The organism is Haemophilus sp. 27098_8_127, assembly GCF_041433495.1.
In the GTDB taxonomy this organism is placed as follows: domain Bacteria; phylum Pseudomonadota; class Gammaproteobacteria; order Enterobacterales; family Pasteurellaceae; genus Haemophilus_D.
The window spans coordinates 115,198-230,540 of record NZ_JAPWBP010000003.1 but is presented as its reverse complement, the minus strand read 5'-3'; the positions used below and the strand labels follow the sequence as shown (position 1 = coordinate 230,540).

Sequence of the window (115,343 nt, the reverse complement as noted above, 5' to 3'; positions counted from 1 at the left end):
TTTAACGCCTGAAACCAAACATATTGAACATCACACAAACTGGACATCTATTGCTATTGCACTCGGTGCCGTTGTCGGTTTAGTGGTTGCGGGTAAATGGTTAATGAACCCAATTTTCCGTTTGATTTCCAAAGCTCATATTCGCGAAATGATGACAGCTGCCGCCTTACTTGTGGTGTTAGGTGCTGCATTAGCCATGGAAGCGAGTGGCCTTTCAATGGCGATGGGCGCATTCGTTGCGGGTGTAATGCTTTCAGAATCCGCATTCCGCCACCAATTAGAAGCCGATATTGAACCATTCCGTGGTTTATTGCTCGGTCTCTTCTTTATGGGCGTGGGAATGTCGCTTGACCTCAGTTTAGTCTTCAATGATGCGGTTTGGTTGTTAGGTATTGTATGCCTTTACATCGTCGGCAAAGCCTTAGCCGTTTATACCGTGGCACGTATTACAAAACTAGACCGCACCGAATCAGTTGGGCGAATGACCATTATGGCGCACGGTGGTGAATTTGCATTCGTACTCTTCTCTGCTGCGACGACTGCAGGCGTGATGACAAAAGATCAAAATGCGACTTTTACTGCAGCTGTCATTATTTCGATGCTATTCTCCCCATTGATTGGTTTATTGATGCGTAAAATTAACCAACGCAAATCAGCGAATCAAGAGGAAAAAGTCGATACTAGCGATCTTGATCCAATTGTGGATTTAGAAGATAGCGTGCTCGTGATTGGTTTTGGTCGTTTCAGCCAAATCGTGTGTCAATCGCTTCTGGTTCGTGGCATTAACGTCTCGGTGATTGACCGTAACATCGAAAACATCCGTGCGGCAGCGAAATTCGGTTTTAAAGTTTATTACGGTGACGGTGTTCGCCTTGATGTTTTACGTGCAGCGGGTATCGAAAAAGCCAAATGTGTTGTCATCGGGATTAACGATACACAACGTATTGAAAACATCGTTCAGAATTTGAAAGATGCTTATCCGAAACTCCCAATTTTGGCGCGAACTTATGACCGCCAAACAACCGTGAGTCTTATTAAGCAAGATGTAGACTTTATCGTGCGTGAAACCTTTGAATCTGCATTGACGCTCAGTCGTGCAACACTAATGCAATTAGGTATCAATAAAATTGAAGCTGATGAGGTCATTGCTGAAGTTCGTTACTTAGATCAAGAACGATTGAATGAAGAAGTTTTACATGGTTTTTCTACAGACATCATCCGAAAATATTGGATGCCAAAACCTTTCGTTAAACCACATTCTGATGCTGAAGCACTCAATGAAGAAACGGCTGAGATCTTAGAAAAAGAAGATGACACCAATGACGAAGCAGTGGTTGAAATCCTTCTTCATGATGATTCAGAAACAGAGAAACAAAAAGAAGTTGAATAATAAAAAAGCCCGATAAATCATTATCGGGCTTTTTTTTAAGCTTTCATTGTCACAAACCAGCAATTATGGATTTGTTTATTACGCTCAAAATCAAGCGGTAAGGTTTTAGCTGAAATTTCGACCGCACTTAATCCCAATTCATCTAACGCCTCAAAATCCATTTTAAAACCACGTTTATTGTTCGAGAACACGATGGTGCCGTTAGAGCGTAAAATACGTTTAAGATTACGCATCAATTTGATGTGATCACGTTGTACATCCCAACTATCTTCCATACGTTTAGAATTCGAGAATGTTGGCGGATCCACGAAAATTAAATCAAACTGGCGATCACATTTCTCTAACCACTGCAAACAATCTGCTTGTATGAGCTTGTGCTGCTTGCCTTCAATATCATTTAAAATCAGGTTTTGTTCTGCCCAGTTTAAATAGGTGTTAGACATATCCACGGTCGTCGTCGATTTTGCCCCGCCTAATGCCGTATGCACTGTTGCGGAACCGGTATAAGCAAAAAGATTGAGGAAATCTTTGCCTTTTGCCATTTCGCCAAGCATTTTACGGGTTAAGCGATGATCTAAAAATAATCCTGTATCCAAGTAATCCGTCAAATTCACCCAAAGCTGAGCGCCGTATTCATTCACATAGAAATATTCGCCTTTATTGGCCAATTTTTCATATTGATTCGTACCTTTTTGTTTTTGACGCACTTTCAAAATCAGTTTATTGGTTTCAATACCAGTGACTTGCAAGGTTGCAGTCACTGCATCTAATAAACGTTGACGCGCTTTATTTTCATCAATATTTTTGGGTGCGGCATACTCTTGCACCACAATATGATCACCATAACGATCCACTGCCACGTTATATTCCGGTAAATCGGCATCATATAAACGATACGCATCAAGACCTTGCTGCTTCGCCCATTTTTCAATTTTCTTGATATTTTTCTGCAAACGATTCGCAAAATCCACCGCTACCGTTGAAGTGCGGTCAAATTCAAGCGGATTTTCAGCCACACTTTCTTTACGTTCTGAAATTTGATAATTCTTCTGAACACAATCTAACGGACCGTTTTTTGCTTTAAATTGACGATGTGAACGCATACGCAAACAATCAAGCAACGTAGATTCACTACTGAAAATCGACGCATTCCAACCACCAAATTCATTTTTAAGACGTTGCCCAAAGACTGAATATAGTGCAATCAAAGCAGGCGTTGTACCTAAACGCTCACCGTAAGGTGGGTTACAAATCACTGTTCCCACTTCATCTGGACTTGGATTTTTTAATGCGGCGACATCACCTTGTTTCCAGTGAATTAAGTGTGCTACACCTGCATTTTGTGCGTTCTTTTGCGCTTTTTTCAGAACGCGATGATCGAGATCGAAGCCATAAAAATGCGGTTTTAGATTTTGATTAAAATAAGCTTCAGCTTGCTGTACCGCTTCTGCTTTCACCTCATCCCAAGCATCTTGATTATGCCCTTTCCAGCAATCAAAGCCCCAATGTAAACGATGTAATTGCGGTGCAATTTGTGCTTCCATTTGTGCAGCTTCGATTAACAAAGTACCCGAACCGCACATTGGATCCACTAATGGTGTCCCTTTTTTCCAACCTGAACGAAGCACTATCGCAGCGGCTAAGGTTTCACGTAAAGGCGCTTGGCCTGTATCTTCACGATAGCCACGTAAATGCAATGCTTCGCCACTTAAATCGAGTGAAACGACGAGTTCTTCTTTATTTAAATAAGCATGAATTCGCACATCTGGATAGTCTTTATCCACATTTGGACGCGCTTTCCCTTGGCGTTCAAAATAATCCACAATGGCATCTTTCACTCGCATCGCACCAAATTGGGTGTGACGAATTTCTTGGTTTGTCCCATTGAAATCAACAAAAAATGTGGCTTTCTCATCAAAATAACTTAACCAATCCTGCCCTGTCACAATTGAATACAAGTCTAAATCACTATATACCTTTCCATTTACAATCGGTAACAAAATACGCGAAGACAAACGTGACCATAATAAGCTGCGATAAAGTGTTTCATCATCAGCCTGAAAATGTACGCCGCCTTGTGCGATTTTACATTCCGTTGCACCAAGCTCAGCCAGTTCGACTTTTAAGAGTTCTTCAAAACCACGGGCAGTTGTGGCAAATAATTGTTTCATGCGTTTTCTCGATAGGGAAAAATTGGGCGGATTATAGCATAGTTTTTACTAGGATTTCGCCTAAGGCGACCTACTTTTCTTTGCTTGTGCAAAGCAAAGTAGGCAAAAGAAAACACACCCCAATTAAATCGCTAATCCTCATTCTTTTTCAATTTTCTTTACAGAAATTCTCGAACTCGCTTCGCTCAAACAAGCGAAAATTTCTTAAAAATTGAAAATCATTCGGGCGATTTAGATGGGGACAATAAAAAAACAGCCTTAAAGGCTGTTTTTAAGATAGAAGCAAATTAGATTATTTACTTAAACATTGAGCATAGCTATCAGCGGTGGCTTGAAGGAAATTCGCATAGGAATTTGGGCCAAGCTGTACGTTATCGCCAATAGGATCTAAACGACCGACATTAACTTTTGTACTTTGTGCAAGAGAGTCAATCACTTTTGGTGTGAATTGAGGTTCAGCAAAAAGACAATTTACATGGTGTTCTTCAATCTCTTCTTTGATGTGGGCAATGGTTTTTGCACCCGGTGCCACTAATGGATTAATGGTGAAATAACCGGTTTGATTTAAACCATACGCATCATTGAAATAGCTATAAGCATCATGGAATACAAAGAAGCCTTTATCTTTGAGTGGGGCTAATTGCGCTTTGATCTTATCGCTTTGCTCGGTCAAAGTGCGGTTAAAATCGGCTAAGTTTTTCGCGATGAGCTCTTTTTTATCCGGATATTGTTCCGTTAATTTATCCGCCACTTTTTGTGCCACAATTTGGCTGATGGCTGGTGAATACCATAAGTGCCAGTTCACGCTTAACCCATTTTCATCTACATCGTGGTGGTGATGCTCATGGTCATGGCCATGCTCGTGCTTATGATCGTGTCCATGCTTATGATCATGCCCGTGCTCATCTTCATCGCCTTCATGATAATGTTCATGATGGACCTTGCTTAAAAGCGGTTTAATTTCTGGAATCTCAGAAATATTGATGATTTTTTTGCTATCAATTTGGCTAATCGGTTTTTCTAAGAAAGCGTCAATATCTTCACCAACCCAAAGCACTAAATCTGCCGATTTCACTTTTTGCACATCTGAAAGTTTTAAGCTGTAATCATGTGGAGAAGCACCTGCTGGTACTAAAACCTGTGTATCCGTCACACCGTTTGCAATAGACGATGTAATAAAACCGAGCGGTTTCACGGAGGCCAATACATCAGCATTTGCCATCATTGGAAGGGTTAAAAGTGCGGTAGAAATTGCACTCATTTTTAATACTTGTTTCATGTTTGTTTCCTTACTTTCATTGGGAATTATTCTCAAAGCCAACATAGACTACGCCTTTTTGATAAAATTGCAACGTTCCAAATAAAAAAATGAAGTGATATTTCTTCATCTTGTTAAATACTTTCATTCATAAAGAAAAAGCAACGTTTTCACGTTGCTTCATTTCTTTATTTTAATAACTTATCGATTACCCTAGAAACGGCAAAAAAGCCAAAGGTTGCGGTTATCATAGTTGCTGCACCAAAGCCATTTGCACAATTCATGGTGGCTGAGACTTCACAGCCTTCGCCCATTTTAGGGAAAATCAGAGGCTGGCTGGAAAACACTGCATCAACTGCAAACTTACGTTGTGGATTTTGAGTAAAATTGAAATCCTTACGTAAAACTGACCGCACTTTTGCCAATAATGGATCTTGAATCGTTTTACTTAAATCAGCAATTTGAATTTTCGAAGGATCAGTCTGACCACCTGCGCCACCAATTGTAATAATCTTGATTTTATTACGTTTGCAATAGGCAATCATCGCGGCTTTGGTTTTCACGCTATCAATGGCATCAATCACATAATCATAACCACGATTTAAGTATTCCGCTTGATTATCCGGTGAGATGAAATCATCAATAATATTCACCACACATTCGGGATTAATCAGCTTAACGCGCTCGGCCATCACTTCCGTTTTAAGCTTGCCAATATTGCCGCTTAATGCAGGAAGTTGACGATTAATATTGGTGACACAAATATCATCCATATCAATCATAGTGATCTGCCCTACACCGCTTCGCGCCAATGCTTCCACCACCCACGAACCTACGCCGCCAATACCTATGACGCACACATGAACCTGACGCAAACGCGCCAAGCCTTCTGGTGTGTAAAGGCGGCCAATGCCGCCAAAACGTTGTTCGTAGTTATCGACTAGAGCCATTATTGTAGTACCCAAACTCGTCCATAGTGTTTTGATAACCCCGCAATATGACCCGCTTGATCGCCAATACCACGGTATAAGTCAAAGTGGTGACCATTAACTGCACCACCCACATCAAGCGCCACCATTAAGTGTAATTTGTGTGTGCCCATCCAGTTACCCTCATTATCAATATCAGGTACTTCAACCAATAATACAGTTCCAGAAGGAATCACATTGCGATCAGAAGCAACAGCAGCCATTGGCACTAAAGGCACACCAGCAGAACCCTTCACTTTACCTGTCGGATCGTTTTTAAAGAAAACATAAGATGGGTTACGTTCTAACAATTCTCGTACTCGAGATGGGTTTGCTTTCCCCCATTCACGAATCGCTTGAATAGACATTTTTTCTTTTGGAATTTCACCATCTTCAACTAACAAACGACCAACCGCTTGATATTTATAGCCATTTTGGCCAGCATAGGCTAAATAATTTAAATTGCCATCACCGTAATCAACATAGCCACTCCCCTGCACGCCTAATAGGAAGTTATCCATCATTGAATCACTGTAAGCGAGCTCTAAGCCTTGTCCAGCCAGTGCACCATTATAAATTTCTGCACGGCTATAACGTTTATAGCTTGGCATCGCATAAATTGGATGTTGATATTGACCTTGTGCAGTACGGCGTGCATGAATCACTGGCGAATAATAACCTGTCATCAACACGTTTTGATAACCATCAAAACCTTTCATAATCTGAGGATTAATGCCGTATTGTGCTAATTCATTTACATTTGCTCCAGCAAGCACCCAGTTAGTAATTTTGCCATAATTCGCCGCAAAGCGATTTGTTAATGAATTTGAATAATCACGAACATTCGTCAACTGTGTTAAAAAGTCACCTTGGTTAACGACCGCACTTTTATTCTCCACGGAAGCTACGGGACTTAAAATAGCTTGTTGATAAGTACGTCCACTATACTTTGCTCCGAATTTTTGTGGATCGTCGCCTGTCGCAGTACGCGGCAAGCTAGAATTATTTTTTGAAGAGACTTTACTTGGGGCCGATCCACATGATGCAAGTACTGAAACAGCCGCCATCACAGAAAGAATTTTTACGGCGAGATTTTGACGAAATTTCATTCTTATTTTCCTAAATTAAACTAACTAATACAAAGTTGCATACGCTATCAAAAATTCCCTTTTAGGACTAGCACTATTTCATAAAATGATTAATTAATATTCACATTGTTTATTTTCTTAACAAACGGAAAGTCAAATTCAGTTTAAATCTTGCAATAATTTTTGAAACGAGTATATTACGCGCCATCAGACGCGGGGTGGAGCAGCTTGGTAGCTCGTCGGGCTCATAACCCGAAGGCCGTCGGTTCAAATCCGGCCCCCGCAACCAAATTACAAAGCACCGAAATTTCGGTGCTTTTTTCGTTTTTAGATAAAGATAAAATTGAATCGAAATAAAAAGGCACATGTCGTGAAACATTATGCCTTTATCTATCAATCTTATTAGATTTGATACTTTGTTTTATCGCCAATATCAAAGTGCAATGGCATTCGCCATTTTTGAACCGCAAGAATTAATAATAATCCCCCAACGATCAACGATAAAATTCGGGCAATCCAACCCCCTTCAAATACCCAAGTAAACCAAAGTGCGGCGACAAATGCAGGTTGTAAATTTAATAGCGGTACTCTAAAACAGAAGTATTCTTTAAAACATAAACCGCCAAGTGTTACCAAGGCACCACCTAACGCTAATTCATGCCAATCTAAAAGCGCACATAAAAGTGCAAGCCACGTGGCAAATTGGAATGTTAAACGAAAATGCTTTAAATAAATATGAAGGGATGATGCACAACAAGTTGCCGCAATCAACACGGCAATTTGAGCCTGTTGAGGATACCAAGTTAAAGCCAAGATGCTAAATGCCGCAATGACAAAGCCTGTGCGATAAATAATGACAGTGAGTTTATCCCAAACATCCATTGGAGATTGAATATGTGGATCAGCCATGTAATTTCCTTATTTTGATAATAAAAAGTGCGGTCAAAAACACTCTCATTTTTGACCGCACTTAACATTGAGATTATTTTAATCGATCTAAAATCTTTTGATGAATGCCGCCAAAGCTACCGTTTGACATCACAAGAATATGATCCGTTGGTTTTGCTTCTGCCACAATCATATCGACTAATTTATCAACATTTCCTGTGTAATGTGCAGGTTGCACACATTGTCCCGCAATTTCAGCGATGTCCCATGGAATATTATCTGGTTGTAACATAAATACGGCATCGGCACGTCCTAGTGCTGGGGCAATTTCATCTTTATGCACACCCATTTTCATGGTGTTTGAACGAGGCTCTAATACGGCAAGAATACGTACGCCACCGCCAACTTTGTCACGCAACGCAGTAAGTGTTGCCAAAATGGCTTCTGGGTGATGAGCAAAGTCATCATAAACCGTAATCCCGTTTACTTCACCCTTCACTTCTAAACGACGTTTTGCATTGATAAAGCTACCTAATGCATGACATGCATCTTCAATTTTCACACCGGCATGGTAAGCCGCCGCAATCGCCATTAAAGCATTGTGCATATTGTGCTGCCCAACAATATTCCATTTCACTTCAGCGACTTTTTGACCATGATGGAATACAGCAAATTCAGAGCAATCATTGGTAATACGTTCCGCAAACCATTCTTTATCTTTACCGATAAATTGCTGTTCTGACCAACATCCCATATTGAGGGTTTCTTTCACGCTCTGTTCATCTGCAAAAGAAAGAACGCGTCCTGTAGAAGGAATGGTGCGGATCATATGATGGAATTGACGCTGGATCGCGTGAAGATCATCGAAGATGTCAGCATGATCGAAGCTAATGTTATTAATGATCAAGGTTTTCGGATTGTAATGTACAAATTTAGAACGTTTATCAAAGAACGCCGTATCATATTCATCTGCTTCAATCACGAAGAACTCGCTTTCCCCTAAACGAGCAGATGTACCAAAATTCCCCGCAATACCACCGATTAGAAAACCGGGTTTTAATCCATTTTGTTCTAAAATCCAAGTCAACATGCCCGTTGTTGTGGTTTTACCATGTGTACCTGAAACCGCCAATACCCAACGATTACGCAACAAATGGTCGTGTAACCATTGCGGGCCAGATGTATAAGGCAACGCATTATCCAAAACATATTCCACACAAGGATTACCACGTTTCATGGCATTGCCAACAATCACCATATCGGGTGCAGGCTTAAGTTGAGCCACATCATAATTAGGAATAATTTCAATACCCTGCTCTTGTAAAAAAGTGCTCATTGGCGGGTAAACATTGGTATCGGAGCCCGTTACTTTATAACCCATTTGTTTGGCAATCATCGCAACACCACCCATAAAGGTCCCGCAGATGCCTAAAATATGAATATGTTTCATTGTTCTTCTCTAGTTGCTAAAAATGCTGACTATGATAAATCAACTCAAAGATTGAGTAAATAAGGGCTGTTTACATAAACAGCCCTCTTTCTTATTTGATTCGGTCAAAGCCTTCTTGAAGATCGGCAATTAATTCATCCGTGTCTTCAAATCCAATATGCAGACGAATTAATGAACCTGTTAATTTGCGCTCAATACTCGGACGAATTTTCGCAATTTCTTCTGGTTGATTACATAAAATGAGCGATTCAAACCCACCCCAAGAATAAGCCATTGTGAAAAGATCAAAATGATCCATAAAGGCAGAAAGCTCTTCATCGTTTAAACGTTTATGTAATTCAAAAGAAAATAAACCGCTTGCACCAGTAAAATCACGTTTAAAGTTTTCATGACCTGGACAGCTTGGTAACGCTGGATGATAAACTGCTTTCACTTGTGGTTGTTCACTTAACCATTTGGCGACTTTTAAACTACTTTCATGATGTTGTTTTAATCGCACACCTAAGGTACGAATACCGCGTGCTGTCGTATAAGCAGAATCCGCATCGACCATTTGTCCCATTAAATAGGAATGTTCGCGCAATTTATCCCAAGTACGCGCATTAGCCACTGCGGTACCGATCATAATATCAGAATGCCCCACTAAATATTTGGTCCCAGCTTGAATAGAAATATCAATACCGTGTTCTAACGCTTTGAATAGTACGCCTCCTGCCCATGTATTATCGATCATAATGACGATTTCAGGACTTACGGCTCGAACCGCTTTAACAATCGCAGGAATATCTGGCACCTCCATTGTTAAAGAACTTGGTGACTCTAAAAATAAGACTTTCGTGTTTGGCTGCACAAGTTTCGCAATCTCCGTGCCTATCATGGGATCATAATAGGTCGTATCAATATGCATTTTTTTCAAAATCACATTGCAAAAATCTTGTGTTGGCTCATAAGCAGCACCTGTCATTAAAACGTGATCGCCCGTTTCTACAAAGGATAAAATAGCATTGGTTACCGCTGCGGCACCACAAGGATAAAGGTAACAACCAGCCCCCCCTTCCATTTCACACATTAAATCTTGAAGTGCAAAGTGTGTTAACGTGCCACGACGTCCATAGAAAAGCTCTCCCTTGTAACGATTTTTTGTACAATGTTTTTTATCAGCAATAGTGTCAAACACTAAAGAAGAGGCACGTTGGACCACTGGGTTTACCGCCCCTTGGGTAAAACGTTTTTTACGTCCGGCATGAACCAGTGTCGTTGATAAAGTATGATGTTCTGACATATATTTCACCTGTAACTTAGACAATATTAATTAATTCAATAGATAAAAACAGCTGTTAAAGTGTGGTTAATTTTTTTAGAATACTAACCGAGTTTTTGCGTTAGCAAAATTTTTATTAACATTTATATAGGAATTATGACTATGGTATTAGTAACTCGTCAAGCTCCAGATTTTACTTCCTCTGCAGTTTTAGGCAATGGTGAAATCGTTAACAACTTCAATTTCAAAAAACACGTTAATGGTAAAGCTGCGGTATTATTCTTCTACCCATTAGACTTTACTTTCGTTTGCCCATCTGAATTAATCGCATTCGACCACCGTTATGAAGAATTCAAAAAACGTGGTGTTGAAGTTGTTGGTGTATCTATCGACTCAGAATTCACTCACAATGCATGGCGTAATACCCCAACTGAAAACGGCGGTATCGGTGCAGTTAAATATGCATTAGCAGCTGACGTTAAACACGAAATCGCTAAAGCATACGGTATCGAACACCCAGAAGAAGGTGTGGCATTACGTGCTTCATTCTTAATCGACAAAAACGGCGTTGTTCGTCACCAAATCGTAAACGACTTACCATTAGGTCGTAACATCGATGAAATGTTACGTATGGTAGATGCGTTACAATTCCACGAAGAACACGGTGAAGTTTGCCCTGCTCAATGGGAAAAAGGCAAAGAAGGTATGAAAGACAGCCCAGAAGGTGTTGCTAAATACTTGAAACAAAACGCTGACAAACTTTAATTTTAAGAAAAAGCCACATTAAGTGGCTTTTTTTATTTTTGTAGATCCTTTAAAATGAACGTATCTTTAACCAAAGTGCGGTTATTTTTATGAAATATAATGTTCCCATTTTCCTGACGATTCTCCGAGTGATTTTAATCCCATTCTTCGTTTTGGCGTTTTATCTCCCTATCCCTTCAGCGCCTTTTATTACCACTCTTATTTTCTTTATAGCTGGTGTCACTGACTGGTTTGATGGCTATCTTGCTCGAAAATTAAAACAAACAACTCGCTTCGGTGCTTTCCTTGATCCTGTAGCTGATAAAGTGATGGTGATTACTGCCCTTGTGTTAATCGTGGAATATCAACATTCTTTCTGGATTACTATCCCTGCTATTATTATGATTTCACGTGAAATTATTATCTCTGCTTTACGTGAATGGATGGCTGAATTGGGTGAACGTAATAAAGTGGCCGTTTCATGGTTGGGAAAAGTGAAGACAACCTCTCAAATGCTAGCTTTAGGTGGATTACTCTGGCGATATAACGTTTATATGGAAACATTGGCAATCATACTACTCTACTTGGCGGCGATTTTAACAGTGTGGTCAATGCTCCAATACTTGAAAGCAGCTAAAGGCAGCTTGTTAGATAACATTGAATTATAGAATTGGCTAAATTTTAAATAAAAGGTGCGGTTATTTTAATCGCACCTTTTGTTTTTGAATTATTTTTAACCAATCAAAAAAATTTTTTACGAATTTTATTTGACACAATAAGATAAATCCGTAAAATACGCCCCGTTGTTTGGCAACAAGCAAATGCGGGAATAGCTCAGTTGGTAGAGCACGACCTTGCCAAGGTCGGGGTCGCGAGTTCGAGCCTCGTTTCCCGCTCCAATTTGCCCGAGTGGTGGAATCGGTAGACACAAGGGATTTAAAATCCCTCGCCTTTCGAGGCGTGCCAGTTCAAGTCTGGCTTCGGGCACCATTTCAAAATCATACCAGTGGGTCGTTAGCTCAGTCGGTAGAGCAGCGGACTTTTAATCCGTTGGTCGAAGGTTCGAATCCTTCACGACCCACCACTTTAAATCAGCACCTTAACGGGTGTTTTTTTATACCTAAAATTTAAGATAAAGACTTTCCCACTCTCTTTTCTAAAAAAACACATAAAAAAAATAACCGCACTTTCGTACGGTTACTTATTCATATTCACTTTAAACGATTATCCGTGATAACGTCCTACACCTAATTCATCTTCTTTACGAGTACGGTTCATCACTTCTTGTGGAGATTGTGCAATACGTAATCCCATTTGATCTTCAGTACGCACCACTTCACCACGTAGAGAGTTAGTATAAACATCGGTAATCTTGATATCGACAAACTTACCGATCATATCTGGTGAGCCTTGGAAATTCACAATACGGTTGTTTTCAGTACGTCCTGTTAATTCCATAATATCTTTCTTAGATGGCCCTTCTACCAATACACGTTGCTCTGTGCCAAGCATACGACGGCTATATTGTGCCGCTTGTTGGTTGATACGCTCTTGTAAAAGATAGAGACGTTGTTTTTTCTCTTCTTCAGTGACATCATCTGGCATATCAGCTGCAGGTGTGCCTGGGCGCGCGGAATAGATAAAGCTGAAGCTCATATCAAAGTTAACTTGCGCGATGAGATTCATTGTTTGTTCAAACTCTTCATTGGTTTCACCCGGGAAGCCAACAATGAAATCTGAGCTGATTTGAATATTTGGACGCACCGCACGTAATTTACGAATGATCGATTTATATTCTAACGCAGTATGACCACGTTTCATCATGGTTAAAATACGGTCAGAACCAGCTTGTACCGGCAAGTGTACGAAGTCCACTAATTCAGGTGTATCGCGATACACGTCAATAATATCGTCAGTAAATTCGATTGGGTGACTGGTGGTAAAACGTAAGCGATCGATACCGTCAATAGACGCCACTAAACGCAATAATTCCGCAAATGTACAGATACCGCCATCAAATGTCGGACCACGATACGCATTTACATTTTGGCCTAATAAATTGATTTCACGTACACCTTGATCAGCCAACTGTGCAATTTCAAATAACACATCATCAACAGGACGGCTGACTTCTTCACCACGGGTATAAGGCACCACGCAGTAAGTACAATATTTATTACAGCCTTCCATAATAGACACAAATGCAGTTGGACCTTCTGCGCGAGGCTCTGGTAAGCGGTCAAATTTCTCAATTTCAGGGAAACTGACATCCACCACCGAACTTTTACCGCCACGAATTTGATTAATCATTTCTGGTAAGCGATGTAAAGTTTGCGGACCAAATACGATATCCACGTAAGGTGCACGATGACGAATATGTTCACCTTCTTGTGAAGCCACACAACCGCCCACACCGATGACTAGGTTTGGATTTTGTTTTTTTAATTCTTTCCAACGACCTAACTGATGGAACACTTTTTCTTGTGCTTTTTCACGGATAGAACAGGTGTTAAGAAGTAACACATCTGCTTCTTCTGGAATATCTGTCAATTCCAAACCATGTGTATTTAAGAGAAGATCGGCCATTTTCGATGAATCATACTCATTCATCTGACAGCCCCATGTTTTAATATGTAATTTTTGCGTCATATTGCTTAAAAAATAAAGATTAGTAAAAAGATAAAATCGGTCGGCTATTGTACAGATTTGTGGGAATTCTGGCTAGTGTAAAATGGACTTTTACCTATTTCGGTATAGAAAAAGTGCGGTTAAAATCATCTAAATTTTAACCGCACTTTGTTTAGTATCCTTCTTCTTCCATATTGGGTAGGAATGTTTTTTGTTTGATTCGTTTTACTCTCGTTTCAATTCGTCCATCTGGGTGTAGCTCAATTTCACGCCAACCTGGTTGTAAGGTATCTAACGCAAAATGATTGCTATCTGGCTTAAATTGAATACAAGTCGCTGGCGTTGCCATGGTTTGATACCCCTGCCAATAACCATCAACCTGTTGATGAATATGCCCGTATAAAATCCCTTTTACATTGTTGAATTGAGCAAGAACGGCTGAGAAGCTATGCGCATTACGCAAGTTATGCTGATCAAGCCATGCTGAATTCGTTGGTAATAAATGATGATGCAATACGACTAAGCTATGACGCGCTGGATTTTCTGCTAATTTTGTTTTTAACCAATCTAATTGGTAAGCACTTAATTCACCATGAGGCACACCGGATACTTGGCTATCTAACAAAATCACTTGCCAGTGTTTACCTAGAAGTAAATGTTTTGACGCATTAATAGGCGATTGGCTTAAATGTTCGACCATTTTAGGTTGGAAATCATGGTTACCCGGAAGCCAAAATACCCATTTATTTAACGGTTTAACCATTTCAACAAATCGTAAATAGCCTTCGTCACTACTATCTTGTACCAAATCCCCCGTTGCAAGCACGATATCATAGTCAAAAGACTCAGACTGAATTTCTTTTAACACCTGAGAAAAACTTTCGTGCGTGTTGATACCTAATAAGTCTTTGCTTGTATCTTTAAACAAATGAGGATCGGTAATTTGTAATAATTTAACAATTTCACTCGCGGGTTCGTATTCAAATCTATTGTTCATGGGACTCCTATTGCCAGCGTTGCTGCAATTGGGCGTAATTTAATTGAAGCCATTGCAAGCCCATTACTGCAATGCCATTATCAATTTTGCCTTCACACATCCATTGATAGGCTTGCTCACGTTTCACCACATGAACACGAATGTCTTCATTCTCTTCAGCTAAACCATGAAGTCCCTTGGCTTGCGAGCTATCAACTCGTCCGACAAACAAATGAATACGTTCGACGACACCCCCCGGGCTATCCCACACGCTTACACAATGTGTGAGATCTTGAACGGATACGCCTGCTTCCTCTTCACTTTCACGCAAAGCGACTTCTTCAGGTTGTTCACCCTCTTCTACCATCCCGGCGATCAATTCTAATAACCAAGGGGAACGAGCTGATTCAGGTTGATATGCACCAATACGTACTTGCTCAACTAAAACCACTGCATCTTTTTCCGGATCGTAAGCAATCACTGCAGAAGCAGCACCTTTGACCAATAATTCACGTGTCACAACGCCACTTTCGCCACCGGCAAAAAGCTTATGTTTAAACTGTACTTTCTTAAGTGTAAAAAAACCTTTATAAACAGTTTCTTCATTAAGAACTTCTATATCATGCTGACTAAACTGTTGAATTTGTGACATCATTACTCTCCTAGTATCGAGGTCGCATAATACTCCCATAAAAAAATAAAAAAAACTGAACCCTCTATTTTTTTGTCGAAACTTTGAAGCCGGTCACAAAAAAAGAAAACCTATGATGATTTCTTATTCATCATAGGTTTACATTAAAAATTTATTTAAATTAACAAACGCGGCTGGTTATCTCCCCATCTGCTACCTTCGTTTTAATGGTGTCGCCTGTTTTGACTTGCTTCACACTCATAATAGCATGTCCTTTATCATCCTCTGCAATGGAATATCCTCGCGCTAACACTTTCAATGGGCTTAATCCATCTAACTTACCACACAATGTCGCTAATTTATTTTGACGTTCCGTGACTTGACGATTCGCCCCTAAATTTAACCGCACTTGTAACTGGGTTAAATACTGTGATTGTTTTTGCAATCGATAAGGCAACGGATTTTGTTTTAAGCGTGCTGAAAGTGCGGTCAATTTTTGCTGCGTTTTATCCATTTGACGTTGCATTGCCAAGACTAAACGATGATGTAATTGCTCTGTTCGGGCTTTCTGCATCAACAATTGATTTTGCGGATGTTGGTTTTGCAGGCGTAAATGTAACTGTTGTAAACGTTGTTGTTGATGACTAAAAATACGATCCAACGCCATCTCCAAACGCTGTTGTTTATAAGCTAACTGTTGAAGTAATTCCTGCTGATTGCGACTCACTAACTCCGCAGCAGCAGAGGGGGTTGGTGCTCGTAAATCAGCCACAAAATCTGCTATGGTGACATCCATTTCGTGACCGACCGCACTAATAATCGGTAAATTAGAACGGAAAATCGCACGTGCCACTTCTTCTTCATTAAAGCACCAAAGATCTTCTAAGGAACCACCACCTCGACCGACGATCAATACATCCACTTCTTGACGAGCATTGGCGAGTTCAATCATTTGGACGATTTCAGCCGTTGCTTCTTTGCCTTGTACTGCCGTTGGGTAAATCACCACTTTTAAACTGGGATCTCGGCGAGCCAAAATATGCAGAATATCTTGTAAAGCAGCGCCAGTCGAAGAGGTAATAATGCCCACCGCTTTAGCAAAGTCCGGCAAGCTTTTCTTCAAGTTTTGTGCAAACAACCCTTCAGCCGCCAATTTCATTTTTAGCGCTTCAAATTGCTGTTGCAACAATCCCTCACCAGCAGGGTGCATGGATTCAATAATCAGCTGATAATCACCACGAGGCTCATATAAACTGACATTTGCCCGCACCAAGACTTGCATACCATTTTGCGGACGAAATCCCACCCGCAAATTTTTCATGCGGAACATGGCACCGCGGACTTGGGCATTTTCATCTTTTAGCGTCAAATACCAGTGTCCTGACACTGGTTGGGTGAAATTAGAAATCTCCCCTGTAAGCCAAATCTGTGAAAAATTCCCTTCTAACATTTGGCGAGCGGCGCTGTTAAGCTGGGAAACGGAGTAAATGTTTTCAGACATTATTCAATCAACACCCAACCGTCATCTAACCAGTTACAAATCGAATCGAGCAATAATTCCATTGTACTTTCAGGATCTTCTGTATCATTCACTAAATTATTTAAGAATGCCCAATCTAGCGCTTCACCATCGGAAAGACGTTTCAACACTTCTGCTTCAATAACATTCACTTCATCCAACCATTCGCCATTCGCATAAATGCGGAGCGGATTTTCGGTGTAAATTAATTTGCAGTTATTGTCCTGCATTAATACACCTTGTTCCTCTTCTAAAATTGACCGCACTTCGTCAGGATCGGACATTTCATCGGATACCAACATTTCATAACGACGTGAACTCACTGTGCCTGCTACTGCTTGTTTGAATAATGTATCAAAGGCTTCAGACTCCGCCAATTTCGCTAAGAATTGTTTTTTCATTGCCTGGATATTTTCATCTGCCAATTTGCCCGTGCTCTGCTCTGATTGCGTTAAGCGTAACGGTAATTGGAATTCGCTTAAATTCAATTCAGGATCCTGATGACAAAACGCTTTATTCACGTTATCAAAAATGTCAGCTAAATTCGGGTAACGCAAGCCAAAAGAAAAGGTCAAACAATCATCTTCTGCCACACCATAATGTGACATACGAGCCGGAATATAAAGAATATCGCCTGGATTCATCACTTCATCAATTACCAATTCGCCCATATCATCGAAAATACGGATCGGCTGATTTGGTTTGAATTCTGTGGAAGAATCACACCATTTGCCTAACTGCCAGCGACGATGACCATAGCCCTGCACCAAGAACACATCATATTCGTCATAATGTTTACCAACGGAACCTCCTTTAGGTGCATAGGACACCATAATATCATCACGTTGCCATTGTGGGATAAAGCCAAATTTATTCCAAAGCTGACCGAGTTCTGTACTCCATTGCTCTAAATTTTGGACGAGCACTGACCATTTCTCTGGTACATCTGTAAAATCCTCTTCGGATAAGGGACTGAAAAACACTTTCCAATTATCATCTGAAAAGGTTTTGACTAAACGCGCGGTCACCTCTTCGCCTTGTGCTAATTCGATAATATCGTCAGGCTCGAATTGGCCGACAATTTCAGGTAAACCATTACGAATAATCAATGGTTTTTTCTGCCAATAATCACGCAGGAAAATTTCAGGGGTAATGCCCTCAGGCAGACAATATTGGTTGGAAAGTGCGGTCATTTTTTACTCCTTTTCCTGTTTTTCTTGTTGGGCTTTTTCTTGTGCAGCTTTGGCTTGTTCTGCTGCACGTTTACGACGAATTTCTTTAGGATCCGCTAACAATGGACGGTAAATTTCAATACGCTCACCATCTTTTAATTGATCCGTTAATTTGGCTGGACGGGAATAAATCCCCACTTTATTCTCACGCAAATCGATCTCAGTAAACTGTTGCAAAATGCCTGATTGTAAAATAGCTGTTTGGATCATCGTGCCTTCATCCACTTTGAAGGATTTCAAATAATAACGATCCGGTAAGGCATAGGCGATTTCAATATTAATTTGGTTCATGTCTTATTCTGTCTTAATGAGTTTTCCGTTATTATAGCGGAAAAGTTCGGTCAATATTAACGATAAAATCAGGAGTTCATCATGAATTGGGTATTTTTTGCCATTGGTTCAGCCTTTTTCGCTGGACTTACCGCTATTTTAGGCAAATTAGGGGTTGAAGGCATTAACAGCAATCTCGCGACCTTTATCCGTACGATTGTGGTTTTACTAGTCACGGCTGGCATCATTAGTGCCCGCAATGAATGGCAACTGCCACAACATATCGCAGCAAAACCACTCACCTTTTTAATTCTTTCTGGTATTGCTACGGGCCTATCTTGGCTTTGTTATTATCGTGCGTTGCAAATGGCGCCCGCCTCTTGGGTTGCGCCCATTGATAAACTCAGTGTCGTGATTGCCATTATTTTAGGCGTGGTATTGTTAGGCGAACCTTTAAGTATGAAATTAGTTATGGGAAGTCTATTAATTCTCTCAGGCGTTTTAGTCTTAGCCTTATAGATTGAGAAATTAGCCCTTTTTCGCTACAATACGCCACTATTTTTATTCAAGCGGAAAACTATGTCTGAAATTAAACTCATCGTGGGGCTGGGAAACCCTGGCGATAAATATGCGGAAACCCGCCACAATGCAGGTGAATGGCTGATTGAGCGTTTAGCTCGTCGCTTTAATGTTTCGCTTAATGCAGAAAATAAATTCTTCGGTTACGTAGGAAAAACACTAATTAATGGCAAAGAAATCCGTTTTTTAGTGCCAACGACGTTTATGAATTTAAGCGGAAAAGCCGTAGGGGCACTTGCTAATTTTTATCGCATCAAACCAGAAGAAATTTTAGTGCTACACGATGAATTAGATTTACCGCCGGGCACCGTGAAATTAAAACAAGGTGGCGGACATGGCGGACACAATGGTTTAAAAGATATCGTAGCTCAGCTTGGTAACAGCAACAATTTCTATCGTTTACGCATTGGTATTGGTCATCCTGGACACCGTGATTTAGTTTCAGGTTTTGTGCTTAACAAACCCGCGCCTGCAGAAAGAGAAGCGCTCGATAAAGCGTTAGACGAAGCCACCGATTGCATTGAATTGCTTTTCAAAGAAGGCATGGTGAAAGCTACCAATCGATTAAACAGTTTTAAAATTTAACTCAAAAGTGCGGTGAAAAAATACCATAAATTTTAACCGCACTTACGCTCACAATAAGGAAAACATCATGGGATTTAAATGTGGTATCGTTGGTTTGCCAAACGTCGGCAAATCTACCCTTTTTAATGCATTAACCAAAGCCGGTATCGAAGCGGCAAACTATCCGTTCTGTACCATCGAACCAAATACTGGCGTGGTACCAATGCCAGATCCGCGTTTAGATGCGTTAGCGGAAATTGTTAAACCTGAACGAGTATTACCCACCACCATGGAGTTTGTGGATATCGCAGGTTTGGTTGCGGGTGCAAGTAAAGGTGAAGGCTTAGGGAATAAATTCTTAGCTAACATCCGTGAAACTGATGCGATTGGTCATGTTGTTCGTTGCTTTGAAAATGATGACATCGTGCACGTTGCGGGTAAAATCGACCCATTAAGCGATATCGAAACCATCAATACCGAATTAGCCCTTGCTGACTTAGACAGCTGCGAACGTGCAATCCAACGTTTACAAAAACGTGCTAAAGGTGGCGATAAAGATGCAAAATTTGAGCTATCTGTGATGGAAAAAATCCTTCCTGTACTTTCTGAAGCAGGCATGATTCGTTCTGTTGAGTTAGATAAAGATGAGTTATTAGCAATTAAAAGCTATAACTTCCTTACATTAAAACCAACCATGTACATCGCGAACGTGAATGAAGACGGTTTTGAAAATAACCCGTATTTAGACAAAGTACGTGAGTTTGCAGAAAAAGAAGGATCTGTTGTGGTGCCTGTGTGTGCGGCGATTGAAGCGGAGATTGCTGAACTTGATGACGATGAAAAAATCGAATTCTTGCAAGATCTTGGCATTGAGGAACCTGGCTTAAACCGTGTAATTCGTGCAGGTTATGCCTTATTAAATCTTCAAACCTACTTCACTGCGGGTGTGAAAGAAGTTCGCGCATGGACGGTTTCTGTTGGTGCAACCGCCCCTAAAGCAGCGGCTGTAATCCACACAGACTTTGAAAAAGGCTTCATCCGTGCAGAAGTGATTGCTTACGATGACTTCATCCAATTCAAAGGTGAAAACGGAGCAAAAGAAGCGGGTAAATGGCGCTTAGAAGGTAAAGACTACATCGTCCAAGATGGTGATGTTATGCACTTCCGCTTTAACGTATAAAAACACTTCAGACCGCATAACTATGCGGTCTTTTTGTATTTATAAAAGGAAAAAACAATGTCGGATAAATTAAATCAACTCATCGAATTGTTAAAACTAGAAAAAATTGATGATCTTATCTTTCGCGGAGCCTGTGAAGACTTAGGTTTTCGCCAAGTGTTTGGTGGTCAAGTCGTAGCGCAATCTCTTTCTGCCGCGATGCAAGTTGCCCCGCCTGAGCGCGTACTCCACTCTTGCCATGCTTACTTTTTGGCACCTGGCGACAGTCAATACCCGATTATTTATGACGTGGAAACTTTACGTGAAGGGCGCAATTTTTCTGCATTACGCGTAAAAGCTATTCAGCATAAAAATGTGATTTGTCATGTCACTGCTTCATTTCAAGTACCCGAAGAAGGCTTTGACCATCAATCAGCCATGCCACAAGTGCCGGGGCCAGAACAATGTATTGATGAGCACGAAATCATGTTAAAAGTGGCGCAGACTTTGCCTGAAAGCTTGAGTGAAAAATTTGCCCAAGAACGACCATTTCAGATTCATAGCCGATATTTGAACAATCCATTTGATGGTCGAAAACTGCCACCAGAACAATATGCTTGGTTTAAAACCAACGGAGAAGCTCCATTAGATTTGCAGACTCAACAATGTCTCTTGGCCTATTTCTCTGATTTTCACTGTATTTTGACCGCACTTCACCCGCATGGGAAAGGCTTTTTACAGAAAGGGATGAAAGTGGCCACGATCGACCACAGTATTTGGTTCCACCGCCCTTTCAATTTAAATAATTGGCACTTACATGCCATTGAAAGTAATAATGCTTTTGCGGGTCGTGGTTTAGCGAGAGGACAAATTTTTGCTGCAGATGGCACATTAATTGCCACCACACAGCAGGAAGGTTTAATTCGTTATCAAGAATAACCGCACTTTAAAACAAGGTGCAGACTAGCCTTCGTAACCGATATCTTCGAAAGTTGGGTTTTCTGCGCCTTGTTTCGCTAATTCATCACAAATTTCATTTTCACGGTGGCCAGAATGGCCTTTCACCCACTGCCAATTAATGTTATGGGTTTGAATCGCCTGATCTAACGCAATCCATAAATCCTGATTTTTTACCGCTTTGCCCGTGCTCGCTTTCCAATTGTTTTTCTTCCAATTGTAAATCCATTGTGTGATGCCATTTTTCATATATTGGCTATCGCTATAAAGCGTCACATGGCAAGGCTCTTTTAAGCTATTTAAAGCCTCAATCACTGCTCGTAATTCCATGCGATTATTGGTGGTTTTGAAATACCCTTTTGAAATATGTTTTTCATGCTGTTTATAGCGCAGGACAATCCCTATGCCACCGGCTCCCGGGTTGCCGAGGCAAGATCCATCCGTAAAAATTTCAATCTGTTTTTGCATAACTAATTCGAGCTTGTGTAAAATAGGCAGTATTTTAAAGGAAACAGATAGGTAGAACAATGATAAATCCGGATCGCCAGATTGTACTGGATACTGAAACCACCGGTATGAACCAAATTGGTGCGCATTACGAAGGACATTGCATTATTGAAATCGGTGCCGTGGAAATGATCAACCGTAAATATACGGGCAATAATTTTCACATTTATATTAAGCCGGATCGTTTGGTTGATCCCGATGCCATTAAAGTTCACGGTATTACGGATGAAATGCTGGCGGATAAACCGGATTTCAAAACGATTGCACAAGACTTTATTGAATACATTCGTGGAGCCGAACTGCTGATTCACAACGCCCCCTTCGACGTGGGCTTTATGGACTATGAATTCCGTAAACTTGGGTTAGATATCAAAACAACCGACATTTGCCTCGTCACCGATACGTTGCAAATGGCACGCCAAATGTACCCGGGAAAACGTAATAGCTTAGATGCTTTGTGTGATCGTTTAGGCATTGATAACAGCAAACGAACACTCCACGGCGCGTTACTGGATGCGGAGATTTTAGCTGACGTTTATTTATCCATGACGGGCGGGCAAACCAGTCTATTTGACGAAGATCATGCGGATAGTTCAATTATCCAAGCTAGCGCCAATATGCAAGATCTTCAAAGTGCGGTCAATTTTTCGCAGAATTTAAAAGTGTTACAACCCACTGATGACGAACTCCAAGCTCATTTAGATTTCCTTAAATTGGTCAATAAAAAGAGTGATGGCAAATGTTTTTGGTCTATTCGTACGGGTGAGGAAACCTCACATTAATCGGTTATCTATTAATCAGATAAACATAAAAAAGAAAAAAAAGATTGACGGTTTTAACGTTCATCATTATTATACCCAGCACTTAGCGGAGTGGTAGTTCAGCTGGTTAGAATACCTGCCTGTCACGCAGGGGGTCGCGGGTTCGAGTCCCGTCCATTCCGCCAATTTAAAACTTGTCTTAATATACTCACGGAGTGGTAGTTCAGCTGGTTAGAATACCTGCCTGTCACGCAGGGGGTCGCGGGTTCGAGTCCCGTCCATTCCGCCAATTAAGCCGAGATAATGAAGCACCTGAAGGTGCTTTTTTTATGCCCAAATTTTACCTGCCAGCCAACATTCGCTATAATTAACCAAATTTACACTTTACAGAGATATTTTTATGACAACTCCTGTCGTTGCCTTAGTGGGTCGCCCAAACGTTGGTAAATCCACCCTATTCAATCGTTTAACTCGTACTCGCGATGCGCTTGTCGCTGACTTCCCCGGTTTAACCCGAGATCGTAAATACGGTCATGCCAATATTTCTGGCTATGATTTCATTGTGATCGATACCGGCGGTATTGATGGCACAGAAGAAGGCGTTGAAGAAAAAATGGCGGAACAATCCTTATTAGCCATTGAAGAGGCCGATGTCGTGCTTTTCTTAGTGGATGCTCGTGCAGGTTTAACGGCTGCAGACATTGGCATTGCCAACTACTTACGCCAACGTACGAATAAAACAACCGTCGTGGTGGCAAACAAAACTGATGGTATTGATGCAGATTCACACTGTGCAGAATTCTATCAATTAGGCTTAGGTGAAATTGAACAAATTGCCGCATCACAAGGCCGTGGTGTGACCCAGTTGATGGAGCAAGTACTTGCCCCTTTAGCGGAAAAATTACAAGAAAACGAAGCAGAAAATGACCGCACTTCTGATGAAGAAGAAAAAGATGAATGGGATCATGAATTTGACTTTGATTCAGAGGAAGATACGTCATTAATTGATGATGCATTGGACGAAGAGCTTGAAGAAGAACAAGATAAAAATATCAAAATTGCGATTGTAGGCCGTCCAAACGTCGGTAAATCGACATTAACCAATCGTATTTTAGGTGAAGATCGCGTGGTGGTTTACGACATGCCAGGCACAACACGCGACAGTATCTACATTCCGATGGAACGCGATGGGCAACAATACACCTTGATTGATACAGCGGGTGTGCGTAAACGTGGAAAAGTGCATTTAGCCGTTGAGAAATTCTCTGTCATCAAAACATTACAAGCGATTCAAGATGCAAACGTGGTATTACTCACCATTGATGCACGTGAAAACATTTCAGACCAAGATCTCTCTCTACTTGGCTTTATCTTAAATACGGGTCGCTCACTGGTGATCGTCGTGAATAAATGGGACGGCTTAGATCAAGATGTAAAAGATCGCGTCAAATCCGAATTAGATCGCCGTCTTGATTTCATCGACTTTGCCCGAGTGCATTTTATTTCTGCTTTACACGGCAGTGGCGTGGGTAATCTTTTTGATTCGATTAAAGAAGCTTATGCTTGTGCGACACAAAAAATGACGACGTCTCTTCTCACCCGCATTTTACAAATGGCAACGGATGAGCATCAACCACCAATGATTGGCGGACGTCGTATTAAATTAAAATACGCTCACCCAGGCGGCTATAATCCACCAATTATCGTGGTACATGGTAACCAAATGGATAAATTACCGGATTCATACAAACGTTATTTATCTAATTATTATCGTAAGAGTTTGAAAATTATTGGTTCGCCAATTCGCTTGCTATTCCAAGAAGGTTCAAACCCATTCGCGGGTAGAAAAAATAAACTCACACCAAACCAATTACGTAAACGTAAACGCTTGATGAAGTTTATCAAAAAAGCGAAACGCTAATCTTAACAAACAAAGAGCGGTCAAAAATCACTGTGAATTTTGACCGCTCTTTTTATTGAAAAATAAATTATTCGTCTATAACCACTTTGCCAATATAGCCTAGATTACGATAACGTTGAGCGTAATCAATACCATAGCCGACAACAAATTCATCCGGAATAGAAAAACCAATCCATTCAACCGGTACTTCCACTTCTCGGCGAGAAGGTTTATCTAACAAGGTACAAATCGCCAAGCTTGCAGGATCGCGTAAATTTAAAATACCACGCACTTTTTCAAGGGTGTAACCCGTATCAATAATGTCCTCAACAATTAGCACGTGTTCATTACGAATATCCCCTTCAAGATCTTTCGTAATTTTCACATCGTGATTACTTGTCATTCCGCTACCATAGCTTGAAGTGGTCATAAACTCGACTTCTACCGGCAATTTTAATTCACGCACCAGATCGGCCATGAACATAAATGAACCACGTAAAAGCCCGACAACAATCAGTTTATCAATGGCTTTTTGTTGATAAAAATGCGTAATTTCCGCGCCAAGTTCAGCTATGCGACTACGGACATCCGCTTCTGAAATCATAATATCGACGTGGTGTTTTTTCATGGCCTTTCCTTTTTGATTTAATCGTTTGCGTATTCTACAATAAAAAAGGCTGAAGTTTAAACCTTCAGCCTTTTTAACCCTAACGAATTTACTTTCTACTCTACCTGTTGAAGCAACCTGCAATCGCTACGAAACAGATGTGTGTATAGTAGCAGAAAGAAATCATCTGTCAATAATAATTATTATCATTTTTAAAATTTATTAATTTCCTGAAATTTTCATCTTATCTAACAAGATTGAACCGGTTTGAATATTGGATCGATGTTCAATATCATCTGCTACTGCCACAATATTTTTCAACATATTCTGTAATTGACCGGCAATGGTAATTTCAGCAACTGGATATTGGATTTCACCATTTTCCACCCAGAACCCTGCTGCACCACGGGAATAATCCCCCGTCACAATATTTACGCCTTGCCCCATGACATCGGTAACCAATAAACCAGTGCCCATCTGACGTAAAAGTGCGGTCAATCCCCCCGTTAAATTTGGTTTTACAAGCCAGTTATGAATACCGCCTGCATGACCGGTACTTTGCATGCCCATTTTTCTACCGCTGTAACTGGTGAGCAAATAGGTTTGCAATACGCCATCTTGAATAATTTCAAGATCCTGTGTTCGCACCCCTTCGCTATCAAAAGGCGTGGAGGCTAAACGTTTTAACAAATGCGGACGCTCACTAATTTGGAACCAATCTGGCAATACTTGTTTTCCAAGATGATCGAGCAAGAAACTGGATTTACGATATAAGCTGCCGCCACTAATCGCGCCCGTTAAATGAGAAATTAATCCAGTTGCTACATCATTTAAGAAAATCACGGGCACTTCACGTGTCGTTAATTTTTGTGGATTTAAACGCGCAATCACTTTTTTTGCACAATTCTGTCCTACCCAATCCGCTGAAGAAAGCGCATCAAACTCACGTGAAACCGTGTATTCATAGTCATTTTCCAGTTGATCTAGCTCGCCACCGATCACCGAACAAGATAAAGAATAACGACTAGATAAGTAACTTTGTAGCATGCCGTGTGTATTGCCATAAACACGCACGCCAGTATGCGAATTAAAGCTCGCTCCATTACTATTCACGATTTTAGCATCGTATTCCAACGCTGATTTTTCAGCCTCTAAAGCTAATTTTGTAGCCTGTTCAACATCAACACTTGCTCCATGATAAAGTTCTAAATCGGGGGCTTCAAAAGCCATTAGTTCTTTATCTGCTAGACCTGTGCAATCATCTGGCGAGGTATATTTTGCAATGGCGAGCGCTGCTTCAACAGTGTTTTTAATCGCTTCTTCGCTTAAATCTGAGGTAGAGGCATTACCTTTTTGTTGGCCTAAATAAACAGAAATGCCTAATGCACCATCGTTAGTAAATTCAACATTTTCAATCTCTTGCAGACGGGTTGAAACCGATAAACCACTCACTTTTGTCACACCTACTTCAGCGGTGGCGCCCGCTTTCTGGGCGGTTTCAATCGCAAAACTGACCGCATCACGCAATGTTTGCTCTTGAGATTTTAAAAGTGCGGTTAAATTTTCTGCTGTTTTCATGGTAATAATCCTATTAAAAATTTGCGCCATTTTATCTTATTTTGAAAGTTTATGCTAAAATGCACCAAATTTTTCATAAGGTAACAGAATGGCAAAACGTAAGAAAAAAGAAGCCTTTGATTGGGAAGATGAAGACCAAGAAGAGATTATTTGGGTAAGCAAAAGTGAAATCAAACGCGACGCTGAGGACTTAAAACAGCTCGGCGAGAAATTGGTGAACTTAACCAAAGCAAATCTGACTAAGGTTCCACTAGACGATAGTTTGAAAGATGCCATTGAATTAGCGCAACGCCTGCAAAAAGAGGCGCGTCGTCGCCAATTGCAATACATCGGTAAGCTCTTACGCTCAATTGATGCAGAGCCTATTCGTGAAGCTTTAGAAAAAATTGAAAACAAACATAATCAGCAACAAGCTATGCTACATAAGTTGGAAATCTTACGTGATGAATTGATTGCAAAAGGTGATGCGGCTCTGACTGATTTGTTAAATGAACATCCTTCTGCAGACCGCCAACACTTACGAAATTTGATTCGTGTAGCACAAAAAGAGAAGGAACAAAATAAGCCGTCAAAAGCTTATAGAGAGATTTATCAGATCTTAAAAACACTTATTTTAGAAGACTAAAATACCGCTATTTTTGACCGCACTTTGTGTCAAAAAAGTGCTATGATTAGCTACCCTTTTAATAAGGAAAAAACGTTATTTATGAATATTCGTTGGAATATTATTTTAGGTGTCATCGCCCTCGCTTTATTAGGCTGGTATTATTCGCTTAATCAAGATCATAGCGATTTACAAAGCCTCATTAAAAAGCCTGATAGCCCGGAATACGTCGGTAATAAAATGGAAACCACTGTATTCTCACCTGAAGGTAAAAAACAGTATCTCGCGATTTCCGACAAAGTGGAATATTACACACAAGACGGTCGTACGGATTTTATTTCGCCGTTAGTCTATCTTTTTGATGTCTCTTTGGACAATAAAGATAAAGAAGCGAAAACCGATAAAATTCAATTAGAAAAACAAAATTGGAAACTTAGCGCGAAAAAGGCAAAATTAACGAAAGATCAAATGCTCTATCTTGAAGGTGGTGTGGTTGCTGAGAGCCTTGATCCTTTATCTCGCCTACAACGTGTTGAGACTGAAGCCGCAGTAATTAATTTAAAAACACAAGACATTACTTCCGATACACAAGTAAAAATTAACGGATTAAACTTTAACTCTAGCGGATTGAAGCTTGTCGGAAATTTACGTCAGCAAGTTGCAACTCTAAAGGAACAGGTAAAAACATATTATGAAATCAACAAACAATAAAATTCTGCTTTTAACAGCGTTAATGATGACTTCTTTATCTGCTTTTGCGTTAAAAGACGATACCAATAAACCGATTAATATTGTCTCAGATAATCAATCTTTAGATATGGAAAACAGCGTCGTAACCTTTACGGATAACGTTGTAATTACGCAAGGTTCTATTTTGATTAAAGCCAATAAAGTAGTTATTACTCGCCCACCAGAAAATTCAGGTAAAAAAGAAACCGTTGAAGCATTTGGTAGCCCTGTTACCTTCCACCAACAACTTGATGATGGTAAGCCTGTTGACGGTAGAGCGAATAAAGTTCACTACGATTTAGGCACTGAATTCTTAACATTGACCGGTAATGCTGAATTAAAACAATTAGATAGCAAAATTAACGGTGAACGCATCACTTATGATGTGAAAAAACAACAGTTAAAAGCCAATGGTAATGGAAAATCACGCGTGCAAACCGTCTTAATTCCAACCCAATTACAACAAAAAGGTAAAAAATAACCGATGTCTGTATTACAAGCTGAATTTCTCGCAAAAAGCTATAAGAGCCGAAAAGTGGTTTCTGATGTGAGTTTAACCGTAAACTCCAATGAAATTGTTGGCCTACTTGGTCCAAATGGTGCAGGTAAAACCACTACTTTCTACATGGTCGTCGGTTTAGTGCGTCACGATCAGGGAAAAATCACCATTGATGGCGATGATATTAGCGTGTTACCTATGCATGAACGTGCTCGTCGAGGAATTGGCTATTTACCACAAGAAGCCTCTATTTTCCGTCGTTTAACGGTATATGAAAATCTTATGGCGGTATTAGAAATTCGCAAAGATCTCACTGCAGAACAACGCCGAGAGAGAGCGGATGAGTTAATTGATGAGTTCAATATTGGCCATATTCGTGATAGCCTGGGACAATCGCTTTCTGGTGGTGAACGTCGTCGTGTGGAAATTGCACGCGCCTTAGCGGCAAATCCTAAATTCATTTTACTAGATGAACCGTTTGCCGGTGTTGACCCTATTTCGGTGACGGATATTAAGAAAATTATCACGGATCTCCGTAATCGTGGCTTAGGCGTGTTAATTACCGACCATAACGTACGCGAAACCCTTGATGTCTGTGAACGCGCTTACATAGTTGGCGAAGGAAAAATTATCGCGACCGGCACACCGGAAGAAGTCATGAATGATGAGCACGTTAAACGTGTCTATTTAGGCGAACAATTTAAACTATAACCTATGAAATTTACGACATTGCTCTCCCCTGATGATATTCGTCAGGGGGTTGCTTTTTCTAGCAAGAAACGATTATTTGAATCTATTGCCGCTTTCGTTGTGGAAAAACTTCACTGCGAAAATGGTGAACAAGCATGTTTTGAATGTTTGTTTGAACGGGAAAAATTAGGTAATTCAGGATTAGGCAATGGTGTCGCCATGCCTAAAGCCAAGTTACCTGCTACAGCATCAGATAATATCCTAACAGTATTTATGCAATTAGATGGTCCTGTTGATTATGATGCTGCAGATAATAAACCCGTGGATATCGTTTTTGCTGTGCTTGTACCTGAAAATCTCTGCCAAGAATATATTCCTGTTCTGGCAGAACTCAACGAAAAATTAACTGATAAAAACTTAATTAAACAACTTCGTTCAGCACAAAGTGCGGATGAAATTTGGCAAATTTTTGAATGTGCCGATCATTCAGAGGAATCTGAGGATGACACAAATTTAGATAATATTGAACCTCAAGAGGTATAACCTAACCTACCAACCATAAGGAATCACGCAGATGGAAATTATTATTATCAGCGGTCGCTCAGGCGCAGGAAAATCTGTCGCATTACGAGCTTTGGAAGATATGGGCTATTATTGCGTGGATAATCTTCCTCTCGATTTACTTCCTCAACTCACCAATATTCTCGCCAAAACTCAAACGGCTGTCGCCATTAGCCTCGATATTCGAAATCTTCCTCATTCTAGTGCTGACTTAGACAAAATCCTGACAGATATTCAAGCTACTTATTCCGTCAAAATCATCTTTCTGGACAGCGATCGTAGTACACTTATTCGTCGTTACAGCGATTCACGTCGTCTTCATCCACTTTCAGCACAAGATCTCCCGCTTGAATCAGCGATTGATTTAGAATATCAGCAACTTGAGCCTTTAATTCAACATGCTAATTTTATTATTGATACTGCGCCACTTTCCACTCATGCGTTATCTGAACGTTTAAGAGATGTTTTACGCGGTAATACAGATAAAGAACTTAAGATCGTGGTTGAGTCGTTTGGCTTTAAATATGGCATTCCGCTTGATGCCGATTATGTTTTTGATGTGCGTTTTCTGCCTAACCCGCACTGGAATCCAGAACTGCGCCCAATGACGGGGCTTGATGAACCTGTTGCGCAATTTTTACTTGCGCATGATGAAGTAAATAATTTTATCTATCAAACGCGTAATTACATTGAAACGTGGTTACCGATGTTAGAACAAAATAATCGAAGCTATTTAACCATTGCCATTGGTTGTACGGGCGGTAAACATCGTTCTGTTTATATCGCTCAACAAATTGGAGAATATTTCCAAGCTAAAGGTAAGGATGTGAAAATTCAGCACAAATCCTTGGAAAAGAATAAAAAGAATTAATCAAACCATAAAAAAACGCAGCTGCTTGCTGCGTTTTTTGTTAAACCACATATTGCTCAAAAATCTCTGGTAAATGTGTAATTAACGTTTCTTTTCCAGCCACGATTTCATGCTGCCAAACCTGCAATAGTACATCTGGCGTAAATAATCGTGAAGCCTGCTCTGCCAACGGTAAATAGCTAATATGCCAAGGCTCTCGGCCGATTTTTTTACCTTCTGGTTGACTGATAAATGGCAAAACAAAATCAAAGTGCGGTAGATTTTCAGTGAGAAATTCACTAAGTTCAAAAAAATAACCGCCCTTTTCATATTCCCAAGGTTCAAGTTGTAAAGATTGACCTTGAGGCAAAAGATCAGGATCAAAAATATCGATTTCTGTTCCCCAATGATGACGACTGCCACCTGGAAGCGCTGACCAACGTAAAATAGCTTGTGCTTTTTGCCAATCATCTAATAATGCTAAATCTAATGAATTTCCCGCATCATCATGAACCTTGCGTTCACCGTTAAATTTACCATTCCAAATGAGTTGTTGACGTTCAAAATCACGAAAGCTACTCGCAGGCTGCAAATTAAAGCCATTTTTGACCGCACTTTGTTGCAATCCTTGAAACGCTTTCATTGCCTCTGCTTGCAAAAAATGATTTGGAGAATGAGGTGTAGGCAAATTGATCAAATGTTCACGAGATTTGCCGCTTAACATTTCTGGCGTTAATTTCATCTTACTTATCCAATAAATTCACTAACATTTGATGATAAATCTGACCGCACTTGGCAAGATCATCAACGTTTACACATTCATTCACTTTATGAATCGTTGCATTAAGCGGCCCAAATTCCACAACTTCAGCGCCCATTAATGCAATAAAACGCCCGTCAGAGGTACCACCGCCTGTTTCTGCTTGTGGTGTAATACCGGTTGTTTGCTCAATAGCCGTCGTTAATGCATCTAGTAATTTACCCGGTTTCGTTAAAAATGGTTTACCTGATAAATTCCAATCAATACGGTATTTCAAACCATGCTTTTCGAGCATTTCTGCCACTTTCTGCTTAATGCTTTCATCAGTCACTTCTGTACAATAACGTAAATTGAATTGCACATAAAGCTCACCAGGAATGACATTATTACTCCCTGTGCCTGCATGAATATTCGCAATTTGAAAACTAGTCGGCGGGAAAAATTCGTTGCCATTATCCCATTGATATGTGGTTAATTCCTGTAAGAACGGCGCTGCTTTATGAATGGGGTTTTCTGCTAAATGAGGATAAGCTACATGACCTTGAATACCTTGAATGTAGAGGTTGCCCGTAATCGAACCGCGACGGCCATTTTTGACTACATCGCCTAATGTTTTTGAACTAGACGGCTCGCCTACCATGCAATAAGTGATTTTCTCACCGCGCGCCATTAACGTTTCGACAACACGTACTGTGCCATCTTTCGCGGCAGCCTCTTCGTCAGAAGTAATCAACAGAGCAATCGTTCCTTTATGATTCGGATTAGCTTTCACATATTCTTCTGCCGCCACAATCATTGCTGCCAATGAGCCTTTCATATCTGCCGCACCACGACCATAAAGCATATCATCTACAATTTCGGCAGAAAACGGCGGATAAGTCCATTGCGTTTCATCGCCCGTCGGCACCACATCGGTATGCCCTGCAAAGGCAATTACAGGCTCACCAGCACCATGCTTCGCCCATAAATTTAACGTATCGTTGAAAGGCATCCATTCAATTTGAAAGCCGAGTTTTTCCAAACGCTCTACAATCATTTGCTGGCAGCCTTCATCATTTGGGCTAATAGAGGGGCGACGGATGAGGTCTTGTGCCAAAAAAATCACTTTTTCTTTCATAAAAACTCCTAAGAAATACTACTCTTTTAAGCAAATGCTGCAATATATTCTTTTTCGTTGAAGCCAATCAATGCCTTATCATCTTGCAAAATAATCGGGCGTTTGATTAACGTTGGATTTTCAGCTAATACGGAAAGTGCGGTAGATTTCGAGAGTGTATTTTTCACATTTTCATCAAGATTACGCCACGTTGTACTACGCTTATTGACTAAATTTTCCCAACCAAATTGTGCTTCTGCTTGTTGTAAGAATTGAGTATCTAATCCATCCACACGATAATCATGTAATTTATGTTGAATATTATGTTCAGTTAGCCACTTCAATGCTTTTTTCACTGTATCACAGTTTTTAATGCCATAAACGATAATCATATTCTCACCTCTAAAAACAAAAAATCCTCAATTCATTTAGAACGAGGATTGTAACTGCTACATGAATTAATCACAAATAGATTAGCCCGATACAAATTTTCACCTCCAAAAGAAAAAGTGCGGTGAAAATCAACCGCACTTTTCAAAAGGGAAATTAGAATTCGTAACCTACGCCCACTTTAGCGCCATAGTTATTCACTTTAGTATCGTCAAAGCTACCTAAACGGTTATATTCTAAACCACCGTTTGCATACACTTTTTCTGCTAATTTGTATTTAGCACCCGCAACTACGCCATAACCCACTTTGGTTTCAGAAGAGCTTTTATAGCGTTGATCCGCACGCTCTTCAAATTTGAAACGGTTTGCCGCAAGACGAGCACCAACATAAGGTTCAATTTGAGAGTTGGTATCGAAGTCATAGAATACTGTCGCACCTAAACCTTGAACTTTAGTACCTTGGAAGTTACCGTGATGAGTATAATCACCTGCTACACGCATATTACCTAATTTGTAACCCACTGCAACACGAGGTTCAACTTTAGTTTTGCTTGAACCACCATTGCTTAATTTAGTTCTTGAAAGACCTAGATCGCCTTCCGCATATAAACCAGCATTTGCAGTTGAAGCAACCGCTAATGCACCGACAACGATAGCTAATAATGATTTTTTCATTGGATAACCCCTGTTATTTGATTGAAAACATTACGAATATATCACAGCACTCATTAATTTTCACTATGAAAAACCAATTTTCCCTGACATTTTCGACATAAATAGGTAATTTTATCGCGTTGAATACGATTATGCCGACGAATCGTTAAATAATGGGTCTGACATTCGCATTGATAAGCAAACATTTTACCCTGTACACTTTCCACATCGAATTGATGGCAAGTATCAGCCGGAAGATTGAATAACTGCGTCATCACCGCTTGCCATTCCTTTCCATGCGGTTTCACTCGCCCAAATACTTGATATACAATAAGGTGGGCTAATTCGTGTGGAACCACCTGATGAATAAATTCATCTGAATTCTCGAGTAGTAAAGTGCGGTTAAATTTAATCTCATTTTTCTGCAAGTATGCAACGCCAGCCTTTACACCTCGCAAGTCATAACTGATTGTCGGAATAGGAAATTTCCGTTGAAAGTGATTTTCAGCCAGTTGTAATGTTTCTGCAAGTTTACGCTGTACCTGCATTTTTAAATGCCGAAACTGAGTTTGAGATGAGATCATCATGTTAAGTAAACAAAAACCGCTAATTTAGCGGTTTTTATCATACACATTTTATTTACTTATTTAAGACCGGCTGCTGCACGCAATTCTTCTGCACGATCTACTTTTTCCCATGGGAATTGTTCACGACCGAAGTGTCCATACGCGGCAGTTTGGCGATAGATTGGTTGAATTAAATTTAACATTTTAATTAAACCATAAGGACGTAAATCAAAGAATTCACGCACTAACTTAACTAATACTTCGTTTGATACTTTTCCTGTGCCGAAGGTTTCTACCATGATAGAAGTTGGCTCAGCCACGCCAATTGCATAAGAAAGTTGAATTTCACAACGATCTGCAAGACCTGCTGCAACAATATTTTTAGCCACATAACGTGCGGCATAAGCAGCTGAACGGTCTACTTTTGATGGATCTTTACCAGAAAATGCACCTCCACCATGACGAGCTGCACCGCCGTAGGTATCGACAATGATTTTACGACCCGTTAAACCACAGTCGCCCATTGGACCACCAATCACAAAACGACCGGTTGGGTTAATAAAATATTTTGTTTGTTGAGATAACCATTCACTTGGCAAAATTGGCTTGATGATTTCTTCCATCACGCCTTCATAAATTTCTTTTTGTGAGACTTCTTCACTGTGCTGTGTAGAAAGAACAACGGCATCCACGCCCACGATTTTGTTATCTTCGTATTTTAAGGTCACTTGGCTTTTCGCATCAGGGCGTAACCAGGCTAAGTTACCGCTTTTACGTACTTCCGCTTGTTTTTCCATTAAACGATGCGCATAAGTAATCGCTGCTGGCATCAAGACTTCGGTTTCATTTGTTGCATAACCAAACATGATCCCTTGGTCACCCGCACCTTGATCCAATGGATTCTCACGATCCACACCTTGATTAATATCCGATGACTGTTTGCCAATCGCATTTAATACAGCACAAGAATTGCCATCAAACCCCATTTCAGAGTGTTTATAACCAATATCACAAATCACTTGGCGAGTAAGGTTTTCAATATCAACCCATGCTGATGTAGTAATTTCACCACCCACTAACGCCATCCCTGTTTTGACATAGGTTTCGCAAGCCACACGAGCTTTAGGATCTTGTTTTAAAATTTCATCAAGTACCGCATCAGAAATTTGATCGGCAATCTTATCTGGATGTCCTTCTGAAACTGATTCAGAAGTAAATAAATAGCTAGACATAAATTCTCTTCTTTTAGATGTATTGACGTATAGACGTCTATAATACGCTTTTTTGACTAATAAGCAAGCATTTCTATCAAGTATTTTTGAAATGTGACAAGAAGAATCTAAGCTTTACGACAGAATTCACTCATTAATACATTAAATGGGTGACAAACACCCATTTATTTACCTGATTTTATTTAACTAAATCCAACATCTCTTGTGCATTTGCTAAAGCAAGATCCGTAATTTCACTACCACCGAGTAATCTTGCAAGAGCAGGTACGCGTTCTTCTTGAGAAAGTGCGGTCATTTTGGTTTCAGTTTTATCATCAACGGTAAATTTCTCAACATTAAATTGATGATGTCCATGACATGCCACTTGTGGTAAATGCGTCACACAAAGCACTTGGCATTTGTCGCCTAATTGACGTAACAATTTACCGACCACGCTCGCCGTTTTACCGCTAATGCCAACATCAACCTCATCAAAGATTAACGTTGGAATCGCCGATTGATCGGACGTTAAGACTTGAATCGCTAATGAAATACGAGACAATTCACCACCTGATGCCACTTTTGCTAGCGGTTGTGCCTGTTGTCCTAGATTACTGCGTAAAGTAAAGGCGATATTATCTGCCCCATTTGACGCAACTTTAGTTAAATCCGAATTCACTTCAATGAAAAACTCGGCATTTTCCATTGCAAGCCCTTTGATAGAATGTGTAACCTGTTGGGCTAATTTCTCTGCAGCTTGGTAACGGCTTTCATGTAATTGTTTTGCCGTATGTTGCATTTTCTCAAAAGCGGCTTTTTCTTCTAGAATCAGGCGTTCTTCACTTTCTGAAAAATCTAAAAGTGCGGTCAATTCTGCTTTTAATTTTTGATGCCACTCCACTAACTCTTCAGGTTTCACATTGTGCTTGCGAGCGAGTTGTAAAGCTTGACCTAAACGCTGCTCAATCTCTTGTAATAACATCGGATCTTGCTCAATATGAGATGCAAGGTGTTGGACTTCACTTGTCGCCTCTTGCACTTGGATAAGTGCATCATTCAACATCGTTTGAACGGAAACATAGCGAGGATCTAACTCACTTAATTCATCAATATACTGTGTCGCACGATAAAGCATAGAATCGATACTCACCGTCTCATTTTCACTGAGTAGCTGTAAGGCTGATTGTGATAACTGTGTCAGCTGTTCGCTATTTGATAGACGACGTTGATCCTCTTCTAATTCTAAATATTCATTTGGACGAAGGGCAAACTCATCCAATTCCTCTACCTGATATTGTAAAAGTTGTTTCTTCGCTTCATTTTCGGCAACTTTTTGTTGGAAATTTTTAACTTGCGTTTGAAGATTTTTCCATGCTCGATAATCTTCTCGCATTTGTGCGAGTAAATCATTGTGATGCGCAAATATATCCACCAACTGAAGCTGATAATCATTTTTCAATAATAACTGCGAAGCGTGCTGCCCATTAATATGAATAAGATATTGTCCTATTTCTTTTAATTGAGAAGCCGATACGGGCGTGCTATTGATAAAGGCTTTAGAACGACCATCTGCATTAATGACACGACGTAGAATACAATCAGAGGGATTATCAGGATCTTGCAATTCTTGCTCTTGCAACCACTGATAAGCGGGGTTAGTTGGTTCAATAAAAAATGTGGCGCAAATTTCAGCTCTTTCCTGCCCTTCTCGAACCATAGAAGTTTCAATACGCTGCCCCAAGCATAATCCCAATGCATCAATAGCAATAGATTTTCCTGCGCCGGTTTCCCCCGTGATCACAGACATTCCTTTCGCCAATTCAATCTCTAATTGGCGGACTATTGCAAAATTATTGATGGTAAGTTGAGTTAACATAAAAAAATCTCCTTAACTGTATATCCATATATTATAACTGATGTAATATACAGTAAAGAGATTTTTAAATTTTTAGATTAGAAATTTTTAAGCCAGCCTAATTTCGTGCTTAATACATTGTAATAATTGTAATTTTTCAGGTGTAATAGACGCAGTTTATGCGGACTTTTCTCAATATGCACCACATCATCTGGGCAAAAATCGAGTGCAATTTGACTATCACAGCCTAATTCCAACTGTGAAGTGTTATGTTCTGCAAAGCGAATTGAAATTTTACTGTCGCCATCAATTACTAATGGTCGAGAAGAAAGCGTGTGCGGGAACATCGGCACAAGGGCAATCGCATTTAAATTTGGGGTTAAAATTGGACCTCCTGCGGAAAGCGAATAAGCCGTTGAACCGGTTGGGGTGGAAACAATCAAGCCGTCTGAACGTTGAGAAAAGGCAAATTTATCGTTGATATAAACATGGAAATCAATCATGTGCGCAATTTTAGCGGGGTGAATAACCGCCTCATTTACTGCATTACCACTAGAAATAATTTCACCATTGCGTTCAATTTTAGCTTCCAATAAAAAACGCTCTTCGACAAAAAACTCGCCGCGTTCCAAACAAGCTTCAAGCTGTGCATAAGCATTTTTCGGATCGATATCGGTCAAAAAGCCCAAGTTACCTCGGTTAATGCCAATCATTGGAATATGATATTTAGCTAAAATGCGAGCACGCCCTAGCATATTGCCATCACCACCGATAACAATCACAAGTTGTGCTTGCTCACCGATTTGTTCAACTGTCGCTAAAACCTCTTCGGGTAAACCAAATTTTTCACCGACCTCTTTTTCGACTAAAACTTGATACCCTCGCTCTTTCAGCCATTGATACAAGTTTTTATGCATTTGCAAATTAATATCGCGACGCGGTTTTCCCATCAAGGCGATGGTTTTAAATGATTTGACTAATTCATCCATAACTATGATTGCTCCCAAGTGCAAACTCACCGATTTCTGACCGCACTTGAATTTAAAATTTTAGCCATTATATTACATAGCAATTCAGTTTTGCTAAAATAGCACTAATTTTTGATAAATGGAGAAAAAGATGTCAGAACAAGCACAAAACTTAAATGAAGAACTTGTTGAAGAAGTTCAGCAGGAAACCACTTCAACGGAAGATCCGTTAGAAGAAGCGATCGCCCGCGTACAAGAACTTGAAGAACAATTAAAAGCACAAGTAGAAGAAACCTCTAAAAAAGAGCAAGATTTATTGCTCCGTACGCGTGCTGAAATTGATAATATGCGCCGCCGCAGCGAACAAGACATCGAAAAAGCACATAAATTTGCGCTCGAAAAATTCTCAAAAGACATTTTAAATACCATTGATAACTTAGAGCGCGCGCTTGCAACGCCTGCCAATAAGGATGATGAAAACATCAAAGCCTTATTCGATGGTGTGGAGCTAACCTTAAAAGAGTTACTCTCAACGGTGGCTCGCTTTGGTGTTGAACCTGTTGGCGCAGTGGGTGACACCTTTAACCCGGATCTCCACCAAGCCATCTCTATGCAACCAGCTGAAGGGTTTGAAAGCAACCAAATCACCACCGTTTTACAAAAAGGTTATACCTTAAATGGTCGTGTGATTCGCCCAGCTATGGTAATGGTTGCAGCTTAATTTCTTTTCTATGACTTAAAGAGCGGACGATTTTTCGTCCGTTTTTTTATTGCCAAAAATCTTGACATAGATCAAATTTATTAAAAAATAATTTGAGAATAATTCTCAACAAAAACACTCTTTCTTTCCAGATTTAACAAGGTTTCGACTCAATTTCAACTATCAAAAACTGACAAATAACACTACATATTGTGTGTTGATCTATTAAATAAAACTATATATAGTGTTTTCGATTTTTTTCATAGCTACCTTACAGGAGTCATAAAATGAACGCTTTCTTTGTGATTAAGCGTGATGGTTCACGAATTGGGTTTGACCTACAACGTATTACTAATGCAATCAAAAAAGCAGCAAGTGCGGTCAATATTGTTGATGAAATGTATATCCATGATCTGAGCCAGCAGATTAATACTGAAATTTTTAGTCATTATCAGCATGAAATTGATATCAACCAGATTCAAAAAATTGTTGAAAATCACTTAATGACAAGCAAGTATCCACAAATTGCACGTGCTTATATTGAATATCGTCACGATCGCGACCTGGCACGTGAAAAACGCAGCCAATTAACCAAAGAAATTGAAGGACTGATTGAGCAAAGCAATGTGGAATTGCTTAATGAAAACGCCAATAAAGATGCGAAAGTTATCCCTACCCAGCGTGATTTACTGGCTGGTATCGTGGCAAAACATTATGCCAAACGTCACATTCTGCCAAGAGATGTTGTTGAAGCCCATGAAAAAGGGGAAATCCACTATCACGACTTAGATTACGCGCCATTTTTCCCGATGTTTAACTGCATGCTCGTTGATCTAAAAGGCATGCTTTCTCATGGTTTTAAAATGGGTAATGCAGAAATTGAACCACCAAAATCTATCGGCACAGCAACAGCGGTTACCGCACAAATTATTGCTCAAGTCGCCAGCCATATTTATGGAGGTACAACCATTAATCGCATTGATGAAGTGCTTGCGCCTTATGTTCAACTCAGCTTTGAAAAACATTTGAAAAATGCTGCACAATGGCAAATTCCTGATGCTGAAGGTTATGCAAAAGCACTAATTGAAAAAGAATGTTTTGATGCGTTCCAATCCCTTGAATATGAAGTTAATACACTCCATACGTCAAATGGTCAAACGCCATTTGTTACCTTTGGTTTTGGCTTAGGCACTAGTTGGCAAGAACGTTTAATTCAACAATCGATTTTGAAAAACCGTATTCGTGGTTTAGGTAAAAATCACAAAACCCCCGTCTTCCCTAAACTGGTCTTTACCATTAAAAAAGGCGTGAACCAAAACGAACAAGATCCGAACTATGACATTAAAAAACTGGCTTTAGAATGCGCTTCAAAACGCATGTATCCAGATATTTTAAACTATGATCAAGTGGTTAAAGTCACTGGCTCGTTCAAAGCCCCAATGGGTTGTCGTAGCTTCTTAGGTGCTTATGAAGAAAACGGTCATGAAGTGCATGATGGTCGCAATAATTTAGGTGTGGTGAGTTTGAATCTTCCTCGCATTGCTCTTGAAGCACAAGGGAATGAAGAAAAATTCTACCGCACTTTAGATGAACGCTTAGCCCTCGCGAAGAAAGCCTTGCTTACCCGCATTGCTCGCTTAGAAAATACTAAAGCTCGTGTCGCACCAATTCTCTATATGGAAGGCGCTTGCGGCGTTCGACTAAAAGCCGATGATAATGTTGCGGATATTTTCAAAAATGGCCGAGCATCAATTTCTTTAGGCTATATTGGTATTCATGAAACCATAAATGCACTGTATAAAAAGGGACATATTTTTGACGATGAGCAACTGCGTGAAAAAGGCATCGCGATTGTGCGTCGTTTAAATGAAGCGGTAAAACAATGGCAGAAAGAAACGGGTTATGCATTTAGCCTTTATTCCACACCAAGTGAAAACTTGTGTGATCGTTTCTGCCGTTTAGATACCAAACAATTTGGTGTCATTGACGGCGTTACCGATAAAGGCTACTACACTAACAGCTATCACTTAGATGTAGAGAAAAAAGTGAATCCATACGATAAATTAGACTTTGAAATGCCTTATCCTGAATTAGCGAGTGGCGGCTTTATCTGTTATGGCGAATACCCAAATATTCAACATAACCTGAAAGCACTCGAAGATGTATGGGATTATAGCTACGATCGCGTGCCTTATTACGGCACCAATACGCCAATTGATGAATGTTACGAATGTGGTTTCACAGGAGAATTCAATTGCACAAGCAAAGGCTTTGTCTGCCCAAAATGCGGTAATCATGACAGTGCAAAAGTCTCCGTGACCCGACGGGTTTGTGGTTATCTCGGCAGCCCTGACGCTCGTCCATTCAATGCGGGCAAACAAGAAGAAGTAAAACGTCGAGTAAAACACCTATAATGTCGCGATATTGATTATGATAAAATAGCTCATCAAAAGTGAGCTATTTTTATTTCAACAAAGAAGGAAATACAATGCCAACACTTGCTCAAATTACCCAATCCATCATGCAAGATCCCGATAATCAATCTTTTACTGCAAAAGGTATCGAACCGCTTTTTGCTGCGCCAACTAGCGCTCATATTAATATCGTCGGACAAGCGCCTGGAATTAAAGCCCAAGAAAGTCGTTTATATTGGAATGATAAAAGCGGTGATCGCCTACGTGAATGGCTAGGTGTGGATCGCGATACCTTTTACCATTCAGGTATGTTTGCTGTCATTCCGATGGATTTTTATTACCCAGGCAAAGGCAAATCCGGTGATTTACCGCCACGCAAAGGCTTCGCAGAGAAATGGCATGCACCAATTTTAGCTAACTTGCCCAATATAGAACTCACCATTCTTATCGGGCAATATGCACAAAAATATTATTTACCAGAAAACGAGCTTAATGTGACTGAAACAGTTCACCGTTTCCGTGATTTTCTCCCTCACTTTCTCCCACTTGTTCACCCTTCTCCACGCAACCAAATTTGGCTCAAGAAAAATCCATGGTTTGAACAAGAGATTATCCCGGCATTGCAAAAGCAAGTGAAAGCGATTTTATCTCGTTAATTTATCTCGCTAAATTGATATTTAATTAATGAAGTGCGGTCAAAAAGCATCCAGTTTTGACTGCACTTTTCTTTTATTATAATCAATTTTTAGTATGCATTATTTTCTAACTGAGGCCTGTTATGCTAAAATCGCCGGCCTTAAAAATATAGGAAAAAATATGCAAGTAATATCTGTCACAAACTCTCAACGAAAAGCATGGAATAAACAAACTATTATATTTCTTTCTGATGTAGCTCTCTTTTTTATTCTACTCAATACACTTCCTTTTGCCCCTGCTGAGAATAAAGGATTATCTTTACTCGCATTTGTGGCCATTCTATGGCTCACCGAAGCAGTTAGTGTAACCATCACTGCATTATTCGTTCCAATTCTATCTGTTCTATTAGGATTAGCTGATAGTCGCGAAGCCCTCGTAGCCTTTGCAGATCCAACTATCTTTTTATTCTTCGGTGGTTTTGCACTTGCAACAGCATTAAATGTGCAAAAGATCGACCAAATGATCGCTAATAAAATCATGCAGTTAGCGCAGGGTCGGTTATCTGTTGCTGTACTCTATTTATTCGTCGCAACAGCATTTTTGTCCATGTGGATGAGCAATACCGCTACTGCTGCAATGATGATTCCACTTTCAATGACTATTTTAAGTCAGTTAGACCGTAATAAAGATCACAATACTTATGTATTCGTATTATTAGGCATTGCTTATAGTGCTACCATCGGTGGTATGGGAACCCTTGTAGGTAGCCCACCGAATGCCATTGCAGCATCTCAACTTCATTTAGGTTTTGCAGACTGGTTAATGTATGGCACTCCAGTCATGCTGATTTTATTCCCTGTAATTATTGGTTGGTTATACCTTGTTTTTAAACCCAAACTTGGCCTTCGTTTTGATGCGGAATTTGCCAAAATTCACATGACGAAAAAACGTATTTTAACCTTAACTATCTTTGTGACCGTGGCAATTCTTTGGATTTTTGGTGGCTACATCAACCCTATTCTTTCTCAATTATTAGGTTTACCAAAACCCATTGGCAGCTTTGACAGTATGGTTGCGCTCTCAGCTGCGATTGTCATTTGTGTAACAGGGATCGCAAGTTGGAAACAAGTGCAAGACAATACAGAATGGGGCGTGTTATTCCTCTTCGGTGGCGGTTTAACCTTAAGCTCGGTATTGACTCAGTCTGGTGCAAGTAAAATCATGGCAGATGGTATTGTCTTCATTATTGAAGGTGGCCACTACTATGTGATGGCATTAATTGTTGCGGCCTTTATCGTCTGTTTAACTGAGTTTACGTCAAACACAGCAAGTGCGGCTTTACTGGTTCCAATCTTTATTTCTATTGCAAATGCACTGAATATGCCACCACTTGGTTTTGCAATGATTATCGGTCTAGGGGCATCCTGTGCCTTTATGATGCCGGTTGGTACCCCACCGAATGCGATTGTGTACTCGACAGGTTTTGTGAAACAATCCGAAATGATCCGCGTGGGTAAATTTATTGATTTAACCTGTATGCTAATTATCGGGACAATTGCTTATCTCTTCTGGATGTAACCTTTAAAATCGAATAAGTGCGGTTAAAAACAAGATGATTTTTAACCGCACTTTTTTATTTTATTTACGCAAACGTTTGCCTCAAATCAAAATTAACGTATAATTCGCACAATTTTTTTACTTAGGGAAACCAAATGAATAACAACCTGCTTTATACGGTGGAAGACAAACCACCTTTCGGATTGAGTTTACTCCTTGCCGCACAACATTTACTTGCCGCATTAGGGGGAATTATTGCCGTACCATTGGTCATTGGTAACGTCTTAAAATTACCAACCGAAGATACTATTACGTTAGTTAATGCGGCGCTTTTAATTTCTGGAGTGGTAACCGTTATCCAATGTAAAGGCTTAGGGCCTATTGGTATTCGTTTACCAAGTGTGATGGGGACCAGTTTTACTTTCGTTGCTGCTGCACTTGCCATTGGTTTCAGTGAATATGGCATCGCCGGTATTTTAGGTTCTTCTCTCATTGGTTCCTTAGTGATGATTATCGGCAGCTTTTTCATGCCGTATATTCGCAAATTATTCCCACCACTTGTGACAGGGACTGTCGTCATGATGATCGGCTTAAGCCTCATTCCTGTTGCCGTTGACTGGTTTGCTGGTGGTCAACGTGGTGATGCAAATTATGCGACGCCAGAAAATTTAATGATGGCGAGCTTTGTCTTAGTGATCGTGGTCGCTCTCGTGCAATGGGGTAAAGGGATTTTCTCTGCTGCCGCCATCGTTATTGGGATGATGACTGGTTATCTCGTTTGTTTAGCCTTGGGCTGGGTAAGCTTTGAAGGCGTAAAACAAGCACAAACTTTCGCGATTCCACAACCTCTACACTTTGGTTTAGCCTTCCCTATTTCAGGCATTATCGGTATGTCTATTGCCTATTTAGTGACGATCGTTGAATCAAGCGGTAACTTCTTAGCCCTAGGTAATGCCACCAAAACCGAAATCACTGGCAGACATTTACGTGGCGGGGTTTTAGCCGATGGTTTAGGATCAGCCTTAGCCGCCATTATGTCCACCACACCATTCTCTTCATTCTCACAAAATATCGGCGTGATTTCCTTAACTGGCGTAGCAAGTCGTCACGTGGTTGCACTAACCGGTGTGCTTCTCGCTTTAGCCGGTTTATTCCCTGTATTCGGTGCATTAATTGTATCAATTCCATTACCAGTATTAGGCGGTGCAGGCTTAATGATGTTCGCGATGATTATCGCTGCAGGTATTCAAATGTTGGATAAAGTCGCTCGTAGTAAACGTAATGGTTTAATCATCGCCATTTCTATTGGCTGTGGCTTAGCGGTGACAACTCGTCCTGAATTGCTTGATAAATTACCGCACTTTTTCAAAGAAGTGCTCGGTTCAGGCATTACCGTAGGTTCATTACTTGCCTTAATTCTTAACCTCGTGCTTCCTGAAGATAAAGTGGAAGAAACAAAAGAATCAAAATAGATAGCGAATAAGGGCAGATTAACACTGCCCTTTTCTTTTCCTGTAAAACATTTCTAAAACTGACCGCACTTTGTTAAAATCATGCATCATTTTCCATTTATGAAGGAATAAAAATGGCAGATTTACCTTTCTTCGTTGAGCTCAACGAACAAAATCTTACTGAAACGTTGCAACGTTCTGTTGAAACACCGCTTGTCATTAACTTTTATGCACCAAGTCATAAAGAATCAGCTGATTTTACAACAGTCCTACAACGTGTTGCAGAACAACATCAAGGACAATTTATCCTCGGCTTAGTCAATTGTGAAACAGAGCAAATGATTGCTGCTCAATTTCGTATTCAAGCGTTACCAACAACCTATCTTTTCAAAGAGGCTCAAGCAATAGATGCATTCCCTGGTGCATTAGATGAAGCCAGCTTATTGCAACGTTTTAGTGCGATTTTGCCAAAAGAAGAAGATTTAAAATTCCAAAAAGCCTTGGATTTTTTACAAGTAGAAGATTACAACTCGGCCCTTCCATTACTGAAAGATGCCTGGGAGCTTTCAGATAAGAAAAACAGCGATGTGGCGTTACTTTATGCGGAAACCTATATCGCCATGAAAAAAACAGAACCTGCGGCAGATATTTTAGCGCAAATTCCGATTCAGGATCGCGATAGCCGTTGGCATGGATTACAAGCGCAGATTGAGCTTTTAATTAAAGCCGCTGATACGCCAGAAATTCAACAACTACAAGCGGATTATGCGAAAAATCCAACGCCTGAAATTGCGTTGAAATTGGCAGTTCAGCTACATCAAGCTAATCGAAACGAAGAAGCATTGGACTTATTATTTAGCATTCTTAAACAAGATATTTCTGCGGAAAATGGTGAAGTGAAACAACAGTTTTTATCTATTTTATCAGCCATTGGCAATGCGGATCCTATCACCAATAAATATCGCCGATTGCTGTATTCATTGCTTTACTAATATGATCAACTATTTTTTTATGCATGAAGGCTTTATAATGAACGAATTCCAAAAGCCTCATGCTTTATTTTATAAACAAAGGATTCTTTATGTCAGACGTTAAACACAGCAAATTATTAATTTTAGGTTCAGGCCCTGCAGGTTATACTGCCGCTATTTATGCCGCACGTGCAAACTTAAAACCTGTTTTAGTGACAGGTCTTCAACAAGGTGGCCAACTTACTACTACGGATGAAATTGAAAACTGGCCAGGTGATTTTGAAATGACCACTGGTCCAGGTTTAATGCAACGTATGTTGCAACACGCTGAAAAATTTGAAACGGAAATCGTGTTTGATCACATTAATAAAGTCGATTTATCTTCTCGCCCATTCAAACTTTATGGCGATATGCAAACCTTCACATGTGATGCATTAATCATCGCAACAGGGGCATCAGCACGTTATATCGGATTAGAATCTGAAACCGCTTATAAAGGCCGTGGTGTTTCAGCTTGCGCAACCTGTGATGGTTTCTTCTATCGCAATAAACCGGTTGCTGTTGTCGGTGGCGGAAATACTGCGGTTGAAGAAGCGCTTTACTTGGCTAATATTGCGTCTGAAGTACATTTAATCCACCGCCGCGATAGCTTCCGTGCAGAAAAAATCTTAATCGATCGCTTATACAAAAAAGTTGAAGAAGGCAAAATCGTGCTTCATACTGACCGCACTTTGAATGAAGTGTTAGGTGATAACATGGGCGTAACTGGTGTACGTTTAGAAAACGTAAAAACTGGCGAAAAAGAAGACGTGAAATTAGACGGTTTATTTATTGCTATCGGTCATGCGCCAAATACTGAAATCTTCCAAGGCCAGCTTGAACTTAACAACGGTTATATCGTTGTTAAATCTGGTCTTGAAGGCAATGCAACAGCAACGTCAGTGGAAGGCGTATTTGCTGCGGGTGATGTAATGGATCACAACTATCGCCAAGCCATTACTTCAGCAGGTACCGGCTGTATGGCGGCATTAGATGCTGAACGTTATTTAGATGCACAAGAATAAGTGCGCTAAATTCTCATGTAAGGTGCGTAAAACAAGGTTTCACGCACCTATTATTTTTCAAAGGTAGATTTTTTTAATCCTCCACCCAACTCATCCTATCCTAGGATAAATAAAAACAATGGACAAACTTCGCCAAAAATATTTACAAAAATGGCTTCGTGCGCAACAAGAACCTGTTAAAAAATTAATGCGCACCAATATTGCCCTTGCCACACTTTCCTCCTTAATTCTTGTGGCTCAAACCTATTTTCTTGCGACATTGCTCGACAAGCTCATTATGCAACATGTCGATCGCGCTGAACTGGTTCCCTATTTTATTGCATTAATCATGACTTTTGCTTTGCGTGCGGTTATTTTGTGGCTACGCGAAAAAATTGGCTTTAAAGCAGGTCGATTACTACGCAATCATATGCGTCAAAAGATTTTAGATAAAATCCATCAAGTTGGTCCTGCAACCATCAATAATAAACCAGCTGGTAGCTGGGCAAGTATCATGCTTGAACAAGTAGAAAATCTGCATAACTTCTATGCGCGTTTCTTACCACAACAAAGTTTGTCTGCCATTGTACCAATGGTGATTTTAATTGCCGTATTCCCGCTTAACTGGGCTGCTGGTCTGATTTTGATGATCACCGCACCACTTGTGCCAATTTTTATGATTCTGGTAGGGATTGCGGCAGCAGATAGCAGCCAAAAAAATATGGCCACCCTTTCTCGCTTAAGTGCCCAATTTTTGGATCGCTTACGCGGTTTAGAAACCTTGCGTCTTTTCAACCGCACTTCAGAACAAACACAACATATTGAAAGCACAACGGAAGACTTCCGTGAAACGACCATGACAGTACTTAAAATGGCGTTTCTCTCTTCCGCTGTGTTAGAGTTTTTCACGTCCATTTCCATTGCTTTAATGGCAGTGTATTTTGGTTTTAGTTATTTAGGCCAAGTCGAATTTGGTACTTATGGCACCACGCTGACCTTATTTACCGGCTTTTTCTGCTTAATTCTTGCACCAGAGTTTTATCAACCATTGCGTGATCTCGGGACTTACTATCACGATCGTGCTGCCGGTATTGGTGCTGCTGATGCCATTGTAGATTTCTTAGAAGCAGATTATTTAATTGCCCATCAAGGCAATGAAAAAATTCCAGCACAAAGTGCGGTCGAGATTCAGGCTGAAAATTTAGTGGCGCTTTCTCCACAAGGTCAACCATTAACTAAGCCTCTTTCATTCCATATTCCGAAAGAAAGCCATATTGCTCTTGTCGGCCAAAGTGGTGCAGGAAAAACCTCTTTAATCAACGTATTACTCGGCTTCTTGCCTTATGAAGGCAGCTTAAAAATTAACGGTGTAGAACTTAATCAAAGCCGTTTAAGCGACTGGCGTAAACAAATTGCATGGGTAGGTCAAAACCCCTTATTGCTACAAGGTAGCATCAAAGAAAATCTACTTTTAGGTGATATTCAAGCAACTGATGAGCAAATTGAGCAAGCCTTAGTTTCTGCTCAAGCGAAAGAATTTACTGATAAATTAGGCTTGGATAGCGAAATTAAAGATGGTGGGATGGGTGTATCCGTAGGCCAAGCGCAACGCTTAGCTATCGCACGCGCTTTACTACGCAAAGGCAATTTATTATTACTTGATGAGCCAACGGCTAGCCTAGATGCTCAATCTGAAAATCTGGTACTTGCTGCTCTTGCTGGAATGAGCCATAACCAAACCACCTTAATGATTACACACCGTATTGAAGATCTGAAACAATGTGACAATATTTTAGTGATGCAAGAAGGTGAAATTGTTCAACAAGGCCATTTCAACCAATTAAAAGATCAAGGCTTCTTTGCCGAATTATTGGCTCAACGAAAAGAGGATATTCAATAATGCATGCTTTACTTCCCTTTTTACGTTTATTTAAATTCGCCAAGTTGCCTTTATTTTTAGGCTTAGTTTTGATGATTACAGGCCTTGCATCCAGCATAGGCTTGCTAACCACATCTGGTTGGTTTTTAGCCGCAACAGCTATTGCAGGTCTTGGCACGTTATTTAATTTCTTCTACCCATCTGCTTCTGTGCGTGGGCTTGCTATTAGCCGTACCCTTTTCCGTTATTTCGAAAAGTTGGTCACGCACGATGCGACTTTCCGCATCTTGGCTAAATTACGAGTACAGGTTTTTGAGAAGATTATCCCCTTAAGCCCTGCGGTGTTAAATCGTTATCGTAACAGCGATTTATTAAACCGCTTAGTGTCTGATGTAGATACCCTCGATAGCCTTTATCTTCGCTTAATTGCGCCATTTATTACGGCTATTTTTGTGATTCTAGCTATGTGTATTGGCCTAAGTTTCGTCAATACTCCTTTAGCCTTAGGTTTAGGCATTAGCCTACTTTTATTGGTATTCGTTATTCCAACCGTTTTCTACCAACTGGGTAAAAAATTTGGCGACAAACTCGTGCATTCACGTGCACTTTACCGCACACAATTCCTAGAATTTATCCAAGCGCAAGCTGAATTATTGCTCTTTAATGCCGAAGATAAATTGAAAAATAACATGGCAAAAACCGAAGCTAACTGGCAAGCAGACCAACAAAAAGAAGCCAATTTAAGCGGATTTTCAACCGCTCTTTCACTCTTCTTAAATGGTTTGATTATTGCCGCAATGTTGTGGTTTAGCTCACAAGCTGAGTTTGGTAACGATGAATACCGTATGGCGTTTATTGCGCTTTTCACTTTTGCTGCTTTAGCTTCATTTGAAATCTTAATGCCATTAGGCTCGGCATTCTTACATATCGGGCAAGTAATTGCTTCAGCTGAACGCGTGACAGATATTATCGAACAGCAACCATTAGTCGTTTTTAATGGTAAGACGGAGTTCGATCAAAATGCGACTACATTAATTGAAGCGAAAGATCTTTCTTTTACTTATCCTGAACGTCAAAATCGTGCTTTAGACAATTTGAATTTAACCATTCAAAAAGGTAAAAAAGTCGCGATTTTAGGTAAAACAGGTAGCGGGAAATCCACGTTATTACAGCTTTTAGTGCGTAATTATGATGCTAATCAAGGAGAATTAAGCCTTGCTGGTAAACCAATTTCTGATTATGCAGAAGACACATTACGCAGCCAATTCTGCTTTTTAACACAACGTGTTCATGTATTTAGCGATACACTTCGTCAAAATCTGCAATTCGCAAGTGCGGTCAATATTCCTGATGAAAAAATGATCGAGGTGTTAAATCAAGTTGGTTTAGGCAAATTGTTGGAACAAGAACAAGGCTTAGATATTTGGTTAGGTGATGGCGGCCGTCCACTATCTGGTGGAGAACAACGTCGTTTAGGCTTAGCACGTATTTTACTTAATGATGCGCCAATTTTATTATTAGATGAGCCAACCGAAGGTTTAGATCGCGAAACTGAACGCCAAATTCTGCGTTTGATTCTTGCCCATGCTGAGAATAAAACCTTAATTATGGTGACTCACCGCTTAACGGCGATTGAGCAATTTGATGAGCTTTATGTGATTGATGAAGCGAAGCTAATTGAAAAAGGCACTTATGCAGAATTATTGCAATTAGAAAAAGGGTTCTTCAAACAATTAGTGGAGCGAGTGTAAAATAAGAAAGGATAAGTTGGGTGGAAATCTTCCCAGCTTATTCTCGGCACACAGAAATTCCGACTTTGGCTGCTTTCTTCCGAACCTGACCGAGTAAACCGGACACCGTTGCGAGAGACCGAGAAGATTTCCATTGATATCGCAATGCGATTAGGTGGGCTATTATGCAAGAATTGGCCCTGTATTGCAAAGGTTAATTTATCAATTCGGTGAATTTGATGAGAAAATCAACCACACTTTTAAGGTAAAACCATGAACTATCTCCAATACTACCCTACCGATGTTGTAAATGGCGAAGGTACCCGTTGTACCCTTTTCGTTAGCGGTTGTACGCATGGTTGCCGAGGTTGCTACAACCAAAAGAGCTGGTCTTTTGATAATGGCGTATTATTTGATGAAGCGATGGAACAACAGATTATCAATGATTTAAAAGATACGCGCATTAAACGTCAAGGGCTCACACTTTCTGGTGGGGATCCGATGCATCCCCGTAATGTTGAAGCCTTACTTCCTTTTGTACAGCGTGTAAAAAAAGAATGTCCCGATAAGGATATTTGGGTATGGACGGGATATAAACTGGATGAACTTGATGATTATCAACGTCAAATGTTGCCTTATATTGACGTGCTCATTGATGGAAAATTTATACAAGAACAGGCTGACCCAAGCTTGGTTTGGCGTGGTTCAGCCAATCAAGTGATTTATCGTTTTAAGGTTTAACCAAATAAGGTTAAGCTATTCTGCCAAGCCGTTTCTTTGATCACTTCAGCATTTTCACTTCTTAAACTACATAAAGCGTCAAAGGTGTGAACAATCCGCTCTGGTCGGTTAGGTTGCCCTTGAAAGCCAAATACGGGCATATCTGGTGTATCCGTTTCTAACACCAATGCCTCTAATGGTAACTTGGCAATCGCTTGACGCGTTTTATTCGCGCGTTCATAAGTAATTGTGCCGCCTACGCCAATTTTATAGCCTAAATCCACAAATCTTTTTGCTTGCTCATAACTTCCTGAAAAACCATGCACGACACCACATTTTGGCAAATTGGCTTGTTTTAAAAAGCGGAATAATTGCTCGTGGGATTTTCGACTATGTAAATTAACCGACAGATTGTACTTCTTCGCTAAATAAAGCTGGCTCTCCAAAAAGAGCTGTTGCTTTTGCCATAATTCATCCATCAATAACTCTGGAATCGCACACTCTAAACCAATTTCTGCTACGGCTGTACAATTTTGATCACGTACAGATAACGCCGCATCCAATTTCTCTAAATCATGCTCTTGATGTTCTTTGATATAAAGAGGGTGTAACCCAAGTCCACAATAAAGATGCTCAGGGAAAAGTGCGGTCATATTTTGGATTGTTTTAAAATCCGATTCTTTTACCGCCACAATCAAGATTTTCTGCACATCAGCTTGCTTAGCGTTCTCTACGAGCTGAGCTAATGGCTCTCCCGTGTCATGATGAAGATAATCGAGGTGGGTATGAGTATCGAAGAAAGGCATAACGTTATTTCACTTAAGAAAAAAGGTGTGTAGATTACGCATCCACACACCGAATTAATTATTCAACAGAAACGGATGTAATCACCACATCTTCGGTCGGAACATCTTGGTGGAAGCCTTTATTACCGGTTTTTACTTTTTTGATTTTATCAACCACATCCATGCCTTCAACCACTTCACCGAATACGGCATAGCCCCATTCTTGTACCACTTCACGGCCAAACATCTCTTTTGAACGGTAGTTTAAGAAGTCATTATCTGCCACGTTAATGAAGAATTGTGCCGTTGCAGAATGTGGATCAGAGGTACGCGCCATGGCGATTGTGCCACGTTTGTTACTTAAACGATTGTTAGCTTCATTTTGGATCGGTGCGTTTGTTGCTTTTTCACGCATTCCGCTTTCCATACCACCGCCTTGAATCATAAATCCATCAATAACACGATGAAAAATTGTGTTATTATAGAAACCGTTTTTACAATAGTTTAAAAAGTTTTCTGCAGTGATTGGCGCTTTATCAAAATCAAGTTTAATTTTAATATCGCCAAAATTTGTGTGTAATGTAACCATTTTGTTTTCCTCTTGAAAATTAAGGCATTCATTATTCCACAAATGGCGAGAAAGTGCCACAAGGAGCAGAAAAAGTACGGTCGTTTTCCAACTAGTTTTAAGAGAAAAAATATGTTAAAGATTTTTAATACCCTCACTCGTGAAAAAGAAGTGTTCAAACCTATCCATAAAGGAAAAGTGGGTATGTATGTGTGCGGCGTGACCGTTTACGATTTATGCCATATTGGCCATGGTCGTACCTTTGTATGTTTTGATGTGATTGCCCGCTATTTACGTTCTTTAGGTTACGATTTAACTTATGTGCGTAATATCACTGATGTGGACGATAAAATCATTAAACGTGCATTAGAAAACAAAGAAACCTGCGATCAACTTGTAGATCGCATGGTGCAAGAAATGTATAAAGATTTTGATGCGTTAAACGTACTACGTCCAGATTTTGAGCCTCGTGCGACGCATCATATCCCTGAAATTATTGAGATTGTGGAAAAACTGATTGCACGTGGTCATGCTTATGTTGCAGACAATGGTGATGTCATGTTTGACGTGGAAAGCTTTAAAGAATACGGCAAATTATCGCGCCAAGATCTTGACCAATTACAAGCCGGTGCACGTATTGAAATTAATGAAATCAAGAAAAATCCAATGGATTTCGTGCTTTGGAAAATGTCGAAAGAAAACGAACCAAGCTGGCCATCGCCATGGGGTGCTGGTCGTCCAGGTTGGCACATTGAATGTTCAGCGATGAACTGTAAACAACTTGGTGAACATTTTGATATTCACGGCGGTGGTTCTGATTTAATGTTCCCGCACCACGAAAATGAAATTGCGCAATCTTGCTGTGCTCATGGTGGTCAATATGTGAATTATTGGATCCATTCTGGCATGATCATGGTAGATAAAGAAAAAATGTCGAAATCCCTCGGCAACTTCTTCACTATTCGTGATGTATTAAACCACTACAATGCAGAAGCGGTGCGTTATTTCTTACTAACAGCACACTATCGCAGCCAGCTCAACTACAGTGAAGAAAACCTGAATTTAGCACAAGGTGCATTAGAACGTTTGTACACCGCTTTACGTGGCACCGATCAAAGTGCGGTTGCTTTTGGTGGTGAAAATTTTGTGGAAGCCTTCCGTGAGGCAATGGATGATGATTTCAATACACCGAATGCCCTTTCTGTCTTATTTGAAATGGCTCGTGAAATCAATAAATTGAAAACTGAAGATACAGAAAAAGCCAATGGTCTTGCTGCTCGTTTACGTGAATTAGCGGGTATCTTAGGTTTACTTCAACAAGATCCAGAAAAATTCTTACAAGCGGGCTCTGACGATGATGAAGTCGCAAAAATTGAAGCGCTCATCAAACAACGCAACGAAGCGCGTGCTGCTAAAGATTGGGCTGCTGCAGATGCGGCTCGTAATGAACTCACTGCAATGGGAATTGTGTTAGAAGACGGCCCTAACGGCACGACGTGGCGTAAACAATAATCTCACTTTGATACAAAAACTGCGGTCAAATTGACCGCAGTTTTTCTTTTAAGAAGAAAGCATTACATTTTCGGTTTTTCCATTGTTTTTGCTTTTTTCTTCATTTCTTTTGCTTTCATTTCTTTTGTTTTCATATCATCAGATTTCATTCCTTCTGATTTCATATTATCCATTTTCATGTCGTGAGATTTCATATCATGAGATTTCATCATCCCATCAGATGCCATTTTGTCATTTTGCATTGGCATAGCGTCTTTTGTCATCGGCATGGAATCTTTTGTCATCGGCATGGAATCTTTTGTCATCGGCATGGAATCTTTTGCCATCGACATTTCATTAGATTTCATATCGGTCGCATAAAGACTGGTTGCGAAGAAAAGTGCAGCAATAGCAGTAAAGGTTGTTTTTGAAGTAATATTTTTCATTTTGAATCTTCCTTAATTTGTGAATAATTAGCATTGGATGGAAAGGTTTCCCCTTTCATTATCATTAGACGAATGAGAAATCTATTTCTTACACTTTTTTCAAGGAAAAAATATGGAAACTGGAATTTCCAATAAAGACTTGGCTCAAATTAGAGAGCAAATGCTGAAATTTGCCACATTACAGGTGGGCGATTCTGTATTAGCTGAAGATTTGGTGCAAGAGAGTTTTTTAAGTGCATTTAACCATCTTGAGCAATTTAAACGACAAGCGGCATTTAAGACCTGGGTCTTTGCTATCTTAAAAAATAAAATCATTGATTTTCTTCGCCAGAAAGGCAAATTAGTGCTAGAAACCGAAATTGAAGATGAAGAACAAACTAATCATTTCTTTGATGAAGGGGGCCACTGGAAAGCTGAACATTCTCCACTCGATCTCGAACTGAGCGAAAGTGCGGTCTATTCTGAAGAATTCTGGCTGATTTTTGAAACTTGCTTAACTTGCCTGCCAGCCAAACAAGCCAAGATTTTTATGATGAGAGAGTTTTTGGAATTATCTTCCGAAGAAATTTGCCAAGAAAATCAACTAAGCATAAGTAACTTGCACACGACACTCTATCGTGCTCGCTTACAACTTCAAAACTGCTTATCTCATAAACTTTAAGGAGTGATTTTATGAAATGTCGCCAAGCGACTCGACTCATTTCAGATGCGCAAGAACGCTCATTAATGACTAAAGAAAAAATTGGGCTCAATTTGCATCTTGCCATCTGTACACATTGCCGTAAATTTCAACGAAATTGTGGCACATTGAGAAAATTAATGAAGGATTTCAAAGGATAAAAAAGCGGAAGAGAACTTCCGCTTATTACTCTATTACTTCGCCATTAATGCTGTTGCACGTGAAATCACTTCTTTGACTTCATCATCCGTCAATTTACCTTCTTTCACAAATTGCACCTTGCCGGTTTTATCAAGCAAAATAATCACGCTGTCTTTTTCACGTAATCCCCACGCATTTTTAACCGCACTTTTATCATCTAAAATCACTTGGCTATGGGCATTTTCTTTTTTGCCTTTTTCTGCGCTACTTTTCACAAACATACCCGTGCCCACAACGGCATCATCAGCATTAATAATGGTCGTGGTTTGATATTTGGCTTGGTTAAAATGAGCTGCTTTGATGGCTTCGATCATCGCTTGATTTTTCTCTTTTGCCGCACTTCTGCCTGCAATATGCTGAATCACACGGACTTTGCCAGGTAATGCCGTTGAGCTCCACGATTTATACGCTACATCATTGCCATTTAAAGTGATTTCGCCTTTATCCGAAACCGTTACATTGGCTAAAAGTTGATTTGGTTGGATATTGTGCGCGAATGCATTGATTGAGATTAAACTGCCCATCACTGCACTCAAAAGCATGACTTTTTTCATAAATACCTCATAAATTCCGTGAAATTGCCCATTTTTTGGCGAACAGTCACTTTTTTGTTATACTCCGTGCGCATTATACTTTGCTTAAATCAGATAAAGAAGGAAAAAGAAATGGATCAAATGCCAGCTTGCCCAAAATGTAAAGGTGAATATGTTTATCACGATTCTGTGAATTTTGTTTGCCCTGATTGTGGCAATGAGTGGAATGGTAACGAAACAGTTGAAGCCGATGAAGATCAACTAATTGTTAAAGACAGCAACGGTAACTTGTTAGCCGATGGTGATGATGTGCTTTTAATTAAAGATTTAAAATTAAAAGGTTCATCTGAAGTGTTGAAGAAAGGTACTAAATTCAAAAATATCCGTTTAGTTAACGGAGATCACAACGTCGATTGTGGAAAAATCATGTTGAAATCCGAATTCTTAAAAAAAGCTTAAGAATTCACAATAAAAAGAGCGGTCGATTTTAACGTTGTTTTAAATCGACCGCTCTTTTTTTATTTTCGTTATACCTTCGCAGGTTTCACAATTTCACTTGGATAACAACCAAGCACTTTCAGATAATTACTGAATTGCTTAAGCTCCTCCAAGGCAATTTGGGTATCTGGATGATGAATGTTTCCTTCAATCTCCAAATAGAACATTTCTTCCCAAGGTTTGCCATAAATTGGACGAGATTCAAGCTTGGTCATATTAATACCGTGCTTTTTAAACACAAGTAAAGCATCCACTAGGGAACCCGCTTGTTGCGATGTTGTCATCAACAATAAAGTTTTTGTGTGAATTTGTGGTGAAACTTCACGAGCTTGTTTGGCTACCACAATAAAACGAGTAATGTTGTTTTCTTGATTCGCAATATTATGCTTTAACACATGTAAGCCGTAAAGCTTACCACCATCTTCATTACCTAATGCCGCAATATTCGGTTTATTCAAGCTTGACACAAGCTGCATTGCATGAGAGCTACTTTCGCAAAACTCAATATGCACACGCTCAAGACTTTGAATAAATTGACTACACTGCTGGATCACTTGTGGATGGCTATAAAGCGTATCAATTTTGCTTAAATCATCTTGCTCATTCACTAAAACACAGTGCTTGATAGGATAAGCCAACTCGCCCACCAAAGATAAGGTGGTATGTTGAAGCAGATCATAAACTTCATTAATTGCACCTGACGTGGTGTTTTCTAAAGGCAGTACACCATAATCAGCTTCTCCACTTTCAACCTTTTCAAAAATTTGAGCAAAGGAGTCACAACTGATTTCAGCAAACTGCTGATTATAACGAGCCGCATAATTACGCGCAGCCAAATTAGAGTAAGAACCACGCTTGCCTAAGAAAGCAATATGTAACGTTTCTTCTCGTTGCTCATTGAGCTTTTTCTGCAAATACACTTGCTGTGTGAGCACAGAATCTTCAATGATCTTTTGGAAGACTGACGTAATATACTGTGGTTCAAGCTGATAATTTTGACTTTCAGCAAACTGCACAAGCTCTTGTAAGAGTTGTTGCTCCCGCTCTAAATCACGCAACGCTTTTTGCGTCACTTCTTTACTTCTTACTACATCATATGCCAGGCGGTGACGCTCTGAAAGCAGCTTTAACAAGCTGCGATCAATTTGCGTAATTTGCTGACGAATTTCTGATAAATCTAATGCCATTTCATTCCTTATTTAAAGGTTACTTCATTATGAGGGGTGTATTTTTCAGCATTAATAGGTGAATTTTTCTCAAAAAATTCTTTTAAAACATCCGCATCAATAAAACCAGTATTTACGAAAGTTGGATTTTTTGTCATGACTGGATAACCATCTCCACCCGCCGCATTATAGCTTGGTACAGAAATACGGTAAGTTTTATTTAAATCCAATGGTTTGCCTTGAATTTTCACATTTTCAACTTTCTTATCCGCACGATTTACTGTCATGCTGATACCTGAGTATTGTGCATAAGCACCAGAATCCACTTCTTTCAATGCCACCACATTTAAATAATCTAGTAATTCTTTACCAGTTAATTCAAAATAGCTCACAATATTACCAAATGGATGGATTTTTAAAATATCTTTATAAGTTACATCACCTTCTTGGATAGAATCACGAATACCACCTGAGTTCATGATACCAATGTCTGCTTTCGCTTTTTGACGTTGTGCTTCTGCAATTAAGTGACCAAGGTTAGTTTGTTCAAAACGGATGATAGTACGATCGCCTTCTAACTTACCTTTTAGTTTACCCACTTTTTGGCTTAATAACGCATCGCCTTTATCTTGGTAAGTTTTTAAAAGTTTTTCCATTTCTGGATCTTGTGGAATCTCTTCGGCATAGTTCACATATTCTGTTTTACCATCTTCTTTTTTCACTTTTTTCTTCAAGTTCACTGGAATTAATTGATAATTCACTAATTTTAATTCGCCATTTTTGAACTCAAAGTCTGCACGACCAACGTATTTACCCCATTCAAATGCTTGCATAATCCAAGTACCATTTTGGAAATCTGGTTTACATGGCTGAGTTGGTTGATAATCTTTAATCCATACGCCTTTATCATCCACACAAATCGGATCATGGCTATGGCCACCGATAATCATATCGAATGCGCCTTTATCTAAATTACGTGCAAGGCTCACATCACCCGGCGCATTGGAACCATGTTTCGCATCATAATAATAGCCCATATGTGTTAAAGCAATTTTTACATCTGGTTTAACTTTTTCATTTAGCTCTTTTAATGTGGCTTTTGCTACCGTTGTTGGATCTTCAAACTTCACATTGTGAAGGTATTCTGGGTTACCTAATTTTGCAGTATCTTCTGTGGTTAAACCAACCACTGCAATTTTAAGATCTTGTTTATTTAAAATCGTATAAGGCTTAACTAAGGTTTTACCTGTTTTCGTATTAATCACGTTTGCAGATAAGAATGGGAAGTTTGCCCATTTTTCTTGCATATCAAGAATTTGTAGTGGATTATCAAACTCGTGGTTACCTAATACAGTTGCCTCATAGCCCATTGCGTTCATTGCTTTAATGTCAGGTTCTGCTGTTTGCATATCTGACTCAGGTACACCAGTGTTAAAATCACCCGCATTTAATAAAATGAGTGAGCCTCCTTTTTGCTCGACTTCAGCTTTTACGCGATTAACAATTGTTTTGTGAGCAGGAAAGCCATATTCACCTTTTGCATTCGGCCAAAAATGTCCGTGCGTATCATTAGTGTGCAATATGGTAAATTGATAGGTTTTGCCCTGTTCATATGCCATTGCAGCAGAAGTTGCTAGCACAAGAGGAAGCACGGTAAATAATTTTTTCATATAAAAATACCTCTATTTTTGACCGCTCTTTACCTTCGCATAAAACAAAAATAACAGAGCAAGATGGGAAATAAAAAAGCTATACTCCCGAAAGAAGTATAGCTTTTCAACAAAACATTGTTAGATGAGTACCTGTGCAGGTGCAACATAACCTTGTGGAACTTGTTTCTTATCTTCAAAGGTAACAAATTCCCATGCTTCCTGATCGGCAAGTACAGCACGGAGTAACTTATTATTTAAACCGTGACCAGATTTATAAGCTTTGAAATCACCGATGATGTTATAGCCACACATATACAGATCGCCAATCGCATCAAGCATCTTGTGACGAACTAATTCATCTCTGAAGCGTAATCCGTCTTCATTTAAGATACGGTAATCATCTAATACGATAGCATTATCTAGGCTACCACCCAACGCAAGACCTTGAGATTGAAGATACTCAATATCTTTCATGAAACCAAAGGTTCTTGCACGACTAATTTGATGTACGAATGCTTGTGCAGAGAAATCCATCACATAATTACGTACATTTTTACTAATCGCAGGATGATTAAAGTCGATTGTGAAATCTAAACGGAAACCATTGTAAGGTTTAAATTCTGCCCATTTATCACCGTCTTCTACTCGTACATTTTTCTTAATACGAATAAATTTCTTCGGTGCATTTTGTTCTTCAATACCTGCATCTAAAAGCAGGTAAATAAATGGGCTTGCACTACCGTCCATGATTGGAATTTCAGGTGCATCAACTTCAATAATAATATTATCGATACCTAAACCTGCTAATGCTGAGTTTAAGTGTTCTACGGTTGAAACACGCACACCTTGTTCATTCACAAGTGCAGTACAAAGCATTGTATCGCGCACTGAATCCGCATTCGCAGGGAAGGTTACTGGCGGATTAAGATCGGTACGGCAGTAAATCACACCAGTATTTGGCATAGCCGGACGCAACGTTAACGTTACTTTTTTACCGCTATGTAAGCCTACACCTGTGACTTTAATGCTTTGTTTTAATGTTCTTTGTTTAATCATCTCTTTTACCTTATTGCTTCACAACAAGATTACTTCTACTCTTATTTCTCATCACGACCAAATGATGCCGGATTAAAGAAATTAGGATTATTTCTTAACTGTTCTAAACGGCTTGGATCAAGCGGTTTATTTAAGTTACCGTATTGTGGATTTTGTTCCTGTACTGGTTCTGGCTGTGGATTATGTCTTAATGCATCTAAACCATGTAAACCAACTGGCGGTTGTGGCTGAATTGTTTCTTGCGCTACAGGTTGTTGAACTGGCGCTTGTTGTACAGCTGCTTGAGGACGAGCAATCACTACTGGCTCAGCCGCAACAACATCACCTAAACCTGTTGCAACGATCGTTACACGAATTTCATTGCTCATTTCAGGAACTAAACTGGTACCCACAACGATAGTTGCATCTTCTGATGCAAAACTACCTACTGTGTCACCTACCACGTTAAATTCGTCAAAGCCGAGATCCATACCTGAGGTAATATTAACAAGGATACCCTTAGCGTTAGAAAGATCGACTTTTTCTAATAAATCATTTTTAATCGCAAGACGCGCTGCTTCTTCTGCACGACCCGCACCAGGTTCACTTTGAGCAGAGCCGAAACCAATCATTGCTTGGCCCATTTCCGACATAACGGTTCTTACGTCAGCAAAGTCCACGTTGATTAAACCCGGAGAGGTAATCATATCGGAGATGCCCATGACAGAGTTACGTAATACGTCATTTGCAGCAGCAAAAGCATCAATTAATGTTGCATTTTTCGGGAGAACTTTTTGAATTTGTTGGTTAGGAATGATGATCATTGAATCCACATATTGTGAAAGATCTTTAATCCCTAATTCAGCAAATTGCATACGTTTTTTGCCTTCAAAGCTAAATGGCTTAGTAACAACAGCAACAGTTAAAATGCCTAATTCTTTCGCTACTTTCGCAACGATTGGTGCCGCACCAGTACCTGTACCACCGCCCATACCGGCTGCGATAAAGACCATGTCTGCACCTTCAAGCATTTTACGGATTTCTTCTTGGTCATCTTCAGCCGCTTTACGACCTACATTTGGGTTTGCTCCCGCACCAAGACCTTTCGTTGTTGCCCCACCAATTTGTACAGTTTGTTGAACTTGGCTTTTGCGTAATGCTTGCGCATCGGTATTCACCGCATAGAATACGATCTTACCGTGTTCATCGCTATCAATTGCACTTTCGCCCAAGAAATTACCATTGAATTCTTGTTGCACCATGTTAGCAACCATGTGGTTAACCGCGTTACCGCCGCCTCCACCAACACCGACAACCTTAATCAGTGCACCGGTTTGCTCTTCAAAATCACCATACTCTGGGTATAACATTTGCTGTTCTCCGTTACTGCTAATACTCTGCTAGCATATTAATAAAAGTTAAATCTTTCTTATTGTAAATGAAAAAGCCAAAATTATCAAAATTCTGATTTCACTTTATTGAAAATATTTTTAAGGCCTTTCCAGAATTTTCTGCCAACACCTTCATCACCATAGTTACTATCTACAGGATCATTATCACTATTTTGATGATGATATTGTAGTAATCCGACTACAGTTGAATATTGCGGGCGATTTACATAATCCGTTAAGCCTGTAATATTCAATGGACTACCAATACGCACTTGGCAACCAAATACATTCGAAGCACAATCTTTTAAGTCTTCAATTTGTGCACCACCACCGGTAATAACGACACCAGCAATTAATTCAAATTTAATATGTTTGCTTTCTAAATCTGCTTTAAGCTTATCTAATTCGTCCTTAACAACGCCTAATAGTTCAATATATCTTGCTGAAGTGATTAAAGATAAATCACTTTTTGTTAAAGCACGTGGCGCTCGACCACCAATACTTGCCACTTCAATTTTTTTATCGCCATGTAGACGCGCTGGATACAATGCACTTGCATAATTCACTTTAATACGTTCGGCTTCTGCACGAGAAACGGTGCATGCATGAGCAATATCATTCGTGACAATATTGCCCGCATAAGGAATAACCTTGCTAAAGCGTAATGAACCATTGGTATAAACCATCACATTCATAGTACCCGCGCCAAAATCGATTAAGCACACGCCTAAGTCTTTTTCATCTTCGGTTAAAACAGAATGCGTTGCTGCAAAGCCGGAGAACACGACTTTATCAACTTGTAATCCGCAACGTTCAACTGCTTTTTTCAAGTTATTTTGCCAGTCTTGGTGACAAGCAATTAGGTGCACATTTGCTTTTAAACGGACGCCTTGCAAACCTAATGGATTTTTAATATTAACTTGTTTATCTACCGCGTATTCTTGAGGAATAATGTGTAATAAAGAAAGGCCTTCGGGTAATTTTACTGAGCTCGCTGTATGTAAAGCATCATCAATTTCATCTTGAGTCACTTCATTATCAGAAATAGCAACAAAACCGCTCTCATTCAGGCTTTGAATATGTTCACCCGTAATTGCAAGAGTCACACTCATAATTTGGCAATCAGCCATTGATTCAGCCGCTTCAATAGCACGTTGGATAGAGTTAACAACGGCATCTAAATCAGTAATACTGCCACGATCAATCCCTTTCGATGGACAACTACCCACGCCAAGTACATTTACTACGCCATCAGGAAGCACTTCCCCAACAACAGCAACAACTTTTGATGTACCAACTTCAAGACCTACAATGACTTTCGGTTCCAACTCTTTTCCCATTTTCTTATTACACCTAATGAATTATTTTATTTCTCTGTCAATCCAACCGCTGCTGATGCAGATGCATAGCGTAAATCTACATAATCAATTCGTTTACCTTCAGGCACTTCAATTTGTGGGTAAATCGTTACAAATCGATCTAATTTTGGTTTCCAATCTCCGCGCCCAAGTTTCAATACTATATCATTATCTAGCGTAACTTGCCATGCACCGCGATCATCAATTCGAACACCTTTAACCACTAAATTTTTGGCTTTAAAATCAGCGAAAATTTGATTCCAAGCTTCTAATACTTTCAAACTTTGATAATCTGGGCCACCTAAATAAGGTAAAGCTTTTTCTTTTAACTTATCCATCGGTAATTGGAAAACCGTTCCGTCTTTTGTAACGAACTCTGTTTTATTCCAAATTGCAACTGGCTGATATTCTGATAGCCAAATACTTAAACGATTTGGCCAAATTTTACGAACCACCGCACCTTTTACCCAAGGAATGGTTTCAAGCTGCTCTTGAATTTGCTTAACGTCTTGTCCCCAGAAGCCTTTAAGTGAACCCATTTTGAGCAATACGTCTTGCACATCTGGATAAGTGGTAAATTCATTTTGGCCCACTAATGCATAGGCAGTGATTTTTCTATCACCGTCTAAGCTTTCAAGCCAATTTTGCCAGTTTGAATAAACGAAATACCCTAACCCAGCACAAAGTAACAGCAAAGCAAGTTTAATCTGCAACATAAAGCGGAATTTACTTTCTCCGTTAGATGAGCGACCAAATTGCGTTGGCGGTGTATTTTTGCGCTTAATTACATTCATTACGCACTCAACTCCAAAATTTTCACTACGAGTTGTTCAAATGAAATACCGACTGTTGACGCAGATTTAGGGAATAAACTGTGACTTGTCATACCAGGGTTTGTGTTTACTTCAACTAAACGGAAATTACCTTGTGCATCGGTCATTACATCAATGCGACTCCAACCACGACAACCCACAACGTCATAAGCACGTTTAACTAATTTCGCTAATTCTTGCTCACGTTCAGCTGAAAGACCCGCCGGGCAAAAATATTGAGTGTTATCTGAAATATATTTCGCATCATAATCATAAAACTCACCTTCTGGCACAATGCGAACAGCAGGCAATACTTCGCCACCTAAAACAGGCACAGTTAATTCATCGCCAGCTAACCATTCTTCAATCAAAATGGTGTTATCAAATTTAAGTGCATAATCGACCGCACTTTTTAATTCTTCAACTACTTTTACTTTCGTTAAACCGACACTTGACCCCTCAAGAGACGGCTTAACCATTAAAGGTAAACCTAATTTTTCGACCACGGCTTGTGGGTTTAGTTCGTGAGCGTTTTCTTTGGTCACGATCTCCATATCGGCAACAGGTAAACCAAAGGATTTCCATAACATTTTAGTACGCATTTTATCCATGGTTAACGCTGAAGCCATCACGCCACAACCAGTGTAAGGCAAACCGATTTGTTCTAATAAACCTTGCATGGTGCCATCTTCACCACCACGACCATGTAAAATGTTAAAGACACGATCAAAACCATCAGCCTTTAAATTCGCGACATTATATTCTTTAGGATCGACACCATGTGCATTATAACCTTGGCTCACTAATGCGTTTAACACGGCTGCGCCAGAATTAAGAGAAACTTCACGTTCAGCTGATGTGCCGCCTAACAACACAGCAATTTTTTCTTGTTTTAAATTCATTGTTTTATCCTGTTTTCTTTTTATTCTTCATCAAAAGTGCGGTTATTTTTCGGTGTATTTATGCTTTCCAACGTTCAGCTAAACCACGAGAAATTTTGCTTACACTTCCCGCACCTTGGGCAAGAATTAAATCACCATCTTGAATAATTTGATCTAATACATCGCCAAGTTGTTCCGTATCAGAAACTAAAATTGGATCGACTTTTCCTAGATTACGAATAGAACGACAAAGTGCTTTACTATCTGCACCGACAATTGGCGCTTCACCTGCCGCATAAACGTCTAACATAATCAATGCATCCACTTGGGATAATACTTGCACGAATTCATCAAATAAATCGCGAGTACGTGAATAACGGTGAGGCTGGAAGATCATGACAATACGTTTATCTCCCCAGCCTTCACGGGCTGCTTTGATTGTTACATCAACTTCTGTTGGGTGATGGCCATAATCATCCACTAAGCGTACTTTACCATTTGGACGAATAAACTCGCCTAATTGGTCAAAACGTCTGCCCGCACCTTGGAAATCAGCAAGCGCTTCTAAAATCGCTTCATTGCCAATGCCTTCTTCTTTTGCTACTGCAAGTGCCGCCGTCGCATTTAACGCATTATGTTTACCTGGCACATTCAATAATACATTGATGCGTTCACCACTTGGGCAAACTACGGTATAATGGCCTTGGAAACCAGTTTGTTCATAATCTTCGATACGATAGTCTGCGTGCTCGCTGAAACCATACGTTAACACTTGACGTCCAACTTGAGGAACAAGTTCCATTAACACCGTATCATCTGCACACATCACCGCTAAACCGTAGAACGGTAAGTTATGTAAGAACTTCACGTAAGTGGCTTTCATCTTCTCAAAATCACCACCGTACGTATCCATATGATCCGGTTCAATATTGGTTACCACAGAAACCATAGGTTGCAAGTGTAGGAAAGATGCATCACTTTCATCCGCTTCTGCGATTAAATAACGGCTTGCACCTAAATGCGCGTTTTTACCGGCAGATTTAACTAAACCACCATTAACGAAAGTTGGATCCAGTTTCGCTTGAGTATAAATCATCGAAATCATGGCTGTTGTTGTGGTTTTACCATGGGTACCAGCTACTGCAATACCATGACGGAAACGCATAATTTCAGCCAACATTTGTGCTCGCTGAATCACAGGAATACGATTTTGTTTAGCGGCAATTAATTCTGGATTATCTTCATGGATCGCACTTGATACAACAACGACACTTGCCCCTTTCACATTTTCCGCTTGGTGACCAATGAAAATTTTTGCGCCAGCTTGAGCAAGACGCTGAGTCACAACACCATCTGCAATATCCGAACCAGAGATATCATAACCTTCATTTAATAAAATTTCGGCAATCCCACTCATACCGGCGCCGCCGATACCAATGAAATGAATTTGTTGAACCCGACGCATCTCAGGGATAATCTTTCTAATTTCGTCCGAAATATGTTTCATATTATTTCACCTTTATTTTTAACCGCACTTTTAGGTTGCGAGTTTATTACCACCCTCTCAACCTCTCTATTCTTATTTCGCGTTTTCTACAATGACATCAGCTACACGTTTAGCTGCCAATGGGGCCGACATTTCTTTTGCCTTAATAGCCATCGCTAGCAAAGTTTCACGATCTGTTTTTTCTAAGAAATCGACTAACACATCCGCATTTAATTCATTCTGCTGAACAATTTTTGCTGCGCCTACATCGGCAAGATATTTAGCATTTAAATATTGTTGTTGATCTTTATGCTGGAATGGTACAAAAATTGCTGGTGTCCCCACTGCTGCTAATTCACATACCGTTAAAGCACCAGAACGACAAATCACCACATCCGCCCAGGCGTAGGCCTCCGCCATATCATCAATAAATTCTGTAATTTTAACCGAATCGGCATGTTCACCATAAAGTGCAGTCACACTTTCAACAGAACCTTTACCCACTTGATGACGCACTTCTAGTTTATCTGCCAAACGCGCTACTACTCGTGGAATCGTTTGATTGAGTACGCGAGCCCCTTGGCTTCCACCCACGACAAGTACTCTCAATTTTCCGCTTCTTTCTGAAAAGCGAGCTTGTGGTGATGGCATTTCAAATAAATCTTGGCGAACTGGGTTTCCTACAACTTCGGCATCTTTGAATGCAGTTGGAAAAGCTTGTAATACACGTGTCGCTATTTTAGCCAACCATTCATTGGTTAAGCCTGCTACGGCATTTTGTTCATGTAAAATAACTGGCACACCGCAAAGTTTTGCAGCAATACCACCTGGACCAGACACATAACCGCCCATGCCTAATACCGCATTGGGTTGATATTCTTGAATAATTTTACGAGCTTGCAATACTGCTCTTAAAATAGCAAAAGGTGCACCTAGTAATGCTTTAATCCCTTTACCTCGCAACCCTGAAATTTGAATAAAACGAATAGGAATGCCATGTTTTGGTACAAGCTGTGCTTCCATGCGATCTTTTGTACCTAACCAGCAAATTTCCCAACCTTCTTTTTGTAAGGTTTGAGCAACAGCGATGGCAGGAAAAACATGTCCACCAGTACCACCTGCCATAACTAATAATTTTTTACTCATAAATATCCCTAATCATCTCTCAAACGTGCTTGACCACCACGTTGTAATCTATTTTCATGGTCAATACGCAATAAAATGCCCACGGTTGCCGACATAATAATGATACTTGAACCACCGTAACTCACTAATGGGAAAGTTAAACCTTTTGTTGGTAACATCCCTAAGGCCATGCCTAGATTGACAAAACCTTGGAAGAAAATCCAGAAACTAATACCTAAAGCAAAAAAGCCACGGAAACGTTGTTCTAACATGAGTGATTCACGTCCGATTTTCATCGCACGGAAAATCAATAAACCTAAAAGAATGACAACAACCAAAATACCAATAAAACCGAACTCTTCACCAATAATCGCCATGATAAAGTCAGTATGTGCTTCAGGAAGGTAATCGAGTTTTTGAATGGAGTTACCAAGTCCTTCCCCACTAATTTCACCACGACCAAACGCCATCAAAGAGTTAGTCAGCTGGAACCCTGTTCCGTAAGGATCTTTAAACGGTTCTAAGAAACCGGTAAAACGTTTTAAACGATAAGAGGCAGAGAGAACCAGCCATACAAAGAGTAGTATGCCTGTACCAATTAGCAAAATAAATTGCCAAAAATTCGCACCAACAATAAAAAGCATACCGAAAGTGATCACAAATAGTACCACTGTACTCCCTAAGTCAGGTTGAGCGAGTAAGAATACACCTAATACGCCCATCACAATGAAAGGCTTAGCTGCACTGAATTTTTTACCACGTACTTCATCATAACGACGCGTAAAATAGCTCGCCAGGAAACAAGTTAAAGCTAGCTTAGCAAATTCTGCAGGCTGGAAATTTAAAATCCCTAAAGAAATCCAACGTTTAGCACCATTAACAGAAGTCCCGATACCAAGAACCAGTATTAATAAAACAATAGCTAACAAGAAGACTTTTGCGTGCCACTTTTCCCATTGAGAAGAAGAAATCTGGAGGGTTAAATAACAAGTTGTTAAAGAAAGTAAGACATAAACGGCATCACGTTTAGCAAAATAGAATGTATCATTAAATACGCGTGCGCTGTAAGGCATCGAAGCAGAAGTTACCGCAACTAAACCAATCAGCAATAGCACGACAAAAAGCCAAAACAATGCGCGATCGTAAAGTAATCCTTGCGGTGTCACTCTCGCCCATTGTTCATAATTTTGTTTAATTTTATTGATAAATTCCATTACTACCCTAATTCTTTAAGTTAATTTTGCTAAACGAGTAAACTCTTCGCCACGTTTTTCAAAAGAGGCAAACTGATCCAAACTTGCACAAGCTGGAGATAATAACACCATATCGCCTGATTTTAAATGCGGACGTAAAAATGAAATGGCTTGTTCCATGGTTTCAAACAAATGGCTTTGACTTGAAAGTGCCGCAAGTTGTTTGCCATCACGGCCAAAGCAATACGTTGAAATATGAGGTTGGTTGATTAAATCAGCGAGTTCAGAAAAATCCGCACCTTTACCATCACCGCCTAATAAAAGGTGTAACGTTCCCTCAACATATAACCCTGCCAATGCTGCAACGGTGCTACCTACATTGGTGGCTTTAGAATCATTAATCCAACGAATGCCATTCGCTTGATGGGCTAATTGGAAACGATGATCTAAGCCTTTAAATTGACGAAGTGCGGTACGAATTGCCTCTAAATTTATGCCTACTGCTTGTGCTAATGCTGTTGCAGCTAAAATATTCATGTAATTATGACGACCAACTAAAGTCGCTTCATCACAAGGTAAAATGACTTCCTCTTTCGCCATTAAGTACTGTTTACCGTTTTCGGTTTTTAGCCAGTAATCCGCTTGATTTTCAGCAAAAGACACAACCTTCTTAGCTTGATTTTCACCTTCGCCAAACGTGAGTTTGTCTTCTAAATTCACTACTGCGGTTTCTGCATTGTGGTAAATGCGTAATTTTGCTTGGCGATAATCTTCTAAATCTACATAGCGATCCATGTGATCTTCAGTCACATTAAGCACAGTCGCTGCAGCCGCTTTCAAACTATAAGTGGTTTCAAGTTGGAAACTGGAAAGTTCTAATACATAAAGATCGCAATCTTCATTTAATAATGACAACGCAGGGATACCAATGTTTCCACCCATTCCGACTTTTATTCCGGCCGATTTCGCCATTTCATAAACTAATGTTGTCACGGTGCTTTTACCGTTAGAACCGGTAATTCCTACAATTGGCTTCGTTGCTGCTCGGCAGAATAATTCAATATCTCCAATCACTTCTACGCCTGTCGAAAGTGCGGTCTGAATTTCAGGTGTTTTTACCGCGAGTCCTGGGCTAATGACAATAGTATCGCTTTCAAGTAACCATTGTTGATTTAGACTACCCGTGTGTAAAGGAACATTTTTAGGTAATTGCTCTGCTCCCGCTGGATGTTGACGTGTATCAATCACACGGATATTAGCTTGTTGAGATTGAAGATATTCAACGCAAGAAAGGCCTGTTTTTCCGAGGCCTATGATGGTGATAGTTTTATTTTGATATAGAGTTGTCATTTTGTTTTTCTTCTCTCGTATTCTGGGATCACGCAGGGTGCAACAAGTGCACCCTACAAAAATTATCTTAGTTTGAGCGTTACAAGCCCCATCAACACCAACATTAAGGAGATAATCCAAAACCGAATAATCACCCGAGGTTCTGGCCAACCTTTTAATTCAAAGTGGTGATGAATTGGTGCCATTCTGAAAATACGTTGTTTTCTTAACTTGTAAGAACCTACTTGCAAAATCACAGACAAGGCTTCAACAACAAATACCCCCCCCATAATCACTAATAAGAACTCTTGGCGAACAAGGATGGCAACAACACCAAGTGCACCACCAAGTGCAAGAGAGCCTACATCACCCATAAAGACTTGAGCCGGATAAGTGTTAAACCATAAGAATCCTAAGCCTGCACCTACGATTGCGGTACAGAACACCACCACTTCAGAGCTATATTTGATATAAGGGATATGTAAGTATTCTGCAAAATTAACGTTACCGGTCGCCCATGCGATTAAAGCAAATGCACCAGCTACTAAAGCGGTTGGCATGATCGCAAGACCATCTAAACCGTCAGTTAAGTTTACCGCATTACCTGTGCCCACAATCACAAAGTAAGACAACACAATATAGAATAGACCCAATTGCGGCATAATATCCTTGAAGAATGGAATCACTAAGCGAGTTGCATCAGTATCATGGCCTAACCAGTACAACCAAATAATCGCCACTAATGCCACAACTGACATCCAGAAATATTTCCAACGTGCAATTAAACCATCGGTATTTTTACGTGTGATTTTACGGAAATCATCCACAAAGCCAATTGCACCATAGCCAAACAACACAAATAAGCAAATCCAAACATAAGGATTCATTAAGTTAGCCCATAATAGCGTACTGACACCGATGGAGAATAAAATCATCACTCCGCCCATAGTTGGCGTACCTTTTTTCGCAAAGTGACTTTCAGGACCATCATTACGCACTTCTTGGCCAAATTTTAAAATTTGAAGGCGTTTGATCACTTTAGGACCAATCCATAAAGAAATGAAAAGTGCGGTCAATAATGCCAAAATCGCACGTACAGTAATATAGGAAATGGCATTGAATGCCGTTTCATAGCGAACTAAATATTCAGCAAGCCAAACTAACATAAGCTATCCTTTAATGAATAAATCGTCTCTTCCATTTTCATTGAGCGCGAGCCTTTCGCTAATACGACGACTTTTTGGTTTTCTTGTAATTTCTGTTTAATAATATCTAACGCATAAGCTGTCAATTCAGCTTTATCTGTAAAATGTTTTCCCAAAACAGCTTCAGAAATGACCGCGCTTTCTGTTCCGTAAGAAAGCACCAAATCTAATTTAGCTTGTTTTGCATGCTCGCCCACTTGTCGATGACATTTTAGGCTATCCTCGCCTAATTCTTTCATATCGCCCACGAGTAGAATGCGGAAAGCATCATAACCTTTTAAAACATCAATCGCAGCTTGTAAAGAATCGACATTTGCATTGTAGGTATCATCTAATAAAAGGAGATTTTCATTCACTTGAATCGGGAATAATCGTCCTTTTACTTGAGAACGATGTTCAAGACCTGCTTTTACATCAGCAAGACTCGCGCCCACATTCATAGCAAGTGCGGTCGCTGCCAAAGCATTTTTTACATTATGCTCACCTAAATAAGGCAAATTAATTCCAATACTACCTTTTGGTGAAACTAACGTAAAGGTTGAGCCATTAGGTGAATGTTTTACATTTTCAGCTTTGTAATCACGACCATTAAAATATTGAATAGCATGGGAACCAATTTCTTTTTGCCACAATTCAATATAATTATGTTCACTGTTAATAATCGCCACGCCATTTTGGGTTAAACCACGATAGATTTCACCTTTAGCTCGAGCTACACCTTCAATGGAGACAAAACCCTCTAAATGTGCAGCCGCTACATTATTCACTAATGCGGTCTCAGGCTGAGCAAGATGCGTGGTGTAGTCAATTTCACCTTGATGATTAGCACCTAATTCAATAACGGCAAATTTATGTTGTTCGGTTAAGCGTAATAACGTTAACGGTACGCCAATATCGTTGTTAAAATTACCATTTGTGAATAACACAGCCTCAGGATTACCTGCTGTTTGTTGTAGAATGGATGCGGTCATCTCTTTTACTGTAGTTTTACCTGATGACCCCGTCATTGCTACGGTATGAGGATTAATTTTTTCACGTAACCATTTTGCTAATTGACCAAGAGCTAAGCGCGTATCTGCAACAACTAATTGTGGCGTTGCAATTTCAGTGTTGGCTTGTTGCACAACTAGGGCTGTCGCACCTTGCTCAACGGCTTTATCTAAGTATTGATGTGCATCAAAATGCTCACCTTTTAATGCAAAGAAAAGTGAGTTAGATACCGATTTACGCGTATCCGTATTGATATTTTCAACAACGGCCTGCTCATCGCCAATAAGATCAGCATTTAAAATTTGAGCAAGCTGTTGGGTAGTTAGTTTAATCATTCTATTTTTTTATTTTTTTGTTAAATAGGCTTCAGCCACTTCTTGATCAGAGAAATGAAGTGTTTTATCTCCAATGATTTGATAGTTTTCATGGCCTTTACCAGCAATCACAATCACGTCATTTTCAACTGCATTCTCAATGGTAAATTTAATGGCTTCTTCACGATCCGGAATCACACCAACATCTTCCATTCGACTAAAACCAGTAAGGATATCGGCTTCAATTTTATTTGGATCTTCTGTGCGTGGATTATCTTGGGTTACGATCACTAAATCAGCAAACTGTTCAGCCGCTTTTGCCATCAGAGGACGCTTGCCTGCATCACGATCTCCGCCACAACCAAAGATACACCAAAGTTTGCCTTTACAATGTTCACGCGCGGCATTTAATGCTTTTTCTAATGCATCCGGAGTATGGGCATAATCAACGACAACCGTTGGTTTACCTGCTTTCTTAATCAATTCCATTCTTCCATTTACCCCTTTTAGCTGTGAAACCGTACGGATAAGATCGTCGAAAGAATAACCTAAAGCCAATAAAACAGCCGTGGCTAACAGCAGATTAATCACGTTAAAAGCGCCAATTAATGGGCTATGTAATGTGCCATTACCCCAACTTGAAGCAACATCAATGACCACACCTTCGTGAGTGAAATGAATCTGTGTTGCATAAAGCCATTGTTTAGAAGTTGGTTGAAAATCTAGGCGACAGCTGACTGCAATACCATTTGCTAATTCATTTAACCATGCAGCCCCAATTGGATCGTCAACATTGAGAATTTGTAATTCAGGCATTAAATCAATGAAAAAGCGTTTTTTAGCTTCCGCATACTTTTCCATTGTCTCGTGATAATCCAAATGATCACGACTTAAATTGGTAAAAATGGCGGCTTTAAATTTAAGGGCTTCAACGCGATGTTGAACTAAACCATGTGAAGACACTTCGATAGAAGCAAAATCTGCCCCATTCTCTACAAAATCAGCAAGGTTTTCTTGAACTTCAACGGCTGAGCCTGTGGTATTTTTTGCTTCTTTGACTTGGCCTAATAAACCATTGCCAATGGTGCCCATGACAGCAGCTTTATGTCCTAATAAGGTTGCCCATTGAGCTAATAATTGAGAAACGGTGGTTTTACCGTTTGTTCCAGTCACACCAACTAAAGTCAATTTTTCGGAAGGATTATCATAAAATTGACCGGCCAACGCTGAAAGATGAGCTGATAAGTGATAATAGTGAATCACTGGCACATTATTTTGCCATTGGATGTTCAAATGCTCGTTTTCTAAATCTGTTTCTAAAACGACCGCACTTGCGCCAAAAGAGATGGCTTGAGGAACAAATTGACTCGCATCAAAACGATGCCCTTTTACTGCCACAAACAAATCATCTTGGGTCACTTTGCGGCTATCTAACACCATTGCCTTCACATTAATGTCTGAAAGCACCGGAAGATCAAAAAGTGCGGTCAATTTTTTCATTGTTTTGCCTTTTCTTAATTCATTTTTTCAAGTTTTTGATCGCTTAAGCGAACAGTACGTCTTGCTGTTTTTTCTGTTGGTTCTGCATCTGGGGCAATACCATTAGCGCGTAATGCATAGCCCATGATGCTTGAGAATACTGGCGCAGATACCGCACCACCATAGTACTGCCCGGCTTTCGGATCGTTAATCAAAATAACTAATGCATAACGTGGATCGCTAATTGGTGCAATACCTGCAGTAAATGCCACATATTTATTAACATAGTGACCATTTTCAATTTTTCGCGCTGTACCTGTTTTCACGCCAACACGATAACCTTCAACCATCGCACGTTTATTTTTGATCGCGACTTTTTCTAACATGCCCACTACGTCTTTCGTGATTTTTTCAGAGAAGACACGTTGACCAATAACTGGCGGATCGACTTTAGTAATAGAAAGTGGGCGATAAATCCCGAAGCTACCTAAAGTAGCATAGGCACGCGCAATTTGTAATGGTGTTGAAGTAATACCATAACCGTAAGCAACAGTTGCACGTTCTATATCGGCCCAACGTTTACGGTTTGCATTTAATACGCCACGCTGCTCACCGATTAAGCCTAACTCAGTATCTTTACCTAAACCTGCATTTTGGTAAGTTTCCATTAATGCTGAAGGTGGCATACGTAAAGCAAGACGACTCACACCACGGTTACTGGAGTTAATCAAAATTTCATCTAAGGTTTGTTGTGGGCGAGGTGCCACGTCAACAATTTCTTTACCACTTACGGTAAATGAACCTGTATTAATTACCTCATCACGTCTCACTGCGCCACGTTGAAGTGCGGTCAATACAACAAAAGGTTTTACGGTTGAACCGGGTTCAAAGGTATCCGTAATCGCACGGTTACGTTTTAATTCATCTTTGACATTAGCCAAATTATTTGGGTTATAAGAAGGTGCAGTTGCCATAGCTAATACTTCACCCGTACGTACATCCACCAATACGGCTGTGCCTGATTCTGCTTTGTTCTCTGTTACCGCTTTTTTGATTTCACGATACACCATGGATTGTAACTTTTCATCAATACTTAAGGTGACATCTTGTGCATCGTATTTTTTCTCATCAGCAATATGTTCAACCACGTTACCACGTTTGTCTTTACGAACAACACGCGCACCGTCTTTACCCACTAACATTGAATTGAAGCTTGCCTCAACCCCTTCAATCCCTTTACCATCAATGTTAGTAAAGCCGATTAATTGAGCCGCCTCTTCTACACGAGGATAAAAACGACGTGGTTCTGTCTCTAATGAGATACCTTTAATTTTGAGTTCACGGATATAATTCGCTTTGCTCGCTTCTACTTGACGAGCTAAATACAAGAAGCCTGATTTTGCATTTTTCTCAATTTTTTTCACCAACTCGGCTGGTGTCATATTTAATTCGTTAGCAAGGGCTTTAATACGTTCTTTATCATCTAGTGCATTTTCTTTTAGCATTAAACGCGGTTCAGCCACGATTGCACTCATAGGTACACTCACCGATAACAATTGGCCGTTACGATCTAAAATTGAACCGCGAACAGAAAGCACGTCATCTTTACGTAATGAACGTTTGTCCGCTTCACCAGAAAGGGTTTCAGAATTAACAGATTGCACATAAGCAGCACGAGCCACTAATGCGCCTAAGCCTAAGAAAATAAAACTTGTCGCGATGAGATAACGACCACGAAGGAAGCATTTCTCAAACACCATTTTCGGTTTGTTCGGTTTTACTGACGCAGGTTGAGCCAATTTTCTAATTGTTTTCTTTGGCTTTCCTGGTTTCTTAGAGGAATTAAATCTAACCATTTTATTCAAAATCTCTATTCAAAAATAACCACTTCTTGTTCACTTTGAACACGTTGCATTTTTAATGTACCAATCGCAATAGATTCAACTCTTGTATTATCACTTTCGGTTGCTTCTTGTAATTGTAAATTGCGATATTCGTTTTCAAGGGCTTGGTGTTGTAATACCAACTGCCCGTTTTCAGAAATTAGGCCCCGTGTTTGATGCGTCATCCAAATTGTGCCCATTGCAGAAGCTAAAATTAATAAAAGTAAGATGACAATTAACTTATTAGAAGAAAAAATATCTTCCACGAGAATATGTTGTAAAGGATAACGTTCGCTATTTTCTAACATCTTATTTCACCCTTTCCGCAATACGTAAAACCGCACTTCTGGAGCGTGGATTTGCCGAAATTTCTGCCTCACTCGGCTGAATAGCTTTACCAATGATTTTTAACTTTTGATTACGTTGAATTTGATCTTCACGTAGTGGTAAACCTCTTGGAATATCCTCGCCTTTGCTTTGCTTACGCATAAAATGTTTTACCATTCTGTCTTCAAGTGAATGGAAACTGATAATCGATAAACGCCCTTCAGGGGCTAACATATCTAATGCAGAATTTAATACACTTTCTAATTCATCTAATTCCGCATTAATATAAATTCGAATGGCTTGGAAACTACGAGTCGCCGGATGCTTATGTTTATCTTTAAACGGCACAGATTGAGCAATTAATTCAGCGAGCTGAGAAGTACGACTTAAACATTCTGTGCCATTTTTGACCGCACTTTTATTAAATTCTACGATGGCAGTGGCAATTCGTTTTGCAAAACGCTCTTCGCCGAAGGTTTTTAACACCCAAGTTAAATCATCAACAGATACTTGTTTTAGCCACTCTGCCGCGGATAAACCTTGTGTGGTATCCATGCGCATATCTAACGGACCATCTTTCATAAAACTGAAACCACGCTCAGCTTCATCAAGCTGTGGAGATGACACCCCTAAATCCAGCAAAATGCCGTCAATTTTACCAACTAAATCGAGTTTTTGACAGATATCTGGAATGTGTGAAAAGCTATTATGTTCAATATGAAAACGAGGGTCTTGGATTTTTTCAGCTTCAGCAATTGCACGAGGATCACGATCCACTGCAATTAAACGACCATGTTCAGAAAGCTGCGAGAGAATGAGGCGAGAATGACCACCACGACCAAAGGTACCATCGATATAAATTCCATTTTCTTTCAACGCCAAACCATTCACCGCTTCGTGAAGCAAAACCGTGATATGTTCAGGTGCAGAAAAGGAATTTTGCATAGTCATAAGTAAACGTTAAATCAAAATCGATAAAGAGAAGATAGAGCGGCGCAAGCACCGCTTATCCTGCTAGTGCTGCTGTTCTATAATGACAGCATTTTTAGTTCTTCAGAAGCACCGAATTCAGCACTTGAGCCAATTTCGATATCTTCATCAATTTGTGCATACCATTCGGTATCGCTCCAAATTTCAAATTTATTCAACTGCCCTACCAACATTAAACCTTTTTCTAATTTTGCGTGTTGACGTAATGGACCACTTAATAAGATACGACCTTGCGCATCCATTTCACATTCTGTGGCATAACCGAGCATTACACGTTGTAAGCGTCGTTGATTTGGGTCAAAGTTGGAAAGTGAAAGTAGTTTTTGTTCGATTTTTTCCCATTCATCTAAAGGATAAAGTAATAAACAAGGCTGACGAATATCAACGGTACAAACCATTTGGCCTTGGTTCTTTTCCATGATTTCAGCACGATAACGAGTAGGGATCGCTACACGACCCTTCGCATCTAAATTTACCGCTGCTGCACCACGAAACATTTCTCTACCTTTAAACGTTTATTTTTAGAAAAATTTGGCAGAATTTTCCACAAAATTCCACTTTTCACCACTTTGCGTAAGTTTATCGGTTGTAGCCTTAACTTGCAAGTAATTAAAACGTAAAGATTGGTAAATTTTGTTAATAAAATAAACAAAAAACCGTTTGAGATTTCTCTCAAACGGTTTTTCAATTTTTAACTCGATTTAATTAGTTATTTACATACGCTTCTTCGTCACGATCACCTAATGGTTTAAGCTGTGTGAAGAATAATACTAAACAAAGTACTGTTAAACCTAAGCCGATATAAACAGATAATTGATAGTCTAAACCGAAACCGATTTTGTTGTATGCAAGGTAAGTGAAACATACAGTACTGATAAATGCCGCAGGGATTGTACATACCCAGTGGAATTTATTATAACGGTATAAGTACGCTGCTGCAGTCCATAACATCACCATTGCAGTAGTTTGGTTCGCCCAAGTGAAGTAACGCCATAAGATAGAGAAATCCACTTTTGATACGATATAACCAACCACGAATAATGGCACAGCAATAATTAAACGTTTAGCTAAGGTTTTTTGTTCTAAATGGAAAAATTCTGCAATAACAAGGCGTGCTGCACGGAATGCTGTATCACCTGATGTAATAGGAAGAACAACCACACCTAACACTGCAAAAATACCACCAACAAGACCTAAGAAGTGGATAGAAGAGTCATAAACCACTTTAGAAGGAGAACCTGCTTTAATCGCTGCTAATAAATCTGGTAAAGAATCATAGAAACTTAAACCAACCGCACACCATACTAATGCAATTACACCTTCACCGATCATCGCACCGTAGAAAATAAAACGTCCTTCTTTTTCGTTTTCAGTACAACGAGCCATTAATGGGCTTTGTGTTGCGTGGAAACCAGATAATGCACCACAAGAGATTGTTAAGAACAAGAGTGGCCATAATGGTAAATCCCCACGTGTTTCAAAGTTTTGGAAGAATTTCTCAAAAGACATACCGTCCACAGAACGATAGAAAGAAATTGGATCTGCTGAGCTAAGATCTGCACTGACTAAACCATATACCATACCTACAGACATAAAGAGTAATAATGCACCGAAGAATGGGTAGATACGACCGATGATTTTATCAACTGGAAGTAATGTCGCAAGAATATAGTAAATGAAGATGATACCAGTCCAAACACTGATCACAGTCGCTTTATCCATACCCCAAACGGTAATACCACCTGCTTCAGCTACCTGATGGATTTCTTCCGCATTGCTAATAGAAATGCTACTTGATGCAGCACCAAACACATCCATTGTAATCGTACCCATTAATTGAGCAGGACTTGCTACGAATACCACACCTACTAATAATAAAAGCACAACAGCTAATACGTTAATGAATGCTTTAACTGGACGACCTAAGTATTTACCTGCAAGGTTTGGCATAGATGCCCCACCATTACGCACACTTAACATTCCGCAGAAATAATCGTGTACCGCACCAGCAAAGATACAACCCACTACAATCCAAAGCATTGCAACTGGTCCGTATAACGCACCAAGAATCGGACCAAAGATCGGACCTGTACCTGCAATATTTAATAATTGAATTAACCAAATCTTAGTTTTAGACATTGGCATATAGTCAACGCCATCATTCATTGTATAAGCTGGCGTTTGACGATTTGGATTGATCACAAAAATGCGCTCAATTACACGACTATAAAAGAAATAACCTGCAAGCAATAACGCCACGCAGAAGAAAAACCACAACATAAAAAATACTCCTCAGGAATAAATGAATACCGAAATTTAGTCATATACTAGACTTCGTCGGCGGTATTCTAAGTGAAAATCATCAAAATCAAAATTTTAATTTTTACATTGTTTCAATTTTGTGATCCATGTCACGTTTATCATTCCGTTTTTTTCACTTACAATAGGCATATAAATTAAAATAATTAATAAAGGATTATCAATGGCTCTCACCCGCTGCCCAGAATGTCGTAAAAAAATCAGCGAATCTGCTCAATTTTGTCCAAATTGTGGGTTTTCTTTTAAAGAAGAAGATCTTGAAATTTACAAACAAAAACTAGAACAACGACGCCAACAAAATGCCGAAATTAATCGAAAAAGCACTAAACTTCACCTTATTTGGTTGGCTATTTTTACTATCGTTATCTTATTGGCAAGTTGGCTGACGGGGAAATAACAAAGTGCGGTTAAAACACGATAAGAATTTTGGCCATACTCCATCTTTATTGCTTAGATATAGGTGAATCTTTTATTTTATCTAACAATACGCTCACTACCTTCGGTACGCCCTTCCCCGCTTTTTCTTTTATTGCGATGACTTGCTTACGAACAAATCCTGTATTGGGATTCGGATCGATTAAGTAAATTGGCGCTTTGCTTGGCGCTTCATTAACTAAGCCATTCGCAGGATACACTTGCAAAGAAGTACCAATCACTAACACGACATCCGCTTGCTCTACGATATCCACTGTACGTTCTAACATCGGCACCATTTCACCGAAAAAAACAATATATGGACGCATTGGATGACCGTTAGGATCTTTATCTTCCAATTTCTGATCGCCAAAACAATCCACAATATAACTTTCATCAAAACTACTACGAGCTTTATTCAGTTCACCATGTAAGTGTAAAACATTCGAACTTCCTGCTCGTTCATGTAAATCATCCACATTTTGCGTGATAATTCTCACATCATAGGCTTTTTCTAATTCAACTAAGGCGATATGTGCAGCATTTGGCTTAGCTGCAGCCGCATTTTTTCGTCGTTGGTTATAGAAATCTAATACTTTCGCTCGATTCTTCTTCAAAGCTTCAGGCGTACAAACTTCTTCGACTTTATGACCCGCCCACAAACCATCTTCCGCTCTAAATGTAGGAATACCACTTTCGGCACTAATTCCTGCGCCAGTTAATACGACACAAATAGGTTTCATAATATCCTCCTCAGTACTTTATATTATAAGCCTGAAAAACAGATTCACTTCGCATTTATAATAAAAAATCGGGCAATTTTTAAACAGCCCGATTTGTTTCCATTTTTGACCGCACTTTATGCTTTTGCGGTATCAATACGTTCGAATGACAACACTTTATTTTCTAATTGACGGAGTAATAAAGTGGCGATACCAGTAATGATGAGGTAAATACCGCCTGCAATACCGTAGATAGTGAGTGCATCATATTCGGTGCCGTAAAGTTGGCGTGCGTATCCCATGATATCCATGATCGTAATGGTAGAAGCTAATGCTGTACCTTTAAATACCAAAATAATTTCATTGGTATAAGAAGGGAGCGCACGTTTTAACGCATAAGGAATGAGAATTTTTAAAGTCTGCATACGACTTAGTCCTAATGCCGCACAGCTTTCCCATTGACCTTTAGAGATCGCTTTTACTGCTCCGTGGAATAATTGGGTTGAATAAGCCGCACTATTCAAAGCCAAAGCTAATGCAGCACAGAACCATGCATTGGAAAATAATCCCCATAATGGACTGTCCACCAACCATTGGAATTGACCAGGGCCTGCATAAATCAAGAAAAATTGCACTAAAAGCGGGGTCCCTGTAAATAAAACAAGGAACAAATTGACCGCACTTTTCACCAATTTATTGCCGATAGAAAGCAAGAAGGTTAGCCCTAATGCTAAGAAAAAGGCAATAAACAAAGACACAACTGTAAGCAACAGGCTAGTCGGAATACCTTGAGCAATGACGGCTAAATACTCTTGAAACATTATTCGACTCCCCGTTCAAATCGAGTGAAACGTAATTCTAATTTGCGAATACCTGCTTGGCTGATCAAAGTAATCACTAAATAAATCAAGGCTGCAATGCCATACCAAGTGAAAGGTTCATGGGTGTTTGTATTGATGTATCCGGCTTGACGCATTAAATCATCTACCCCGATTAACGACACCAGTGCGGTATCTTTTAATAACACGAGCCATTGGTTGCTTAAGCCCGGTAAAGCGTGTCGCCATACTTGTGGCATAATCAAATGGATGAAGGTATAAGGACGACTTAAGCCTAACGCTGCACCTGATTCCCACTGCCCTTTTGGAATGGCTTGAATGGCGCCACGTAAAGTTTGTGAAGCATAAGAGGCAAAAATCAAAGACAATGCAAATACACCACAACCAAAGGCGCTGAATTCGATATACTCCCCCGTCAGCATTTCTACTACTTGGGTTGAACCAAAATAAATCAGTAGAACCACCAAGATTTCCGGTAAACCACGCAATAAAGCAATCACAACAGAAGCTGGTTTTGCAATAAAGACATATTTATTTGCTTCTAAGGCGGTAAAAATAATACTGAGCAATAAACCGACAATTAACGAGCAAATAGCAAGCCCTAAGGTCATTAGGGCTGCATGTCCAATTAATGTAAGATAATCATAAAACATAGATTATTTTGTCATCCATTTGTCATAGATTTTTTGGTATTCACCATTTGCTTTCACGGTTTCTAAACCTTTATTTAAGCTTTCTAGCAATTCTTTACTTGATTTATTCACCGCGATACCTAAACCATTACCGAAATATTTTTTGTTAGTCACTTTCTCGCCAACAAATTGAATTTCAGGCTCTTTAGAAATCATATCAGACAATACGGCGGTATCACCGAAGATAATATCAATACGACCATTTTTTAAGTCTAAGATCGCATCTTGTAAGCTTGCATAAGATTTTGCATTATATTGCTTGGTTTCTGCGGCAGTATATTGTTGGAATGTTGTTCCATTTTGAACACCAATTGTTTTTGCTGAAGCTAAATCTGCTTTTCCTTTTAAAGCCACATAACTTGCTGTGCTATCATAATACGCATTAGAAAATGAAACTTGTTTTGCACGCGCTTCAGTAATATCCATCGCAGAAATCGCTGCATCAAAACGTTTTGCTTTCAAGCTTGGAATTAACGCATCAAATGCTTGGCTTTTGAAATGACAAGTCGCTTGAATTTCCTTACAAATTGCATTCGCTACATCCACATCAAAACCAATGATTTCGCCTTTTTCATTCGTTGTTTCAAATGGCGGGTAGCTCGGCTCCATCGCGAAAGTGATTTCTTGTGCATTCGCAGCAAAAGCTGAGCCCATTAACATTGCGCTTAAAAGTAATTTTTTCATGTTGTGTTTCCTTATTCTGAGTGTGAAAGATATTGTTTAAATTGTTCGGTTTTGGGATTATCAAAGCAATCTGCACTGCCCATTTCAATAATCTTACCTTGTTCCATATAAACGACCTTGGTCGCCACTTTTTGTGCCACATTCACTTCGTGGGTCACAATCACTTGAGTAATGCCTGTTTGTTGAAGTTCTTTAATGATATCAACAACTTGAGCTGTAATCTCTGGATCCAGTGCAGCCGTTGGCTCATCAAACAACAACACTTGCGGTTTCATCATTAATGCTCGAGCAATGGCAACACGTTGTTGCTGACCGCCAGATAAGTGAAGCGGGAAACGATCGGCATGCTCTTCCAAACGTAAACGTTTTAAAAGTTCTAATGCATCTTTTTTCGCTTCTTCCTCGCTAATGCCTAACACTTTTTTCGGCGCTTCAATTAGGTTTTCAATCACCGTTAAATGTGGCCAAAGATTGTATTGCTGAAATACCATGCCAACATCTTGACGAAGTTGACGAATGGCTTTCGGGTTATTATTCGCTTGAGATAAATCAAAATGATTATTCGCAATATGCAATTCGCCAGAGGTTGGTACTTCTAATAAATTTAATGTACGGATTAACGTACTTTTTCCTGCACCACTTGGTCCGAGTAACACCACGGTATCGCCTTCTTGTGCATCAAGATTGATATCAAACAATGCCTGTGATGAACCATAAAAGAAATTCAAATTTTTAACACTAATCGCCATACTAAGTTTACTGCTATCCTCTCTTGATTTCTAAGAATGAATAAATATTACTTTTTAATGATTAATTATGCAAGTATTTTTATAAAAAAATCCCAAAAAACTTTTTGGGATCTTTAAATCATTGAATTTTAAACCGCACTTATCGCGAATTAGGCCTCTTTCGCCATCTCAAATTCAACCAGCATCATTAAAATATGGATCACTTTAATATGAATTTCTTGAATACGATCTGCATAACCAAAGTGTGGCACACGAATTTCAACATCCGCTAAACCTGCCATTTTACCGCCATCTTTACCTGTCATCGCAATCACTTTCATACCTTTTGCTTTCGCCGCTTCGATCGCATTTAAGATATTTTTAGAATTGCCTGATGTCGATAATCCAAATAAAACGTCGCCTTCTTTACCCACGGCCTCAACAAAGCGAGAGAATACATATTCATAACCAAAGTCATTACTTACACAGCTTAAATGACTTACATCAGAAATCGCAATTGCAGGATAGCCAGGACGATTTTCACGATAACGACCGGTTAGTTCTTCGGCAAAATGCATAGCATCACAGTGAGAACCACCATTACCGCAAGATAATACTTTCCCGCCATTTTTAAAGCTTTCGGCTAACAATTTAGCTGCTTTTTCAATAAGTTTGATGTTGTTATCATCTGAAACAAACTTATTTAGTACGTCTTGTGCTTCCACAAGCTCAGCTTTAATTTGATCAAAATACATTTTATTCTCCTTAAAAATTAAAATTCGAAATCGCGTTGGCATTGTATAGCGTTCATTTCAAATAATCCACTGCTCTTTCTTATCTCTCTATTTTTCAGCTTACTTCTCATTATTTTGCGATACGAATCACAGATTCAATTAAAAACGCTGTAAAAAATGACCGCACTTTTTAAACTCAATAAATTTAAAAAGGAAACATCATGAGAGCGATTTACTTATTAGTTTGCCTCCTATTCAGCCAAATAACCTGGGCGAATGAGCGTGATTTAATGCTATTAGAAACTTATGAAAACCAAGATGTTCAAGGTTGGGTAATGTCAGAAAAATTAGATGGGGTACGAGGTTATTGGGATGGCAAAACATTATTAAGTCGTCAAGGACTGCCCTTGCCAGCACCGACCTATTTTACCGCTCAATTTCCGCCTTTTGCCATTGATGGTGAGATATTTAGTGAACGTAATCAATTTGAAGAGATTGCCTCTATCACGAAATCCTTTAAAGATGATAATTGGACAAAATTGATACTTTATGTTTTCGATGTGCCTAATGCATCAGGCAATCTCTTTGAACGTCTCAAAACCTTAGAAGATTATTTGAAAGAACACCCTACACCTTATATCAAGATTATTCCGCAAATTCCGATACGAGATAAAACACATTTATTCGAGTATTTGCATGAAGTGGAAGCGAAAAAAGGTGAAGGAATTGTATTACGTAATCCTAATGCGCCTTACGAAAGAAAACGCAGTACACAAATTTTAAAGTTAAAAAGCACTTATGATGAAGAGTGCACAGTGATAGCACATCACAAAGGGAAAGGACAATTTGAGAATATACTCGGATCACTCACCTGTGAAAATCATCGTGGAAAATTCAAAATTGGTTCAGGATTTAATCTGAGTGAGCGCGAAAATCCACCGCCTATTGGTAGCACGATCACCTACAAATATCGAGGATTAACTAATTCTGGGAAACCTCGTTTTGCTACTTATTGGCGAGAGAAAAAATAAGAGCGGTCAAAAACATCACTATTTTTGACCGCTCTTTATGTTTAATAACTCAATTATAGGTGTTGATTAATAAACGCCGCTAATTGATTTTTTGGTAATGCACCGACTTGTGTTGCAACAAGTTGGCCATTTTTGAAAAGTAGTAAAGTAGGAATACTACGTATACCAAATTGACCAGCCACTAATTGGTTATCATCGACGTTGATTTTAACGATTTTTGCTTTACCTGCGAATTCAGGTGCAATTTCATCTAAAATTGGCGCAATCATTTTGCAAGGACCACACCAAGGTGCCCAGAAATCCACTAATACTGGGATATCAGATTGCACAACGGCAGTTTCAAAATCTGCATCATTAATATGTAATACTTCGCTCATTTTTGTTTCCTTATTTAATAAGGTGCTAACGAATCAACACCTAACGTTAATTGATGTTATGCATAATAGCACAAGGCATATTGAATTGCACAGATTAGTCCGATTGATAAAAACTAATTATTTAAGTTGTGCAAAGGCCTGTAATAAATCGGCTTTGATGTCTTCCACATCTTCTAAACCAACAGAAAAACGCAATAATGTGTTTGTAATACCACGAGCGACGCGTTCTGCTTCAGGAATATCCATATGGGTTTGGGTTGCTGGATAGGTAATAAAGCTTTCTGTTCCCCCTAGACTTTCTGCAAAGGTAATCAACTTGATTGATTTTAAGAACGTATTTACCCAATTTTCATCTTTCAAACGGAAAGACAGCATACCGCCTTTGTTTGGATATAATACGCTATCAATTTGTGGCTGTTGGCGTAAGAATTCTGCAATTGCCTTCGCATTATCTTGATGGCGTTTCATACGTAATGAAAGGGTTTTCATACCACGCACGGTTAACCAAGAATCAAATGGCGAAAGTACGGCACCTGCACCATTTTGAATATAAGCGATACGATCACAAAGTTCTTGTCCTTTTGCAATAATCAAGCCCACTAAACTATCATTATGACCTGCAATATATTTTGTACCACTGTGGATCACAATATCTGCGCCTAAATCTAATGGACGAGATAGCACAGGAGTTAAGAAGGTATTATCCACAATCATTAATAAATTGTGCTTTTCCGCTAATTTCGCAATTTCTGCTACATCACACTCTTCCATTAATGGATTTGATGGGGTTTCAATAAAAATTGCTTTTGTATTCGCTGTAATTGCGGCTTCAATTTCAGTTAAAGAAGCGGTGTTCACATAAACGGGTTTTACGCTGTTGTTATTTTTATAGGCAAAATCCAATAAACGATAAGTCCCACCATATACATCACTTGACACAATCCATTGATCAGGGCCTTTAAATAGGTTCATCAGCACTTGAATTGCCGCCATGCCAGAGGAAAAGGCAAAACCACGATCACCATTTTCTAATTTTGCTACGGTATCTTCCAAAACACTACGTGTTGGGTTTTTCGTGCGGGTATAATCAAACCCTGTGCTTTCACCAATCCCATGGTGGCCATAAGCCGTTGAAAGATAAATGGGCGTTGAAACCGCACCAGTGCGCTCATCACTGCGATTTCCCGCTTGAGCTAATAATGTATCGATAGAATATTGTTGTGTCATAATTTACCTCTAAAACATGCAAAAATTTGACCGCACTTTTCTTGATTTAATGGCGAACAAAACGCTCCAATTTTGTCACAAACCCAATCACGATAAAAGTAGAAATTGAAAACTAAGCTAAAATTATATTCTTGAGTCAAATTTTGCTGTAATTTCAACCGAAACGAAGATTTTTTCAACATTTGAATTTTTTTTTCAGATCTTCGATTGACAGAATTTCAAATTCCCGTAAAATGCACCGCACTAACAGCGTATGCGGGAATAGCTCAGTTGGTAGAGCACGACCTTGCCAAGGTCGGGGTCGCGAGTTCGAGCCTCGTTTCCCGCTCCAAACTAACGGCGTGTTAGCAAAGCGGTTATGCACTGGATTGCAAATCCATGTAGCTCGGTTCGACTCCGGGACACGCCTCCATAACCACGCAGTTAGTTAATCACTCAATGCCCGAGTGGTGGAATCGGTAGACACAAGGGATTTAAAATCCCTCGCCTTTCGAGGCGTGCCAGTTCAAGTCTGGCTTCGGGCACCATCTAATTCCAAACCAATAATCAGTACCTAGTCCAATACTTAACTTTAATTTTTAATTATCGTTAGGTGAGGAATTATGGACTTCTCTTCTGTTTCTAAAAAACCTTATATTATTACTGTCGCTTGTACTAAAGGCGGTTCTGCAAAAAGTACAAATGCTGCCAATATTGGGGCGTTCTGCGCTGACCACGGTTTAAGAACTCTTCTTATTGATACTGATACTCAACCAACCTTAAGCTCTTATTATGCTTTAACTGAAGAAGCTCCCGGTGGTATTTATGAGTTTTTAACCCGTCGTGATATTGAACCTTCCCATATCATTTCAAAAACATCCATTCCTAATTTGGATTTAATTCAATCAAATGACCCATCAAACAATGTAAGTCAAACTCTACGTAATGCCCCTGATGGTGCAATTCGATTTAGTCACTTAATTAAAAACATTGATAATTATGATGTTATTGTGGTTGATACTCGAGGTACTAGAGACATTACTGTCGATATGTCTGTCTTAGCAGCTGACATCCTATTCTGCCCTATTCTTCCACACATTCTTTCTGCGAAAGAATTTATCCGTGGAACTATCGGAATGTATCAAGATTTAGAAACCTTTGAATCATTTGGCTTCAAATTACCACCTCTCAAAGCTATCGCAAATTGCGTTGATAATACTAATGACGTGAAATTTGTACTCAATCAATTGCATGTCCTATTTGAAACCAATTTTGATGAAAGCAAAACCTTCCTTGATTTTTCAATCCCTGCGCATGTGGCATATAGAGAAGCTGCAACTTATTCATTGCCAGTTTATCGCCATAGCCAAGCTGAATATCCTGTTATCAAAGAACTGTGTTGCTTGTTACTCCCTCAATTTAAAACACTTTTTGATAAACCAATGAAAAAGGAAGGCTAATATGACTGATAAACTTATTGCTTCTATTGAAGCGGAAAGTGCGGTCATTGGTGCTCTCATTATTGATAATGACAAATTTGATGAGATCGCAACTTTACTGCGCTCTGATGATTTTTATGTCTCAGCTCATAAAGTATTGTTTGAAGGTGTTAGCCATCTATTAACACAAGGAAAACCCGCTGATATTTTAACTTTGGAGCAGTATTTCAAAGATAAAAAACTGATTGATCAGATAGGGGGATTAGCATACTTAGCTGACATTATTCACAATACCCCTTCTGCATCTAATATCACTGCGTATGCTGAGATTATTTCTCGTTATAGCAAACAACGTCGTTTTTTGACTCTGGGCCAGTTTATTGTAACTGAAATGCAATCTTCAAAAGATGAGATTGAATTAACTTCTTTTGAGGAAAGTGTTGATAAGCAATATACCAATATTGTCATCGAACAAGAGACGGATGGTGTTGCTGATCTTAATGCAAGTTTCGAGCGAATCCTTTCTCGCATGGAAACGTCCTCTATTAATGCCGATCCAGTTAGTGGAACACCAACAGGCATTATTGAATTAGATAGAGCAACAACAGGCGGTCAACCAGGAGAACTTATCATTATTGCAGCTCGTCCAGCAATGGGTAAAACAACCTTTGCACAAACGATTGCCGCAAGTACGTTAGATAAATTTCCTGACAGCCCTATCCAATTTTACAGTCAAGAAATGCCAGCTGATCAACTATTAGAACGTTTTATGGCAATGCGCTCTCGCGTCAGCTTGCAATCTATTCGTCAAGCGACTGAGCTTGAAGAGGAAGAATGGACTCGCCTTGCTAATGCAATGGGGACAATTAAAAAAGACTGGAAAGATCGTTTGTTAATTGATGATGAAGCTTCTTTAACACCTCATCGTTTACGCGCCAAAGTACGTAAAAACACTCGTCTATACGGCAAACCTAAAGCGATTTTCATTGATTATATCCAACTAATGAGAACTGGAAATAAAACTGAAAATCGCAATTTAGAACTTGCCGAAATATCCAATGATTTAAAGAAATTAGCCAAAGAAACTGGATGCCCAATTTATGCATTATCTCAACTAAACCGAGGTTTAGAAAATCGAGCTAATAAGCGTCCAATCAATGCCGACTTACGTGACTCCGGCTCTCTTGAACAAGATGCTGATGTCATCATTCATCTTTATAGAGATGAAATCTATAACCCTGACACAGAAGATAAAGGCATTGCGGAAATCATCATTGGTAAACAGCGTAATGGCCCGTTAGCCACAGTAAAAACACTGTTTCAAGGTCAATACAGCATTTTTGAGAATTTAACGACACAGGATAGATATTATGAATAATCCATTTATTGCTAAAAATAAAAAACAACAAAGTCAATTAGACGCGATTGCGAAAGGATTAAATGTTCAACCTATTAATAATCAGTCTGCTGCTTATCAAACAACAACAGCAACACATTATCCTGCGCAATCTAAATACATTACCGTTACGTTAGATAAATTACGCCCTTATGAACACAACCCTCGTAAGACACGTAATCCTAACTTTGAAATGATTAAAGAGTCAATTCGTCGTCGTGGTCTTGATCATAAACCAAATATCACTCAACGACCTGGCGAACCTTTTTATATCATCGCTGACGGTGGGAATACTCGTATTCAAGCATTAAAAGAACTGTTTACAGAGACTCAAGATCAACGTTTTTGGTCTATTGAATGCTTATATAAACCCTGGAAAGGTGAAAGTGCTGATAGTGTAGAAGCGGAATTAGATTTGCTTATTGGTCATTTAATTGAAAATGATACACGTGCAGATTTAACCTTTATTGAGAAAGCGTTGGGAATTCAGCAAGCGAAAGAATACTACGAGAAAAAGTTAGGAAAATCCCTTTCTGCTCGCGAGCTTTCAAGTGAGTTAGAAAAAGATGGGTATATCATTCAATTTTCAATGATTGCGAAGATGGGACGTTGCATTGAGTATCTTTATCCTTATATCCCGGATGTACTTTTTAACGGTTTAGGTAATGCGCCAATTGATAAATTGCTTGCGATTCGTAATAACGCCTTAGCCATTTGGCAAAATTATCAATTTGAATTGGAAGTGTCCTTTGATGAAATTTGGGGACACAGCCTAGCTCGTTGTAATGATGACCAACCGTTTCATATCAAAGTATTCCAAGACCATCTCATTGATGAAATGTCATCCATGTTAGGTGATCGTGTAAGTTATGAAGTCCTTTACCTTGAAATTGATCTCGATGAGCAAAAATTCAAGAAAATGGCGCAAAAACAACACGAAATACAACAAAGCGTACAAGAAAGCATCCAAGATGTTCAAGCGTTTAATACGCCACAGCCACAAGAAACCGCATTAGACACATTATCTCAACCTAGCGTAGTCAATACTCCAAAAATGACTACCCCTGAAAAAAAATCAATACCTGCGCCAGTATTAAAGCAAGCAAGTGTTGAAATTTCTCCTTCATTTGAGAATGAAGCAGATGATAAAACAGAGGATGAAGAGTTTGATGAAACTAATGCTAGTTCAGATGGCCTTTCTTTTGATTTTGCTAAAAATTTAACTCAACAATTTGGTATTACTCCAGGCATGAGCATTCAGGAGCAACGCCAACAACGTGCAGAAGAAAATGGATTAGGCTTTGCTTGCGTAGGCCGTCAACCAGTTGATGATATTTGGAAAATTTATCCTGGTCGTCAGCATAAAGTAGAAGCTTATTCACTAGCACTCGACATTGCGGAAAGTGTTGGATTAACTGACTACATTGAACATGTAGTAAAAGAGCCTGTTGATTACACTTACCGCGTAAAACCATTAGATAAAGATGTGAGCGGTGTAGCACAGATGTGTTATGACTTCTTAAATTTATTACAAACAGATGTGCACCCACAGACATCTTTCACCTTATTACCGGAATATTTACTCAATACTCAAGAAATTGATGATACCACGCTAGTTAAATTATTCCGTTTAATTCGCCTCGTTCGCTATATTCGTTCAGAAGGAGATGCATAATGAGCATGTTCAGCAATTTAAACCAAGTGGTATTGAATGAGATTTTGGTTAATTTACAAGAAGGCAATATCAATGTTTGCCGGAACTATGGTTTCTCAAAACAAGAATTGCAAGAAATTGAAAAACTCAGCACAGAGGAAGTTTATGAACTGGCTAACACCAAAGCTCCCTTTGCCAAAGTTGAAATTAATCACGATGCATTTTGGCGATTAGTGGCTCGAGTACGCATGTCGTCACAAGAACGTCGCCTTATTGATCGCGCATTAATGTTAGGTGCATCCATCCAAATGCTCAATTCCTACTTCGGCTTAACCACTTCAAAAGTATCTGCTCGTCGTAGCCTACTTGGAAAACAAGAACCAATGGGACGTAAGCCAGCTGCAACCGAAGAGGAAGAAAAATTAATTTGGGACTTATGGCAAGAGCATAAAGGTGATGTTCAAACAATTGAATCAACAGAAGGACTAGAGCTGTTAATTTTAATTGCGGAAGAAACCGGTATTAATTTAACTGAAATTTGGAAACTTGTTAGCCGCTGGAATGCAGCTTAAAAAACATAACGCCCAACCTAGTGCGTTACGTTAAGTTGGGCGTTATTCATATCGTTAGTAAGGAACTTGGGAAAGTTCATTGGCTATTGTAAAGATGTTTAAGCACATTGCAACAATAAAAATGAAATATTCTCAGAGAGAATTAAATTATGGAAACAAAATTACAAGAGCATGGGTTGCTCTTTTTTGGCAACCAGCATGAAACAGTTCCAACCCGTTTGCTATTTGATCCTTATTTAACATCAAGAGCAAAATTGGCATGGCAACTTATAAAATACAAAGCAAGAGAATTTCAATCAGGCATGTTCCCATCATACGAAGTGCTTGCAAAATTACTTTCAGATAAACCTTATGATGAAGCAGAACTCTCGCGTAAGCTAGTTAGCCAAACGTTGTTATTACTTAGATTAACTCGTTGGCTAACACTTTGTGAAACTGTACGTAATGAGCAAGGTCAAGTATTGGGTAATTTTTACATCCTTCATGATGAACCTATGCCAATCATTGATACGATTCAATTAAACCATGATTACATCGCACTCCTTGAAAAATCCATTCAGCATCGAGATAACTTTGTGCGAGGTGTAGCAAACCATATTGTAGAAAACCTGCTCTCAGATAATACTCAGTGGCATTATATTTCTCACATTGACTGGATGCGAGCTCGCCTTCAAGACTATCAAAAACGTCCAAAAATGGATATTTCAGAGCAAGAAGAATCAACATTTATTCAAGAAAACTTACTAAGTTCCAATAAGGAACTCAGTGAAAAAACAGGGGAACTCAGTAAAAATCACCTTAGTTCCAAAATGGAACTCAGTAAAATCAAGCAGAGTTCCAAAAAGGAACTCAGTACCCAAAATGATGATAAGTCATTGATTTCAGGCTTAGTTCCAAAAGGGAACTCAGGTTTTTCACAGTACAGTACAGGTACTAGTATTTATATAAATACGTACTGTACTGGTAATGCGGATGAAATTGACTGGCCGACTAATATTCAGTTTTCATCATTGGAAAAAACAGCAATTATGCAAGCAATGCGTGGACTTGATTTAGGAATCTGTAAAGCGATTTTATTTGAGCTAGAACAGCGTGTGGCAAAAGGTGAAGTGAAAAAACCACAAGGCTATGTAGTGACATTAATCCAACGTGCACACCGTGGTGAATTTAAACCATATTTGTATGAACAATTTTTGGCTACACAAGCGCAATCATTATCATCAAAAAATCGGTTATCACAACATGATGAAACTAGCTTAGTTAATAATGTGAAAGCCGATAGCACAATAAAACCAATGCGAGTGCAATCTGAAGAAGAGCGAAAAGCGAGAGCTGATCGCATTCGACAATTTAAGGCTTCAATTTGCAATTGAATAAGCTGTATAAAAAGTGAATAGTGTAGAAGGGTTCTACAAAGTACAAAATTTAACCACTGTAAAGGGACTTTACAAAGTACAAATTTTAACCAGTGTGCGGGGACTGCACAGTGAACAAAAATTAACCACTGTGCTAGGGTTGCACAGTGAACAAAAATTAACCACTGTGCTAGGGTTGCACAGTGAACAAAAATTAACCACTGTGCTAGGGTTGCACAGTGAACAAAAATTAACCACTGTCCAGGGGCTGGACAAAGTACAAATTTTAACCAAATGATAAAAGGTGACATAACATGACAACAACATACAACCAACAGCTTGGGCCGTTACGCAGTGAGATTACATTTACGCTTCATACTCAGTATGCAACACGTCTTTGGAATGGTCGTGACTTAGTTAAAAATGAAGCCGGGGAAGTCGTTACATCATCAATTCTCAGTATTCCTAATGCTCTATCTCTATTGAGTCAAATTCAGCAAGCTGCCGAACAAGATGATCCTTATGCTGATGATTATCTTCTTCGTTTTGAACAAAAAGTATTAGGGTTTCGTAAAGAAATGCAAGATATGACCTGGAGAATGGTTAATCTCTACAGTGAGAAAATTCCTGAAAACTTTCAAATTGAGCGTTGTGCCAATATTGCTCCGATTCAATACCCTATTTTTGTGAATACTCAGCTGGGTTATCAATTATTGTATCTTTTGGCTGACTTTGATTCGTTAGCTCGTACAGTGATGACCGCTTCACATATTGCATTACTTACAAAAGATGATGCGTATGATTGGTTAGAATCCGGAGCTAAATTAATTCGTCGTGCATTTGGTGTGCTTGAGAATTACAGAAATTCCGGTATTACACGCCAAGATGCGCTTGAAAATAACGCTCGCTATCAAGCTGCTGTAAAACGTATGAAATATACCTTAACGCCTGACGTGCTTTCCGGTACAACACGTGCAACATTTGCTCCAACAATTAAAAAATCATCACTTGCTGAATCAGATGATAATGGCTCTGTTGAAGTCCAAATTACAGCAAATAAAACTGAATAATGGAGATTGGGATTATGGATAACGTGCTCATTCCTTCTGATATGTATAAACAATTAGGACGCACAACCCCACTTAATGACTCGCTGAAACAGTTATTCAGTGAGTTAGACTCAGTGCAACAGTATGAATTACTAGCTGAATCCCTTGCTACAGTCCGTGAAGCTTTAATGTTGCAGCAGAATGAAATGTTGCAGAACGTTCGTAAAAGTGAACTTAGTGTATTACCTATTCACATGATCCGAGATAAAGCTTCATCATCCGGTGGGACGTTTTTACGCTGGCGCAGTTTTCAAGCCTCTAAGACTGGTGATGCTGTGTTAAATCCGGTATTTAATAATCCTCAGTTATCTTCAGACTTACGACAAAAACTTGTCTCAGCTGAGAAAGAACGCATTTTGATTAATCTGCAGGTCTCCGTACTAAATTTTATGATGAGACAGGTATCAAGTGCGGTAGATAAAATTAAAGAGATAGAAGATCATTTATAACATTCACATTTGTGAACGTTGGATCTTCTAGTTTGTAATCGGCTAATTTATATAGTTTGTGATCGGCTCACTAAAAGGCCTTTTAAAGGTAAGGGGACAAGCCCCTTACCTTAACGAAAAAAAGCCTTTGCCTTTCGTGGTTGTGTTAAAAAATCTCTGTGTTTTTTACTGAATTTACCCTTAAGGATTAGATGTAAAAAATGCACAATCTTGACAGTTAATTTTGTGATTTAGGAGAAATCAATATGGCTGGAATTAATAAAGTAATTATCGTGGGACATTTAGGTAATGATCCTGAAATGCGAAGCATGCCGAATGGTGAAGCAGTTGCAAATATCAGTGTAGCAACTAGCGAAGCTTGGACGGATAAAAACACCGGTGAACGTCGTGAAGTGACTGAATGGCATCGAATCGTTTTTTATCGCAAATTAGCTGAAATTTGCGGCCAATATCTCAAGAAAGGAGCGCAAGTTTATATTGAAGGACGCTTGCGTACTCGTAAATGGCAAGATCAAAACGGGCAAGATCGTTATACCACGGAAATCCAAGGTGATGTAATGCAAATGTTAGGTACTCGCCCTCAAAGTGCAGATGGTGCAAATAATTCTCAGCCAATGCCACAACAAGATGCATCGGCAAATGCTTTTGATGATTCAATACCATTCTGAACTCAATATAATTAAGGTTAATCGTGATGAAAAAAATAATTTTTGTTTTATCTGCCGTCGCTGCTTTAAGTGGTTGTGCTGAATTAAACTCATTGAATGATGCGGTTGGTAATGTTGCAGGTCAACTCAGCAGTGTTCTTGGCGGGGGGAATAGTTCCTCTAGTTCTTCCGGTGTGGCTTACACTCAAAGTTCTCGTTCTCATCGCTATAACGTAGAGGATTCAATTACATCATCTAAAAATATTGACTCTCTTTACGTAAAAATTAAACGTAATTTAAAATTCAAAACACGGGAGGAAGCATTAAGTGGATTATCCGGGTATGAGCGTCAACGTTACGAATCGCTTTTAGATGAAGAAGGACATGCTCATGAAGCGACTCCTGGGGTCTATTATCACATGGCAAATAGCTATGTTGGCGGTCGAAAAATTGACATAACGCTTGCAAAAGAGGATGGCAAGGTTAGAATTTCCTGGATTGCATCCTCAAATGAATCTGATTTTGCTCAATTTGTTAAATCAGAAGTGATAAAAGCAATTAAATAATACGACAACATAAACATAGTGTAGGTAATCAATACCTCATTCTCCTTTGCCCCAACCTTAGTGGGGCTTTTTTTATTTCAGGTGTTTTTAAATTTCGATACCGATAATAATGATTATTTTGTATGATAGATAACGAAACAAATTTGTTTTTTGAGATCCATCCAAACTTTTCCTTTTCCTCATATTGTTTAATATCTCAAACGTTTACCCCTTGGCTACAAGGGGTATTTTTCTCCTGTAATTGCAAAAAATAAATTAAGTGGCTCAAAATGAAGTGAAGATAATGGGCTTGCATACTTTGACAGAATTTTAGCTTTCTCTTTATGGTTTCTAACCAAAATAGGAAACTCCTTTACACCATTTGCAAGCAACCAAAGCGTTCTTGTCATACCATCATTAAGACTACAGCTTATTTCTCCATCTTTAATATGAACATTTACATCTGCAAGTGGAACTGGAGAATCCATACTTTTAGCAAATCCGTTTTCAGCATGATGAAACTTATAATCTTTTCTCCATGTTGACTCATCGCCCGCACATGTATTTTTATCTACCTCATACGGTGATCGCTGCCATAAAGAAAGAAACTTTTGAGCATCTACGATGACAATCATGTTCTCTTGATTAGCCATATTTTCAATATGCTGTGGATAACGCATATACACGACTTTCTGCTCTCTCGTTTTCATTCTAAAAATAATATATCTATCTCGACCTGAATATCTAAGCGTATCAACCATCACTCCAATTGATGAAGGGGTCAGTTTTATCATGATTTACTCCTCAGTTTAAAAAGAATTCCTAATTGTGGTTTATCTTATTACATCGAAAATATCTCTCAAATATCAATGAGAGAAAACATCATGAAATTATTTTTATGTGAAAAACCATCACAAGGCAATGATATTGCAAAAGTATTAGGTGCGACAAAGCGTGGTGAGGGTTGTTTATCAACACCTGACGGTCAGCTTACAGTTACCTGGGGAATTGGTCATCTAGTAGAGCAATTTAATCCTGAAGAATATGATCCTGCCTTTAAAAAGTGGGCATTTGAGACCTTGCCAATTATCCCGGGTAAATGGGGGCTTTCACCTAAAAAAGAAACAAAAAAACAGTTCAATGTCGTCATGAAACTTATCAAACAAGCTAAACTTGTTGTCATTGCAACCGATATTGATAGAGAGGGCGAAACTATAGCAAGAGAATTGCTGGATTTGGCAGGATTTCGAGGGCAAATAAAACGCCTTTGGTTGTCTGCACTAGATGATACCAGTATTCGCAAAGCCTTGGGCGCACTTAAAAATAATGAGGAGACACTACCTCTTTACTATGCGGGACTTGCACGTAGTCGAGCTGATTGGCTTATTGGTATGAATTTCTCTCGTCTCTATACCTTATTAGCGCAACAACAAGGGTATCAAGGGAAACCTTTAAGTGTTGGTCGGGTACAAACTCCAACATTAAGCTTGGTTGTTAATCGTGACCGTGAGATAAAAAACTTCATTCCTAAGCAACATTTTGCTTTGCAAGTAATGCTTTCTGATGGAAATCAGCATTTTGCTACGCAATATGTTATTCCGGAGCAATATTGTGATCCTGATGGACTTTGTTTGTCTGCCCAAGTTATACAAGCAGCAAATCAGCAAATTCGCCAATTTGGCCAAGCGAAAGTGGAATCAGTTGAAACTAAACGTGAAAGACAAAATGCCCCACTTTGCTTTGCATTAAGTGACTTACAATCAGAAGCTAACCGCCTTTATGGACTGGGTGCGCAAAGAGTATTGGATATAGCTCAATCACTTTATGAGACTCACAAAGCGACAACCTATCCTAGAACAGATTGTGGTTATTTACCGGAGTCTCAGTTTGCAGAAGCGCCTCAAATTATCCAATGTTTGTTGCAATCCGATAATCGATTACACCCCCTTGCAGGTATGTTAAACCTTAATCAAAAATCACGAGTTTGGAATGATAAAAAAATTACTGCTCACCATGGCATTATTCCGACTATGATTAAAGCTGATATTAGCAAAATGTCTGATGAAGAATTAAAGCTCTATGATCTCATACGTCGTCGTTATTTAGCTCAATTCTTACCTGTTTCTGAAACAGATAAGACACAAATTATTTTGAAGTGCGGTCAACATATATTAAGTGCACGTGGGAATGTGCTTATTGCTCCAGGTTGGAAAATTCTATTTGGCAAATCACTTGATGAAGATGATGACGCACCTCAAGCCTTGCCGACGTTAAAGCAAGGACAAATCTGTCAGATTTCTGATTCAGAAATAAAAACCTTACAAACATCACCACCTAATCACTTCACGGAAGGTACATTGCTCACCGCAATGAAAAATGCAGCTCGCTTTGTAACTGATGAGCGTTTAAAACAACGCTTACGAGAAACTGAAGGGCTTGGAACAGAAGCTACTCGGGCGGGAACGATTCAAGGTTTGATTGATAAAGGTTTCTTGAAAAAGAAAGGTAAATCACTATTAGCGACAGATGAAGCAATGACGCTAATTGATAATTTACCTCAGATGTTAAAAGATCCGGGTTTAACCGCACTTTGGGAGCAAGCGCTCAATCAAATTGCTGAAAGAACGCTTTCGCTAGAAGTGTTTATGCAAAAACAAGAAGTCTTTGTGCGGCATTTGATGGCTGATTGCCTTAAAAAGGGAATGAGTTTGGGGAATATTGAAATTCGTAAATGCCCTAAGTGCGGTGCACCAATGATTAAAAGAAATGGTAAAAATGGGGCTTTTTTTGGGTGTTCTGCTTATCCAAATTGCCAACATATTGAAAATATTGATAGCAAGAAGAATACTAAAAGTACAAAAAATTTAAAGAAAAAGTCGAGTAAAAGTGTGAGTGAGCAAATTTCATCTTTACGAAGCTTATTGAACTAGGATTTAAGCGCCTGTGAATGGCGAGCCCTCAAAAATAGTGCTATACTAAAGCCTTCGTAAGACCGTTCGTGAATTGTCGGTTATCAATTCACACTAGCCAAAAATGATTCCAGCACGCTGAAAGGAATTTCTCACATTGATTAACGCTCCTTGTGAGGTGTGCCACCTAGTTAATCAGAGTAATGATGGAGTAACGCCCCAATTTACTCTCGACTTTTCAAATCGCTGGCCATTGCGGATTTTTAAAGTGTATTGCAAAGTGCATTTTGAAAATTCGCAATGGCTTGCTACTTTTTCCTTACCGGAGCCCACCGGTGAAACAATGGGTGCCCTTTGTGTCAATTTGATGCCACAGATATAACCGATTGATGGCCACAAAGTAATCGGATAAGGCGAGCCGTAAAAATCCGTATATGGTAACGAACGTATCAGTATTTTTATGAATCAAATTAGTTTGGCCTACTTAATTTTTATTTAATCAATCTATAGTCAAAACTATAAGGTCATTCAGGAAACTGGGTGACCTTTTCTTTTGACTAAAATATCTCCAAATAGAATTTTTAATTTTTTATACATTTAAGGTTTGCTTTAGATTTTAATAACAACAGTTTTTAAGGTGCTGTGAAAACAGCCTTTAAGAAGTTGCACGATTCTTGAGAAGCAACGCCTTGCCTTAGCGCAAGTAGAATCATAGCCAAAATTTTTTCCAGCACACTGAAAGGAGAATCTACGAATAATTCGTAGGTGTGCCACCTTAAACTACCCTTAACCTAAAATAAGATTACTTATTCTAGTTTAATCACAATTTAACCCTTGGCGGGAAACATTTTTCCCGTGTTGGGTAAGGATGTTTCTCCGCTTTTTTACTACTTAGGAGAAACATTATGTCTACTCAAAACGCACAACCAAAATATTTCAATCTTCATACTTCTGGCATTGGTTATTTAAGCGATATTCGCGAAATCAAGCCGAAAAAAGGAGATGCATTTTGGGCTTGTCGAATTGCTGCTCTTACAGGTTCTTCCGATTCTCCGGAATATCGTTTTTTTGATATGAACGTATCCGGTGAAGAAACTGTAAATTTAATCAAACGCTGTCAAGAAGCTGTTGAAGCTAAGAAAAAAGTCTTGGTTTCCTTTGTAATGAGTGATTTGTGGTATGACACATTCACTTATTCAAAAGATAGCGAATATCACAAAAAAGGTGATACTGGCGTGTCGATTAAAGGACGACTCTATCGTATTAACTTTATTAAAGTTGATGGTGAGTTGAAATATCAAGCAAAACGCCAAGATGAGCAAGGGAATGACTAACCTATAAACTGATGAAAGCCAACAACAAAATTTGTTGGCTTTTTCTTTACCCTGAAGGGGAAACTCCCCTTATGGGTGGTTTCTCCTTTTTTATTTCTATTTGAGGAGAAACCTATGAATACTTACGCTAAATTTTGCCCTAATGTTTTTGTTGCTAAATGTCCGGATGCTCACCAAAAAGGTGACGTTATCATCTTAACCAGTAAATACGGTAAAGAGACTGAAGTGGAGATTCATAATCTCGTAAAAACCTCTGAGGATGCGTATTTTTATTCCTTCACCCGGTGTGATGGAGTGAATAGTCAAGTTCGTGCAGAACAAAAAGCTGAGCGTTATCAAAACGCAGCTAATAATGCATTAAAACGCAGTGAACAATATTGTGAAGCTGCTAATGAAGGCCGTGAATTTCTTAGCTTGGGAGAACCAATTAAAATTGGTCATCATAGCGAAAAACGCCATAGAGCCTTGATTGAACGTAATGCAAGACGCATGGATAAGTCTATTGAAGAAATGCGTAAAGCAGAAAGTTATGACGGTAAAATCGCTTATTGGGAACAGATGGCAGGGAAAATTGATTTATCCATGCCGGAAAGTCTTGAGTTCTTCAAGTTTGAATTGGAAAAAGCCAAAGAAAAACACCAAGAGCTTAAAGATAAACCTGAATTGCGAACACATGCTTTTTCTCTCACTTATGCTAAAAAAGCAGTCAATGAGCTTGAGAAAAAAGTAAAATTAGCCGAATTACTTTGGGCGTAAATTTAACTTTTGAAAACATAAATTGGAGAAATATATGTTTTACTATGTAAATAGTGGATTAGAGCTAATTACTTTAACAACGCAAGAGTTTATAAGTGAGTTTCTAGGAAAGGCAACTACCCCTAAAGGGATTGAGCCAAATCATTTCTATGATCCTCAAACCAAGCTAGTTTATGCATGGTACTCTGGCAAATGTGTAGCAACTTCTGAGTACCAATATACACCTCAAGAAGCAGAAGCTTTACTTGTTGAATTGGCATTGGAAAATGCTAGTAATAATGGGGATGGATCAATTATGTTCCAACCTTCGCCAACAAAAGAAGCACTAATTGCTGATATGAGTAATTATTTGGAATATTGTATAGATGATGAATCTGAGCACGATTTAGAATTTGCAGCAAAAATTAAACAGATTATCGACAGTTTAAAAACTTCTGATTAATAACATTAACTTTAATGTGCGATAAGCATTCTTTTCGCACCTTACCCATAGGGGATATATCCCTTATGGGCGATATTCCCTATTTTAGAAGGAATATCGAATGTTTAAATTAAACGAGCAACAACAAGCTATTTTAGAACAGGCACAGGTTATTTTAACTAAAGTGATGGAAGAAAAGCCCTTTTACCAAGGTGCACAGGAATTTACTGAGCCATCAATAGCTAAACTCTATTTTCAAACCATTATAGGTAATGAGGAAAGAGAAAATTTCGTGGTACTTTTCTTGGATAGAATCCACAGATTGATTAAATCTGAGGTGATGTTTCAAGGATCTGTTTCAGAAACTTCTGTGTCAATTCGGGAGATTATTCGACAAGCATTAAAGCTAAATGCATCAGCAATTATCATTGGGCACAATCATCCAACTGGAAATGTTGAGCCTAGTGATGCTGATAAATATATAACCAAGAGATTAAAGGAAGCTTGTGAATTAATGGATATTAAATTACTTGATCACTTTATCGTTTCTGGTTCAGCATCTTTTTGCTTTACTGATAATCATCTTATTTAGCTAACAACCTTTCACCCATTGGGGGATAACACCCTCAATGGCAGTGTTATCCCCTTTACTTTTTACATTTTAAAAATTTAGGAGAAACACTTATGTGTAAGGAAAATCGTATTTTAGAACTTGGAAAAATCTTCGTCTCTCGTCGTATCTTAGCGGAATTAACTACCGAAAAGATCAATGAGGTCATCTCGTGGCATCAAAATGGCTGCATTATCATGCTGGGGAATAAAGATTGGATTGAAAAACCGCCACATCCGCTTTCAGAAATTGTTATGAATTTCTATCAAGCAGATAATGGTAAAGACACCATTCAACTCTCTACTTCAGTAGATGATGACGGGAATCGAACAACTAAGATTTCTTTTTCTGATGAAAGTGAAGATGAGCAAAGAGGACACTTTGATTGGGATATATATCAATCAAAAAGAACACCACTTAAGTTAGGGGATGTTTCGTGTACTATCTGCGCTAAACAGTTATTGGGAATGCCAACCATTCATCGCTTAATTGAAAAACAATTAGGTTATGATTGGGGTGCTACCTGCGTTGAAGATTGGATTGAAAACGATCATGCCGTAGAGAAGGATAAACGCATTGTGAGCCAGCATTTTATTGATGGCGAAAGTGTTTTTGTCATCACTGAAGCAGATCGTAGTTCTACAACGATTATGCTCGGATATGAATATTAATCTATTTACCTTGAAAGCCTATCTACTTTATGTAGATAGGCTTTTCCTTTTTAGGATATGATAAATAAAACTCTTTTTAACAGTATAACGATGCCTTATTTAACTTCTTCACAAACTGAATGCCTAAAATGGTTAGCTCTTATCACGATGATTATCGATCACATTGGTGTGGCTTTTTCAAATGCTTACCCAGCCCTATCCTGGTGTCGGGTGATAGGTCGATTTTCCTACGTGGCGTTTGGATTTATCATCGCGCTTAATTTATCTCGAGATAAAGTAAACTTTAAAAGTTATTTCACTTGGATGATAGCAACCGCATTTTTATCTGAAATCAGTTTTACGCTTTTCGAGCCTAATTATGACCGTTTAAATGTCCTATTTCAGTTTTTGTCTGTAATCGGGGTAATATGGGTATATAAAAACCGTCAAGACTTAAATAGCTGGGTCATGTTTTTTGGATTGGGCTTTTTTATTATTCTTTCCGCACTCTCTGATTATGGTTTACCTGGGCTTTTATATTGCATTGGTTGTTACCTATTCTTGCAAACAAAAGATACTCAATTTCGTCTTATTACGATGCTAACCTGTGTATTGCTCGCACTTTTCGTCAATCACAGTTTTATTGATAATTTCGGGGAAACTATTGTTGAAACAATCAGTGTTGTTACTGTTGTGGTCGGTACAATGATATTTATTCTTCACCCTAAAGGCCTTCGTCAATGTAATATCTCAATCTCTCGAATGCCTAAGCTTTTCTTTTATCTTTTTTACCCGGTGCACTTAACAATTATTATTGGCATTAAATATATTTTTCTCAGCTAATTTTTCTATCTTTACTTCAAGAAGAATAAATTATTCAAATTCAGGTGAGAGTTATCCATATTAAGGCATTATTTAAATACCTTAATTGGAGCCTCATCATGAAAAAATTTCTATTAACCACTTTTGCATTGGTTGTGCTTTCAGGTTGTGCACATAAACAACAAACAGCCGATGAGCAACAAGCACTAGAAAATCCAAATATTCAACAAGGTCAGCATCAAGTTTTACAACCGGAAGATCGAATTGTTCGTCCGGATATTTACACAGACTATCAGCCTGAACGTACAGAAGTGTTACGTGAAGGTCGATACACTTTAATTAATTTCTCTCCAGAAGAAGGTCAAAAATACCTTCTAGACCAAAGTGTCACTGTCAACATGTTAGGTAAAAAGAAACGAGCCTTAACGGCAACCGTTGAGCAGGGATTACGCACGACGTTAAAAGATACAGGCCTTTCACTTTGTCATGGTTTTGGTCAGAATGAACCAACACTTTCTACGCTTTATTCCCGTCCATTACCAAAAGTACATTATCAATTTGGCCCGATGGCTTTACGTGATGCCCTTCAAATGTTAGCAGGGCCGGCTTATGAAATTACTATCAATGACGTTTCTCGTACCGTTTGTTTTAAATTACGCCCAGCTGTACCGGAACGTGCTACAGGGGAAAAGCCGAAAGTAGAAACCACAACAACGACAACAACTACAACAGAAATCATCGAGGAATAAGCAATGAATCATGTCAAAAAAATATCCTATGTGGCGATGATATTAGGGATGTTTTCTACTGCTGTATTTGCTGAAGTCACTGCGGCTAATACACTTGCTACTCAATCCCTCAATCAACAAAACTTGGTGACAAATAAATTAAATCAACAAGAGTTATTAGCTAAGTCTCAAGAGTGGGGTTTAACTGAGCAAGAATGGCAACGCTACCAAGAGCTTAATCAAGGTGCTCGTGGTATATGGTCGCCAGGTCTTGACCCTTTAACCTCGCTTGGTGTGGAGTCTCGAAATGAGCAGGAAAGAGAGCGTTATGCTCGACTACTGGCAAAAAAAATGCACGACCGCATGGAGAGAGAGCTGCAGTTCCAACGCACTTATGATCGCGTATTTGCTGAAATGTATCCAAATGAGCAACCATTTAAGGTTGAACCTCATATTTCAGAGCGGTTTGGACGGGTGATTTATTTTACTCGCCTAGAAAATTGTGACAAATGTGAAGCGAATGCTGATCGTGTACTGCAATATGTGAATGATAAAACGCCTATAGATATTTATTTTGTTGGCGTGAATAATAATGAGCAAATCTATAATTGGGCGAAAAAACATAACATCGACCCAAATAAAGTGAATAGAAAATTAATTACCCTTAATCATGATAATGGAGCCTGGTTACAGTATGCAGATGGCAAAATGCCTGCTGCATTCCAAATTCAACAGGATGGGCAATGGCAACAAATCGTCTATTAAAAATCGTATTTAGCTTAATCGGTCTTGGCGTTGCGACTCACTCCGTTGCATTTAATGGCTTTGGAACTGATATTGATGGCTATATTAAAGATGCATCTAATCGCTACCAGGTCGATGAAGCGATGCTACGTGGGTTAGTAAAAATTGAAGATGGGTGGTATGGAAATGTTTCCCCAACCGGGGCAACCGGTGTGGGGCAATTTACCCGGGGCACCTGGAATTGGCTTGCAACAACTGATGAGGGGCGAGCCTTAGGTATGACTCAAATCACTCGTTACAATCGTGATACACCTTTCGACCCTAGAAAAAACAATCAACTTAACACTCTAGCAACCGCACTTTTAGCTAGATGGCATATTAATCAGTTTTTTGAGCGAGGCATAAAACCATCCCATGAAAATTTATATCTTGCTCATAATATCGGTATAGATGGTTTACATCGAGCGCTACAAGGTAGAGCAACACGTGAAGATATTCTAAATATGAAGCGTAACGGGATGAAAAAAGGAATGTCGGTACAAGGCTTTCTTGTTTATCAAAGTGAGCGTTTTAATGTCAGTAAACAAATAGCTAACTTCCAGCGCCCTTCAGTATCACCACGTTATCAAATTGAGAATAAACCATTACCAGCCAATTTACATTGGGTTTCTCCAACAGAAACCGCTATGCGTTGGGTTGAGCCAGCGTCAAATCAAACAAATCAACAAGCTATTCGTTGGCAAAATCCAACCAATTAATACGAGAACAGAATTATGCAGTATAAATCCTTTTTCCTCTCTTTGGTCTGCTTAGGAGCAGTAGTTCAGGCGCAAGCTGAATTAAAAGTTATTGGTGATTTTGGCGGAGAAAGTGCAGTCCGTTTTTATGAAGCATTACAACCGGATGAATCAATGGTTCAAGCCTACCCTAATAGCGTTCCTTCAACATTGACCGAAGCGGATATTTTACCTGTTATCTCACATAGAATGACACCGGGCCAAATACAACCAGTCAGAATGAATCTTCCTGGAATGTTGCCTATTTTTCTTATTGGAACAGATAACTTATCTAAAAATTGGCTACACGCTAATTATAATTACCTTAAAAAAATTGGTGCAATGGGACTTGTAGTAAGCGTTAAAACAACAAACGAATTAAGCGAGTTACGCCAATTAGCACCGGATTTAACCTTAATGCCAACGCCAGGGGATGACTTAGCTTCAAGATTAAATCTTGCTCACTACCCTGCTTTATTGACTTCAGAAGGATTGTCGCAATGAGTCAAAAACATGTATTAGAAGGTTTACTTAGACCGCCTGTTGAATTTTTTCCAGCTGCCGTCCATGGTACTTGTGCTTTGGTTTGTTGCGGTGCGCCTTGGTCGCTCGCATTAAATCCTCTTATTGGATATGGATTAGGGGCCGCTTTCGCAGGTATGGGGGTTATGCGTTTTCGTCAAGGCATGGAAATTGTACGCTATCACCGAAATTTACGCAGACTCCCTCACTATGCTTTGACCAGTCGTCAAATTCCAGTAAGTAAAAAAGCCTTGTTCTTAGGACGAGGCTTTGAATGGGAACCAAAGCATACGCAACGTCTTTATGACTGTTTCTCTGCAAATGGGCAAATTTATTGGAAAAATGGGAAGTGGTTTAAAGCCGCTCGTGATTATGAAAAAGTGCATGATAATTGGTTATCTAGACTCACTTCAATGGACTCTCCATTAAATCCAGTCAGACCGCTACCGCCAGTTGGCGGCATTCCAGTGATGCATGGTGTGGAGCCGAATGAACGCGATATTATGCTTCCGTTAGGCGACCGTGGCGGTCATACCTTAGTATTTGGTACAACTGGCGTAGGGAAAACGCGTTTTGCTGAAGTGCTTGTTACACAAGATATACATCGAGGTAAAACACCTGAAGAGCGTGAAGTGGTTGTCTTTTTTGATCCGAAAGGCGACCCGGATATGTTAAAACGAATGTATGCAGAAGCAAAACGTGCGGGGCGTGAAAATGAATTTTATGTATTCCATTTAGGGCATCCGGAAATTTCTGCTCGATATAACCCAGTTGGTCGCTTCGGTCGAATTTCTGAAGTGGCAGGACGTATTTCTGGGCAATTAAGTGGTGCGGGAAATAGTGCAGCATTTAAAGAGTTTGCGTGGCGTTTTGTGAATATTGTCTCCCGTGCATTGGTTGAAATGGGAAAACGCCCGGACTATGTGCAAATCTCGCGTTTTGTGCAAAATATTGATGCACTTTTCTTAGATTACGCCAAACTTCATTTTGATGCCGTAGATAAGAAAATATGGCCAACGTTGGCTTCGGTTGCGGCTAACTTAGATGTAAAAAATTTACCGTTCTCGATGAAAGATAGACCGCTGATTGCTGTTATTAACCAATATATTTTAGAGAATAAGATTTTTGACCCGGTACTTGAAGGGTTATCAAGTGCGGTACGTTACGATAAAACCTATTTTGATAAAATTGTGGCATCGCTTTTACCGTTACTTGAAAAACTCACTACAGGTAAAACTGCAGAGCTTCTCTCGCCTGATTACACTGATATTCATGATGAGCGCCCTATCTTTGATTGGGAATCTATTATTCGTAAAAGAGGGATTGTTTACGTTGGATTAGATGCATTATCCGATGCGACCGTAGCTGCAGCTGTGGGTAATAGTATGTTTGCTGATTTGGTATCAATGGCTGGTCATATTTATAAATTTGGCGTAGATGAGGGGTTGCCAGATGCATTTAAAACTAAAAGCAAACCGCCTAAAATCAACCTTCATTGCGATGAGTTCAATGAATTGATGGGGGATGAATTTATCCCGCTGATCAATAAAGGTCGTGGTGCGGGAATGCAGGTAACAGCCTATACTCAAACACTTTCAGATATTGAAGCTCGTATTGGAAGTAAGGCAAAAACGGGACAAACAACAGGTAACTTCAATACACTTTTAATGTTCCGGGTAAAAGAGCCGGCCACTGCAGAGTTTTTAACGCGTCAGCTCAACGATGTCACAATTTATCAAAGCATGGTGACATCAAGTACGACAGATAACAGCAATCCGGATGATGGCAAGGCGTTTACTTCTAATACTGGTGAACGTATTTCTGAAAAAATGGTGCCAATGCTATCGCCAGCACATATTACAAATTTACCAAAAGGACAGGCATTTGCTCTTCTTGAAGGGAGTACGCTTTATAAATTAAGAATGCCTTTACCTGCGGTTGATAAAGATGATGTGATGCCGGAATCACTTCAAGAATTGACGGCTTATATGCGCAAAAACTACCATATTTCTCCAAATTGGTGGCAATCTGCATTTTCTGATTATGCGCCAAGTCAAGATATAGCAACCGCTTTTCAGTCAATGTCATTAAATCGAGCGCCTTCACACGCAGGAGAAGAAATGCTTTTCGGGGATGTTGAAGCTCCAGTTGCTGAAGATATGGAAGATGAAGATATTGATCAGAATGATGATACAGATGAGGATGATTTTGATGACACAGATAATTAATCAGCCGGATATGAACTTGCTTGATATTCCGGATATGAGCGTAGATTTCAATTCAGTCACTAGCTGTTCTTGTGGGCTGGAAAACGCTGATGAATTACTTAATTACTTTTTACCTTATTTGGAAGATTGGAATAATCAGCGTTATACCACACATGAATTTGCGAAAAAGTATGCAAATAAAGGCATCTCACTTTGGACGGCTAATGATGTAAAAAAATCTGAAAATGGCATCCAGGCAATTCAAATTTTTTTAGACGGTGAAGTAAAAGGTTATCTTTTCTTTCACTGTAAATTATCTCCAGCGGGAACATTACAGTAATGGCAGAACAACAAGTCAAAAAAAAGAAAAAGGGTCTTTTTTACTACATTAATGCGGTATTAGCCGCCTTATTGGGTTCCCTGATTTTGAGCATTATTCTTGAATGGTTAGGTATTGCATTTTTATGGCCTGAAGAAGGTCATTTACACAGTCAAAAAATGATGCTAACTGAGCTTGGATGGCTTTCTGATAGTCTAACGAGAGGTCTTTTCTATCATTCTCCAAAAGAGCTGGCTGAAGGTCTTATTTTGTCATTACATGAATGGCTTTTTGTGAAAACAGGTGTAAAAGATTGGTTAGCCAACCCTCGTGAGCATAGTGGCGTAGGTTTGTGGGTGTATCATTATGGGCGAGCGTATATTGAGTCAGTGATTTATGTTTTTATCACCTTTGTTATTCGACTTGTAGTGATTGTTTTTACTTCCCCACTCTTTTTGTTAGCCGCATTTGCGGGCTTTACTGAAGGGTTAATGATGCGTGACCGTCGTAAATTTGGTGCGGGCAGAGAGTCTAGTTTTCTTTATCATCATGCACGTCGATTAATTGGCCCGATTATGTTGTCGGCATGGGTATTGTATCTTTCTATCCCAATTTCTATTTACCCGAATATAATTTTGGTGCCAGCTGCATTTCTATTTGGACTATCCATCTGTGTAACGGCAGCGAGCTTTAAAAAATACCTTTAATATTCCTCTATGTTGTCATTATGGGTGCTTATTTTTCCAAGAATAAGCGCCCTTTTTTATCACTAAAAACTGTTTTGAATTTAAAAAGAGTTTCTCATTAAATTTCCCTCTCTTCTTTGGCACTCTTTGCTTGGAATCTGTTTCAAGTAAGGAGTTCTCCGTGACTAAAAATATTTTCAGTTTATCTCTAGCAATAGGGTTATTGTTTGGCGCTATAAGTGCTCAAGCAACAGAGCAAGAGCATTTAGCGCAAGCAATTAAACAGTTGGATGCAGCAAAACTCTCATTACAGCGAGCAGCTGCAAGTGCAAAGGTTTCTGCGAAAAGTCGTGAATATTTTGATTACGCTTCAGCACATCAAGATATTGCTACGGTACAGGCAGGGATTAAGCAATATATTAACCCTTCCCGGGCAATCCCTAGAAATCCTAAAGCTATTCGTAACTTAAAAGAAGATTATCTCAATCTTCGGAGTCAATAGCAGATGAGTAACGCTAATTTCCCTTCTGTTTCACCATTAGACAGTTTTTATACTGTAAGTGGTTTAGACCCGCTAAAACTGAAAATCATGCTGGCCATTATTTTGGTTGTCGTATTACTGCTTGCGTATATGTGGGCAACTAATCATGGCTACAAAGGCATGGTGAACGACGGTGATATTTGGTCATTCTTTAAACTGATTCTATGGGGCGCAGCATTAATTATATGTGTTGTCAGCTTTTTTATTTAACAAACCATAAGGACATCTCATGAAGTTGATTAAATCCTTCTTTCAGAATGTTTCAAGTCGTTTTCTTGCGGTAGTAACTTTACTTTGGTTATCCGTTGAAAATGCGTTTGCTACAGGCGGTGGTAATGGTATCAATGCCTCTAAAATCCCTGATTTTAAAATCCCAGGCGTAGATAGCAATACCAAAGACCCGATGGAAATCATCTATCTTGTTGCTAAATCATTGGCAACCTTGTGTGCAATTTTATTTGCAGCATGGTCAATCATGACAGTGGTTAAGGCATTAATTAAAACCTATAACGCAGCGACTGACGAAAATGACAAAAAAGGATGGGGCCCATTTATTATCGCTCTTATTCTTGGTTTCATTTTAATTTTCTTCAGCCTCTGGTTGGTGAAATTGGCTATCGGTCTGTTTTAATTATCTCTGTGAGGTCAAGATGTCAAGCGATAAAGAACAAACAATCCCCTTTCTTCCTACTCGATTAAATCGTGAATCGAGTGTGTATGGCGGGTTATCTGTAAGTGAATTTATGTTGGCTGCAGCAATGGGATTTATCTTGGGTGCAGTGCTTGGCCTCCTTTGTTGTTTTGCCTTAGGCTTTGATTTTTGGTTGTTAATTCCGTCTCTCGCCATGTTGTTTTGCATTCTTTCTGTGGTGATTGGCAAAGTGATTATTGCGCGCCTTAAACGAGGTAAGCCGGAAGCCTACTTGAATCGAATGATTGAGGTTAAATTAGATGGAATATTAGGGGGGAATCGCTTTATCTCCCGTCAAGGCACTTGGTCTATTCGCCGAGTTAAAAAATAAGAGAGTTTATTATGAGTAACTTAAAAGGGATTGTTCATCAAAAAAATCGCGAAATCATGACCGGGCGAATTGCTATCGGTGCATTGCTTGTGATTTGTTTGGTGCTATGTGCCATTATTTTTACCGCACCAAGTCGATTAATGATTTATAACCCACCGGATTTACGTGCGGGAAGTCAACGCCCTTGGTGGGAAGTGCCAAAATCAACCGTTTATGCCTTTGCTTATCAAACCTTCCAGCAGTTAAACCGCTGGATGGAGAATGGCGAGGAAGAATACAAATTAAATATTGAAAGAAATAAAGCCTTTATTACGCCAAGTTGCCAAGAATTTTTGAAGAAAGACTACTATGACCGTTTATCTAACGGTGAATTACGTGAACGTGCACGTGGTGTTTATGAAATTGTGGGACGTGGATTTAAAGACAGTAGCGTTATTGTGCATAGTCCAGATAGCTGGACGGTTAATCTTGATTTAAGTGTAGATGAGTATTTCAAAGATGAACCAGTAAAACGTGTTTTAACCCGCTTCCCGGTCAATATCGTGCGCATGGAAACAGATTTACAGAACAATCCTTGGGGATTGGGATTTAACTGCTACAGCTCAATTCCATTACGTTTAGAAGCAAAAGAATTTAGAGAAGGGGATAACCAATAATGAAAAAACTCACTTTGTTACTAAGCGCGGCTTTTATCTTTTCACCAATGACGGCATCTGCCGATGTGTTAATGAAATGGGCGCGCAAACCGTTACCTATTGACTTACAAATCGAAAAAGAACGTATTCTATTCGTAGATAAAAATGTAAAAGTAGGTTATCCACCTGAATTAGATAGCAAGCTTCGCATTCAATCAACTGGCGGTGCGGTTTATTTAAAAGCAACTGCAGATTTCCCAAAAACACGCTTGCAGCTTATGGATGTTGCAACTGGAGAAATAATCTTACTTGATGTGCAAGCGAAGCATTCTGTTGCCAATGCAAGTGAGCCAATTCGCTTTGTTTATGAAAATAAAGTTGAAAAACAAACAACTGCTTATGGCCAAGATGCAAATGCATATAACGAACCAATGCCAAATGCGCGTCCGGCACTCCCCGCTCCAGCTGCATTAACACGTTATGCCGCACAAATGTTTTATGCGCCTTTACGTTCAGTTGAGCCTTTGGAAGGTGTGCGCCAAGTTTCACATCGCCTTCCTACACCGCTTAAAACGCTCTTACCTGCATTGCCTGTGCGAGCTACTCCATTACTCAGCTGGCAACTTGATGAGTATGTTGTCACTGCGGTTCGCTTGCAAAACCAGGGGCAATCTCGCATTGATTTAGATCCTCGAGAGCTTCAAGGTCGATTCTATGCAGCAACATTTCAGCATAATTGGCTTGGGGGGCATGATACACCTGAAGATACCACAACGTTATATCTTGTGACAGAAGGTTCACCTAATCATTCTGTTATCCCTCAGTCAAATTCATATAAACCGAAAAAATTGAAAAAAGTCACCACAACAGTGACAACTCAAACAAAATAAGGAGCGAACAATGCAAATGAAAGCAAATAAAGCGTTCTATGTTATTGGTGGGATTACCGCTCTTGTCGTGACGCTGATGGCTGGATTTCTTTTCTCCGGTAGTAGTTCAACAAATACAGCAGAAACCAAGAAAGAAGATACTTTAGATATCTCTTTTAAAGATTTATCACCGGAAGAATTACGAGCAATGGGGATTGAGGGTGACACATCTAAAGATACGGTAAGAACACTTATAGGTAAAGTGAAAGAGCATAATAAGCGATTTGATGAAGTGATTTTACAAAATGAACGCTTGGTAAAAGAGAATGAGCAGTTAAAAAATCAAGCAAACAATACGGATTATCAAATTCAACAGGCGGTACAAGCAGAAACAGGGGCGTTAATTAATGAGATTAATGCGTTAAAAGATCAGGTTGTACAAGCTGGTAATCAAGTTGTAGGGAATGGAAATGCCCAGGCAAATCCCAATGCTCCTCTACCAATAAACGGAGCAACAACTGGCCCTCAGGTTGAAACTCGAGGGGGAATTAATTGGGTGAACCCTAGTGATATGCCAACTACAGACAGACAAGGGAATGCTCTACAAGGTATTGGTGTAAATGGTGCAGGAATCGGTTTTCCCAAAACCTTCGATAACAATGTGAATGACATCCGAAAATCTAATGATGGGTTGCAATCTAGTACAGGTAATAATGCAATATTTAATACCGCTACACCATTTTTCACAATTGCAGCTAACTCTACTTTAACTAATTCTGTTGCTATGACTGCGCTTGTTGGGCGTGTGCCGATTGACAATAAGGTAACCGAGCCTTATCCGTTTAAATTGCTTATTGGTCGAGATAACTTAATTGCAAATGGCATTGAACTGCCGGATATTGAAGGCGCAATTGTCTCTGGAACAGCAAGCGGTGACTGGACGCTATCTTGTGTTCGTGGTGATGTGAAAAGCTTAACTTTTGTGTTTAGCGATGGCCGCATTGTTTCAACAGACAATTCTGACGATAAAATTGGCTGGTTATCTGATCCACATGGTGTGCCTTGCATTCCTGGAGAACGCAGAACAAATGCTCCGGAATATCTAACGACCAACTTCTTCTTAACGGGGGCTTCAGCAGCTGCACAAGGCTTATCATCTTCTCAATCAACAACAGTGGTTGATGGCGGTGCAGTAATTGGTGCGGTAACGGGTAATAACGGTAAGTATATTCTTGGTCAAGCGTTAGGTGGCGGTTTGAGAGAAACAGCAGACTGGTTCCGTCAGCGTTATGGCCAAATGTTTGATGCGGTATATGTTCCACCGGGTAAAGAAGTGGCTGTACACATCGAAAAACAAATTGATATTGATTATGACCGCATGTCTCGAAAAGTGAAATACGGACAAGCCTCAAGACAATCTAACTTGGATTAAGGAGCAATAATGAAAGTTTTAATGATGATGGGCGTGATTTTAGCCGCAAGCAGTGTTTTGACTGGCTGCTCAACTTCTCAAGGTGATTTATTGCCAACAGGCGATGCAACAATGAAAGATATTTGGAATCGAGGCGGTAATGATAGCAATATTACATCTTATCGGACACCGAATGGCCGTCTTATTGATGCACCAAATTACGTTTCATCTCGTGAACAACAAACTTATACCCGTACAGCAGAAAACGAGGTGAAAAATCTTTTCCCTCGTTTACCAAACCCTGATTTAGTGATGTATGTTTATCCGCACTTAACTGATTCCTCAGAGCAAATGCCTGTACCAGGTTATTCTTCAGTAATTCCATTTTATGGACGTGTGCAATATGCCCAACCGGGTGAGCGTACAAGAATGTACTAGATGAGGTAAGAAACGATGGCATTATTCCAAGACGTGTTAGAGGCTTTCTTCCCTGCTAAAAAAGGTGATAAGCCTCAACCTAAAAAGGAACCTATCCTAACATCCATTGCACCGGAAGAAGCACAGCAGGATGATACCAATAACGTAGAAGAGACGATTGAAATCACTCCTGTTATGCGTAATAGAAAAATGACCAGAGAGCAACATGTTAAAATGCTTTATGGGCGCGATCCCTCTTTTATCTCCAATCTTCCTTATGCGGAATATTTGGAAGAAGAAGGCGTAATGCTTTTTGATGATGCTAAAAGTGCAGGTGCGGTATTTGATATTAAGCCTATAGGAACTGAGGGAAGAAGCAGCGACTATCTTAATCGCGTTCGCACATTGGTTAAAGATGCCTTACAGGATAGTTTCGATGAACTTGATACCAACCCTTACGTTGTACAATTCTATTGCCAGGATGACAAGGATTTAAGCGGTTATGTTGAGAATCTGAGACAGTACATTAAAACCACTTCACCTGAAGCGAGCGGTAGTGAGTTTACAGAACAGTGGCTTGGTGAAATGGAGCGTCACTTAAAAGCAGTAGGTAAA

The 115,343-nt window shown here is 39.4% G+C and carries 119 protein-coding genes, 9 tRNA genes and 1 other RNA gene (2 of these 129 only partly in view); 72 read left to right on the top strand and 57 right to left on the bottom strand.

Annotated features, from left to right (window positions below):
- A protein-coding gene (locus O3746_RS05490; RefSeq protein ID WP_197560329.1) for a monovalent cation:proton antiporter-2 (CPA2) family protein crosses the window boundary here: on the top strand, positions 1-1,390 show its 3' portion. Its footprint begins 515 nt before the window's first position; 1,390 of the gene's 1,905 nt are visible here — the last part of the coding sequence; its start codon lies off the left edge, out of view; it ends in the stop codon at positions 1,388-1,390.
- A 35-nt stretch (positions 1,391-1,425) separates the two neighbouring features.
- Here O3746_RS05490 and rlmKL read toward each other — a convergent pair whose 3' ends face one another.
- The 4 genes from rlmKL to mltA all read right to left on the bottom strand — a co-directional run bounded on the left by rlmKL (position 1,426) and on the right by mltA (position 6,896).
- Positions 1,426-3,561: a bifunctional 23S rRNA (guanine(2069)-N(7))-methyltransferase RlmK/23S rRNA (guanine(2445)-N(2))-methyltransferase RlmL gene (gene rlmKL, locus O3746_RS05485; RefSeq protein WP_371448017.1), complete on the bottom strand. Its 2,136-nt coding sequence runs from the start codon at positions 3,559-3,561 to the stop codon at positions 1,426-1,428.
- Between the two features lie 292 nt (positions 3,562-3,853).
- Positions 3,854-4,840, bottom strand: a complete 987-nt coding sequence (znuA, locus tag O3746_RS05480; protein WP_371448015.1) for a zinc ABC transporter substrate-binding protein ZnuA — start codon at positions 4,838-4,840, stop codon at positions 3,854-3,856.
- Positions 4,841-5,007: 167 nt separating this feature from the next.
- The gene (gene tcdA / locus O3746_RS05475) at positions 5,008-5,769 is read right to left on the bottom strand and encodes a tRNA cyclic N6-threonylcarbamoyladenosine(37) synthase TcdA (protein ID WP_371448013.1); all 762 of its coding nucleotides are present in this window, start codon (positions 5,767-5,769) and stop codon (positions 5,008-5,010) included.
- Complete coding sequence (gene mltA, locus O3746_RS05470) at positions 5,769-6,896, bottom strand: murein transglycosylase A (protein ID WP_197553440.1); 1,128 nt, start codon at positions 6,894-6,896, stop codon at positions 5,769-5,771. The genes tcdA and mltA overlap by 1 nt, the downstream gene beginning before the upstream one ends.
- Before the next feature lie 191 nt (positions 6,897-7,087).
- Between mltA and O3746_RS05465 the strand changes: the two genes are divergently transcribed.
- Positions 7,088-7,164: transfer RNA gene (locus O3746_RS05465), tRNA-Met, on the top strand.
- Positions 7,165-7,277: 113 nt separating this feature from the next.
- On the opposite strand, the gene O3746_RS05460 is transcribed toward O3746_RS05465, so the two are convergent.
- The 3 genes from O3746_RS05460 to metC form a co-directional block, all read right to left on the bottom strand.
- On the bottom strand, positions 7,278-7,784 hold the full coding sequence (locus O3746_RS05460) for a DUF2301 domain-containing membrane protein (protein WP_371448010.1): 507 nt from the start codon (positions 7,782-7,784) through the stop codon (positions 7,278-7,280).
- A gap of 73 nt (positions 7,785-7,857) precedes the next feature.
- Entirely contained in the window at positions 7,858-9,213 is a 1,356-nt protein-coding gene (mpl, locus tag O3746_RS05455) for a UDP-N-acetylmuramate:L-alanyl-gamma-D-glutamyl-meso-diaminopimelate ligase (protein ID WP_371448008.1), read from the bottom strand.
- Between the two features lie 91 nt (positions 9,214-9,304).
- Positions 9,305-10,495, bottom strand: coding sequence for a cystathionine beta-lyase (gene metC / locus O3746_RS05450; RefSeq protein ID WP_070775772.1), 1,191 nt, complete (start codon positions 10,493-10,495; stop codon positions 9,305-9,307).
- Between the two features lie 141 nt (positions 10,496-10,636).
- On the opposite strand from metC, the gene O3746_RS05445 reads away from it, so the two are divergent.
- From O3746_RS05445 to O3746_RS05425, 5 genes are all read left to right on the top strand, one after another.
- Positions 10,637-11,239: a peroxiredoxin C gene (locus O3746_RS05445; protein WP_049370140.1), complete on the top strand. Its 603-nt coding sequence runs from the start codon at positions 10,637-10,639 to the stop codon at positions 11,237-11,239.
- An 89-nt stretch (positions 11,240-11,328) separates the two neighbouring features.
- Entirely contained in the window at positions 11,329-11,886 is a 558-nt protein-coding gene (pgsA, locus tag O3746_RS05440; protein WP_070775771.1) for a CDP-diacylglycerol--glycerol-3-phosphate 3-phosphatidyltransferase, read from the top strand.
- A gap of 155 nt (positions 11,887-12,041) precedes the next feature.
- Positions 12,042-12,117: transfer RNA gene (locus O3746_RS05435), tRNA-Gly, on the top strand.
- 4 nt (positions 12,118-12,121) lie between these two features.
- A tRNA-Leu gene (locus O3746_RS05430) sits at positions 12,122-12,208 on the top strand.
- Between the two features lie 18 nt (positions 12,209-12,226).
- Positions 12,227-12,302 (top strand) — tRNA-Lys (locus tag O3746_RS05425).
- A gap of 140 nt (positions 12,303-12,442) precedes the next feature.
- On the opposite strand, the gene miaB is transcribed toward O3746_RS05425, so the two are convergent.
- From miaB to O3746_RS05395, 6 genes are all read right to left on the bottom strand, one after another.
- Entirely contained in the window at positions 12,443-13,867 is a 1,425-nt protein-coding gene (gene miaB, locus O3746_RS05420; RefSeq protein WP_049371534.1) for a tRNA (N6-isopentenyl adenosine(37)-C2)-methylthiotransferase MiaB, read from the bottom strand.
- Positions 13,868-14,018: 151 nt separating this feature from the next.
- The gene (gene cpdA, locus O3746_RS05415; protein WP_371448005.1) at positions 14,019-14,843 is read right to left on the bottom strand and encodes a 3',5'-cyclic-AMP phosphodiesterase; all 825 of its coding nucleotides are present in this window, start codon (positions 14,841-14,843) and stop codon (positions 14,019-14,021) included.
- A gap of 7 nt (positions 14,844-14,850) precedes the next feature.
- The gene (nudF, locus tag O3746_RS05410; RefSeq protein WP_111386926.1) at positions 14,851-15,474 is read right to left on the bottom strand and encodes an ADP-ribose diphosphatase; all 624 of its coding nucleotides are present in this window, start codon (positions 15,472-15,474) and stop codon (positions 14,851-14,853) included.
- 160 nt (positions 15,475-15,634) lie between these two features.
- Positions 15,635-16,954 carry an exodeoxyribonuclease VII large subunit gene (gene xseA / locus O3746_RS05405; RefSeq protein ID WP_371448003.1) on the bottom strand — a complete coding sequence of 440 codons (1,320 nt, stop codon included), beginning with the start codon at positions 16,952-16,954 and terminating at the stop codon, positions 15,635-15,637.
- On the bottom strand, positions 16,954-18,165 hold the full coding sequence (locus O3746_RS05400) for a JmjC domain-containing protein (RefSeq protein WP_371448001.1): 1,212 nt from the start codon (positions 18,163-18,165) through the stop codon (positions 16,954-16,956). The genes xseA and O3746_RS05400 overlap by 1 nt, the downstream gene beginning before the upstream one ends.
- 3 nt (positions 18,166-18,168) lie before the next feature.
- Positions 18,169-18,495, bottom strand: a complete 327-nt coding sequence (locus O3746_RS05395) for an RnfH family protein (protein WP_371447999.1) — start codon at positions 18,493-18,495, stop codon at positions 18,169-18,171.
- A gap of 81 nt (positions 18,496-18,576) precedes the next feature.
- Here O3746_RS05395 and O3746_RS05390 point away from each other — a divergent pair, with 81 nt between their 5' ends.
- The 4 genes from O3746_RS05390 (at position 18,577) to tesB (ending at position 21,715) form a co-directional block, all read left to right on the top strand.
- Complete coding sequence (locus tag O3746_RS05390) at positions 18,577-18,993, top strand: EamA family transporter (protein WP_049371539.1); 417 nt, start codon at positions 18,577-18,579, stop codon at positions 18,991-18,993.
- Positions 18,994-19,053: 60 nt separating this feature from the next.
- On the top strand, positions 19,054-19,638 hold the full coding sequence (gene pth, locus O3746_RS05385; protein WP_371447996.1) for an aminoacyl-tRNA hydrolase: 585 nt from the start codon (positions 19,054-19,056) through the stop codon (positions 19,636-19,638).
- Between the two features lie 67 nt (positions 19,639-19,705).
- Positions 19,706-20,797 (top strand): redox-regulated ATPase YchF, encoded by a 1,092-nt coding sequence (ychF, locus tag O3746_RS05380; RefSeq protein WP_049355809.1) that lies wholly within the window; start codon positions 19,706-19,708, stop codon positions 20,795-20,797.
- A 57-nt stretch (positions 20,798-20,854) separates the two neighbouring features.
- Positions 20,855-21,715: an acyl-CoA thioesterase II gene (gene tesB / locus O3746_RS05375; protein WP_371447994.1), complete on the top strand. Its 861-nt coding sequence runs from the start codon at positions 20,855-20,857 to the stop codon at positions 21,713-21,715.
- A gap of 24 nt (positions 21,716-21,739) precedes the next feature.
- Here tesB and rnhA read toward each other — a convergent pair whose 3' ends face one another.
- Positions 21,740-22,201 carry a ribonuclease HI gene (gene rnhA / locus O3746_RS05370; RefSeq protein ID WP_049373888.1) on the bottom strand — a complete coding sequence of 154 codons (462 nt, stop codon included), beginning with the start codon at positions 22,199-22,201 and terminating at the stop codon, positions 21,740-21,742.
- A 59-nt stretch (positions 22,202-22,260) separates the two neighbouring features.
- Here rnhA and dnaQ point away from each other — a divergent pair, with 59 nt between their 5' ends.
- The 4 genes from dnaQ to der all read left to right on the top strand — a co-directional run bounded on the left by dnaQ (position 22,261) and on the right by der (position 24,922).
- Positions 22,261-23,022 carry a DNA polymerase III subunit epsilon gene (dnaQ, locus tag O3746_RS05365; protein WP_371447991.1) on the top strand — a complete coding sequence of 254 codons (762 nt, stop codon included), beginning with the start codon at positions 22,261-22,263 and terminating at the stop codon, positions 23,020-23,022.
- 87 nt (positions 23,023-23,109) lie between these two features.
- Positions 23,110-23,186, top strand: a tRNA-Asp gene (locus O3746_RS05360).
- A gap of 27 nt (positions 23,187-23,213) precedes the next feature.
- Positions 23,214-23,290: transfer RNA gene (locus tag O3746_RS05355), tRNA-Asp, on the top strand.
- 111 nt (positions 23,291-23,401) lie between these two features.
- Positions 23,402-24,922, top strand: a complete 1,521-nt coding sequence (gene der / locus O3746_RS05350) for a ribosome biogenesis GTPase Der (protein ID WP_197562294.1) — start codon at positions 23,402-23,404, stop codon at positions 24,920-24,922.
- Between the two features lie 67 nt (positions 24,923-24,989).
- On the opposite strand, the gene hpt is transcribed toward der, so the two are convergent.
- Both hpt and pmbA read right to left on the bottom strand, forming a co-directional pair.
- Positions 24,990-25,529, bottom strand: coding sequence for a hypoxanthine phosphoribosyltransferase (gene hpt, locus O3746_RS05345; protein ID WP_005696465.1), 540 nt, complete (start codon positions 25,527-25,529; stop codon positions 24,990-24,992).
- A 201-nt stretch (positions 25,530-25,730) separates the two neighbouring features.
- On the bottom strand, positions 25,731-27,086 hold the full coding sequence (gene pmbA / locus O3746_RS05340; RefSeq protein WP_371447988.1) for a metalloprotease PmbA: 1,356 nt from the start codon (positions 27,084-27,086) through the stop codon (positions 25,731-25,733).
- 88 nt (positions 27,087-27,174) lie between these two features.
- Here pmbA and yjgA point away from each other — a divergent pair, with 88 nt between their 5' ends.
- The 6 genes from yjgA (at position 27,175) to rapZ (ending at position 31,040) form a co-directional block, all read left to right on the top strand.
- The gene (gene yjgA, locus O3746_RS05335) at positions 27,175-27,711 is read left to right on the top strand and encodes a ribosome biogenesis factor YjgA (RefSeq protein WP_371447985.1); all 537 of its coding nucleotides are present in this window, start codon (positions 27,175-27,177) and stop codon (positions 27,709-27,711) included.
- Positions 27,712-27,792: 81 nt separating this feature from the next.
- On the top strand, positions 27,793-28,401 hold the full coding sequence (gene lptC, locus O3746_RS05330) for an LPS export ABC transporter periplasmic protein LptC (protein WP_197544272.1): 609 nt from the start codon (positions 27,793-27,795) through the stop codon (positions 28,399-28,401).
- Positions 28,382-28,900, top strand: a complete 519-nt coding sequence (gene lptA / locus O3746_RS05325; RefSeq protein WP_005696469.1) for a lipopolysaccharide transport periplasmic protein LptA — start codon at positions 28,382-28,384, stop codon at positions 28,898-28,900. Before lptC ends, lptA begins: the two co-directional genes overlap by 20 nt.
- Before the next feature lie 3 nt (positions 28,901-28,903).
- Complete coding sequence (gene lptB / locus O3746_RS05320; protein ID WP_005696470.1) at positions 28,904-29,629, top strand: LPS export ABC transporter ATP-binding protein; 726 nt, start codon at positions 28,904-28,906, stop codon at positions 29,627-29,629.
- A gap of 3 nt (positions 29,630-29,632) precedes the next feature.
- Positions 29,633-30,151: a PTS IIA-like nitrogen regulatory protein PtsN gene (gene ptsN / locus O3746_RS05315; protein WP_371447981.1), complete on the top strand. Its 519-nt coding sequence runs from the start codon at positions 29,633-29,635 to the stop codon at positions 30,149-30,151.
- A 31-nt stretch (positions 30,152-30,182) separates the two neighbouring features.
- On the top strand, positions 30,183-31,040 hold the full coding sequence (gene rapZ / locus O3746_RS05310) for an RNase adapter RapZ (RefSeq protein WP_371447979.1): 858 nt from the start codon (positions 30,183-30,185) through the stop codon (positions 31,038-31,040).
- Between the two features lie 40 nt (positions 31,041-31,080).
- Here rapZ and O3746_RS05305 read toward each other — a convergent pair whose 3' ends face one another.
- From O3746_RS05305 to O3746_RS05270, 8 genes are all read right to left on the bottom strand, one after another.
- Positions 31,081-31,761: a M15 family metallopeptidase gene (locus O3746_RS05305; RefSeq protein WP_371447977.1), complete on the bottom strand. Its 681-nt coding sequence runs from the start codon at positions 31,759-31,761 to the stop codon at positions 31,081-31,083.
- A 1-nt stretch (position 31,762) separates the two neighbouring features.
- Complete coding sequence (gene dapE, locus O3746_RS05300) at positions 31,763-32,896, bottom strand: succinyl-diaminopimelate desuccinylase (protein ID WP_371447975.1); 1,134 nt, start codon at positions 32,894-32,896, stop codon at positions 31,763-31,765.
- Between the two features lie 26 nt (positions 32,897-32,922).
- Complete coding sequence (locus tag O3746_RS05295; protein WP_371447973.1) at positions 32,923-33,267, bottom strand: ArsC family reductase; 345 nt, start codon at positions 33,265-33,267, stop codon at positions 32,923-32,925.
- Between the two features lie 154 nt (positions 33,268-33,421).
- Entirely contained in the window at positions 33,422-33,940 is a 519-nt protein-coding gene (locus O3746_RS05290) for an opacity family porin (RefSeq protein WP_005699876.1), read from the bottom strand.
- A 53-nt stretch (positions 33,941-33,993) separates the two neighbouring features.
- Positions 33,994-34,506 (bottom strand): SprT family zinc-dependent metalloprotease, encoded by a 513-nt coding sequence (locus tag O3746_RS05285; RefSeq protein ID WP_314789528.1) that lies wholly within the window; start codon positions 34,504-34,506, stop codon positions 33,994-33,996.
- A 56-nt stretch (positions 34,507-34,562) separates the two neighbouring features.
- Entirely contained in the window at positions 34,563-35,717 is a 1,155-nt protein-coding gene (gene metK / locus O3746_RS05280) for a methionine adenosyltransferase (RefSeq protein ID WP_197546482.1), read from the bottom strand.
- 178 nt (positions 35,718-35,895) lie between these two features.
- Positions 35,896-37,572 carry a DNA repair protein RecN gene (gene recN, locus O3746_RS05275; RefSeq protein ID WP_371447969.1) on the bottom strand — a complete coding sequence of 559 codons (1,677 nt, stop codon included), beginning with the start codon at positions 37,570-37,572 and terminating at the stop codon, positions 35,896-35,898.
- Between the two features lie 77 nt (positions 37,573-37,649).
- Positions 37,650-38,540 (bottom strand): NAD(+) kinase, encoded by an 891-nt coding sequence (locus O3746_RS05270; RefSeq protein WP_054418107.1) that lies wholly within the window; start codon positions 38,538-38,540, stop codon positions 37,650-37,652.
- 130 nt (positions 38,541-38,670) lie between these two features.
- Between O3746_RS05270 and grpE the strand changes: the two genes are divergently transcribed.
- The 9 genes from grpE (at position 38,671) to cydC (ending at position 50,921) form a co-directional block, all read left to right on the top strand.
- A complete protein-coding gene (gene grpE, locus O3746_RS05265) occupies positions 38,671-39,240 on the top strand; it encodes a nucleotide exchange factor GrpE (protein ID WP_371447967.1) in 570 nt (189 codons plus the stop codon).
- A gap of 266 nt (positions 39,241-39,506) precedes the next feature.
- Positions 39,507-41,633 (top strand): anaerobic ribonucleoside-triphosphate reductase, encoded by a 2,127-nt coding sequence (gene nrdD / locus O3746_RS05260; protein ID WP_371447965.1) that lies wholly within the window; start codon positions 39,507-39,509, stop codon positions 41,631-41,633.
- Between the two features lie 74 nt (positions 41,634-41,707).
- A complete protein-coding gene (locus tag O3746_RS05255) occupies positions 41,708-42,289 on the top strand; it encodes a uracil-DNA glycosylase family protein (RefSeq protein WP_371447963.1) in 582 nt (193 codons plus the stop codon).
- A gap of 160 nt (positions 42,290-42,449) precedes the next feature.
- Entirely contained in the window at positions 42,450-43,847 is a 1,398-nt protein-coding gene (locus O3746_RS05250; RefSeq protein ID WP_371447961.1) for a DASS family sodium-coupled anion symporter, read from the top strand.
- A 134-nt stretch (positions 43,848-43,981) separates the two neighbouring features.
- Positions 43,982-45,298: a nucleobase:cation symporter-2 family protein gene (locus tag O3746_RS05245; RefSeq protein ID WP_049384396.1), complete on the top strand. Its 1,317-nt coding sequence runs from the start codon at positions 43,982-43,984 to the stop codon at positions 45,296-45,298.
- Between the two features lie 113 nt (positions 45,299-45,411).
- A complete protein-coding gene (locus O3746_RS05240) occupies positions 45,412-46,269 on the top strand; it encodes a co-chaperone YbbN (protein WP_049384397.1) in 858 nt (285 codons plus the stop codon).
- 89 nt (positions 46,270-46,358) lie between these two features.
- On the top strand, positions 46,359-47,312 hold the full coding sequence (gene trxB / locus O3746_RS05235; RefSeq protein ID WP_005699879.1) for a thioredoxin-disulfide reductase: 954 nt from the start codon (positions 46,359-46,361) through the stop codon (positions 47,310-47,312).
- 118 nt (positions 47,313-47,430) lie between these two features.
- Entirely contained in the window at positions 47,431-49,191 is a 1,761-nt protein-coding gene (gene cydD, locus O3746_RS05230) for a cysteine/glutathione ABC transporter permease/ATP-binding protein CydD (protein WP_049384398.1), read from the top strand.
- The gene (gene cydC, locus O3746_RS05225) at positions 49,191-50,921 is read left to right on the top strand and encodes a cysteine/glutathione ABC transporter ATP-binding protein/permease CydC (RefSeq protein ID WP_049384399.1); all 1,731 of its coding nucleotides are present in this window, start codon (positions 49,191-49,193) and stop codon (positions 50,919-50,921) included. The genes cydD and cydC overlap by 1 nt, the downstream gene beginning before the upstream one ends.
- A gap of 26 nt (positions 50,922-50,947) precedes the next feature.
- On the opposite strand, the gene ffs is transcribed toward cydC, so the two are convergent.
- An RNA gene (gene ffs / locus O3746_RS05220) (signal recognition particle sRNA small type) lies at positions 50,948-51,046 on the bottom strand.
- 127 nt (positions 51,047-51,173) lie between these two features.
- Between ffs and nrdG the strand changes: the two genes are divergently transcribed.
- A complete protein-coding gene (nrdG, locus tag O3746_RS05215) occupies positions 51,174-51,641 on the top strand; it encodes an anaerobic ribonucleoside-triphosphate reductase-activating protein (RefSeq protein WP_005696501.1) in 468 nt (155 codons plus the stop codon).
- Here nrdG and O3746_RS05210 read toward each other — a convergent pair.
- On the bottom strand, positions 51,638-52,426 hold the full coding sequence (locus O3746_RS05210) for a TatD family hydrolase (RefSeq protein ID WP_049366231.1): 789 nt from the start codon (positions 52,424-52,426) through the stop codon (positions 51,638-51,640). The two genes, nrdG and O3746_RS05210, sit on opposite strands and share 4 nt — an antisense overlap.
- Positions 52,427-52,484: 58 nt before the next feature.
- Positions 52,485-52,994 carry a peptidylprolyl isomerase gene (locus O3746_RS05205; protein ID WP_005699853.1) on the bottom strand — a complete coding sequence of 170 codons (510 nt, stop codon included), beginning with the start codon at positions 52,992-52,994 and terminating at the stop codon, positions 52,485-52,487.
- 111 nt (positions 52,995-53,105) lie between these two features.
- Here O3746_RS05205 and cysS point away from each other — a divergent pair, with 111 nt between their 5' ends.
- On the top strand, positions 53,106-54,485 hold the full coding sequence (gene cysS, locus O3746_RS05200) for a cysteine--tRNA ligase (protein WP_049366230.1): 1,380 nt from the start codon (positions 53,106-53,108) through the stop codon (positions 54,483-54,485).
- Between the two features lie 62 nt (positions 54,486-54,547).
- Here the strand turns inward: cysS and O3746_RS05195 are convergent, their stop codons facing one another.
- Positions 54,548-54,910: a hypothetical protein gene (locus tag O3746_RS05195; protein ID WP_111304428.1), complete on the bottom strand. Its 363-nt coding sequence runs from the start codon at positions 54,908-54,910 to the stop codon at positions 54,548-54,550.
- Between the two features lie 112 nt (positions 54,911-55,022).
- On the opposite strand from O3746_RS05195, the gene O3746_RS05190 reads away from it, so the two are divergent.
- On the top strand, positions 55,023-55,571 hold the full coding sequence (locus O3746_RS05190; RefSeq protein WP_049366227.1) for a sigma-70 family RNA polymerase sigma factor: 549 nt from the start codon (positions 55,023-55,025) through the stop codon (positions 55,569-55,571).
- 11 nt (positions 55,572-55,582) lie between these two features.
- On the top strand, positions 55,583-55,750 hold the full coding sequence (locus O3746_RS05185; protein ID WP_049366225.1) for a zf-HC2 domain-containing protein: 168 nt from the start codon (positions 55,583-55,585) through the stop codon (positions 55,748-55,750).
- Positions 55,751-55,783: 33 nt separating this feature from the next.
- Here O3746_RS05185 and O3746_RS05180 read toward each other — a convergent pair whose 3' ends face one another.
- The gene (locus O3746_RS05180; protein ID WP_371447953.1) at positions 55,784-56,344 is read right to left on the bottom strand and encodes a YtfJ family protein; all 561 of its coding nucleotides are present in this window, start codon (positions 56,342-56,344) and stop codon (positions 55,784-55,786) included.
- A gap of 111 nt (positions 56,345-56,455) precedes the next feature.
- Here O3746_RS05180 and O3746_RS05175 point away from each other — a divergent pair, with 111 nt between their 5' ends.
- The gene (locus O3746_RS05175) at positions 56,456-56,782 is read left to right on the top strand and encodes a zinc ribbon domain-containing protein YjdM (protein WP_005699889.1); all 327 of its coding nucleotides are present in this window, start codon (positions 56,456-56,458) and stop codon (positions 56,780-56,782) included.
- A 68-nt stretch (positions 56,783-56,850) separates the two neighbouring features.
- Here O3746_RS05175 and pheA read toward each other — a convergent pair whose 3' ends face one another.
- The 19 genes from pheA to O3746_RS05080 form a co-directional block, all read right to left on the bottom strand.
- A complete protein-coding gene (gene pheA, locus O3746_RS05170) occupies positions 56,851-58,008 on the bottom strand; it encodes a prephenate dehydratase (protein ID WP_070868835.1) in 1,158 nt (385 codons plus the stop codon).
- Positions 58,009-58,016: 8 nt separating this feature from the next.
- Entirely contained in the window at positions 58,017-59,657 is a 1,641-nt protein-coding gene (gene ushA, locus O3746_RS05165) for a bifunctional UDP-sugar hydrolase/5'-nucleotidase UshA (protein ID WP_049384408.1), read from the bottom strand.
- Positions 59,658-59,777: 120 nt separating this feature from the next.
- Positions 59,778-60,695 carry a UDP-3-O-acyl-N-acetylglucosamine deacetylase gene (gene lpxC, locus O3746_RS05160; protein WP_371447949.1) on the bottom strand — a complete coding sequence of 306 codons (918 nt, stop codon included), beginning with the start codon at positions 60,693-60,695 and terminating at the stop codon, positions 59,778-59,780.
- A gap of 41 nt (positions 60,696-60,736) precedes the next feature.
- The gene (ftsZ, locus tag O3746_RS05155) at positions 60,737-62,044 is read right to left on the bottom strand and encodes a cell division protein FtsZ (protein WP_197559245.1); all 1,308 of its coding nucleotides are present in this window, start codon (positions 62,042-62,044) and stop codon (positions 60,737-60,739) included.
- 86 nt (positions 62,045-62,130) lie between these two features.
- Positions 62,131-63,405, bottom strand: coding sequence for a cell division protein FtsA (gene ftsA / locus O3746_RS05150; RefSeq protein WP_197559244.1), 1,275 nt, complete (start codon positions 63,403-63,405; stop codon positions 62,131-62,133).
- A 26-nt stretch (positions 63,406-63,431) separates the two neighbouring features.
- Complete coding sequence (locus O3746_RS05145; protein WP_197559243.1) at positions 63,432-64,217, bottom strand: cell division protein FtsQ/DivIB; 786 nt, start codon at positions 64,215-64,217, stop codon at positions 63,432-63,434.
- Complete coding sequence (locus tag O3746_RS05140) at positions 64,217-65,137, bottom strand: D-alanine--D-alanine ligase (protein WP_197559242.1); 921 nt, start codon at positions 65,135-65,137, stop codon at positions 64,217-64,219. The genes O3746_RS05145 and O3746_RS05140 overlap by 1 nt, the downstream gene beginning before the upstream one ends.
- A gap of 58 nt (positions 65,138-65,195) precedes the next feature.
- Positions 65,196-66,623 (bottom strand): UDP-N-acetylmuramate--L-alanine ligase, encoded by a 1,428-nt coding sequence (murC, locus tag O3746_RS05135; RefSeq protein WP_197559241.1) that lies wholly within the window; start codon positions 66,621-66,623, stop codon positions 65,196-65,198.
- Positions 66,624-66,695: 72 nt separating this feature from the next.
- Entirely contained in the window at positions 66,696-67,748 is a 1,053-nt protein-coding gene (gene murG / locus O3746_RS05130) for an undecaprenyldiphospho-muramoylpentapeptide beta-N-acetylglucosaminyltransferase (RefSeq protein WP_371447945.1), read from the bottom strand.
- 8 nt (positions 67,749-67,756) lie between these two features.
- A complete protein-coding gene (gene ftsW / locus O3746_RS05125; protein WP_371447943.1) occupies positions 67,757-68,941 on the bottom strand; it encodes a putative lipid II flippase FtsW in 1,185 nt (394 codons plus the stop codon).
- A gap of 15 nt (positions 68,942-68,956) precedes the next feature.
- Positions 68,957-70,270 (bottom strand): UDP-N-acetylmuramoyl-L-alanine--D-glutamate ligase, encoded by a 1,314-nt coding sequence (gene murD / locus O3746_RS05120; protein WP_371447941.1) that lies wholly within the window; start codon positions 70,268-70,270, stop codon positions 68,957-68,959.
- 62 nt (positions 70,271-70,332) lie between these two features.
- Positions 70,333-71,415, bottom strand: coding sequence for a phospho-N-acetylmuramoyl-pentapeptide-transferase (gene mraY / locus O3746_RS05115; RefSeq protein ID WP_049364429.1), 1,083 nt, complete (start codon positions 71,413-71,415; stop codon positions 70,333-70,335).
- Entirely contained in the window at positions 71,409-72,779 is a 1,371-nt protein-coding gene (gene murF / locus O3746_RS05110; protein ID WP_308603044.1) for a UDP-N-acetylmuramoyl-tripeptide--D-alanyl-D-alanine ligase, read from the bottom strand. The genes mraY and murF overlap by 7 nt, the downstream gene beginning before the upstream one ends.
- 9 nt (positions 72,780-72,788) lie before the next feature.
- Positions 72,789-74,258: a UDP-N-acetylmuramoyl-L-alanyl-D-glutamate--2,6-diaminopimelate ligase gene (murE, locus tag O3746_RS05105; RefSeq protein WP_371447938.1), complete on the bottom strand. Its 1,470-nt coding sequence runs from the start codon at positions 74,256-74,258 to the stop codon at positions 72,789-72,791.
- A 14-nt stretch (positions 74,259-74,272) separates the two neighbouring features.
- Positions 74,273-76,093 (bottom strand): penicillin-binding transpeptidase domain-containing protein, encoded by a 1,821-nt coding sequence (locus O3746_RS05100; protein ID WP_049366208.1) that lies wholly within the window; start codon positions 76,091-76,093, stop codon positions 74,273-74,275.
- Positions 76,094-76,107: 14 nt separating this feature from the next.
- Positions 76,108-76,428: a cell division protein FtsL gene (ftsL, locus tag O3746_RS05095; RefSeq protein ID WP_302482248.1), complete on the bottom strand. Its 321-nt coding sequence runs from the start codon at positions 76,426-76,428 to the stop codon at positions 76,108-76,110.
- Position 76,429: 1 nt separating this feature from the next.
- Positions 76,430-77,398 (bottom strand): 16S rRNA (cytosine(1402)-N(4))-methyltransferase RsmH, encoded by a 969-nt coding sequence (gene rsmH / locus O3746_RS05090; protein WP_369866725.1) that lies wholly within the window; start codon positions 77,396-77,398, stop codon positions 76,430-76,432.
- A gap of 77 nt (positions 77,399-77,475) precedes the next feature.
- Positions 77,476-77,934 carry a division/cell wall cluster transcriptional repressor MraZ gene (gene mraZ, locus O3746_RS05085; RefSeq protein WP_005696540.1) on the bottom strand — a complete coding sequence of 153 codons (459 nt, stop codon included), beginning with the start codon at positions 77,932-77,934 and terminating at the stop codon, positions 77,476-77,478.
- Between the two features lie 208 nt (positions 77,935-78,142).
- Positions 78,143-79,717, bottom strand: a complete 1,575-nt coding sequence (locus O3746_RS05080; RefSeq protein WP_371447934.1) for a carbon starvation protein A — start codon at positions 79,715-79,717, stop codon at positions 78,143-78,145.
- A 202-nt stretch (positions 79,718-79,919) separates the two neighbouring features.
- Between O3746_RS05080 and O3746_RS05075 the strand changes: the two genes are divergently transcribed.
- Entirely contained in the window at positions 79,920-80,153 is a 234-nt protein-coding gene (locus tag O3746_RS05075; RefSeq protein WP_197559236.1) for a zinc ribbon domain-containing protein, read from the top strand.
- 46 nt (positions 80,154-80,199) lie between these two features.
- Here the strand turns inward: O3746_RS05075 and O3746_RS05070 are convergent, their stop codons facing one another.
- From O3746_RS05070 to lpcA, 6 genes are all read right to left on the bottom strand, one after another.
- Entirely contained in the window at positions 80,200-80,913 is a 714-nt protein-coding gene (locus O3746_RS05070) for an NAD-dependent deacylase (RefSeq protein ID WP_197559235.1), read from the bottom strand.
- A gap of 116 nt (positions 80,914-81,029) precedes the next feature.
- Positions 81,030-81,713, bottom strand: a complete 684-nt coding sequence (gene artM / locus O3746_RS05065) for an arginine ABC transporter permease ArtM (RefSeq protein WP_193451485.1) — start codon at positions 81,711-81,713, stop codon at positions 81,030-81,032.
- Entirely contained in the window at positions 81,713-82,384 is a 672-nt protein-coding gene (gene artQ, locus O3746_RS05060; RefSeq protein ID WP_005696554.1) for an arginine ABC transporter permease ArtQ, read from the bottom strand. The genes artM and artQ overlap by 1 nt, the downstream gene beginning before the upstream one ends.
- A 3-nt stretch (positions 82,385-82,387) precedes the next feature.
- A complete protein-coding gene (locus tag O3746_RS05055) occupies positions 82,388-83,107 on the bottom strand; it encodes an arginine ABC transporter substrate-binding protein (protein WP_197559234.1) in 720 nt (239 codons plus the stop codon).
- 11 nt (positions 83,108-83,118) lie between these two features.
- Positions 83,119-83,856 carry an arginine ABC transporter ATP-binding protein ArtP gene (artP, locus tag O3746_RS05050; protein WP_005696556.1) on the bottom strand — a complete coding sequence of 246 codons (738 nt, stop codon included), beginning with the start codon at positions 83,854-83,856 and terminating at the stop codon, positions 83,119-83,121.
- Positions 83,857-84,005: 149 nt separating this feature from the next.
- Complete coding sequence (gene lpcA, locus O3746_RS05045; protein ID WP_014065007.1) at positions 84,006-84,590, bottom strand: D-sedoheptulose 7-phosphate isomerase; 585 nt, start codon at positions 84,588-84,590, stop codon at positions 84,006-84,008.
- Positions 84,591-84,790: 200 nt separating this feature from the next.
- Between lpcA and O3746_RS05040 the strand changes: the two genes are divergently transcribed.
- A complete protein-coding gene (locus O3746_RS05040; RefSeq protein WP_197559233.1) occupies positions 84,791-85,600 on the top strand; it encodes a DNA ligase in 810 nt (269 codons plus the stop codon).
- 53 nt (positions 85,601-85,653) lie between these two features.
- Here the strand turns inward: O3746_RS05040 and trxA are convergent, their stop codons facing one another.
- Entirely contained in the window at positions 85,654-85,977 is a 324-nt protein-coding gene (gene trxA / locus O3746_RS05035) for a thioredoxin (protein ID WP_049356568.1), read from the bottom strand.
- Between the two features lie 117 nt (positions 85,978-86,094).
- On the bottom strand, positions 86,095-87,204 hold the full coding sequence (locus tag O3746_RS05030; RefSeq protein ID WP_371447928.1) for a methionine biosynthesis PLP-dependent protein: 1,110 nt from the start codon (positions 87,202-87,204) through the stop codon (positions 86,095-86,097).
- A 255-nt stretch (positions 87,205-87,459) separates the two neighbouring features.
- On the opposite strand from O3746_RS05030, the gene O3746_RS05025 reads away from it, so the two are divergent.
- The 12 genes from O3746_RS05025 (at position 87,460) to O3746_RS04970 (ending at position 96,370) form a co-directional block, all read left to right on the top strand.
- Positions 87,460-87,535: transfer RNA gene (locus O3746_RS05025), tRNA-Gly, on the top strand.
- 7 nt (positions 87,536-87,542) lie between these two features.
- Positions 87,543-87,616, top strand: a tRNA-Cys gene (locus O3746_RS05020).
- Between the two features lie 28 nt (positions 87,617-87,644).
- A tRNA-Leu gene (locus tag O3746_RS05015) sits at positions 87,645-87,731 on the top strand.
- A 75-nt stretch (positions 87,732-87,806) separates the two neighbouring features.
- On the top strand, positions 87,807-88,643 hold the full coding sequence (locus tag O3746_RS05010) for a ParA family protein (RefSeq protein WP_011271825.1): 837 nt from the start codon (positions 87,807-87,809) through the stop codon (positions 88,641-88,643).
- Position 88,644: 1 nt separating this feature from the next.
- The gene (dnaB, locus tag O3746_RS05005) at positions 88,645-90,000 is read left to right on the top strand and encodes a replicative DNA helicase (protein WP_011271826.1); all 1,356 of its coding nucleotides are present in this window, start codon (positions 88,645-88,647) and stop codon (positions 89,998-90,000) included.
- Complete coding sequence (locus O3746_RS05000; protein ID WP_011271827.1) at positions 89,993-91,693, top strand: ParB family protein; 1,701 nt, start codon at positions 89,993-89,995, stop codon at positions 91,691-91,693. The genes dnaB and O3746_RS05000 overlap by 8 nt, the downstream gene beginning before the upstream one ends.
- On the top strand, positions 91,693-92,244 hold the full coding sequence (locus O3746_RS04995; protein WP_005653590.1) for a DUF2857 domain-containing protein: 552 nt from the start codon (positions 91,693-91,695) through the stop codon (positions 92,242-92,244). Before O3746_RS05000 ends, O3746_RS04995 begins: the two co-directional genes overlap by 1 nt.
- A 149-nt stretch (positions 92,245-92,393) precedes the next feature.
- Positions 92,394-93,617, top strand: coding sequence for an STY4528 family pathogenicity island replication protein (locus O3746_RS04990; protein WP_011271828.1), 1,224 nt, complete (start codon positions 92,394-92,396; stop codon positions 93,615-93,617).
- 296 nt (positions 93,618-93,913) lie between these two features.
- The gene (locus O3746_RS04985) at positions 93,914-94,669 is read left to right on the top strand and encodes a PFL_4669 family integrating conjugative element protein (protein WP_005667775.1); all 756 of its coding nucleotides are present in this window, start codon (positions 93,914-93,916) and stop codon (positions 94,667-94,669) included.
- Between the two features lie 14 nt (positions 94,670-94,683).
- Positions 94,684-95,157 (top strand): DUF3158 family protein, encoded by a 474-nt coding sequence (locus O3746_RS04980; protein ID WP_005653583.1) that lies wholly within the window; start codon positions 94,684-94,686, stop codon positions 95,155-95,157.
- Between the two features lie 245 nt (positions 95,158-95,402).
- Positions 95,403-95,825, top strand: a complete 423-nt coding sequence (locus O3746_RS04975) for a single-stranded DNA-binding protein (protein ID WP_005687556.1) — start codon at positions 95,403-95,405, stop codon at positions 95,823-95,825.
- Positions 95,826-95,851: 26 nt separating this feature from the next.
- The gene (locus O3746_RS04970; RefSeq protein WP_005687559.1) at positions 95,852-96,370 is read left to right on the top strand and encodes a membrane lipoprotein lipid attachment site-containing protein; all 519 of its coding nucleotides are present in this window, start codon (positions 95,852-95,854) and stop codon (positions 96,368-96,370) included.
- 215 nt (positions 96,371-96,585) lie between these two features.
- On the opposite strand, the gene O3746_RS04965 is transcribed toward O3746_RS04970, so the two are convergent.
- A complete protein-coding gene (locus O3746_RS04965; RefSeq protein ID WP_011271830.1) occupies positions 96,586-97,143 on the bottom strand; it encodes a hypothetical protein in 558 nt (185 codons plus the stop codon).
- 90 nt (positions 97,144-97,233) lie between these two features.
- On the opposite strand from O3746_RS04965, the gene O3746_RS04960 reads away from it, so the two are divergent.
- The 23 genes from O3746_RS04960 to O3746_RS04850 all read left to right on the top strand — a co-directional run.
- Positions 97,234-99,279, top strand: a complete 2,046-nt coding sequence (locus O3746_RS04960; protein ID WP_014326561.1) for a DNA topoisomerase III — start codon at positions 97,234-97,236, stop codon at positions 99,277-99,279.
- Between the two features lie 884 nt (positions 99,280-100,163).
- Positions 100,164-100,592 carry an STY4534 family ICE replication protein gene (locus O3746_RS04955; protein WP_011271832.1) on the top strand — a complete coding sequence of 143 codons (429 nt, stop codon included), beginning with the start codon at positions 100,164-100,166 and terminating at the stop codon, positions 100,590-100,592.
- A 114-nt stretch (positions 100,593-100,706) separates the two neighbouring features.
- On the top strand, positions 100,707-101,348 hold the full coding sequence (locus O3746_RS04950; protein WP_011271833.1) for a DUF3560 domain-containing protein: 642 nt from the start codon (positions 100,707-100,709) through the stop codon (positions 101,346-101,348).
- A 34-nt stretch (positions 101,349-101,382) separates the two neighbouring features.
- The gene (locus tag O3746_RS04945) at positions 101,383-101,790 is read left to right on the top strand and encodes a hypothetical protein (protein WP_011271834.1); all 408 of its coding nucleotides are present in this window, start codon (positions 101,383-101,385) and stop codon (positions 101,788-101,790) included.
- A gap of 100 nt (positions 101,791-101,890) precedes the next feature.
- Positions 101,891-102,361: a DNA repair protein RadC gene (radC, locus tag O3746_RS04940; RefSeq protein ID WP_011271835.1), complete on the top strand. Its 471-nt coding sequence runs from the start codon at positions 101,891-101,893 to the stop codon at positions 102,359-102,361.
- Between the two features lie 92 nt (positions 102,362-102,453).
- Positions 102,454-103,050: a hypothetical protein gene (locus tag O3746_RS04935; protein ID WP_011271836.1), complete on the top strand. Its 597-nt coding sequence runs from the start codon at positions 102,454-102,456 to the stop codon at positions 103,048-103,050.
- A gap of 90 nt (positions 103,051-103,140) precedes the next feature.
- Positions 103,141-103,872 (top strand): TraX family protein, encoded by a 732-nt coding sequence (locus O3746_RS04930; RefSeq protein ID WP_020910031.1) that lies wholly within the window; start codon positions 103,141-103,143, stop codon positions 103,870-103,872.
- Between the two features lie 98 nt (positions 103,873-103,970).
- The gene (locus O3746_RS04925) at positions 103,971-104,600 is read left to right on the top strand and encodes a lipoprotein (RefSeq protein WP_011271838.1); all 630 of its coding nucleotides are present in this window, start codon (positions 103,971-103,973) and stop codon (positions 104,598-104,600) included.
- A gap of 3 nt (positions 104,601-104,603) precedes the next feature.
- Complete coding sequence (locus tag O3746_RS04920) at positions 104,604-105,344, top strand: TIGR03759 family integrating conjugative element protein (RefSeq protein ID WP_011271839.1); 741 nt, start codon at positions 104,604-104,606, stop codon at positions 105,342-105,344.
- Complete coding sequence (locus tag O3746_RS04915; RefSeq protein ID WP_011271840.1) at positions 105,323-106,081, top strand: transglycosylase SLT domain-containing protein; 759 nt, start codon at positions 105,323-105,325, stop codon at positions 106,079-106,081. The genes O3746_RS04920 and O3746_RS04915 overlap by 22 nt, the downstream gene beginning before the upstream one ends.
- A 15-nt stretch (positions 106,082-106,096) precedes the next feature.
- A complete protein-coding gene (locus tag O3746_RS04910; RefSeq protein ID WP_011271841.1) occupies positions 106,097-106,603 on the top strand; it encodes an integrating conjugative element protein in 507 nt (168 codons plus the stop codon).
- Positions 106,600-108,849, top strand: a complete 2,250-nt coding sequence (gene traD / locus O3746_RS04905; protein WP_011271842.1) for a type IV conjugative transfer system coupling protein TraD — start codon at positions 106,600-106,602, stop codon at positions 108,847-108,849. The genes O3746_RS04910 and traD overlap by 4 nt, the downstream gene beginning before the upstream one ends.
- The gene (locus O3746_RS04900; RefSeq protein WP_005687581.1) at positions 108,833-109,168 is read left to right on the top strand and encodes a hypothetical protein; all 336 of its coding nucleotides are present in this window, start codon (positions 108,833-108,835) and stop codon (positions 109,166-109,168) included. The genes traD and O3746_RS04900 overlap by 17 nt, the downstream gene beginning before the upstream one ends.
- A complete protein-coding gene (locus O3746_RS04895; RefSeq protein WP_005687582.1) occupies positions 109,168-109,854 on the top strand; it encodes a TIGR03747 family integrating conjugative element membrane protein in 687 nt (228 codons plus the stop codon). Before O3746_RS04900 ends, O3746_RS04895 begins: the two co-directional genes overlap by 1 nt.
- A gap of 160 nt (positions 109,855-110,014) precedes the next feature.
- Positions 110,015-110,335 (top strand): RAQPRD family integrative conjugative element protein, encoded by a 321-nt coding sequence (locus tag O3746_RS04890; RefSeq protein WP_005687583.1) that lies wholly within the window; start codon positions 110,015-110,017, stop codon positions 110,333-110,335.
- A 3-nt stretch (positions 110,336-110,338) separates the two neighbouring features.
- Complete coding sequence (locus tag O3746_RS04885) at positions 110,339-110,584, top strand: DUF3262 family protein (protein ID WP_005687584.1); 246 nt, start codon at positions 110,339-110,341, stop codon at positions 110,582-110,584.
- 19 nt (positions 110,585-110,603) lie between these two features.
- Complete coding sequence (locus tag O3746_RS04880; protein WP_005687585.1) at positions 110,604-111,005, top strand: DUF2976 domain-containing protein; 402 nt, start codon at positions 110,604-110,606, stop codon at positions 111,003-111,005.
- Positions 111,006-111,024: 19 nt separating this feature from the next.
- Positions 111,025-111,396: a TIGR03750 family conjugal transfer protein gene (locus O3746_RS04875; protein WP_011271844.1), complete on the top strand. Its 372-nt coding sequence runs from the start codon at positions 111,025-111,027 to the stop codon at positions 111,394-111,396.
- An 11-nt stretch (positions 111,397-111,407) separates the two neighbouring features.
- The gene (locus tag O3746_RS04870; RefSeq protein WP_011271845.1) at positions 111,408-112,052 is read left to right on the top strand and encodes a PFL_4703 family integrating conjugative element protein; all 645 of its coding nucleotides are present in this window, start codon (positions 111,408-111,410) and stop codon (positions 112,050-112,052) included.
- The gene (locus tag O3746_RS04865; RefSeq protein ID WP_011271846.1) at positions 112,052-112,921 is read left to right on the top strand and encodes a TIGR03749 family integrating conjugative element protein; all 870 of its coding nucleotides are present in this window, start codon (positions 112,052-112,054) and stop codon (positions 112,919-112,921) included. Before O3746_RS04870 ends, O3746_RS04865 begins: the two co-directional genes overlap by 1 nt.
- A gap of 10 nt (positions 112,922-112,931) precedes the next feature.
- Positions 112,932-114,332, top strand: coding sequence for a TIGR03752 family integrating conjugative element protein (locus tag O3746_RS04860; RefSeq protein ID WP_011271847.1), 1,401 nt, complete (start codon positions 112,932-112,934; stop codon positions 114,330-114,332).
- A gap of 9 nt (positions 114,333-114,341) precedes the next feature.
- Positions 114,342-114,749: a TIGR03751 family conjugal transfer lipoprotein gene (locus O3746_RS04855; protein ID WP_011271848.1), complete on the top strand. Its 408-nt coding sequence runs from the start codon at positions 114,342-114,344 to the stop codon at positions 114,747-114,749.
- A 15-nt stretch (positions 114,750-114,764) separates the two neighbouring features.
- On the top strand, positions 114,765-115,343 hold the start of the coding sequence (locus O3746_RS04850) for a conjugative transfer ATPase (protein WP_011271849.1). Its footprint extends 2,292 nt past the window's final position; only the first 579 of its 2,871 coding nucleotides appear in the window; the start codon lies at positions 114,765-114,767; its stop codon lies beyond the right edge, outside the window.

Coding starts and splice junctions, on each gene's coding strand:
- pth (WP_371447996.1), top strand. CDS start 19,054: ATGTCTGAAATTAAACTCATCGTGGGGCTGGGAAACCCTGGCGATAAA.
- O3746_RS05070 (WP_197559235.1), bottom strand. CDS start 80,913: ATGAAACCTATTTGTGTCGTATTAACTGGCGCAGGAATTAGTGCCGAA.
- O3746_RS05305 (WP_371447977.1), bottom strand. CDS start 31,761: ATGAAATTAACGCCAGAAATGTTAAGCGGCAAATCTCGTGAACATTTG.
- metK (WP_197546482.1), bottom strand. CDS start 35,717: ATGTCTAGCTATTTATTTACTTCTGAATCAGTTTCAGAAGGACATCCA.
- radC (WP_011271835.1), top strand. CDS start 101,891: ATGTTTAAATTAAACGAGCAACAACAAGCTATTTTAGAACAGGCACAG.
- O3746_RS04880 (WP_005687585.1), top strand. CDS start 110,604: ATGAAGTTGATTAAATCCTTCTTTCAGAATGTTTCAAGTCGTTTTCTT.
- O3746_RS05030 (WP_371447928.1), bottom strand. CDS start 87,204: ATGACACAACAATATTCTATCGATACATTATTAGCTCAAGCGGGAAAT.
- O3746_RS04955 (WP_011271832.1), top strand. CDS start 100,164: ATGTCTACTCAAAACGCACAACCAAAATATTTCAATCTTCATACTTCT.
- artM (WP_193451485.1), bottom strand. CDS start 81,713: ATGTTTCAAGAGTATTTAGCCGTCATTGCTCAAGGTATTCCGACTAGC.
- trxB (WP_005699879.1), top strand. CDS start 46,359: ATGTCAGACGTTAAACACAGCAAATTATTAATTTTAGGTTCAGGCCCT.
- murF (WP_308603044.1), bottom strand. CDS start 72,779: ATGATTAAACTAACTACCCAACAGCTTGCTCAAATTTTAAATGCTGAT.
- O3746_RS04995 (WP_005653590.1), top strand. CDS start 91,693: ATGAGCATGTTCAGCAATTTAAACCAAGTGGTATTGAATGAGATTTTG.
- O3746_RS04935 (WP_011271836.1), top strand. CDS start 102,454: ATGTGTAAGGAAAATCGTATTTTAGAACTTGGAAAAATCTTCGTCTCT.
- traD (WP_011271842.1), top strand. CDS start 106,600: ATGAGTCAAAAACATGTATTAGAAGGTTTACTTAGACCGCCTGTTGAA.
- O3746_RS05175 (WP_005699889.1), top strand. CDS start 56,456: ATGGATCAAATGCCAGCTTGCCCAAAATGTAAAGGTGAATATGTTTAT.
- O3746_RS04925 (WP_011271838.1), top strand. CDS start 103,971: ATGAAAAAATTTCTATTAACCACTTTTGCATTGGTTGTGCTTTCAGGT.
- ushA (WP_049384408.1), bottom strand. CDS start 59,657: ATGAAAAAATTATTTACCGTGCTTCCTCTTGTGCTAGCAACTTCTGCT.
- murG (WP_371447945.1), bottom strand. CDS start 67,748: ATGAGTAAAAAATTATTAGTTATGGCAGGTGGTACTGGTGGACATGTT.
- O3746_RS05290 (WP_005699876.1), bottom strand. CDS start 33,940: ATGAAAAAATCATTATTAGCTATCGTTGTCGGTGCATTAGCGGTTGCT.
- grpE (WP_371447967.1), top strand. CDS start 38,671: ATGTCAGAACAAGCACAAAACTTAAATGAAGAACTTGTTGAAGAAGTT.
- O3746_RS05245 (WP_049384396.1), top strand. CDS start 43,982: ATGAATAACAACCTGCTTTATACGGTGGAAGACAAACCACCTTTCGGA.
- O3746_RS04865 (WP_011271846.1), top strand. CDS start 112,052: ATGAAAAAACTCACTTTGTTACTAAGCGCGGCTTTTATCTTTTCACCA.
- O3746_RS05055 (WP_197559234.1), bottom strand. CDS start 83,107: ATGAAAAAATTACTTTTAAGCGCAATGTTAATGGGCTCAGCTTTTGCT.
- nrdD (WP_371447965.1), top strand. CDS start 39,507: ATGAACGCTTTCTTTGTGATTAAGCGTGATGGTTCACGAATTGGGTTT.
- pheA (WP_070868835.1), bottom strand. CDS start 58,008: ATGGCATTAGATTTATCAGAAATTCGTCAGCAAATTACGCAAATTGAT.
- rlmKL (WP_371448017.1), bottom strand. CDS start 3,561: ATGAAACAATTATTTGCCACAACTGCCCGTGGTTTTGAAGAACTCTTA.
- O3746_RS05250 (WP_371447961.1), top strand. CDS start 42,450: ATGCAAGTAATATCTGTCACAAACTCTCAACGAAAAGCATGGAATAAA.
- O3746_RS05270 (WP_054418107.1), bottom strand. CDS start 38,540: ATGGATGAATTAGTCAAATCATTTAAAACCATCGCCTTGATGGGAAAA.
- O3746_RS04855 (WP_011271848.1), top strand. CDS start 114,342: ATGAAAGTTTTAATGATGATGGGCGTGATTTTAGCCGCAAGCAGTGTT.
- O3746_RS04915 (WP_011271840.1), top strand. CDS start 105,323: ATGGCAACAAATCGTCTATTAAAAATCGTATTTAGCTTAATCGGTCTT.
- lptC (WP_197544272.1), top strand. CDS start 27,793: ATGAATATTCGTTGGAATATTATTTTAGGTGTCATCGCCCTCGCTTTA.
- nudF (WP_111386926.1), bottom strand. CDS start 15,474: ATGTCACAAATTCAACAGTTTAGTCAGCATGATATAGAAGTTCTTAAT.
- O3746_RS05240 (WP_049384397.1), top strand. CDS start 45,412: ATGGCAGATTTACCTTTCTTCGTTGAGCTCAACGAACAAAATCTTACT.
- hpt (WP_005696465.1), bottom strand. CDS start 25,529: ATGAAAAAACACCACGTCGATATTATGATTTCAGAAGCGGATGTCCGT.
- miaB (WP_049371534.1), bottom strand. CDS start 13,867: ATGACGCAAAAATTACATATTAAAACATGGGGCTGTCAGATGAATGAG.
- O3746_RS04900 (WP_005687581.1), top strand. CDS start 108,833: ATGACACAGATAATTAATCAGCCGGATATGAACTTGCTTGATATTCCG.
- O3746_RS05140 (WP_197559242.1), bottom strand. CDS start 65,137: ATGAATTTAAAACAAGAAAAAATTGCTGTGTTGTTAGGCGGCACATCA.
- O3746_RS04975 (WP_005687556.1), top strand. CDS start 95,403: ATGGCTGGAATTAATAAAGTAATTATCGTGGGACATTTAGGTAATGAT.
- O3746_RS04910 (WP_011271841.1), top strand. CDS start 106,097: ATGCAGTATAAATCCTTTTTCCTCTCTTTGGTCTGCTTAGGAGCAGTA.
- nrdG (WP_005696501.1), top strand. CDS start 51,174: ATGAACTATCTCCAATACTACCCTACCGATGTTGTAAATGGCGAAGGT.
- O3746_RS04970 (WP_005687559.1), top strand. CDS start 95,852: ATGAAAAAAATAATTTTTGTTTTATCTGCCGTCGCTGCTTTAAGTGGT.
- O3746_RS05205 (WP_005699853.1), bottom strand. CDS start 52,994: ATGGTTACATTACACACAAATTTTGGCGATATTAAAATTAAACTTGAT.
- ftsW (WP_371447943.1), bottom strand. CDS start 68,941: ATGGAATTTATCAATAAAATTAAACAAAATTATGAACAATGGGCGAGA.
- O3746_RS04920 (WP_011271839.1), top strand. CDS start 104,604: ATGAATCATGTCAAAAAAATATCCTATGTGGCGATGATATTAGGGATG.
- lpcA (WP_014065007.1), bottom strand. CDS start 84,590: ATGTATTTTGATCAAATTAAAGCTGAGCTTGTGGAAGCACAAGACGTA.
- metC (WP_070775772.1), bottom strand. CDS start 10,495: ATGTCAGAACATCATACTTTATCAACGACACTGGTTCATGCCGGACGT.
- O3746_RS05080 (WP_371447934.1), bottom strand. CDS start 79,717: ATGTTGTGGTTTTTCTTCTGCGTGGCGTTATTGCTTGCAGGTTATTTC.
- O3746_RS05040 (WP_197559233.1), top strand. CDS start 84,791: ATGAGAGCGATTTACTTATTAGTTTGCCTCCTATTCAGCCAAATAACC.
- O3746_RS05460 (WP_371448010.1), bottom strand. CDS start 7,784: ATGGCTGATCCACATATTCAATCTCCAATGGATGTTTGGGATAAACTC.
- cydD (WP_049384398.1), top strand. CDS start 47,431: ATGGACAAACTTCGCCAAAAATATTTACAAAAATGGCTTCGTGCGCAA.
- artP (WP_005696556.1), bottom strand. CDS start 83,856: ATGGCGATTAGTGTTAAAAATTTGAATTTCTTTTATGGTTCATCACAG.
- O3746_RS05075 (WP_197559236.1), top strand. CDS start 79,920: ATGGCTCTCACCCGCTGCCCAGAATGTCGTAAAAAAATCAGCGAATCT.
- O3746_RS05400 (WP_371448001.1), bottom strand. CDS start 18,165: ATGACCGCACTTTCCAACCAATATTGTCTGCCTGAGGGCATTACCCCT.
- artQ (WP_005696554.1), bottom strand. CDS start 82,384: ATGTTTTATGATTATCTTACATTAATTGGACATGCAGCCCTAATGACC.
- O3746_RS05100 (WP_049366208.1), bottom strand. CDS start 76,093: ATGGTTAGATTTAATTCCTCTAAGAAACCAGGAAAGCCAAAGAAAACA.
- O3746_RS05185 (WP_049366225.1), top strand. CDS start 55,583: ATGAAATGTCGCCAAGCGACTCGACTCATTTCAGATGCGCAAGAACGC.
- rsmH (WP_369866725.1), bottom strand. CDS start 77,398: ATGACTATGCAAAATTCCTTTTCTGCACCTGAACATATCACGGTTTTG.
- O3746_RS04870 (WP_011271845.1), top strand. CDS start 111,408: ATGAGTAACTTAAAAGGGATTGTTCATCAAAAAAATCGCGAAATCATG.
- ychF (WP_049355809.1), top strand. CDS start 19,706: ATGGGATTTAAATGTGGTATCGTTGGTTTGCCAAACGTCGGCAAATCT.
- ftsA (WP_197559244.1), bottom strand. CDS start 63,405: ATGGGAAAAGAGTTGGAACCGAAAGTCATTGTAGGTCTTGAAGTTGGT.
- O3746_RS04860 (WP_011271847.1), top strand. CDS start 112,932: ATGCAAATGAAAGCAAATAAAGCGTTCTATGTTATTGGTGGGATTACC.
- recN (WP_371447969.1), bottom strand. CDS start 37,572: ATGTTAACTCAACTTACCATCAATAATTTTGCAATAGTCCGCCAATTA.
- cysS (WP_049366230.1), top strand. CDS start 53,106: ATGTTAAAGATTTTTAATACCCTCACTCGTGAAAAAGAAGTGTTCAAA.
- O3746_RS04950 (WP_011271833.1), top strand. CDS start 100,707: ATGAATACTTACGCTAAATTTTGCCCTAATGTTTTTGTTGCTAAATGT.
- ftsL (WP_302482248.1), bottom strand. CDS start 76,428: ATGTTAGAAAATAGCGAACGTTATCCTTTACAACATATTCTCGTGGAA.
- O3746_RS04945 (WP_011271834.1), top strand. CDS start 101,383: ATGTTTTACTATGTAAATAGTGGATTAGAGCTAATTACTTTAACAACG.
- tesB (WP_371447994.1), top strand. CDS start 20,855: ATGTCGGATAAATTAAATCAACTCATCGAATTGTTAAAACTAGAAAAA.
- der (WP_197562294.1), top strand. CDS start 23,402: ATGACAACTCCTGTCGTTGCCTTAGTGGGTCGCCCAAACGTTGGTAAA.
- O3746_RS05390 (WP_049371539.1), top strand. CDS start 18,577: ATGAATTGGGTATTTTTTGCCATTGGTTCAGCCTTTTTCGCTGGACTT.
- rapZ (WP_371447979.1), top strand. CDS start 30,183: ATGGAAATTATTATTATCAGCGGTCGCTCAGGCGCAGGAAAATCTGTC.
- mraY (WP_049364429.1), bottom strand. CDS start 71,415: ATGTTAGTTTGGCTTGCTGAATATTTAGTTCGCTATGAAACGGCATTC.
- tcdA (WP_371448013.1), bottom strand. CDS start 5,769: ATGGCTCTAGTCGATAACTACGAACAACGTTTTGGCGGCATTGGCCGC.
- rnhA (WP_049373888.1), bottom strand. CDS start 22,201: ATGCAAAAACAGATTGAAATTTTTACGGATGGATCTTGCCTCGGCAAC.
- O3746_RS05295 (WP_371447973.1), bottom strand. CDS start 33,267: ATGATTATCGTTTATGGCATTAAAAACTGTGATACAGTGAAAAAAGCA.
- dnaB (WP_011271826.1), top strand. CDS start 88,645: ATGACTGATAAACTTATTGCTTCTATTGAAGCGGAAAGTGCGGTCATT.
- murD (WP_371447941.1), bottom strand. CDS start 70,270: ATGACAACTCTATATCAAAATAAAACTATCACCATCATAGGCCTCGGA.
- O3746_RS04980 (WP_005653583.1), top strand. CDS start 94,684: ATGGATAACGTGCTCATTCCTTCTGATATGTATAAACAATTAGGACGC.
- lptB (WP_005696470.1), top strand. CDS start 28,904: ATGTCTGTATTACAAGCTGAATTTCTCGCAAAAAGCTATAAGAGCCGA.
- O3746_RS05445 (WP_049370140.1), top strand. CDS start 10,637: ATGGTATTAGTAACTCGTCAAGCTCCAGATTTTACTTCCTCTGCAGTT.
- cpdA (WP_371448005.1), bottom strand. CDS start 14,843: ATGAACAATAGATTTGAATACGAACCCGCGAGTGAAATTGTTAAATTA.
- znuA (WP_371448015.1), bottom strand. CDS start 4,840: ATGAAACAAGTATTAAAAATGAGTGCAATTTCTACCGCACTTTTAACC.
- O3746_RS05145 (WP_197559243.1), bottom strand. CDS start 64,217: ATGAATGTAATTAAGCGCAAAAATACACCGCCAACGCAATTTGGTCGC.
- O3746_RS05195 (WP_111304428.1), bottom strand. CDS start 54,910: ATGAAAAATATTACTTCAAAAACAACCTTTACTGCTATTGCTGCACTT.
- dapE (WP_371447975.1), bottom strand. CDS start 32,896: ATGAAAGAAAAAGTGATTTTTTTGGCACAAGACCTCATCCGTCGCCCC.
- O3746_RS05190 (WP_049366227.1), top strand. CDS start 55,023: ATGGAAACTGGAATTTCCAATAAAGACTTGGCTCAAATTAGAGAGCAA.
- trxA (WP_049356568.1), bottom strand. CDS start 85,977: ATGAGCGAAGTATTACATATTAATGATGCAGATTTTGAAACTGCCGTT.
- yjgA (WP_371447985.1), top strand. CDS start 27,175: ATGGCAAAACGTAAGAAAAAAGAAGCCTTTGATTGGGAAGATGAAGAC.
- xseA (WP_371448003.1), bottom strand. CDS start 16,954: ATGTCTGAAAACATTTACTCCGTTTCCCAGCTTAACAGCGCCGCTCGC.
- lpxC (WP_371447949.1), bottom strand. CDS start 60,695: ATGATTAAACAAAGAACATTAAAACAAAGCATTAAAGTCACAGGTGTA.
- O3746_RS04885 (WP_005687584.1), top strand. CDS start 110,339: ATGAGTAACGCTAATTTCCCTTCTGTTTCACCATTAGACAGTTTTTAT.
- O3746_RS04875 (WP_011271844.1), top strand. CDS start 111,025: ATGTCAAGCGATAAAGAACAAACAATCCCCTTTCTTCCTACTCGATTA.
- mraZ (WP_005696540.1), bottom strand. CDS start 77,934: ATGTTTCGTGGTGCAGCAGCGGTAAATTTAGATGCGAAGGGTCGTGTA.
- cydC (WP_049384399.1), top strand. CDS start 49,191: ATGCATGCTTTACTTCCCTTTTTACGTTTATTTAAATTCGCCAAGTTG.
- ftsZ (WP_197559245.1), bottom strand. CDS start 62,044: ATGTTATACCCAGAGTATGGTGATTTTGAAGAGCAAACCGGTGCACTG.
- lptA (WP_005696469.1), top strand. CDS start 28,382: ATGAAATCAACAAACAATAAAATTCTGCTTTTAACAGCGTTAATGATG.
- murE (WP_371447938.1), bottom strand. CDS start 74,258: ATGAAAAAATTGACCGCACTTTTTGATCTTCCGGTGCTTTCAGACATT.
- pgsA (WP_070775771.1), top strand. CDS start 11,329: ATGAAATATAATGTTCCCATTTTCCTGACGATTCTCCGAGTGATTTTA.
- O3746_RS05000 (WP_011271827.1), top strand. CDS start 89,993: ATGAATAATCCATTTATTGCTAAAAATAAAAAACAACAAAGTCAATTA.
- O3746_RS04965 (WP_011271830.1), bottom strand. CDS start 97,143: ATGATAAAACTGACCCCTTCATCAATTGGAGTGATGGTTGATACGCTT.
- O3746_RS04985 (WP_005667775.1), top strand. CDS start 93,914: ATGACAACAACATACAACCAACAGCTTGGGCCGTTACGCAGTGAGATT.
- murC (WP_197559241.1), bottom strand. CDS start 66,623: ATGAAACATATTTCGGACGAAATTAGAAAGATTATCCCTGAGATGCGT.
- dnaQ (WP_371447991.1), top strand. CDS start 22,261: ATGATAAATCCGGATCGCCAGATTGTACTGGATACTGAAACCACCGGT.
- O3746_RS05395 (WP_371447999.1), bottom strand. CDS start 18,495: ATGAACCAAATTAATATTGAAATCGCCTATGCCTTACCGGATCGTTAT.
- O3746_RS05285 (WP_314789528.1), bottom strand. CDS start 34,506: ATGATGATCTCATCTCAAACTCAGTTTCGGCATTTAAAAATGCAGGTA.
- mltA (WP_197553440.1), bottom strand. CDS start 6,896: ATGAAATTTCGTCAAAATCTCGCCGTAAAAATTCTTTCTGTGATGGCG.
- mpl (WP_371448008.1), bottom strand. CDS start 9,213: ATGAAACATATTCATATTTTAGGCATCTGCGGGACCTTTATGGGTGGT.
- pmbA (WP_371447988.1), bottom strand. CDS start 27,086: ATGAAAACAGCAGAAAATTTAACCGCACTTTTAAAATCTCAAGAGCAA.
- O3746_RS05255 (WP_371447963.1), top strand. CDS start 41,708: ATGCCAACACTTGCTCAAATTACCCAATCCATCATGCAAGATCCCGAT.
- O3746_RS04960 (WP_014326561.1), top strand. CDS start 97,234: ATGAAATTATTTTTATGTGAAAAACCATCACAAGGCAATGATATTGCA.
- O3746_RS05210 (WP_049366231.1), bottom strand. CDS start 52,426: ATGCCTTTCTTCGATACTCATACCCACCTCGATTATCTTCATCATGAC.
- O3746_RS04895 (WP_005687582.1), top strand. CDS start 109,168: ATGGCAGAACAACAAGTCAAAAAAAAGAAAAAGGGTCTTTTTTACTAC.
- O3746_RS05010 (WP_011271825.1), top strand. CDS start 87,807: ATGGACTTCTCTTCTGTTTCTAAAAAACCTTATATTATTACTGTCGCT.
- ptsN (WP_371447981.1), top strand. CDS start 29,633: ATGAAATTTACGACATTGCTCTCCCCTGATGATATTCGTCAGGGGGTT.
- O3746_RS04990 (WP_011271828.1), top strand. CDS start 92,394: ATGGAAACAAAATTACAAGAGCATGGGTTGCTCTTTTTTGGCAACCAG.
- O3746_RS05180 (WP_371447953.1), bottom strand. CDS start 56,344: ATGAAAAAAGTCATGCTTTTGAGTGCAGTGATGGGCAGTTTAATCTCA.
- O3746_RS04930 (WP_020910031.1), top strand. CDS start 103,141: ATGCCTTATTTAACTTCTTCACAAACTGAATGCCTAAAATGGTTAGCT.